Source organism: Paenibacillus phoenicis, assembly GCF_034718895.1.
Lineage (GTDB): Bacteria > Bacillota > Bacilli > Paenibacillales > Paenibacillaceae > Fontibacillus > Fontibacillus phoenicis.
Map to the genome: position 1 here is coordinate 4,376,371 of NZ_JAYERP010000001.1, position 115,343 is coordinate 4,491,713.

At 55.2% G+C, this 115,343-nt stretch carries 107 protein-coding genes, 1 tRNA gene, 2 pseudogenes and 3 riboswitches (2 of these 113 only partly in view); of the genes and pseudogenes, 79 read left to right on the plus strand and 31 right to left on the minus strand.

Going from position 1 to position 115,343, the window contains the following annotated elements:
* The 3 genes in view from U9M73_RS20445 to U9M73_RS20455 are tightly spaced (at most 19 nt apart) and all read right to left on the minus strand, a layout consistent with a single transcriptional unit that may run on beyond the window.
* Positions 1-597 carry the 5' portion of a hypothetical protein gene (locus U9M73_RS20445; protein ID WP_323078891.1) on the minus strand. Its footprint begins 21 nt before the window's first position, so the window shows 597 of its 618 coding nt (coding positions 1-597); its start codon is at positions 595-597; the stop codon falls past the left edge of the window.
* Entirely contained in the window at positions 572-778 is a 207-nt protein-coding gene (locus U9M73_RS20450) for a type II toxin-antitoxin system antitoxin (protein WP_009223980.1), read from the minus strand. Before U9M73_RS20450 ends, U9M73_RS20445 begins: the two co-directional genes overlap by 26 nt.
* A gap of 19 nt (positions 779-797) precedes the next feature.
* The gene (locus U9M73_RS20455; protein WP_009223981.1) at positions 798-1,655 is read right to left on the minus strand and encodes an SPFH domain-containing protein; all 858 of its coding nucleotides are present in this window, start codon (positions 1,653-1,655) and stop codon (positions 798-800) included.
* Between the two features lie 241 nt (positions 1,656-1,896).
* Between U9M73_RS20455 and U9M73_RS20460 the strand changes: the two genes are divergently transcribed.
* Entirely contained in the window at positions 1,897-2,034 is a 138-nt protein-coding gene (locus tag U9M73_RS20460) for a hypothetical protein (RefSeq protein WP_323078892.1), read from the plus strand.
* A 470-nt stretch (positions 2,035-2,504) separates the two neighbouring features.
* Here U9M73_RS20460 and U9M73_RS20465 read toward each other — a convergent pair whose 3' ends face one another.
* On the minus strand, positions 2,505-3,953 hold the full coding sequence (locus U9M73_RS20465; RefSeq protein ID WP_323078894.1) for an aminotransferase-like domain-containing protein: 1,449 nt from the start codon (positions 3,951-3,953) through the stop codon (positions 2,505-2,507).
* 164 nt (positions 3,954-4,117) lie between these two features.
* Between U9M73_RS20465 and U9M73_RS20470 the strand changes: the two genes are divergently transcribed.
* The 3 genes from U9M73_RS20470 (at position 4,118) to U9M73_RS20480 (ending at position 6,136) form a co-directional block, all read left to right on the plus strand.
* Complete coding sequence (locus tag U9M73_RS20470) at positions 4,118-4,741, plus strand: LysE/ArgO family amino acid transporter (protein WP_323078895.1); 624 nt, start codon at positions 4,118-4,120, stop codon at positions 4,739-4,741.
* Between the two features lie 113 nt (positions 4,742-4,854).
* Positions 4,855-5,598, plus strand: a complete 744-nt coding sequence (gene nfsA / locus U9M73_RS20475; RefSeq protein ID WP_323078896.1) for an oxygen-insensitive NADPH nitroreductase — start codon at positions 4,855-4,857, stop codon at positions 5,596-5,598.
* 286 nt (positions 5,599-5,884) lie between these two features.
* Positions 5,885-6,136: a hypothetical protein gene (locus U9M73_RS20480; RefSeq protein ID WP_323079186.1), complete on the plus strand. Its 252-nt coding sequence runs from the start codon at positions 5,885-5,887 to the stop codon at positions 6,134-6,136.
* Positions 6,137-6,296: 160 nt separating this feature from the next.
* Here U9M73_RS20480 and U9M73_RS20485 read toward each other — a convergent pair whose 3' ends face one another.
* A complete protein-coding gene (locus tag U9M73_RS20485) occupies positions 6,297-7,124 on the minus strand; it encodes a TatD family hydrolase (protein ID WP_323078897.1) in 828 nt (275 codons plus the stop codon).
* 211 nt (positions 7,125-7,335) lie between these two features.
* On the opposite strand from U9M73_RS20485, the gene U9M73_RS20490 reads away from it, so the two are divergent.
* The 3 genes from U9M73_RS20490 to U9M73_RS20500 all read left to right on the plus strand — a co-directional run bounded on the left by U9M73_RS20490 (position 7,336) and on the right by U9M73_RS20500 (position 9,616).
* On the plus strand, positions 7,336-8,301 hold the full coding sequence (locus U9M73_RS20490) for a tyrosine-type recombinase/integrase (protein WP_323078898.1): 966 nt from the start codon (positions 7,336-7,338) through the stop codon (positions 8,299-8,301).
* Positions 8,302-8,634: 333 nt separating this feature from the next.
* The gene (locus U9M73_RS20495; RefSeq protein WP_009223987.1) at positions 8,635-9,255 is read left to right on the plus strand and encodes an HD-GYP domain-containing protein; all 621 of its coding nucleotides are present in this window, start codon (positions 8,635-8,637) and stop codon (positions 9,253-9,255) included.
* Between the two features lie 25 nt (positions 9,256-9,280).
* On the plus strand, positions 9,281-9,616 hold the full coding sequence (locus U9M73_RS20500; RefSeq protein ID WP_036644447.1) for a hypothetical protein: 336 nt from the start codon (positions 9,281-9,283) through the stop codon (positions 9,614-9,616).
* Between the two features lie 19 nt (positions 9,617-9,635).
* Here the strand turns inward: U9M73_RS20500 and U9M73_RS20505 are convergent, their stop codons facing one another.
* The 4 genes from U9M73_RS20505 to U9M73_RS20520 are packed head-to-tail and all read right to left on the minus strand — an operon-like array spanning position 9,636 to position 12,636.
* Positions 9,636-10,451: an ABC transporter ATP-binding protein gene (locus tag U9M73_RS20505; RefSeq protein ID WP_009223989.1), complete on the minus strand. Its 816-nt coding sequence runs from the start codon at positions 10,449-10,451 to the stop codon at positions 9,636-9,638.
* Between the two features lie 29 nt (positions 10,452-10,480).
* Positions 10,481-11,251 (minus strand): ABC transporter permease, encoded by a 771-nt coding sequence (locus U9M73_RS20510; protein ID WP_323078899.1) that lies wholly within the window; start codon positions 11,249-11,251, stop codon positions 10,481-10,483.
* Positions 11,248-11,541 (minus strand): MTH1187 family thiamine-binding protein, encoded by a 294-nt coding sequence (locus U9M73_RS20515; protein ID WP_009223991.1) that lies wholly within the window; start codon positions 11,539-11,541, stop codon positions 11,248-11,250. Before U9M73_RS20515 ends, U9M73_RS20510 begins: the two co-directional genes overlap by 4 nt.
* A gap of 57 nt (positions 11,542-11,598) precedes the next feature.
* Positions 11,599-12,636: an ABC transporter substrate-binding protein gene (locus U9M73_RS20520; protein WP_323079178.1), complete on the minus strand. Its 1,038-nt coding sequence runs from the start codon at positions 12,634-12,636 to the stop codon at positions 11,599-11,601.
* 185 nt (positions 12,637-12,821) lie between these two features.
* Positions 12,822-12,934: riboswitch (TPP riboswitch) on the minus strand.
* Between the two features lie 306 nt (positions 12,935-13,240).
* Here U9M73_RS20520 and U9M73_RS20525 point away from each other — a divergent pair.
* Both U9M73_RS20525 and U9M73_RS20530 read left to right on the plus strand, forming a co-directional pair.
* Positions 13,241-13,441, plus strand: coding sequence for a cold-shock protein (locus U9M73_RS20525; protein WP_009223993.1), 201 nt, complete (start codon positions 13,241-13,243; stop codon positions 13,439-13,441).
* 172 nt (positions 13,442-13,613) lie between these two features.
* Entirely contained in the window at positions 13,614-13,835 is a 222-nt protein-coding gene (locus U9M73_RS20530; RefSeq protein WP_009223994.1) for a cold-shock protein, read from the plus strand.
* 190 nt (positions 13,836-14,025) lie between these two features.
* Here U9M73_RS20530 and U9M73_RS20535 read toward each other — a convergent pair whose 3' ends face one another.
* Complete coding sequence (locus U9M73_RS20535; protein ID WP_009223995.1) at positions 14,026-14,517, minus strand: CcdC family protein; 492 nt, start codon at positions 14,515-14,517, stop codon at positions 14,026-14,028.
* A gap of 151 nt (positions 14,518-14,668) precedes the next feature.
* Between U9M73_RS20535 and U9M73_RS20540 the strand changes: the two genes are divergently transcribed.
* The 5 genes from U9M73_RS20540 (at position 14,669) to U9M73_RS20560 (ending at position 20,341) form a co-directional block, all read left to right on the plus strand.
* Positions 14,669-16,204: a beta-propeller fold lactonase family protein gene (locus U9M73_RS20540; RefSeq protein ID WP_323078906.1), complete on the plus strand. Its 1,536-nt coding sequence runs from the start codon at positions 14,669-14,671 to the stop codon at positions 16,202-16,204.
* A gap of 424 nt (positions 16,205-16,628) precedes the next feature.
* On the plus strand, positions 16,629-17,705 hold the full coding sequence (locus U9M73_RS20545; protein ID WP_323078907.1) for a sulfate ABC transporter substrate-binding protein: 1,077 nt from the start codon (positions 16,629-16,631) through the stop codon (positions 17,703-17,705).
* A gap of 35 nt (positions 17,706-17,740) precedes the next feature.
* Positions 17,741-18,571, plus strand: a complete 831-nt coding sequence (cysT, locus tag U9M73_RS20550) for a sulfate ABC transporter permease subunit CysT (protein ID WP_009223999.1) — start codon at positions 17,741-17,743, stop codon at positions 18,569-18,571.
* 125 nt (positions 18,572-18,696) lie between these two features.
* Positions 18,697-19,557, plus strand: a complete 861-nt coding sequence (gene cysW / locus U9M73_RS20555) for a sulfate ABC transporter permease subunit CysW (protein WP_009224000.1) — start codon at positions 18,697-18,699, stop codon at positions 19,555-19,557.
* Between the two features lie 559 nt (positions 19,558-20,116).
* Positions 20,117-20,341, plus strand: coding sequence for a YezD family protein (locus U9M73_RS20560; protein WP_009224001.1), 225 nt, complete (start codon positions 20,117-20,119; stop codon positions 20,339-20,341).
* 206 nt (positions 20,342-20,547) lie between these two features.
* Here U9M73_RS20560 and U9M73_RS20565 read toward each other — a convergent pair whose 3' ends face one another.
* Positions 20,548-21,483, minus strand: coding sequence for a hypothetical protein (locus tag U9M73_RS20565; protein ID WP_323078909.1), 936 nt, complete (start codon positions 21,481-21,483; stop codon positions 20,548-20,550).
* 134 nt (positions 21,484-21,617) lie between these two features.
* Between U9M73_RS20565 and U9M73_RS20570 the strand changes: the two genes are divergently transcribed.
* The 11 genes from U9M73_RS20570 to U9M73_RS20620 all read left to right on the plus strand — a co-directional run bounded on the left by U9M73_RS20570 (position 21,618) and on the right by U9M73_RS20620 (position 33,027).
* On the plus strand, positions 21,618-22,046 hold the full coding sequence (locus tag U9M73_RS20570) for a GNAT family N-acetyltransferase (RefSeq protein WP_009224003.1): 429 nt from the start codon (positions 21,618-21,620) through the stop codon (positions 22,044-22,046).
* A gap of 98 nt (positions 22,047-22,144) precedes the next feature.
* The gene (locus U9M73_RS20575) at positions 22,145-22,951 is read left to right on the plus strand and encodes a sulfite exporter TauE/SafE family protein (RefSeq protein WP_407673987.1); all 807 of its coding nucleotides are present in this window, start codon (positions 22,145-22,147) and stop codon (positions 22,949-22,951) included.
* Between the two features lies 1 nt (position 22,952).
* Positions 22,953-23,330: a DUF1634 domain-containing protein gene (locus U9M73_RS20580; protein WP_016313680.1), complete on the plus strand. Its 378-nt coding sequence runs from the start codon at positions 22,953-22,955 to the stop codon at positions 23,328-23,330.
* Positions 23,331-23,474: 144 nt separating this feature from the next.
* The gene (locus U9M73_RS20585; protein ID WP_323078911.1) at positions 23,475-24,143 is read left to right on the plus strand and encodes an NAD(P)-dependent oxidoreductase; all 669 of its coding nucleotides are present in this window, start codon (positions 23,475-23,477) and stop codon (positions 24,141-24,143) included.
* 22 nt (positions 24,144-24,165) lie between these two features.
* Positions 24,166-25,803, plus strand: coding sequence for an NAD(P)H-hydrate dehydratase (locus U9M73_RS20590; RefSeq protein WP_260071373.1), 1,638 nt, complete (start codon positions 24,166-24,168; stop codon positions 25,801-25,803).
* A gap of 161 nt (positions 25,804-25,964) precedes the next feature.
* The gene (ssuE, locus tag U9M73_RS20595; protein ID WP_009224008.1) at positions 25,965-26,504 is read left to right on the plus strand and encodes an NADPH-dependent FMN reductase; all 540 of its coding nucleotides are present in this window, start codon (positions 25,965-25,967) and stop codon (positions 26,502-26,504) included.
* A 256-nt stretch (positions 26,505-26,760) separates the two neighbouring features.
* On the plus strand, positions 26,761-27,357 hold the full coding sequence (locus tag U9M73_RS20600; protein WP_036644450.1) for a P-loop nucleotide/nucleoside kinase family protein: 597 nt from the start codon (positions 26,761-26,763) through the stop codon (positions 27,355-27,357).
* A gap of 192 nt (positions 27,358-27,549) precedes the next feature.
* Positions 27,550-29,322 carry an ABC transporter ATP-binding protein gene (locus tag U9M73_RS20605; RefSeq protein WP_323078913.1) on the plus strand — a complete coding sequence of 591 codons (1,773 nt, stop codon included), beginning with the start codon at positions 27,550-27,552 and terminating at the stop codon, positions 29,320-29,322.
* Complete coding sequence (locus U9M73_RS20610) at positions 29,300-31,246, plus strand: ABC transporter ATP-binding protein (protein ID WP_323078914.1); 1,947 nt, start codon at positions 29,300-29,302, stop codon at positions 31,244-31,246. The genes U9M73_RS20605 and U9M73_RS20610 overlap by 23 nt, the downstream gene beginning before the upstream one ends.
* Positions 31,246-31,998 (plus strand): AAA family ATPase, encoded by a 753-nt coding sequence (locus U9M73_RS20615; RefSeq protein ID WP_009224012.1) that lies wholly within the window; start codon positions 31,246-31,248, stop codon positions 31,996-31,998. Before U9M73_RS20610 ends, U9M73_RS20615 begins: the two co-directional genes overlap by 1 nt.
* A 162-nt stretch (positions 31,999-32,160) precedes the next feature.
* A complete protein-coding gene (locus U9M73_RS20620) occupies positions 32,161-33,027 on the plus strand; it encodes an SDR family oxidoreductase (protein ID WP_323078915.1) in 867 nt (288 codons plus the stop codon).
* Between the two features lie 549 nt (positions 33,028-33,576).
* On the opposite strand, the gene U9M73_RS20625 is transcribed toward U9M73_RS20620, so the two are convergent.
* Entirely contained in the window at positions 33,577-33,882 is a 306-nt protein-coding gene (locus tag U9M73_RS20625; RefSeq protein WP_323078916.1) for a putative quinol monooxygenase, read from the minus strand.
* 132 nt (positions 33,883-34,014) lie between these two features.
* Between U9M73_RS20625 and U9M73_RS20630 the strand changes: the two genes are divergently transcribed.
* The 7 genes from U9M73_RS20630 to U9M73_RS20660 all read left to right on the plus strand — a co-directional run bounded on the left by U9M73_RS20630 (position 34,015) and on the right by U9M73_RS20660 (position 44,650).
* Positions 34,015-34,911, plus strand: coding sequence for a TIGR01777 family oxidoreductase (locus tag U9M73_RS20630; protein ID WP_016313665.1), 897 nt, complete (start codon positions 34,015-34,017; stop codon positions 34,909-34,911).
* 215 nt (positions 34,912-35,126) lie between these two features.
* Positions 35,127-36,446, plus strand: coding sequence for an extracellular solute-binding protein (locus U9M73_RS20635; RefSeq protein ID WP_085170702.1), 1,320 nt, complete (start codon positions 35,127-35,129; stop codon positions 36,444-36,446).
* A 62-nt stretch (positions 36,447-36,508) separates the two neighbouring features.
* Complete coding sequence (locus tag U9M73_RS20640) at positions 36,509-37,387, plus strand: carbohydrate ABC transporter permease (RefSeq protein ID WP_016313663.1); 879 nt, start codon at positions 36,509-36,511, stop codon at positions 37,385-37,387.
* A gap of 15 nt (positions 37,388-37,402) precedes the next feature.
* Positions 37,403-38,296, plus strand: coding sequence for a carbohydrate ABC transporter permease (locus tag U9M73_RS20645; protein WP_323078919.1), 894 nt, complete (start codon positions 37,403-37,405; stop codon positions 38,294-38,296).
* Positions 38,297-38,336: 40 nt separating this feature from the next.
* Entirely contained in the window at positions 38,337-40,283 is a 1,947-nt protein-coding gene (locus U9M73_RS20650) for a cache domain-containing sensor histidine kinase (protein ID WP_323078921.1), read from the plus strand.
* Positions 40,280-41,863 (plus strand): helix-turn-helix domain-containing protein, encoded by a 1,584-nt coding sequence (locus U9M73_RS20655; RefSeq protein WP_323078923.1) that lies wholly within the window; start codon positions 40,280-40,282, stop codon positions 41,861-41,863. Before U9M73_RS20650 ends, U9M73_RS20655 begins: the two co-directional genes overlap by 4 nt.
* 57 nt (positions 41,864-41,920) lie before the next feature.
* The gene (locus U9M73_RS20660) at positions 41,921-44,650 is read left to right on the plus strand and encodes a beta-mannosidase (RefSeq protein ID WP_323078925.1); all 2,730 of its coding nucleotides are present in this window, start codon (positions 41,921-41,923) and stop codon (positions 44,648-44,650) included.
* A gap of 109 nt (positions 44,651-44,759) precedes the next feature.
* On the opposite strand, the gene U9M73_RS20665 is transcribed toward U9M73_RS20660, so the two are convergent.
* The 5 genes from U9M73_RS20665 to U9M73_RS20685 form a co-directional block, all read right to left on the minus strand.
* Positions 44,760-46,769 carry a Na+/H+ antiporter gene (locus tag U9M73_RS20665; RefSeq protein WP_323078926.1) on the minus strand — a complete coding sequence of 670 codons (2,010 nt, stop codon included), beginning with the start codon at positions 46,767-46,769 and terminating at the stop codon, positions 44,760-44,762.
* Between the two features lie 173 nt (positions 46,770-46,942).
* A complete protein-coding gene (locus tag U9M73_RS20670) occupies positions 46,943-47,974 on the minus strand; it encodes a ribonucleotide-diphosphate reductase subunit beta (RefSeq protein WP_009224023.1) in 1,032 nt (343 codons plus the stop codon).
* A gap of 686 nt (positions 47,975-48,660) precedes the next feature.
* Entirely contained in the window at positions 48,661-50,994 is a 2,334-nt protein-coding gene (locus tag U9M73_RS20675) for a ribonucleoside-diphosphate reductase subunit alpha (protein ID WP_009224024.1), read from the minus strand.
* Between the two features lie 148 nt (positions 50,995-51,142).
* Positions 51,143-51,661, minus strand: coding sequence for an anaerobic ribonucleoside-triphosphate reductase activating protein (gene nrdG / locus U9M73_RS20680; protein ID WP_127576075.1), 519 nt, complete (start codon positions 51,659-51,661; stop codon positions 51,143-51,145).
* Positions 51,658-53,574, minus strand: coding sequence for an anaerobic ribonucleoside triphosphate reductase (locus U9M73_RS20685; protein WP_407673988.1), 1,917 nt, complete (start codon positions 53,572-53,574; stop codon positions 51,658-51,660). Before U9M73_RS20685 ends, nrdG begins: the two co-directional genes overlap by 4 nt.
* Positions 53,575-53,803: 229 nt before the next feature.
* Positions 53,804-54,057, minus strand: a riboswitch (cobalamin riboswitch).
* A gap of 323 nt (positions 54,058-54,380) precedes the next feature.
* On the opposite strand from U9M73_RS20685, the gene U9M73_RS20690 reads away from it, so the two are divergent.
* Together U9M73_RS20690 and U9M73_RS20695 are read left to right on the plus strand one after the other, a co-directional pair.
* Positions 54,381-54,680 carry an MTH1187 family thiamine-binding protein gene (locus tag U9M73_RS20690; RefSeq protein WP_009224027.1) on the plus strand — a complete coding sequence of 100 codons (300 nt, stop codon included), beginning with the start codon at positions 54,381-54,383 and terminating at the stop codon, positions 54,678-54,680.
* Positions 54,681-54,751: 71 nt separating this feature from the next.
* Positions 54,752-54,824: transfer RNA gene (locus U9M73_RS20695), tRNA-Thr, on the plus strand.
* A gap of 202 nt (positions 54,825-55,026) precedes the next feature.
* On the opposite strand, the gene U9M73_RS20700 is transcribed toward U9M73_RS20695, so the two are convergent.
* Positions 55,027-55,629 carry a cupin domain-containing protein gene (locus tag U9M73_RS20700; RefSeq protein ID WP_323078931.1) on the minus strand — a complete coding sequence of 201 codons (603 nt, stop codon included), beginning with the start codon at positions 55,627-55,629 and terminating at the stop codon, positions 55,027-55,029.
* 157 nt (positions 55,630-55,786) lie between these two features.
* Between U9M73_RS20700 and U9M73_RS20705 the strand changes: the two genes are divergently transcribed.
* Positions 55,787-56,206 (plus strand): hypothetical protein, encoded by a 420-nt coding sequence (locus tag U9M73_RS20705; protein ID WP_009224029.1) that lies wholly within the window; start codon positions 55,787-55,789, stop codon positions 56,204-56,206.
* 172 nt (positions 56,207-56,378) lie between these two features.
* Here U9M73_RS20705 and U9M73_RS20710 read toward each other — a convergent pair whose 3' ends face one another.
* Both U9M73_RS20710 and U9M73_RS22245 read right to left on the minus strand, forming a co-directional pair.
* Positions 56,379-56,669, minus strand: coding sequence for a hypothetical protein (locus tag U9M73_RS20710; RefSeq protein ID WP_232282236.1), 291 nt, complete (start codon positions 56,667-56,669; stop codon positions 56,379-56,381).
* Positions 56,670-56,678: 9 nt separating this feature from the next.
* Positions 56,679-56,921, minus strand: a pseudogene (locus U9M73_RS22245) (spore germination protein); the annotation flags it as partial.
* 541 nt (positions 56,922-57,462) lie between these two features.
* Here U9M73_RS22245 and U9M73_RS20715 point away from each other — a divergent pair.
* From U9M73_RS20715 to U9M73_RS20755, 9 genes are all read left to right on the plus strand, one after another.
* Positions 57,463-57,849 (plus strand): NusG domain II-containing protein, encoded by a 387-nt coding sequence (locus U9M73_RS20715; RefSeq protein ID WP_323078933.1) that lies wholly within the window; start codon positions 57,463-57,465, stop codon positions 57,847-57,849.
* Complete coding sequence (locus tag U9M73_RS20720; RefSeq protein ID WP_009224032.1) at positions 57,836-58,390, plus strand: Gx transporter family protein; 555 nt, start codon at positions 57,836-57,838, stop codon at positions 58,388-58,390. Before U9M73_RS20715 ends, U9M73_RS20720 begins: the two co-directional genes overlap by 14 nt.
* Before the next feature lie 45 nt (positions 58,391-58,435).
* Positions 58,436-59,257 carry an ATP-binding cassette domain-containing protein gene (locus U9M73_RS20725; RefSeq protein ID WP_009224033.1) on the plus strand — a complete coding sequence of 274 codons (822 nt, stop codon included), beginning with the start codon at positions 58,436-58,438 and terminating at the stop codon, positions 59,255-59,257.
* Complete coding sequence (locus U9M73_RS20730; protein WP_323078935.1) at positions 59,257-60,222, plus strand: ATP-binding cassette domain-containing protein; 966 nt, start codon at positions 59,257-59,259, stop codon at positions 60,220-60,222. Before U9M73_RS20725 ends, U9M73_RS20730 begins: the two co-directional genes overlap by 1 nt.
* Positions 60,212-61,012 (plus strand): energy-coupling factor transporter transmembrane component T family protein, encoded by an 801-nt coding sequence (locus U9M73_RS20735; RefSeq protein WP_009224035.1) that lies wholly within the window; start codon positions 60,212-60,214, stop codon positions 61,010-61,012. Before U9M73_RS20730 ends, U9M73_RS20735 begins: the two co-directional genes overlap by 11 nt.
* 101 nt (positions 61,013-61,113) lie before the next feature.
* Positions 61,114-63,204 carry a peptidase U32 family protein gene (locus U9M73_RS20740; RefSeq protein WP_009224036.1) on the plus strand — a complete coding sequence of 697 codons (2,091 nt, stop codon included), beginning with the start codon at positions 61,114-61,116 and terminating at the stop codon, positions 63,202-63,204.
* A 23-nt stretch (positions 63,205-63,227) separates the two neighbouring features.
* On the plus strand, positions 63,228-64,511 hold the full coding sequence (locus U9M73_RS20745) for an aspartate aminotransferase family protein (RefSeq protein WP_323078937.1): 1,284 nt from the start codon (positions 63,228-63,230) through the stop codon (positions 64,509-64,511).
* A gap of 374 nt (positions 64,512-64,885) precedes the next feature.
* The gene (locus U9M73_RS20750; RefSeq protein ID WP_009224038.1) at positions 64,886-65,758 is read left to right on the plus strand and encodes a UbiA-like polyprenyltransferase; all 873 of its coding nucleotides are present in this window, start codon (positions 64,886-64,888) and stop codon (positions 65,756-65,758) included.
* A 57-nt stretch (positions 65,759-65,815) separates the two neighbouring features.
* Positions 65,816-66,199: a hypothetical protein gene (locus U9M73_RS20755; protein WP_323078939.1), complete on the plus strand. Its 384-nt coding sequence runs from the start codon at positions 65,816-65,818 to the stop codon at positions 66,197-66,199.
* 14 nt (positions 66,200-66,213) lie between these two features.
* Here the strand turns inward: U9M73_RS20755 and U9M73_RS20760 are convergent, their stop codons facing one another.
* The 4 genes from U9M73_RS20760 to U9M73_RS20775 all read right to left on the minus strand — a co-directional run bounded on the left by U9M73_RS20760 (position 66,214) and on the right by U9M73_RS20775 (position 70,800).
* Complete coding sequence (locus tag U9M73_RS20760; RefSeq protein ID WP_323078941.1) at positions 66,214-67,194, minus strand: polyprenyl synthetase family protein; 981 nt, start codon at positions 67,192-67,194, stop codon at positions 66,214-66,216.
* Positions 67,195-67,291: 97 nt separating this feature from the next.
* Positions 67,292-67,744 carry a hypothetical protein gene (locus tag U9M73_RS20765; protein WP_009224041.1) on the minus strand — a complete coding sequence of 151 codons (453 nt, stop codon included), beginning with the start codon at positions 67,742-67,744 and terminating at the stop codon, positions 67,292-67,294.
* A gap of 228 nt (positions 67,745-67,972) precedes the next feature.
* A complete protein-coding gene (locus U9M73_RS20770) occupies positions 67,973-69,850 on the minus strand; it encodes an NAD(P)/FAD-dependent oxidoreductase (RefSeq protein WP_323078943.1) in 1,878 nt (625 codons plus the stop codon).
* 41 nt (positions 69,851-69,891) lie between these two features.
* A complete protein-coding gene (locus U9M73_RS20775) occupies positions 69,892-70,800 on the minus strand; it encodes an FMN-binding protein (RefSeq protein ID WP_323078945.1) in 909 nt (302 codons plus the stop codon).
* Between the two features lie 445 nt (positions 70,801-71,245).
* Between U9M73_RS20775 and U9M73_RS20780 the strand changes: the two genes are divergently transcribed.
* From U9M73_RS20780 to U9M73_RS20790, 3 genes are read left to right on the plus strand one after another with little or no spacing between them, the layout of a single operon-like run.
* Complete coding sequence (locus U9M73_RS20780) at positions 71,246-72,751, plus strand: HD-GYP domain-containing protein (RefSeq protein WP_323078947.1); 1,506 nt, start codon at positions 71,246-71,248, stop codon at positions 72,749-72,751.
* Between the two features lie 39 nt (positions 72,752-72,790).
* Positions 72,791-74,230 carry an ATP-binding protein gene (locus U9M73_RS20785; RefSeq protein WP_050769706.1) on the plus strand — a complete coding sequence of 480 codons (1,440 nt, stop codon included), beginning with the start codon at positions 72,791-72,793 and terminating at the stop codon, positions 74,228-74,230.
* Positions 74,231-74,270: 40 nt separating this feature from the next.
* Positions 74,271-74,654 carry a RidA family protein gene (locus tag U9M73_RS20790; protein ID WP_009224046.1) on the plus strand — a complete coding sequence of 128 codons (384 nt, stop codon included), beginning with the start codon at positions 74,271-74,273 and terminating at the stop codon, positions 74,652-74,654.
* Between the two features lie 269 nt (positions 74,655-74,923).
* Here the strand turns inward: U9M73_RS20790 and U9M73_RS20795 are convergent, their stop codons facing one another.
* Positions 74,924-75,703, minus strand: coding sequence for a hypothetical protein (locus U9M73_RS20795; protein ID WP_323078949.1), 780 nt, complete (start codon positions 75,701-75,703; stop codon positions 74,924-74,926).
* Between the two features lie 182 nt (positions 75,704-75,885).
* On the opposite strand from U9M73_RS20795, the gene U9M73_RS20800 reads away from it, so the two are divergent.
* The 6 genes from U9M73_RS20800 (at position 75,886) to U9M73_RS20825 (ending at position 84,046) form a co-directional block, all read left to right on the plus strand.
* Positions 75,886-79,047, plus strand: a complete 3,162-nt coding sequence (locus U9M73_RS20800) for a DEAD/DEAH box helicase (RefSeq protein ID WP_323078951.1) — start codon at positions 75,886-75,888, stop codon at positions 79,045-79,047.
* A 62-nt stretch (positions 79,048-79,109) separates the two neighbouring features.
* Positions 79,110-80,162 carry a hypothetical protein gene (locus U9M73_RS20805; RefSeq protein WP_323078952.1) on the plus strand — a complete coding sequence of 351 codons (1,053 nt, stop codon included), beginning with the start codon at positions 79,110-79,112 and terminating at the stop codon, positions 80,160-80,162.
* A gap of 126 nt (positions 80,163-80,288) precedes the next feature.
* Positions 80,289-81,092, plus strand: coding sequence for a zinc ribbon domain-containing protein (locus U9M73_RS20810; RefSeq protein WP_009224049.1), 804 nt, complete (start codon positions 80,289-80,291; stop codon positions 81,090-81,092).
* A 263-nt stretch (positions 81,093-81,355) separates the two neighbouring features.
* Entirely contained in the window at positions 81,356-81,661 is a 306-nt protein-coding gene (locus U9M73_RS20815; RefSeq protein WP_036644472.1) for a hypothetical protein, read from the plus strand.
* Between the two features lie 123 nt (positions 81,662-81,784).
* Positions 81,785-81,884, plus strand: a riboswitch (purine riboswitch).
* Positions 81,885-82,053: 169 nt separating this feature from the next.
* Positions 82,054-82,644 carry a xanthine phosphoribosyltransferase gene (locus U9M73_RS20820; RefSeq protein WP_009224051.1) on the plus strand — a complete coding sequence of 197 codons (591 nt, stop codon included), beginning with the start codon at positions 82,054-82,056 and terminating at the stop codon, positions 82,642-82,644.
* Between the two features lie 34 nt (positions 82,645-82,678).
* On the plus strand, positions 82,679-84,046 hold the full coding sequence (locus U9M73_RS20825; RefSeq protein ID WP_009224052.1) for a nucleobase:cation symporter-2 family protein: 1,368 nt from the start codon (positions 82,679-82,681) through the stop codon (positions 84,044-84,046).
* A 25-nt stretch (positions 84,047-84,071) separates the two neighbouring features.
* On the opposite strand, the gene U9M73_RS20830 is transcribed toward U9M73_RS20825, so the two are convergent.
* Together U9M73_RS20830 and U9M73_RS20835 are read right to left on the minus strand one after the other, a co-directional pair.
* Positions 84,072-84,410 (minus strand): DUF4870 domain-containing protein, encoded by a 339-nt coding sequence (locus U9M73_RS20830; RefSeq protein WP_009224053.1) that lies wholly within the window; start codon positions 84,408-84,410, stop codon positions 84,072-84,074.
* A gap of 59 nt (positions 84,411-84,469) precedes the next feature.
* Entirely contained in the window at positions 84,470-85,636 is a 1,167-nt protein-coding gene (locus U9M73_RS20835) for an MGDG synthase family glycosyltransferase (RefSeq protein WP_323078954.1), read from the minus strand.
* Positions 85,637-85,908: 272 nt separating this feature from the next.
* Here U9M73_RS20835 and U9M73_RS20840 point away from each other — a divergent pair, with 272 nt between their 5' ends.
* The 18 genes from U9M73_RS20840 (at position 85,909) to U9M73_RS20925 (ending at position 100,771) form a co-directional block, all read left to right on the plus strand.
* A complete protein-coding gene (locus tag U9M73_RS20840) occupies positions 85,909-86,097 on the plus strand; it encodes a hypothetical protein (protein ID WP_009224055.1) in 189 nt (62 codons plus the stop codon).
* Positions 86,098-86,236: 139 nt separating this feature from the next.
* The gene (gene map / locus U9M73_RS20845) at positions 86,237-86,992 is read left to right on the plus strand and encodes a type I methionyl aminopeptidase (protein ID WP_009224056.1); all 756 of its coding nucleotides are present in this window, start codon (positions 86,237-86,239) and stop codon (positions 86,990-86,992) included.
* 572 nt (positions 86,993-87,564) lie between these two features.
* A complete protein-coding gene (gene coxB, locus U9M73_RS20850; protein WP_009224057.1) occupies positions 87,565-88,623 on the plus strand; it encodes a cytochrome c oxidase subunit II in 1,059 nt (352 codons plus the stop codon).
* A 98-nt stretch (positions 88,624-88,721) separates the two neighbouring features.
* Positions 88,722-90,572 (plus strand): cytochrome c oxidase subunit I, encoded by a 1,851-nt coding sequence (gene ctaD, locus U9M73_RS20855; protein ID WP_050769715.1) that lies wholly within the window; start codon positions 88,722-88,724, stop codon positions 90,570-90,572.
* The gene (locus U9M73_RS20860; RefSeq protein WP_009224059.1) at positions 90,569-91,195 is read left to right on the plus strand and encodes a cytochrome (ubi)quinol oxidase subunit III; all 627 of its coding nucleotides are present in this window, start codon (positions 90,569-90,571) and stop codon (positions 91,193-91,195) included. Before ctaD ends, U9M73_RS20860 begins: the two co-directional genes overlap by 4 nt.
* A gap of 3 nt (positions 91,196-91,198) precedes the next feature.
* Positions 91,199-91,519 (plus strand): cytochrome C oxidase subunit IV family protein, encoded by a 321-nt coding sequence (locus U9M73_RS20865; RefSeq protein WP_009224060.1) that lies wholly within the window; start codon positions 91,199-91,201, stop codon positions 91,517-91,519.
* A 185-nt stretch (positions 91,520-91,704) separates the two neighbouring features.
* The gene (ctaG, locus tag U9M73_RS20870) at positions 91,705-92,652 is read left to right on the plus strand and encodes a cytochrome c oxidase assembly factor CtaG (protein ID WP_009224061.1); all 948 of its coding nucleotides are present in this window, start codon (positions 91,705-91,707) and stop codon (positions 92,650-92,652) included.
* 74 nt (positions 92,653-92,726) lie between these two features.
* Positions 92,727-93,191, plus strand: a complete 465-nt coding sequence (locus U9M73_RS20875) for a DUF420 domain-containing protein (RefSeq protein ID WP_260071548.1) — start codon at positions 92,727-92,729, stop codon at positions 93,189-93,191.
* A gap of 340 nt (positions 93,192-93,531) precedes the next feature.
* Entirely contained in the window at positions 93,532-94,254 is a 723-nt protein-coding gene (locus U9M73_RS20880) for a hypothetical protein (RefSeq protein WP_260071547.1), read from the plus strand.
* A 45-nt stretch (positions 94,255-94,299) separates the two neighbouring features.
* Positions 94,300-94,713: a GntR family transcriptional regulator gene (locus tag U9M73_RS20885; RefSeq protein ID WP_009224064.1), complete on the plus strand. Its 414-nt coding sequence runs from the start codon at positions 94,300-94,302 to the stop codon at positions 94,711-94,713.
* Positions 94,713-95,645, plus strand: a complete 933-nt coding sequence (locus U9M73_RS20890; RefSeq protein ID WP_323078960.1) for an ABC transporter ATP-binding protein — start codon at positions 94,713-94,715, stop codon at positions 95,643-95,645. The genes U9M73_RS20885 and U9M73_RS20890 overlap by 1 nt, the downstream gene beginning before the upstream one ends.
* A gap of 39 nt (positions 95,646-95,684) precedes the next feature.
* On the plus strand, positions 95,685-96,590 hold the full coding sequence (locus U9M73_RS20895; protein WP_009224066.1) for an ABC transporter ATP-binding protein: 906 nt from the start codon (positions 95,685-95,687) through the stop codon (positions 96,588-96,590).
* A complete protein-coding gene (locus U9M73_RS20900) occupies positions 96,583-97,866 on the plus strand; it encodes an ABC transporter permease (protein ID WP_323078961.1) in 1,284 nt (427 codons plus the stop codon). The genes U9M73_RS20895 and U9M73_RS20900 overlap by 8 nt, the downstream gene beginning before the upstream one ends.
* A gap of 205 nt (positions 97,867-98,071) precedes the next feature.
* Positions 98,072-98,359, plus strand: a complete 288-nt coding sequence (locus tag U9M73_RS20905; RefSeq protein WP_260071544.1) for a hypothetical protein — start codon at positions 98,072-98,074, stop codon at positions 98,357-98,359.
* 95 nt (positions 98,360-98,454) lie between these two features.
* A complete protein-coding gene (locus U9M73_RS20910) occupies positions 98,455-98,727 on the plus strand; it encodes a metal-sensitive transcriptional regulator (protein ID WP_036644478.1) in 273 nt (90 codons plus the stop codon).
* A 12-nt stretch (positions 98,728-98,739) separates the two neighbouring features.
* Positions 98,740-99,060 (plus strand): rhodanese-like domain-containing protein, encoded by a 321-nt coding sequence (locus U9M73_RS20915; protein ID WP_323078963.1) that lies wholly within the window; start codon positions 98,740-98,742, stop codon positions 99,058-99,060.
* A 5-nt stretch (positions 99,061-99,065) separates the two neighbouring features.
* Positions 99,066-99,473, plus strand: a complete 408-nt coding sequence (locus tag U9M73_RS20920; RefSeq protein ID WP_232282242.1) for a rhodanese-like domain-containing protein — start codon at positions 99,066-99,068, stop codon at positions 99,471-99,473.
* 278 nt (positions 99,474-99,751) lie between these two features.
* Positions 99,752-100,771 (plus strand): phosphodiester glycosidase family protein, encoded by a 1,020-nt coding sequence (locus U9M73_RS20925; protein WP_397376637.1) that lies wholly within the window; start codon positions 99,752-99,754, stop codon positions 100,769-100,771.
* Between the two features lie 93 nt (positions 100,772-100,864).
* Here U9M73_RS20925 and U9M73_RS20930 read toward each other — a convergent pair whose 3' ends face one another.
* Complete coding sequence (locus tag U9M73_RS20930; RefSeq protein ID WP_009224072.1) at positions 100,865-101,770, minus strand: AraC family transcriptional regulator; 906 nt, start codon at positions 101,768-101,770, stop codon at positions 100,865-100,867.
* A 148-nt stretch (positions 101,771-101,918) separates the two neighbouring features.
* On the opposite strand from U9M73_RS20930, the gene U9M73_RS20935 reads away from it, so the two are divergent.
* Complete coding sequence (locus U9M73_RS20935; RefSeq protein WP_260071543.1) at positions 101,919-103,355, plus strand: MATE family efflux transporter; 1,437 nt, start codon at positions 101,919-101,921, stop codon at positions 103,353-103,355.
* A gap of 80 nt (positions 103,356-103,435) precedes the next feature.
* Here U9M73_RS20935 and U9M73_RS20940 read toward each other — a convergent pair whose 3' ends face one another.
* The gene (locus U9M73_RS20940) at positions 103,436-105,307 is read right to left on the minus strand and encodes an LTA synthase family protein (RefSeq protein WP_323078966.1); all 1,872 of its coding nucleotides are present in this window, start codon (positions 105,305-105,307) and stop codon (positions 103,436-103,438) included.
* Positions 105,308-105,897: 590 nt separating this feature from the next.
* On the opposite strand from U9M73_RS20940, the pseudogene U9M73_RS20945 reads away from it, so the two are divergent.
* A pseudogene (locus U9M73_RS20945) lies at positions 105,898-107,989 on the plus strand (endonuclease MutS2).
* Positions 107,990-108,360: 371 nt separating this feature from the next.
* On the opposite strand, the gene U9M73_RS20950 reads toward U9M73_RS20945, so the two are convergent.
* Positions 108,361-108,852 carry a GAF domain-containing protein gene (locus tag U9M73_RS20950; protein ID WP_009224076.1) on the minus strand — a complete coding sequence of 164 codons (492 nt, stop codon included), beginning with the start codon at positions 108,850-108,852 and terminating at the stop codon, positions 108,361-108,363.
* 222 nt (positions 108,853-109,074) lie between these two features.
* Here U9M73_RS20950 and U9M73_RS20955 point away from each other — a divergent pair, with 222 nt between their 5' ends.
* Complete coding sequence (locus U9M73_RS20955; protein WP_036644485.1) at positions 109,075-109,275, plus strand: aspartyl-phosphate phosphatase Spo0E family protein; 201 nt, start codon at positions 109,075-109,077, stop codon at positions 109,273-109,275.
* Here the strand turns inward: U9M73_RS20955 and U9M73_RS20960 are convergent.
* Positions 109,257-110,210, minus strand: a complete 954-nt coding sequence (locus tag U9M73_RS20960; RefSeq protein WP_009224078.1) for an alpha/beta hydrolase — start codon at positions 110,208-110,210, stop codon at positions 109,257-109,259. The two genes, U9M73_RS20955 and U9M73_RS20960, sit on opposite strands and share 19 nt — an antisense overlap.
* Before the next feature lie 158 nt (positions 110,211-110,368).
* Here U9M73_RS20960 and U9M73_RS20965 point away from each other — a divergent pair, with 158 nt between their 5' ends.
* The 5 genes from U9M73_RS20965 to U9M73_RS20985 form a co-directional block, all read left to right on the plus strand.
* The gene (locus U9M73_RS20965) at positions 110,369-110,974 is read left to right on the plus strand and encodes a GNAT family N-acetyltransferase (RefSeq protein ID WP_009224079.1); all 606 of its coding nucleotides are present in this window, start codon (positions 110,369-110,371) and stop codon (positions 110,972-110,974) included.
* Positions 110,975-110,976: 2 nt separating this feature from the next.
* The gene (locus U9M73_RS20970) at positions 110,977-111,738 is read left to right on the plus strand and encodes an energy-coupling factor transporter transmembrane component T family protein (RefSeq protein WP_260071540.1); all 762 of its coding nucleotides are present in this window, start codon (positions 110,977-110,979) and stop codon (positions 111,736-111,738) included.
* Positions 111,739-111,889: 151 nt separating this feature from the next.
* Positions 111,890-112,495, plus strand: coding sequence for an ECF transporter S component (locus U9M73_RS20975; RefSeq protein ID WP_009224081.1), 606 nt, complete (start codon positions 111,890-111,892; stop codon positions 112,493-112,495).
* 1 nt (position 112,496) lies between these two features.
* Positions 112,497-114,149, plus strand: coding sequence for an ABC transporter ATP-binding protein (locus U9M73_RS20980; RefSeq protein WP_323078971.1), 1,653 nt, complete (start codon positions 112,497-112,499; stop codon positions 114,147-114,149).
* Positions 114,150-114,335: 186 nt separating this feature from the next.
* Positions 114,336-115,343 carry the 5' portion of an MDR family MFS transporter gene (locus tag U9M73_RS20985; RefSeq protein WP_323078973.1) on the plus strand. Its footprint extends 516 nt past the window's final position, so 1,008 of the gene's 1,524 nt are visible here — the first part of the coding sequence; its start codon is at positions 114,336-114,338; its stop codon lies beyond the right edge, outside the window.

Consider the following 115,343-nt stretch of genomic DNA (forward strand, 5'->3'; position numbering starts at 1 on the left):
GGGATCCCCGATAATGCCTTGATCCTCCAGGGCGAGAAGCAGCTTCTTCATGAGTTCGACGGTTGCCGTAATGGCTGGCACGTCGGGCTTCTTTAATTTCTCCGTACAGGTCAAAGTGGCACGTCCGTTCTTGATCCGCAGCCGTACATGGATCTTGGAATGAAGGTTCAGCAACTCTTCGATCCCTTCGTACTTCAATACCGATCGCAGCAGACTGGGATGGGAAGCTTTTGCTTGAAACTTCTTATTCATTGCGGAGTTTGGGAGTGAGGCTTCCCGGAGCCCCCAGGTAAACCAGGCCAAGACATGTCGTTTGGCCGAAAATAACACGAACTCCAGCTTACGGCGCGGCCGGTAGCTGTATTTCACGGTGATCGCGTACTCGTTACCGGAGGTGTCGTTATTCGGGTCGGTGATCGTCACCTTACAGGATCCGAAGCGTGGGGAAAGCGGCAGACGGACATGCTGCCCCTTATACTTCCAGTTCCTGAACGTTCCTGCGGCGTAAGTCCCTCCAGAGGTTCTGGCATACTCTTTCAGCAGGGCTGTCGACTTCGGTTCCCACCACGGTTTACTTTTTACTGTCGTCTGCGTCATGCTTCTCTTCCTCCTTGCCCGGCGCCCGGGTGGAAGGCAGTCTTCCCTCGCGGCGCAATGCTTCTCGCAGCAGGTATTCGATATGCCCATTCACGCTTCGGAATTCATCCGCTGCCCAGCGTTCCAAAGCCTGATAAAGAGTCGGGTCAAGGCGAAGTGGGAAGCTCTTCTTGCTGGCCATCGTGAATGGATGCCCCTAATTAATACAACGTGCTAGTATTGATGACCGGCTGGGCGGAACGGTCGGATACGACAGCGACGAGCAGGTTGTTAATCATCGCGGCTTTACGTTCGTCATCCAGCTCGACAACTTGACCGGCCTGCAGCCGTTCGATCGCCATTTGAACCATGGTGACGGCGCCGTCGACGATTTTCTCGCGAGCCGCAATGATCGCTTCGGCTTGTTGGCGTTGCAGCATCGCGCTTGCGATTTCGGTCGAGTAGGCCAGATGCGTCAAACGCGACTCAATGACCTTAACGCCGGCGATGGCCAGACGGTTCTGCAATTCGCTGGTGAGCTCCAACGCAATCTCTTCCGTATTGGCGCGCAGGGAGAAGCCGGTGTCGGAATCGTCCAATTGGTCGTACGGATATTTGCTGGCGACGTGGCGCAGTGCAGCTTCGCTCTGAATTTCCACGAAGGTTTCGTATTCATCCACTTCAAATAGCGCTTTGGCGGAGTCGACCACCGAAAACACGACAACAGTGGCGATTTCGATCGGGTTCCCTTTGACATCATTGACTTTCAGTTTGGCGCTGTTGAAGTTGCGAACGCGCAGCGAAACTTTTTTGCGAGTTGAGAACGGGATGGCAAGATAGAAGCCGCTCTTGCGGATCACGCCGAGGTAACGGCCGAAGAAGGTGACGACAGCCGATTGGTTTGGCTGTACGATCGTCAGCCCGGTCAAGAGCACGAAGGCGATGACGAAGGAGAGCACACCGCCGGCCACGGGAACGACATCGTTTAACGTGACGAGAAATGTCCCCAACGCAATAAATCCGAAAATGAACAACAGGGCAACAAAACCGTTTAGGCACGAAATTTCTTTTTCTTTCATATAAAGTGACACTCCTTCACATATTAAATTGATATTTATATGATATCACTTTTGCAAAATAATGTAAATATTAGGCGGCGATATTCTCTGCCGGGGGCTTTTACATGATTATCCCCTTCGCTCAGATAGAATAGTTATCGATGGAGCAGAACTGTGTGAACCAATTGAAGCTTGGATGGGAGTGAAGATGAGGATGGAGATGAGGATGGAGATGAGGATGGAGATGAGGATGGAGATGAGGATGGAGATGAGGATGGTGTCTTATGGGATGGAATGGGGAGGGAATGAGGTTGGAAGCGAGACGGCCTCGCGGCTGATCGAACGGGATAGGCGTGTGCAAGTGGAATCGCAGATGATTAAACGGGATAGGCGTGGGTAAGTGGAACTTCAGCTGATCAAACGGGATAGGCGTTGGGTAAGTGGAACTTCAGCTGATCGAACGGGATAGGCGTGTGCAAGTGGAACCGCGGCTGATCAAACGGGATTATGCGTGGACAACTGGAATCGCTGCTGATCCAGGGCAAGATAGGCGGGGACGGCCGTATCTTAGCTGTCAGGGTGCGACAGACAGGAACGCCCGTACCGTAGCAGTCGGGGTGCAACAGACAGGGACAGCCTGGCCTTAGCTGATCAGAGCACGACCGGCAGGTTTAGCCCGTCCCGTCGTACTCGCAATAGGGGCTGACGGTACCGCCGCCAGGTGCGGGCTATCCAGGCAGTCCAGGCTGCCCGCACCATTAGCTTCGTCCCCAGCGTAGCTCTGGATATAGTGTAGACGTCCCCGAACGTCTGTGATCCACCTCCTGCCTAGAAGGGGGCGCCTGTACCGTAGTGCGATGTTTCATGGGCTTAATCCAAGGAGCGTACGATTTCGCTTAGACGGGCGATGCCTTCCGTCAGTTCTTCGGCGGTGGCGTAGGCGTAGGAGAGGCGCAGGTGGCTGCCGGAGGCGCGGTTGTACAGGTGGCCGGGGTTGATCAGAAGGCCGGCTTTTAGGGCGGCGTCAAATATTTTGCGCGGGGAGGGGGAGTTGTGCAGGTTCAGCCAGATGTAAAACCCTCCCTGCGGCACCTTCCAGTCCGCGATATCGCGAAAATACCGCTCCAACGCGTCCACCGCCGCCTCTCGCCGCAGGCGGAGCGCCGCCCGCAGCCGTTCAAGATGGCGGTCGTAGCTGCCGCTTTCCAGCCATTCCGCTGCCATCTGTTGCGAGAGGGCGCTAGAGCCGTAATCGCTTTGCATCTTGATGTCTGCAAGCCGCTCGATGACGGGCTGCGGTCCGGCAATCCAGCCAATCCGCAGGCCGGGGCTGAGGGATTTGGACAAGCTGCCCAGATACAGTACGCTGCCGCTGGCGTCATGAGCCTTCAGCGGCAGGGGCGGCGGGGCGTCCAGCCACAACTCGCGGTAGACATCATCTTCAACGAGGGGGAAACGGGCTGCCTCGCAGACGTCCAGCAGCTGACGTCGCCGCGCTTCGCTCATAACCGTTCCGCTTGGATTATGGAAGGTCGGAATGGTATACAGCAATGCGCCCGCATATTGCTTGGCGTACACAGAAACCAGGTCGGCGCGCAGGCCTTGTTCATCCATCGGGACACCGCGCAGCTTCATTCCGGCGCTCTGAAAAACGGGAACCGAATACAGATACGACGGTCGTTCGGTCAGTACCGTCGAGCCCTGGGGGAGCAGGCCGACGGCAATGAGCTGGAGCGCCTGCAAGGCGCCGGAGATTATCAGCAGCGAAGCCGGCGATACGGTGATGCCTTGGAGGCTCAGCCGGGCGGCGATGGCCTCCCGGAGCCGCAGGTCCCCGTTGGGCTCGCCATAGCCCAGGTTTGTGACATTGGTGGCCATCCGACCCAACAGCTCGGCCATTTCGGATTGCGGCAGCAGGTCCGGGCCCATCTCGCCGGTGCCGAGTCGCAAAATGCCGGGCTGGAACTCAGCCCGGTTAATCTCCTGCACGGCAGGCAAATTAGGGTACTGCACGCCGGAGCTGACGTATTCGTTCCAATCGGGCGGCGGGGAGGCGGTCAGCACGCCCCAGGTCCGGTTAACGACGCGGGTGCCGCCGCCCCGGTCGCCCTGAAGCAGCCCGGCTGCGATCAGCTCGTCCAGCGCGGCGACGACTGTGCTGCGGTTGACGCCAAACCGCGCGGCCAGCTCCCGCTGGGACGGGATGCGTGTCCCCACCGGCCATTCGCCGCTGGCGATTCGATCACAAAGATGCTCCATGATTTGGCGATGGAGCGGAATGGGCGAATTTCGGCTGGGACGCCAGGTCGAATGATTCATGCGGAATACCCCCTATCTGCAGAACTGTAGATTTTTTGCGCGAACGACGTTATTTTCCCCTATTATATCGTTTGGTTGGTTTCTGATCCATCCAAATGGATGGAGCTAAATCGGGAGGGGGCGGGTACAATAGGGTTCGAGACAGAGATCAGAGGGGGAGAGAGATGTTTAGTGCTGCGATTCATGGGTTCTTTCTGGCGGTTGGACTTATTTTGCCATTAGGCGTGCAGAATGTGTTTGTGTTTAACCAGGGGGCTGCCGGACGAAAGCTCCGCCGGGCCTTGCCGGCTGTTCTGACCGCCGCTTTGGGCGATACGATATTGATTTTGCTAGCTGTGTTGGGGGTCTCGGTGCTGGTCTTGTCATGGACTTGGCTGAAAACCGTACTCTTTGCGGCAGGCGCCGTCTTTATGCTATACATTGGCTGGACCATCTGGAGGGACGTGTCCAAACCGTCTTCCGCCGGGCCATCCGGGCTGCCAGCTAAACAGCAGGTGGTGTTTGCATTGTCGGTGACGTTTTTGAATCCCCATGCGATTCTGGATACGGTTGGCGTGATCGGGACAAGCTCTCTGGATTATACCGGCGGGGCGAAAGGGGCGTTTACGCTGGCTGCGATTCTGGTGTCGTGGGTCTGGTTTTTCGGATTGGCATGGGCAGGCAAAACACTCGGAAGCTTGGACCGGGGAGGTCAACTGCTCCAGGGGATCAATCGATTGTCTGCGCTTATCGTCTGGGGGATGGCGTTATATATGATCGGTGCCGTGGTCGCTGATCACTTGAAGTAGGGCGGCGGGGAGCCTTGAAGCTCAGTATGACACTGGGATGCAAGCGGCTTGCTTCCTGTTGGGGAAAGTTCCATAATTAGGAATAACATAAAGCAAGGGATAGGAGTGAGGAGATGAACGAGACGATATCCAAAATGCTGGAGCACCGTTCCATTCGTAAATACAGCGATCGTCCGGTGACCCGAGAGCTGGTGGAACAAATCATATCCGCAGGCCAAATGGCCTCCAGTTCCAGCAATGTACAAGCCTATACCGTGATTGCCGTGACGGACGCGGATCGGAAAGCGAAGCTGGCCGAGCTTTGCGGGAATCAGGCTTATGTGGCGGAGTGTCCTGTTTTCCTAGTCTGGTGCGCAGATTTGTCAAGACTCAAACGGGCAGCGGAGCGGCATCTTCCTTCGGAAACGACTTATGAAGGCACGACGGAGAACTTTATTGTAGCTACGGTCGATACGGCGCTGGCAGCGCAAAATGCCGCCATAGCCGCAGAATCACTGGGCCTTGGCATCGTGTATATCGGCGGTATCCGCAACCATAGCGAGGAGGTGGCGGATCTCCTGGGCCTTCCGCACCTTTCGTATCCTGTATTCGGGATGTGTCTCGGCTATCCGGATCAAAATCCAGGGGTGCGTCCACGGCTTCCGCTGCCGGCAGTTCTGCACTGGAACCAATATGATACCGCCGGGCAAGAGGAACAGGTGGCGGCCTATGACGAGGTCATGTCCAAGTATCTGCGTGAACGGACCGGAGGGGCGAAGGATACCCCTTGGTCGGAGCTCATGGCCGAGAAGCTGGCACAGCCGGCGCGGCTGCATATGCGCGAATTTTTAGAGAAGCGCGGCTTTACCTTGAAATAATGGCAAAAAAAGCTGTCCTAATCGGGTCGTACCCGGGGACAGCTTTTTCGTATTATTAGGTCAACCAGAAATTTCTGGTTGGCCTTTTTTCTTAGGCGCTGTCAGATGGCGGTAGCCGGGAGAACGTGCGGCTTTTAGGGGCAATGATCCCGTCACAAAAACTGTTCTCCCACTACCCCCAATGACCATGTTTGAGCTGGTTGAGGCATCGGACCTCGAATCACAAGCGAAGCTGTGAGATTGGAACCATCGTGGGAGTGCCGGCTATTATTCAGGAGGAGATGACATGAGACCGGTTATTGGATTGGATGTGTCGAAAGGGACAAGTGTGCTCCAAGCGTTTACAGATCGAAATAAGCCGTATGGAAACAGTATCACGGTAGAAACGATTCGGGAAACGGCAGGATCGTCACACAGCAAGGCTTGGATTCAGACAAAGGCAGAGAAGATTCAAGAGAAGATTCAGGCGTTACCGTCTCTAAGCAAGTCAAGCAAAGCACAACAGACGGCTTTGCTGAGTATGGTGGAAATGGTGTAAGGAAAGAGGGCAAGCCCTACAAAGCATAATACCAAATTTACCCAGAAGCATCCGCGCCAACGGAGGCTTCTTTGTGCTGCACAAAAATAGTATAACAGTATCTTTGCATTAATCCAATCACTTGGGGTTGACAAACATTAGCTGGTTTTTCGTCGTTAAGTTATAATCCGTAAAAACTTCGCGTGTTCCGGTACAACGTCGCTGCGGCCTCTTCCGGAGAGATGCCCAGAAGATTCGCCCAGGCCAAGGCGACGTGACGGGTCATGCGCGGGTGGGTGATCTGACCGGCAAACGGTCCTTCAAACGGCCAAGGCCCGTCCGTTTCGGCCATCACCTGCTCGGGAGGATAGCGCCGGGCGAGGTCTTGGATTTTCGATTCGTAGACGATATCCGGCGTAAAAGAGATCGCATAACCGCGATCCGCCATGCGGCGCACTGTGGATTCGGCTCCCTTGAACCAGTGGAAATGTGCTTTGGTGACGCCGTGGCGTTCCAGCAGGTCGCAGGCAAGCTCGGCGTCCTCGTATACCGCATGCATCACAATCGGTTTGTCTAACGCCTTGGCAAGCATCACAAACTTCTCCAGCAGGTCCACGTAGGGCTCAAGCTCAAAGCCCTTTCCTTGCTGGAGAGCTTCTTGCCGCGCATAATATGGAAGCCCGACTTCACCAACGGCAATCATATCCTCGGCATGCTGCTTGATCCAATTCAGCAGGAGATCGATCTCCCGATCCTCAGGGATAGGCTGCTCGGGGTGGAATCCGAATGCCGGGCGCACCAGGTTCGGATAGCGCTCCGCCAAAGCGTTGTTCAGCTTGCAGGAGGCTAAATGCATCGAAACGGCAATGACGGCTTCCACTCCGCAGCCCGGCAGTTCCTGCAGCAGGCGTTCACGGGTATCTTCGTCGTAAAGGTCTATATGAATATGGGCATCAATGAACGGGAGTTGGATTCCCTTCGGTAAACCGCGAAGAAGATTGTGGGACATCTCACCAGACCCTTTCCAGAAACAGGTTAACCGCTTGTACTCATTATACCTGTTTTTAGGTAGGTTTCAGCGGATGCCACGGGATTTCTTCGTTTTTTGGTTAGAGAATGCCCATCATGTAAAAGGTTAAATCTTACTGCGAAACCGGGCATGTCGTACAATAACAATTATGCGACAAAAATTAAAGTCAACAGGAGGTCCACTACATAATATGGGTACTAATTATTTGTCCGCTGTAGCCCAGCAATTTCCGTTCCATTTATCTGTCACACAGGATTATCAGGACGAACAGATCATTCAAATGTTCCTGACGGCATGCGCCAAAGCGCCAAATACCCGCAGAAACTATTTTAGGGCCCTGGAGCATTTCAGGCAATTCCTTTCGGGAATGCGTTTTCGGGATGTGACTTGGAGGGAAATCGAAGCTTATAAAATCTACCTCACGAAGGGCTTCTACCGCGATGGCCAAAAACCGCTTGCTCCGGCCAGTGTGGCTGCATTTATCGCGCCTCTGAAGTCGTTTTATAAATGGGGAAGCGACAGCAGCATCGGCTTTTTCGATCATAATCCGGCGCAAAATGTCCGTATCCCGGCCATTGCCGTAACGAGCCGCAGACATTATCTTACCCGCAACGAGGTCGGCAAGCTGCTGGAGGCGTTGCGGCGCCAGAGCCTGAGAAATTACTTGATCGGCCTGTCTCTGGTGCTGTTGGGCCTTCGCGTGTCCGAGTTATGCGGCATCAAGTGGAAGGACTTTCATGCCGATATGCTGGAGACATCCATATGGCTCACCGTATCCCACGCAAAACGCGGAAAAACACGCGAGGTCAAAATTCCGCGAGAGCTCTGGAACATGTACCAGGAGCATGCACGCAGATTGGCGAAGGGGCATGAACCGGATCCGGAGTTGAAGCTGTTTGCAATTACGCCGCGGCAAATCGAACGAATCATTAAACAAGCAGGCATTGCGAGCGGAATTCAGAAGCAGCCGACCCCCCACTGGTTAAGACATACCAACGCGACGCTGGCATTGTTGCAGGGCGCCTCGCTGCAGCAGGTTCAGGAAAGCTTGGGGCACTCCCATATCAACACGACCCAGCGCTATCTGCACACCGTCGAGCAAATAAAGAAGGCGGCTCCTGACTTCGTACAGGACTGTTTGATGGAATTTATGTGATTTTTCTATTTTTTTAGTGCTATTTATCTATTTTTTGTGTCGAAAATAATGCAAAAATCGCTCTTTTGTCCTATAATGTAACAAGGGTTAATTACAAACCTTGCCAAATTTCGACCAGTTTTTACCTAGGGTTGTCGCATAATTGTTATTGTACGACATGGTCTGTTTTTCATCCGTTTGCTCTGAATCATCATCGGGTAAAAAGCGTTAAAATTTAACGGGGATTAAGCAAATTATTAGCCAAAATAACTTTTTTCTTTCGGGAAATAAGGAACGTCGACTCCGAGACGGGAGAGACGAATGACGACACAGGTTTTTTAGGGGGCAGAACGGTTGACTGTTTTTAATGAGTTCGTCGACGATTGGTACATGGACTATAGCCCGGAAGCCGTGAAGTGGTTTAACCTGCTTGTGCGCAAACATCCGGAAACCTATCACCATAGTATACGGGTTGCTATGCTGGCAGAGAAAATCGCCGAGCCGCTGAAGATCACCGGAGCTGAGAAGGACATGCTGGTCCGCGGGTGCTTTATGCATGATATCGGCAAAACGATGATCCCCCGCGCGATCATTGAGCAGCAGGAGCCGCTGACGGAGATACAGTGGAGGATCATTAAGCTGCATCCGGTCATCGGGGCAGAGCTGGTAGAAGCGGATCCTGCGTTTGGACCGGGCATTGCGGATATCGTCCGCTGGCATCATGAGCGTTGGGACGGGGCGGGGTACCCGGATGGGCTGAAGGGGAAGCAAATCCCCTATAAGGCGAGAATTTGCGCGGTGGTTGACGCCTTCGATTCGATGACATCGGACCGGCATTACCGGGAACGGAAGCTGACTATGGCTGAAGCCAAGCTGGAATTGCACCAACATCGTGAGACCCAATTCGATCCGGAAGTAGTGGATGCGTTAATGGAGCTTTCCGATGAAATGCTGAATATTTACTCCATTATGTAATCAGCGGATATCAGGGGGAATGGACATGGAAAAAAGGTCCTGGAGCCGTCCCGTTACTCCGGAGGAACTGGAGGAAGCCAACCGGATAGGGAGGACTTTGCTCTACCTGCGCGTGACCTTAATTCCCGATTGTACACAGAAGCTGGAGCGATTCCGGCTGATTGACATGAAGTTAAGCGCCTATGAGCAGGTGCTGGACCGGACGCCGAATCTCTCAGATCCGGCGGAACCTTTAGAATCCATCGAATCGGTGACCTGGCTGATCGCCTTTGCAGGGGAAGCCAAGCATCTGCAACGCTGGGTCGAACTGATGCTGGATGTGGATCAGGTGGAGGTTACTGAGGTTGCGATGGATTTCTAGCAGCAGGAGGAAGTCTGATTCAGACTCCTCCTGCTGCTGTTTTGCGTTGTTCCGCCGCCATCATGGCCGCAATCTCCCGTTTTAATCGCATAAAATCGGGATCCTCCGTCATTTCCTCGCGCCGCGGCCGGGGAAACGGCACCTGAATGGTATGCAGCACACGGGCTGGCCGGTTTGAAAATAAAACAATCGTGTCCGAGAGCATCAGTGCCTCCTCGATGCTGTGCGTAATCATCAGGACGGAGCGCTTATTCTCTTCCCAAATGTCCAGCAGCCAGCGCTGCATTTCGCTGCGCGTTAAGGCGTCCAGCGCACTAAACGGCTCGTCCAGGCACATCACTTCCTGGGGGGCGAGCAGGCCCCGCAGGAACGAAGCTCGCTGCTGCATGCCGCCGGATAACATATGGGGATAAGCCCGTTCAAACCCGCTTAACCCGGCTTTTTGGAGCCAGTGCTGGATGTCCGCACGGGAGCTCCGGCTTCCGGCCTCGGCGATTTCCTGCGCCAGCACGACGTTCTCCTCGATCGTCCGCCAAGGGAATAACGCCGGCTGCTGCGGCACGTAACTGATATGTCCGCGCTGGCCGGTGACTGGGCGTCCCTGAAGGAGCACTTCGCCTTGATCCGGCGCAGTCAGGCCGCCGATGACGTGAAACAGCGTGCTTTTGCCGCAGCCGGATGGGCCGATGATCGACACGAATTCGCCGGCCGGCACCCGCAGCGAAATGTCTTGAAGGACCGGGACCTCCCGGCGTCGGTCGCGGAACGTTTTATGGATCTGCCGGACCTCCAGCGCGGGGATGGCGTTATCTCTATGCGTTGATGCTTCGCTCATGAACCAAGCCTTCCTTTCCGTAAGCTGCCCTATCTCCGGTCGTTCGCCGGTTTATAGCGGACAAGCCATTTTTCCAACAAAGCGACGCAGGCGAACATCGCGAGGCTGATCGCCACGATGATGGCGATGGCGACAAAGATCTTATCCGTGCGGAACGACGCCTTCTGCAGCATCATATAGTAGCCGATGCCCTTGTCCGCGCCGATCCACTCGGCAATGACCGCCCCCATGACGCTGTACGTTGCGGCGATTTTCACCCCGGACATGATCGAAGGGATCGCGTAGGGCACCTCCAGCTTGCGGAAAATATCCGCCTTGGACGCACCGATCATTCGCATATAATCGAGCATCGCCCGATCCGTGCGGCTCAGTCCGTCCATGGCCGCCACGGCGACAGGGAAGAAGCAGACGAGCGTAATGACGATAATCTTCGGCAGGATGCCAAATCCAAACCAGATCATCAGCAGCGGCGCCAGCGCAATGGTTGGCACGTTTTGACTTAGGATGATCAGCGGATATAGCGACGCCTTCAGAAACGGGACATAATGCAGGACAAACGCCGTCAGCAAGCCTACGAGCGTCCCGATGGCAAAGCCGATAAACATCAGCCGCAGCGTCGCCGCCGTGTGTTCCCCTAAGCTGGCCGCACCGGCAGCCGCTTCACGACCGATATCCACCGGGCTGGGGAGAATCCACTTCTCGATGTGGAACCAGGCGGTAGCGCCCTGCCAGATCAGCAAAAACAAGATGACCGCCACGAGGGGCGGCCAGATGTTGTGCCAAAGGCTGCGGAGATTCATGGCCGATATTTTTCAATCAGCTTATCCATGCTGACGCCTTTGGGATTGTACGAAATTTTAATTTGCGAAATGATGCCCGTACTGCCGAACTCAATGACGGCTTCGTTCATTTTCTTCACGATGGCCAGCAGCTCGTCGAGATCCCCCTCCATGGTCGTCTCCAGGGGGTTCACCTGATATTTGACCCCGGATGCTTGAATCACTTCAATGGCCCGGTCTACATAGGGAATGACGTCTTCGCCGTTGGGTGTCTTCGGAATGATCTGAATGCTTAATAACGCGTTTGGCATGGGTGGGTTCATCCTTTCGAATAGGGATTTGGCATCATTGGGTTAAAGTATAGTAAATTATTCGCTTGGCAAAAACTCGTTGGTAAAAGCGGCATCTACGTCAAGCGGTTTTTCCAGCAGCTTGCGATCAAACATCCAATCGGAGTAGTTCTGCCACACTTCTTTCTTCTGCTCGCCCCAGCGCGGAGCATCGTCCTTGTATTTCGGGCTCAGCCATTTTTGACTGGCCACCACCAGGTCCTTGTCGAGCTCCGGTACGGCTTTCAACAGGATCTGCGCCGCTTCTTCCGGATGGTCGATCGCATAATTGTAACCTTTAGACACGGCCCGCATAAAAGCCTTTACCAGCTCGGGGTTGTCCTTGACCGTCTTCTCGTTTGTCACGAGTACCGGGGTGTAGTAGTCCAGCTTCTCGGAGAAATCCTTGACATACAGCATGTCGATCGGCTCGCCCCGCAGCTCGGCCTCAATGCCTGTCCAGGCGTAGAAAATCCAGGCAAAATCAATATCCCGCTTCACTGCCGTAAAATAATCGGCATCCCCGATATTAACGAATTTCACCTTGTTGACATCAGCGCCTTGCAGGTCCATGATCGATTGGATCACCGCTTGTTCCACCGGAGAGCCCCAGCCGCCGTAGGCTTTGCCTTCGAAGTCTTTAGGCGATTTAATATTCTTGTCTACGGGGGCAGCGAAGCCGGACGTATTGTGCTGAATGATCGCGGCAATCGAGACGAGCGGGACGCCTTGGATCCGGCTTTGAGTTACGTTCTCCTGCACGCTGACGCCAAACGGCACCTCTCCGGAGGCAACCATCGCCTCAGCACCGCCGGAACCGGGCAGGAGGATGTCCACATTCAGCCCTTCCTCGGCGAAATAGCCTTGATCCTTGGCGACGTAAAGCCCGGTGTGGTTCGTATTCGGGCTCCAGTCGAGCACGACTTTAACATCTTGCAGCTCTGTGTTAGAACCTTGATTTGGTGCGGCGGCTTCGGTATTTTGCCCGCTTGGGTTTCCGGCTTTCGCCTTCCCGGCGCTGTTCCCATTCGCTCCGCCGCAGGCGGACAATATCAGCAGCAAGCAACCGAGAAACATGGCCAGTGCGGTACGTACTTGAACTTTCACGACTTCTACTCTCCTTCGTTGGTGTAGATTTCCGCAGCTTGTTCTTGGTATAACCCTGGATGTGCGTCCTTAAGCGTAACTTCCAACTTCCGGATACAAAAAAACGTCCCGGATCCGGGACGCAATAGGCAATGGAAATGACATGTAAAATAAGTTCATCACCATGGTATGGCTCCCTACGCTGGCATTATCCAGATCAGGTTGAAGGGTCAGTATCTTGGAGGGATACACTCTCAGCCGGCCAATTCCAGCACCCCTGAACAATATGACTGCAGATTACATCTGTCATTATAGTTTTCGCCAACTGGATTTGTCCAGTCTTTCCGGACCAGCTTGCAAAAACCAGGGGATTTGCTTTTTATCTGGCAAAAGGATATAATGAGTTCAAATCATGGTTTTGAAAGAGGATATCATTCACGCATTGAAAAGGGTGTCACTTTATAAAACTGGAACTTTTTTCAATGTGTGAATTTTTTTTATACAAGTGGTGCATGTTCAATAAGGGTCAGCCTTTATTGAGCGACTTCTGTTAAAAAAATGAATCATGTTAATCTTGAAACAGGAGGTATTCCCCATGGAAACCGGAACAGTGAAATGGTTTAACGCTGAGAAAGGTTTTGGCTTCATCGAAGTGGAAGGCGGAAATGACGTATTCGTTCATTTCAGCGCAATCACCGGCGAAGGCTTCAAAACCCTCGACGAAGGCCAACGCGTACAATTCAACGTGGTTCAAGGCAACCGCGGCCCGCAAGCCGAGAACGTTGTAAAACTGTAAGTTAGTTAGGAACTGCTCTTAATGCGTGCTCGCATTAAGGGCAGTTTTTCTTCGCGAAGATCATTCATGAGGTTAATTTTTCAGAAGTCCGCTTCTGATGGTACATATAAAGCTGCAACAATTACATCGATTCACCTGGTTGGAACGTTCACCTTGAAGAGGAGGGGAATTTATGAACTACCGTAAAAAGACGTTAGAGGAAATTCCTGAGGAAAATACGCCGGTATGGACCTGCACTAGCGATGACTGCAACGGGTGGATGCGGGACAATTTCACCTTTGAATATAGCCCCGTATGTCCGCTCTGCTCGTCCGAGATGGTCATGGGGATGCGCATGCTCCCTCAACTGAGCAATCCAAGCTCCGATCAAAGATCGTCGTCCAAGAAGGCATAGGCGAAAGCTGCTGCCGGAATCGGAGAGCGCGGTGAGCAACAACAGCCGTATTCGCTTCATGCGAGTACGGCTGTTGTTGTATTCATCCGGGTGATAGATTGGAAAGTGATGTAAAAATAAAATCTCCATAAAAGGATTGCATCTATATAGAAAATTTAATATGTTTGAGGTGCTGCAACGGTTTCGTGAATCATGAGGAGGCGGTATTCCCGGTCATTGCCCGGTATTGCTTGAGCATATACAGCCGCCAGCGAATAATCATGCCGTAAGCGAGCAGGAAGAACAGCGCCGCGGTTTGCATGACGGAGACGTATTGTTCTACGGCCTCATGCAGCAAGAGACGGACGACAAGCAGTCCAATCAGGATAAAGATAAAGCTGCGGGAACGTTCCGCGTAAATTTCGCCGCCGATGTTCTCGAACTTGGTTGTCCGAATCAACGGATAGGAGAACAGGAGCCAACCGAAAGCGAAGGCGATTACGCCCCACAGGAGAGGAATGTGCGTTTCCGGCACAACAAACATGAAGAGGCCGGTTGTCATTCCTAGAGGAGGAATGATGATTTTCTTCACCGTGACAGGCCGACGACTGGCTTTCAGACGGATAAACAGAACAGCGACGGCCATGGCCATTGCACCAACGGTAAAGGCGGCTTGCATATAAGAGGGATTCATTAGGTTCATAGAGGTTCCCTTTCTGTAAGTATATAGTATGTATATATTGAGTATTTAGCGAAATGGAATAAAGTGACTAGCGAATAGCGATTCGCGAGAACATTATAACATACTCGTCTGCACTTGTTTCAAACTTGGTAAGGGAAGGGGAAGAAGGAAGATGAATAGCGAATTAACGGTCGCCGTCCATTGCTTGTTGTATTTAGATTCCAAGGAGGATCGCATGGCCAATAGCGAACAGATCGCCTGCAGCGTCGCGACCCATCCGGCCCGTGTACGTAAGGTGCTCAGCCTGCTTCGCCGCCACGACCTGGTGACGACGAAGGAAGGGGCCCGCGGCGGGTACTTGCTAAAGTGCGAGCTTTCGCAGGTTACTCTCGGCGATTTGTACCGCATCTTCGCTCAAGGATCGCTGCATCCCAACTGGTGTTCCGGCAGCGAACACTCTTCCTGTAATATCTCCTCGAACATCCCTGCCGTGATGAACCAGATCTACAGCGGGGCAGAGAAACAGGTGGAGATGTTTTTTGATCGGCTTCCGTTGTCTGAAGTGAAGCAGATGCTGGATGAATTTGAGAAAGAGAAGGAAGAGAAATCGGTGAGCAAGGAAGCTGGACCGAATTGGCACTTTTTTGTGGGTTCTTATGCTGATCGCGGGGAGCCAGGAATTTATCTCTGCGAGCTGCAGAGGGATACCGGCGAGATGCGGGTTATCCACGAGACTGCGGGCCTCACCAACCCTTCCTTTGTGACCTTCGATGCGAAGGGTATGCGATTGTATGCGGTAAGTGAACAGACCGAAGGGCAGGTTGCTGGATTTGCGGTTGATCCTAAGGATGGGAAGCTGACGATGTTGCACAGCGAACGGGCAACGCATGGGGCCGACCCGTGCCATCTGGCTTTGAAATGTGGGCGGGATCCGTTTTTGCTGGTCGCCAACTATTCCAGCGGGCATGTGAATGCCTTTGCACTGGAAGCGGATGGGTCGTTAGGAGAAATGACGGCCCTGATTTGCCATGAGGGAAGTAGTGTAAACCAGGAGCGCCAGGAATCGGCTCATGCTCACAGCATTGTGCCTAGCCATGATGGACGGTTCGCCTTCGTCTCTGACCTGGGAACCGACCAGATAGTGATCTATCGGTTGGAGTGCGGACGGCTAGTAAAGCACGGGGTAACCCATTTGCCGCCGGGGACAGGTCCACGGCATTTCGTGCTCCATCCGTCGGAACGGTTTGCTTACGGCATGAACGAGTTGAACAATACGATGACGGCATATACTTTCGATCCGGTGGAGGGGCGGCTTGAGGCGATCCAGCACGTCAGCTCCCTGCCGGATGATTTCCGCGGGGAAAACTATCCGGCCGATATTCACTTCTCGCCGGACGGACGTTACGTATACGGCTCCAACCGCGGACATGACAGCATTGTCCGTTTCCGCATCGATCGGCACACCGGTCGCCTCGAGGACCCGGAATGGACGAGTGTGGGGGGCAGCTGGCCGCGGAACTTCGCCGTCCTGGACGACTATGTGCTGGTGGCGAATCAGTACAGCGGCAATATCGTCGCCTTGCGGCGTGATCCCGAGAGCGGCAGTCTGACGCCTGCGGAGCATAGCTTGAGTATCAGCAAACCCTCCTGCATTGAACCGCTGCCGGCAGACTTTGCCGTGGGTAAGCAGCCGGCAGGTTCCATGTGAATCAGAAGCTTCATCTCATATCCAAGCGGACGAAGGATCCGATCCAGACACCCGAAGGCCTGCATTTTGCCGGTCTTCGGGTGTTTTGCATTGTCTGGAAGGGAGGTCCGCAACCCATGCCGCAGCCTGTACCGGCTATAAGGGAGGCTTATAAAAAAATTGATTTTTTTGCATAAAAAGGTTTGACATTTCTGGGCTGCCGCATATAAAATAACACCATAGCATACTAAACAGGTAGGAATAATTAAAAATGTTCTCACCGTACGGACGGAGGAACGCTCTACTTGCCTTGGCAGACACGGGTAGTGGCTCGGTTTGACCGTAGGGGGTGGGGCGTTTCTCCGTTTTCCGTTGTCAAGTGGTTGATACGGTGGATGCCTGCCCTGCCCTAGTAAAGCGAGAAAAGAGTATGGGGAGTGATACGATGAACAGAAGGTTGAAGCAAGGGGTTCTGATGAGTCTGGCATTGATATTGGTTGGGGTCCTGGCGGCTTGCTCGTCCAACACGAGCGGCGGCAACGATGCGGCCAGCGCGGCAGCCGGGAATTCCGGCGGCGGGGAGAAGCCCAAAGCGGTGGAATTGCTGAACGTATCCTACGACCCGACCCGGGAATTATACGAAAATTATAACAAAGCTTTTGCGGCATATTGGGAGAAAGAAAAAGGACAGAAGGTCACCATTAAACAGTCGCATGGCGGATCGGGCAAGCAAAGCCGGGCTGTCATTGACGGGTTGAAAGCCGATGTGGTTACCCTGGCGCTGGGATACGACATTGACGCCATTGCGGAAACCGGGCTGATCAATGAAGGCTGGCAGCAAAAGTTCGAGCATAACAGCTCGCCCTATACCTCCACGATCGTATTTCTGGTTCGTAAAGGCAATCCCAAAGACATCAAGGATTGGAACGATCTGATCAAGGATGGCGTTGAGGTGATCACGCCAAACCCGCAAACCTCTGGCGGGGCGCGGTGGAATTACCTGGCGGCATGGGGATATGCCCTGCATCAAAACAATAACGATGAAACTAAAGCACGGGAGTTCGTGCAAGAGCTGTTCAAGCATGTTCCGGTTCTCGACAGCGGGGCGCGCGGCGCTACTACGACGTTCGTAGAACGTGGACTCGGCGACGTGCTGCTGGCTTGGGAGAACGAGGCCTGGTTGTCCGTGCAGGAGCTGGGGCCGGATAAATTCGATATCGTCTATCCGTCGGAGAGCATACTGGCTGAACCGCCGGTTGCCGTGGTCGACAAAAACGTAGATGCCAACGGCACCCGCGAAGTCGCCGAGGCTTATTTGAAATACCTGTATTCGGAAGAAGGACAGAAGATCGCTGCGGAGAATTACTATCGCCCAACGCTCGACAGCGTCAAGGCGGAGTATGCCGACAAATTCCCGGAGATTAAGCTGTTTACGATTGAGGAATTTGGCGGCTGGGCAGAAGCCCAAACGAAGCATTTCAATGACGGCGGCATCTTTAACCAAATTTACGTACCGCAATAATACGAACCGACCGTAACGAATCGGAGGCGAAGAATATGCACAGTAGCACCGCAAAGCGCGGCGTTCTGCCCGGCTTCGGGCTGACGATGGGATTTAGCGTGCTGTACCTCAGCTTGATCGTGCTGATCCCGCTTTCCGCCTTGCTGCTGAATTCTACAGGACTAACCTGGGAGAAATTTTGGGATATCGCAACCGACCCGCGCGTGCTTGCTTCATACAGAGTGAGCTTTGTGACCGCGGCGGTGGCCGGATTGATCGATGCGGTGCTTGGGCTGCTGCTGGCCTGGGTGCTGGTCCGGTACGATTTTCCCGGCAAAAACATTTTTGATGCCATGATCGACCTTCCTTTTGCCCTTCCGACGGCGGTGGCCGGGGTTTCCCTCACCGCGATCTATTCGGCCAACGGCTGGATCGGTTCCTTGTTCGAACCGCTGGGGATTCGCATCGCGTTTACGCCGGCGGGCATCACGCTTGCGCTGATGTTTATCGGCATCCCGTTTGTTGTGCGCACCGTACAGCCAGTGCTGCAGGACCTGGATGCCGAAGTGGAGGAGGCGGCGGCCACGCTTGGCGCTAGCCGCTTCCGCACCTTCCGCCAAGTGGTGCTGCCGGAGCTGCTGCCCCCGATGTTAACGGGGTTTGCGCTCGCGTTTGCCCGCGGCATCGGCGAATACGGCTCCGTTGTCTTCATCTCCGGCAACATGCCGATGAAGACGGAGATCGCCCCGTTGCTCATCATGTCGAGGCTGGAGCAATTCGACTACGCCGGGGCGACGGCGGTTGCGCTGATGCTGCTGCTGATCTCGTTTGTGCTGCTGCTGCTCATCAACACGCTGCAGCGCCGGATTCGCAAGACCGCGCGGTAGGAGATTGAGAGCGCGGACTCACGATAACGAGTGTTGCCGATGGGGAGAGCTGACGATCACGAGATGCTATCTGCCCGGTGAGCATAGGCAAGCTCGGGAACGCCAATCGATAGGGAGGGAAGAGGATGGCCGGTTCTGTGCCATTAGCAGCAAGCAAGCCAACGGCTCCGCGGAAGCAGGCGGGGCAGGGTTCTGGCGTAATCAAGTGGGTGCTGATCACGGCGGCCGCACTGGTCCTGCTGTGGCTCATCGTGTTGCCGCTTGCCGTCGTCCTGACGGAGGCGCTCAAGAAAGGCTGGGACGTCTACGTAGCAGCCATCCGTGACCCGGATGCATTATCCGCACTGCGGCTGACGCTGCTCGTCGCTTTGATTACCGTCCCGCTGAATACCATCTTTGGAGTGGCTGCCGCCTGGGCCGTCACCAAATTTAAATTTCGCGGCAAGCAGGTGCTGGTCACGTTAATCGACTTGCCGTTTGCCGTATCGCCGGTGATCGGCGGTCTGATCTACGTGCTGGTCTATGGCTCGCACGGGTGGTTCGGACCGTGGCTGGAGGAGCATCATATCTCGATTATTTTTGCTCTGCCAGGCATCATCTTGGCGACGTTGTTCGTGACCTTCCCGTTTGTAGCCCGTGAGCTCATTCCGCTGATGGAGGACCAGGGGCAGCAGGAGGAGGAAGCTGCAATCACGCTGGGAGCGCGGGGCTTCCGGATCTTCTGGAAGGTCACGCTCCCGAACATCAAATGGGGTTTATTGTACGGAATTGTTCTTTGTAATGCGCGAGCGATGGGAGAATTCGGCGCTGTCTCCGTCGTCTCGGGCCACATCCGGGGAGAAACCAACACATTGCCGCTGCACGTGGAGATTTTGTATAACGAATACCAATTTTCCGCGTCCTTTGCGGTAGCCTCTCTCTTGCTTCTGCTGGCGCTTGTGACCCTGCTGCTCAAAGGCTGGTTCACTCGCCAAAGCCGCCATTAGAGAGGGCTGAGACCAGGGACAAGGGGTGCGCCAGTTGCGCAGGCTGGCCTTGGGAAGAGATGGAGCGGGGAAGCACGGGGAGAGCCTTCTGGGTGAAGCCGGGGATAGCTTCCGGGGTGTCGGTTCCGCGAAGGGTGAAGGCTGGCTTCTGTGCAAGCGCGAGCCGGATCCTGTGGGGCTCAGCATCTAACGGAACGTAAAGCCCTTATTGGCCTATTTCCCGGACATTTCCCGCTGTAACGGAACCAAGAGACCTTATTGGGCAGAAAAAGTAGAGAAAGAACAGAGATCGTCCGAAATAAGGTCTCCTCGTTTCGTTAGAATTGGAAACACCCGCGAAAAGCACAATTAGCGGCGCTAGGTTCCGTTAGAAGTGTGTGACGAACGTGGAAACATGCAGTCGTTTGAGCATGAGCTTGGCGTAGGGATGTTGCAAGTGGTCGGAAGGCTCGGCTGAATTCAAGATTGGGCGCTGACTGGGCTGTTTAGCGAAAGTGCCTGGGATCCAGCGAGAACTATTGATTTACCTATATACCTAAATCAGGGGAGGGGTAGGGGGATGGCGAAACCATTGCAAGTTGATGAAATTTGGCTGGAACGGATTGCGGAGCTGCTGGGCGGCATGGAATTCGGTTCATTGAACATCGTTGTCCATGAAGGCCAAATCGTGCAAATGGAACGTACGGAGCGCAGACGTTACGAGTTGAACCCGGGCAATGCCTCCAGGGCTACCGGAGCTTCCCGTCATACGGCCAAACCTTTGCGTGAATCTAGACAGCGTTAAGCGGCTGCCAGGCTCCACAAGAACCAGAACCAGAACGAGCACAAAGACTGAATCCAAAATGGAGAACGAGGAGCAACACGAAAACAACAAGCCGAATAACATCGAAAACATCATCCAAGGCAAAAAACAACCCCGATTCCGGGCAGTCAGGCAGAAGGCCTGTCCGCCTCAAGGAATCGGGGTTGTTTGCGTTTCAGATTTTTTTCTTATTGCGTCGTTTCGCCTTCGTCGCCCTTATGGCTTAGCGCTTGCACGGCTTCGGAGGAGACGGCGTCTGAAGCCTTGGGTGTCATCGGCAGCGGATCATGGCCAACGTACGGACGCGCCCTCCGCGGTTTGCGGCTGTTGAGGCGGAAACCGCCGAGAAACAGCAGCAGCTGTGCCCCGAGTAGATATGGGGCAAGCCAAGAACCGGCCCAATGTCCTACGGCCAGCACGGCGATCAAGGCCGCTAGCAGCCGGGCCGGTACCGCGTTAACGTGCCGGTTCCGCCCGCCCATCACGGCCAAGGAAAGCATGAGCAGCGCAAACCAGGTCGAGGCCAGTTGCATCCAGTCGAGCGCCAATTCCCGCGCGCTTTCGCTTCCCGCACCGCTGGAGAGGCTTGTGTCCAGCAGGTGCCACAACCAGAGCAGTGAGATAAAGAAGGCGGCGGCGAGCACTCCCGGCAAAACGGGCCGAAAAATGCGCCATAGCCAGCTTCCCCAGCCAGGGCCTTCCATTTGGCGGAGCAGCTTGTCCCGTTCGGCGATCAGCGTCTCGCTTTCCCGCTCGATGGTTCTCAGCAGCAGAGGCAGGCGAGAGGCGTCATCATCCTCGGTAAACGCGGAGATTTGCGCGAGCACATTTTCGCTGACATAAGGCGCGGCCCGGCAAGCCAGCAGCTTGTCCCGCAGGGCGCTGGGGTCCGGGAGCGTTGACGAAGATGATTCCGTTGCAGACATCAACGACCCCGCAGCTGCCGCATAGCGTTCCAAGGTCGAGTTAATGTAATCCAGCCGGATTCGCTCGTCCCGAATGAGTTTGTTGCGCGATACGACATAAAGTGCAAGGAACGCAGACAATGCCAGAAAGGCAGCCAGCGCGGCATGATCAGGGCTCTGTAGCCAAGAAACCCATTCCGACAGTGACACGGCGATCACCCTTTCCATATTCCTCCTTTCACTATTGCACAGGTGCCGTTCGGATTCAAGCTTGAGTCAGGAGTTTTGTAAATATGATATACTTGAAAATTGGTGAAAACTTACACAAAAAAACGGCAGGCGGAGGGAACGGCATGAATGAACAACAATCGGGGGCCGATGTGAAGATCAGATACGAAGCGCCCGAAGTTACGGATTACCTGAGGCTTCGTGAACTAGCGGGAATGAGTCCGCGCAGCGCAGAAGGAGCAGAGATTGGCCTAAGCAACTCCATCTTCGCCGTCTCGTTGTACGATGATGCGGGATTAGCGGGGATGGGAAGAGTCGTGGGAGATGGAGGCTGCTTTTTGCAGGTGGTGGACATCGCTGTGCGCCCGGATCTTCAGGGAAAGGGCTTAGGCACATTGATCATGAGCGAAATTATGGGGTTCCTGGAGCAACATGCGCCGCCTTTAACTTATGTCAGCCTGATCGCGGATGTGCCGGCAGACAAGTTGTACCGGCGATTCGGCTTCGAATATACCGCTCCTGGCGGACTGGGGATGTATTGGAGACAACGATAGCGTGAGCAAGGGGAAGGCTTGCAGCAAGTGAAGCCCTCCGGTGAGTAAAGGGCAAAGGAGATGCCATCGGATTGACTACGACAGTAATTGAAATTTTTATGATCGCGATTCTGGCGGGGATCGTGGGCTCGATTCTCGGATTGGGCGGCGGAATTATCGTGACCCCTGCGCTGACGCTGCTGTTTGGCGTGGACATCAACCATGCCATCGGGGCGAGCATCATTTCCGTCATCGCCACTTCAAGCGGATCGGCGGTGGCGTACATTCGCGACCGGATCACCAATTTGCGGGTCGGCATGTTTCTGGAGATCGCCACGACGGTCGGGGCGATTACCGGAGCATTTATCGGGGCGTTGATTGCCCCGCGGTTTTTGTATATTATTTTTGCCTTACTGCTGCTCTACTCGGCCTATGCCATGATCAAAAAAAGCAAACAAGAGGTTCCGGAAAACGTTCCGCTGCATCCGGTGGCCGAAAAGCTGGGGCTGCAAGGGGAGTATTACGACAAGGCGCTGGGCAAGACCGTCGCCTATAACGTAGACCGCGTGTACGAAGGCTTTGGAGTCATGTACGGTGCGGGCGTCATTTCCGGGCTATTGGGCATTGGCAGCGGGAGTTTTAAGGTGATGGCGATGGACGTGTTTATGAGAATGCCGCTGAAAGTGTCGAGTGCCACCAGCAATTTTATGATGGGCGTTACGGCGGCGGCCAGTGCGGGGATCTATTTGCTCCGCGGGGACATAATTCCGGTGATTTCGGCTCCCGTTGCCCTGGGCGTTTTGATCGGAGCCACCGTCGGTTCACGCCTGATGCAGCGCATGAAGAGTAAAACGATCCGCAAGCTGTTTATCCCGGTCATGGTGTACGTGGCGTTTCAAATGATCTATCAAGGATGGAGGGGCTGACATGGGCGACCATAACGAGACAACGCAAAATCGCACCTTTGAGATTGAGACGGCCATCAGCAAAATGCTCCGGGTTGGCGTGATCCTCGCTGCCGCTGTGATCGTAATTGGGCTCATCCAGTTTTTGGTCACGGGCGACAGCGGATACCCGGGGGATACGTACCCTACCAGCTTTGGCGCGATCATGTCCGGCTTACTGGCCTTGAAGTCGGTTGCGGTCATCCAGACCGGTTTGCTGCTGCTCATTTTGACACCGGTATTTCGGGTGTTCGTCTCGCTCTTTTTGTTCTGGGCGGAGAAGGACTACCGGTACGTAGTTATTACTGCCATTGTGTTTATCATCTTGATCCTGAGCTTCGCTTTGGGGAAGGCGGGCTAAGGGAATCAGCGGGAATCTGGGGCTTTCTGACCGCGCGGCGGGGGAAGCCCTTTTGTTTTTGGACTTGCGGGGGCAGGATGATTATAATGTAAGCAGCAAAACTTGGGAATCGCATCCAACAGCGAAGAAAGGGCGTACCGATAGATGAAGATCGTATTATTTGGCGCAACGGGCATGATTGGAAAAAGAATCGCGGTGGAGGCGCTGCAACGCGGACATGAAGTGACGGCAGTGGTCAGAGATCCGGCGCGGGCGGCCGAAACGGGGGTGACTGATCTCGTTCCGACGGATTCCAAAAGGGCCGGGCATTTGATCCTGAAGGAAGGGGATATTTTGGTCCCCGATTCCATCGCCCGGCTGGTTCAAGGACAAGACCTTGTGATCAGCGCGTATGGGCCGCGCTTGGGGGAGGAGGACGAGCTCCTGGAAGCCACGCGTTCGCTGATTGAAGGCGTAAAGCGCGGCGGTGTCCGCCGTCTGATCGCTGTGGGCGGAGCAGGCGGCTTGGAAGTTGCTCCAGGTGTGCGGCTCATGGACACGCCCGAGTTTCCGGAGGAGGTGCGGCCGTTGGCCCGGGCCCATGAAGAAGCGCTGAACCTCTACCGGGCGTCGGACCTGGAGTGGACGGTGTTAAGTCCGCCGGCGCTCATCGAGCCCGGGAAGCGCACAGGGATGTTCCGCTTAGGGTTAGACCGTCTGGTCGCCGACGAACGGGATCACAGCCGGATTACGGCGGAGGATTACGCAGCAGCCCTCCTGGACGAAGCGGAGGACCCGTATTATATCGGCACCCGTTTTACCGTAGGGTACTAGGTTAGATGGGGGAGGAGAACCAGTGAAATTCGTGACATCCGAGCAAATGCGTGCCGTCGACCGCTATGCGATTGAGCAGATCGGCATTCCGGCGGTCGCGTTAATGGAGAACGCCGGGCGGGCGATTGCCGAGGAGGTGCTGCTTTTTTGCCGGCAACGGCGGGAAGGGCGGCTGCCGGAGCGCCCCGAGGAGACGATCCGCGAGCGTCCAGCTGGTGCGGACAGCTTGGACCGGGATCTGGGCAGCCCGCCAGCGTGGCCGGAAGAGCATTGGCTGATTCTCATCGGCAAGGGAAATAACGGTGGCGACGGCCTGGTGTGCGCCCGCCATTTGGTGGATGCGGGCGTTCGGGTGAGCCTGTTGTACGCCGAGGAGCCGGAGCGACTCGGCGGCGAAGCTGCGCTGCAGCATGCGATCGCTGCAGCGCTGGGGCTGCCGGGCGAGGTGTACACGCCCGGCGCGGTGGCGGCGGCCCGATCCCGTGGGGTGACGGGGATCGTGGACGCCTTACTGGGCACCGGGGCGAAAGGAGCGCCCCGGGGGGCCTACGCCTCCCTGATTCGGGAGGCGAATGAGAGCCGGCTGCCGATCGTGGCAGCCGACATCCCCAGCGGGCTGGATGCCGATACCGGCGCGGTACACGACCCGTGCATAGAGGCCCGGATCACCGTCTGTCTCGCCTTCTTGAAGGCGGGGCTGACGCAGTATCCGGGCGCGAAGGCGGCGGGGGACGTGATCGTCCGCTATATCGGCATTCCCCGCGCGCTTCCGCCGGGGATGGCGGAAGCCGGGGTGCTGCTCACCGAGGAGTCGCTGCGCGGCGAGCTCGGGGTGGACCCGGGGCGGCGGCGCGAGGCCGACGGCCACAAGGGCACGTACGGGCACGTGCTGCTGGCGGCGGGCAGCCTCACGATGAGCGGCGCCGGCTTGCTGGCCGCCAAAGCCGCGCTCCGCGCCGGCAGCGGCCTCGTCACGTGGGCGCTGCCGGAGGCGCTGCTGCCGCAGGTGCTCGGGGCCGTGCCCGAGCTGATGCTGGCGCCGGCCGGCGGCGAAGCCGGCGCCTGGAACGCCGCAGCGGCGTCCGAGCTGCTGCGGCTGCTGGAGGCGCGCGACGTGCTCGCCATCGGCCCGGGGCTGGGCCGCTTCCCGGGCGAGGACGGCTTCCTGCGCGCCGTCTGGGAGGGCGCCCCGCGTCCTCTCGTCGTGGACGCGGACGCCCTGAACATCCTCGCCGCCGCGGGCGCGCCGGCGGCGTGGCCTCGCCGGGACGCGGCGGCGATCCTGACGCCGCATCCCGGCGAAATGGCCCGGCTGGCCGGCCTCTCCACGGCCGAGGTGCAGCGGGACCGCATCGGGCTGGCGCGGCGCTATGCGGTTCAGCACGGCGTAACGCTCGTGCTGAAAGGCGCGCGCACCGTGGTAGCGGCCCCGGACGGCCGCGTGTTCGTCAACGTCACCGGGCACCCCGGCATGGCGACCGGGGGCTCGGGGGACGTGTTGACCGGCCTGATCGCCGGGCTGCTCGCCCAGGGCCTGGACGCCGTGCAAGCGGCGGCGTTCGGCGTGTACCTCCACGGCCAGGCCGGCGAGCGCGCGGCCGCGGCCCGGAAGGGTAACCCGGCGTCGCTCATCGCCGGGGATATCATCGAGGCGCTGTAACCCGCTGCGCCTTTATGCCGCCCGCCGCCGGATTGCCCTTCGGCGGCGCGGTTTGCATTGACTTTTCAAGCAAATATTGATAGCATCGTTTTAAAATTTAGGCAAATGGCCGGGGTTCGCGAGAAAACGAACCTCCGTCGCAGATAAGGGGAGAATCCGATATGAAAGTGACGATTATTAACGGCAGTCCAACACCAGGCTCCCGGCTAGGGGCCGTCATTGCGTTGACGGAGGAATTGCTGCGCGGTGAGGGCTTCGAAGTCAGCCATGTGAACGTGGTGGAGCTGCCGCCGGAGGATTTGATCCATACGAAATTTGAAAGTGAAGCGATCGTCAAAGCGAATGCGCTGGTCGCCGCGGCGGACGCGGTGGTTGTCGCCAGCCCCGTCTATCAGGCGTCGTATACCGGCGTGCTGAAGACGTTCCTTGATCTCGTGCCGCAAAAAGGCCTGGCCGGCAAAGTCGTGCTGCCGCTCTTTATTGGAGGCAGTCTGGCGCATCTGCTGACGATCGATTATGCGCTGAAGCCGGTTTTGTCCGCGTTGGGCGCACGTTATATTTTGGGCGGTGTGTATACGGTGGACGCCCAGGTAGCACGCACCGAATCCGGCGGCTTCGATATTGCCGGGGAGCTGCGCACCCGGCTGGAGGAGAACGTGAAGGAGCTCGCCCGGGAAACGCGCCTGCGCCAACAGTCTTAAGCCAAACCAAAAGAATCACGGCAACACATGTTTGGATTGCGGAGAATCCAATATCGCCGGCACCGGGAAGCTTCCTGGGGCCGGTTTTTTTGAGATTTTTGATGGGAATTGCCGTCCCGCTATTCATGGATCGAAGGGATCTCGAAGAAAACGGCTTTCTTCTGGCCGCAGCCAACGACGCAAACGGACAAAACATGTTACAATAGGACAAAAGGTATATCTGCTCGCAATTGTCGAAGGGGGATTTTTGGACATCATGTTGAAATTGGTCTTTTTCGTAGGAGTCGCTGGAACGGGGAAAACGACGGTGGCTCGCAAGCTGGCAAGACGGATGCCGGCGGCTTTTTTGGATCGGGATACGGTGGGCGGCCGCTGTGTCGAGAAGATTCTGGCGATGAACGGTCTGGACGTGAACGACCGGGATTCCGATTTTTACAAGCAGCACCTGCGTGACCTGGAATACGATACGACGCGGGACATCTGCATCGAAAATTTGGCGGCCGGCCAAAACGTATTTATGATTTCCCCGTTCACGGCGGAACTGAAGAACAAAGACTGGATCGAAACGCTGCTTCAAGAGGCGGGTCTCACCAAGAAGGAAGTGGACGTGAAGGTGGTTGTCGTGACGCTCAAGGACATGGAAACCCAAAAGGAACGGATTATCGAGCGCTGTACGGACCGCGATACGTGGAAGCTGGAGCATTGGGACGATTTTAAGCACCGCGTGCAATTCGTGCCGGAGATTAATTGGGACATCCCGTCTTCATCGATTCTTGTGTTCGACAACAGCGGCGAACTGACGGAGGAGAAAGTGGACGGCATTTACCAATTTATTGTTGGGGAACAAAATTAAGCTAAAGGCATACATCATGCCCTTCCTGAGATCCGGTTGATTCCGGACAGGAAGGGCTTTTTTGCTATAGCGTGTTGTACGCTTGTTTTCCGCTGGAAAAATACACAAGCCCTCCCAACTGATTTATAATAAAACAACATAGTTCACCAAATTGGCGATTCTTACGGAATCACCCGCACTGGAGGTATCAGGATGTCCGTCATGACCGCTATTTTCAAAAAATACCGCATCGCCGCCATCTCCGCGATAGTGATGCTGCTGATTGAGCTGGCAGTGGAGCTGGTTCAACCGCTGATCATCTCGCGGATCATCGACCACGGGATTCGGCAGCACGCAGTGTCCGTCGCCTGGATTTGGGGCGGGGTGCTGATGGGAAGCGCGTTGGCGGCATTTCTCGCCGGGATCGCCAGTTCCTTTTTCGCCTCGCATGTGAGCCAAGGCTTCGGGTACGATCTGCGCGACAAGCTGTACGAGAAGGTGCAGTCTTTTTCGTACGAGGTGTTTAACCGATTTGCTGCTTCGTCGTTGATCACCCGGCTGACCGGGGATATTACGGTGTTGCAGGACGTGATCTTCATGTGCCTGCGCTTTGCGTCACGGGTGCCGCTGATTGTTGTCGGGAGTGTGGTGATGGCGCTGGTCGTGCATGTGAAGCTGGGGCTGCTGCTGACGTTGACCGTTCCCGTCTTGCTGGCGTTCGTCCTGTGGATGATCCGTAAAGCGTCCGCTTTATTTCGTACGGTGCAGCGGCGAACGGATAATGTGAACGGCCTGATCCAGGAAAATTTGACCGGCATGCGGCTGATCCGCGTGTTCGTCCGGATGTCGCACGAGATTGGGCGCTTTGAGCAGCGCAACCGCGAGCTGCGGGAGGGCACGGTCGCCGCTTTGAAGCTGACGGAGACGACAATGCCGTTCCTGCTGTTTATCATGAACGCCGGGATCATCGCGGTGCTGTGGTTTGGCCGAATCGAGATTGCGGACGGGGGCGCCAGCGTTGGTGAAGTCGTCGCCGTGATCAACTATTCGCTGCGTACGATTGGCGCGTTGTCCGCGTTGTCCTGGATCATGAGCTCCTTGTCGCGGGGAGCGGCATCCGCCGGTCGGGTGCGCGAGGTGCTGGAGGAGAGCGATCCGGTAGGCGAACGGGAAAGCCGCGCAGGAGGGGCAAGCGGTGCAGATGCGGAAGGAGAGGCGGCGCCGATCCAAGGCCGCATTGAATTTCTCGAGGTCTCGTTCCGCTACCCGGGTCGCGATGTGATGGCGCTGGAGCGGATTTCGTTTACGGCGGAGCCGGGACAGCGAATCGCCATCCTGGGGGCCACCGGCTCAGGGAAATCATCGCTTGTCCAGTTGATTCCAGGCATGTATGAGCCCACGGAAGGTACGATCCTCATCGATGGAACGGACATTCGCGAGTTGGATCGGAAACGGCTGCGCCGTTCCATCGGTTATGTGCCGCAGGAAGTGATGTTATTCTCTGGTACGATCCGGGAAAATATCGCCTGGGGGCGCGAGGACGCTACGCTGGAGCAAATCCAGACTGCAGCCCGGCAGGCGCAGATCCATGACACGATCGAGCGGCAGCCGCAGGGTTATGAGACGCGGCTTGGGCAACGCGGCGTGAATCTGTCCGGCGGACAGAAGCAGCGCCTGTCGATCGCCCGGGCCTTGGTCCGCCGCCCAGCCATCCTCATCCTAGACGACAGCACGAGCGCGCTGGACGTCCGAACGGAGGCGGCCTTGTTGAAGGAGATCTCGCGCTTGTCCTGCACGACGCTGCTGGTGACGCAGAAGATCAGCTCCACAATGACGGCGGATCTGATCCTGCTCCTGGATGACGGGCGGTTGATCGCCAGCGGCAAACACGAGGAATTGCTGCAGCATTCGGAATTATACCGGCGGATTTGCGAATCCCAGCTAGGAAAGGAGGCGGAAGCTCATGCCGTTCAAGACCTTCACTGAACCGTTCCGGCATCCGTACCCGAAGCTGGATCCACTATCACAGGTTGCACAGCAGGGCGGAGGCTCCCGGCAGGATCCAACTCCTGCGGCGACTGCGCCTCGCCGGCCCGGCCATGGCGGTGGACCCGGCAGCGTACGGCCCAAACTGCGAGCGAAGAATTGGTCCGGCACGCTAAGCCGAATTTGGAGTTATCTATCTGCTCACAAAGCCCGGCTGGCCGCGGTCCTGCTGATGGTTGTATTCAGCTCAGGATTAGCGTTGTTGGGTCCTTATCTGGTTGGGGTGGCAATCGATGAGTACTTAGAGGCCGGCAGCGGCCGGCCGTGGGTGCTGTTTCTCATCGGACTAACGCTGGTCTTTGCAGGGTCGTCGCTCACCTCCTGGTTACAAAATATCTGGATGATCACCATTGCCCAGGAGACGGTGTACCGCATGCGTTCCGAGCTGTTCGCCCAGCTGCACCGGCTGCCGATTCCGTACTTCGGCAAGCGCCAACAGGGCGAGATTATGAGCCGGTTGACCAATGATATGGACAACGTCAGCTCAACGCTAAACAGCTCGGCGATCCAAATTTTCTCCAGCGTGCTGACGCTGGTCGGAACGCTGACGGTCATGCTGTACCTCAGCCCGCTGTTGACGCTGCTGACGTTCCTCGTCGTGCCGCTGATGATGGCCGGGATGCGTTGGATCACGAAGCGGACGGGGCCGCTGTACAAGCGGCGCCAGCAGGATCTCGGCAACCTGAACGGCTACATCGAGGAGACGTTGTCGGGGCAGCGGATCATCAAGGCGTTCTCACAAGAGCAGCGGGTGCTGCAAGGCTTCCGCGAGCGTAACGGTGCGATCCGCAGCTCCAGCTTCTGGGCGCAGACGATTTCCGGCTTCATTCCAAAGCTGATGAACGGGCTGAACAACCTTAGCTTTGCGATCGTGGCAGGGATCGGCGGGGTACTGGCCGTGCGCGGGAGCGCCGGAGTGACGGTTGGGGTGATCGTTGTGTTCGTTGAGTATGCGCGGCAATTTACCCGACCGCTGAACGACCTCGCGAACCAGTGGAACACGCTGCTGTCGGCGATCGCCGGTGCGGAGCGGGTGTTTGAGGTGCTGGATGAGGAGATCGAAGCCAGTGATGAACAAGGGGCCGTGGAGCTGTCGTCCGTTCGGGGCGAGGTGGTCTTTTCCAATGTGTACTTCTCCTATGAAGAAAATAAAAACGAGGGCGGCGATACGCTGGAGGGAATCAGCTTTACCGCGAATCCGGGCGAGACGATCGCTTTGGTCGGGCCGACGGGGGCCGGCAAAACGACGCTGATCCAGCTGCTCTCGCGCTTCTACGAACCGTCCCGGGGGACGATCACGGTCGACGGACGCGATATCCGCACGATCCGGCGCGACAGCCTGCGATCGCAGATGGCGTTTGTGCTGCAGGATTCGTTCCTGTTCCAGGGCACGATCCGCGAGAATATCCGCTTTGGCCGTCTCGATGCGACCGATGCGGAGGTGGAGGAGGCCGCCGAGCTGGCGAATGCGCATTCCTTCATCGTGCGGATGCCGGGCGGCTACGACAAGGTGCTTGGCGCAGACGGCGGCGGCATCAGCCAAGGGCAACGGCAGCTGCTGGCCATCGCGCGGGCGATTTTGGCGGATCCTTCGATCCTTGTGCTGGACGAGGCGACCAGCAGCATCGATACCGTAACGGAGATCAAAATCCAAGAGGGCCTGCAACGCCTGATGCAAGGAAGAACCAGCTTCGTGATTGCTCACCGTTTGAATACCATTCGTCAGGCTGACAAGATTCTGGTCCTGAAGGAAGGCCGTTTGATCGAGCAGGGCTCGCATGAAGAGTTGCTGCGGCGTCGCGGATTCTATTACAGCTTGTACCACGGCGGCTTGGACGCAGAACAAGAGGAGGGCGACGCCTAATGGAGTGGAACGCCTATCTGCGGCGGATCATGTTGCAGCGGGACGAGGTGCCGACGTTTGACGACTATCCTTTCCATTTACCGGCGGTCTCGTCGCTGGGGCAGTTGGAGTTCCACCCGAAAGTCACGTACATCATCGGCGAAAACGGCATGGGCAAGTCCACGCTGCTGGAGGGCATCGCTGTTGCTCTGGGATTTAACCCGGAAGGCGGCACGATGAACTTCAGTTTCGCGACGGCTGAGACCCACTCTGATCTGCATCGGTATCTTCGAACCGTAAGGGGGCCGATGCGGCCGCGGGACGGCTTCTTTTTCCGGGCGGAGAGCTATTATAACTTGGCTTCGGAAATCGATCGGTTGGACCGGGAACACAGTTTTGGCCCACCTATACGCAACTCCTATGGCGGGAAATCGCTGCATGCGATGTCGCATGGCGAATCATTTTTCGCTGCGTTTATGAACCGCTTCAGCGGGTACGGTCTGTACATCTTGGACGAACCGGAGGCGGCGTTGTCTCCGTTCCGGCAGATGGCGATGTTGTCGCGGATCCATGAGTTGGTCGGACGTCGCTCCCAATTTATCATTTCCACGCATTCGCCCATCCTGATGGCCTATCCGGACAGTCTCATGTATCAGCTCACGCCGGACGGGATCAAGAAAACCACGCTGGAGGAGACCGACCATTATATCATCATGAAGGAGTTCGTCAATCGTCGGGAGGGTATGCTAAGGGAGCTGCTGCGAGAGGAGTAAGTAAAGGGTTATCGAGCAGCCGGCCGTTTCGTCTACCCATCCCGCGTTCCCGGCACCATTCATCATTTAAGATTTTTTTGACTTATCGATGGTGTGTAACTATAATAGTTACAGGTGAGAATGTAGACTTCATGGCAATCCATTTGATAGGAGGAGTCTTGGATGAAGATTTTGGTGACAGGGGCGACGGGGCAACTCGGCGCCAAGGTGGTTGAAGCGCTGCTGGCTTCGGTGCCAGCAGAACAGCTGGCAGTGAGCGTACGCGATCCCCAGAAAGCTAGTGCGTTAAGCGAGCGCGGCGTGGACGTGCGACAGGGGGATTTTGATGATCCGGCTTCGCTGGACACGGCTTTTGCCGGTGTGGAACGGCTGCTTATCGTATCCACGCAGGGTGACAACGATACGCGGACTCGCCAGCACTTGGCGGCTGTCGCGGCGGCAGAACGTGCAGGCGTTAAGTTCATCGCCTATACGAGTGTGGTGAATGCTGCAGCGAACCCGTTGGCGTTAGCTCCCGTCCATAAAGCGACCGAGGAAGCGATTGCGAAAACGGGCATTCCGTACGCCTTCTTACGGAACAACTGGTACATCGAAAATGAAACAGGGACGATCCAAGGCATTTTGGCAGGAGCCCCGCTTGTAACTTCCGCTGGAGACGGCAAAGTTGGCTGGGCGACGCGTGAGGATTACGCGCAAGCCGCAGCAACGGTGTTGGCTGGCAGCGGCCATGAGAACAAGATTTATGAGCTGTCGGGACCCGTGCTGACGCATGATGAACTGGCGAAAAAGATCGGTGAAGTTCTGGGCCGTGAAGTTCCCGTCCAGCATGTTGACGATGCGGCCTATGCGGAAACGATGCGCGGTGCGGGAGTGCCGGAACCGGTGGTTCCGTTCCTCGTCTCCATCCAAAGCGCGATTCGCGAAGGTGCGCTGGACGTTCCGAGCGGCGACCTGGAAGCTTTGCTGGGCCGGCCGGTAACTCCGGTCGTGGACGCCATTCGCGGCATCGTAAAAGAACTGCAAGCCTAATGACGAAAATCCCTGTTCCGGGAGTGGAACAGGGATTTTTTGCGTTCAGCGGCTTTCCCATTGGAGCTGACGCCGGCGGGTCAACTGCAAAAGTGCAGTTGATTTTCCGCGAAACCGGCTATTTTTAGCGGCTGAAATGTAAAAGTGCATTTCATTCAGGGTCAAATCCGTGGAAAGAGGAGTTTTTACCGGATTTAAGCTGCACTTTTACATTTGAACGCCCTAAATCGAGCCAAAATAACGAAAATGAACTGCACTTTTACATTCCACCTGCGACTAGCATGGGATTTGGCAATGCGATTATGCGAGTAAGCCACTCTGCGACTAGCAGGGTATGCGACATTGAGACACTTCGGCTATGTGAATATACGACTCAGCAACTATGCTACACTTCGGCTATGTGAATATACGACTCAGCAACTATGCGACTCTGCTACTAGCGGCCATGCCATTAAGCGAGTATGTGGCTTTGCATCTATGCGATTTTGCAACTCTGTGACTTTGCGAATATTCGACTTTGCGTCTATACAAAACTCTGCAACTCTACAGCTACTTAATGCCTTTCCCGCCCATCGGGCGGAGCGGAATCGACTCCACGCCGGCGATCAACGGCATGGCCCGCTGAATCATTGCCCGCGTGGCTTCATCTTGCAGTGAGGCGTCGTGGGCTTCCTTGCTGCTCCAGACCTCGGTGACCCACACGGTCTCGGGCTCCGTCTCCGAAACGTTTACCACATACAGCTCACAGTCCGGAACTGCCCCCGCACCCGCAGCGGCTTCCAACAAGATGTCGACCAACTGGTCGCGCGTCCCGGGTTGCGCCTTGAATTTGGCGTACATGCCGAACTTGTCCACCGGCCATCCTCCTCATCTTTAGTTAGAAGAATTATCTCCTACCCCTACTCGGTTTGCAACTCCCAGGCGGAATCCCCTCCTTACCCTCCATGATATAATTAAATAAAATATCAGGGCGAAGGAGTGGAACGCATGCCAAAAGTGGTATTGGCCGGGGGAACAGGGTTTGTCGGGCAGGCGTTTGCGCGGCGGTTTCAGGAACGGGGAGCGGACGTTAAGATCATTTCCAGACAAGCTCCGCATATCTCCTGGGAGGACCCAAACGCTATTGTGGAGGCGTTGGAAGGGGCGGACCTACTGCTTAATTTGGCTGGCCGGTCGGTGAATTGCCGCTATACGCCGGAGAACCGGCGCCAGATCTTGAATTCCCGGACGGAAACGACACGTCAGCTGGGGGAGTGCGTCCTGGCCTGCCATCGTCCGCCGGCATTATGGATGAACTCCAGTACGGCTACAATTTACCGGCATGCGGAAGATCGCCCGATGACGGAGCAGGGCGGGGAAATTGGCACCGGCTTTTCGGTCGACGTCGCGAAGGCGTGGGAGGAGGCTTTTTTTGCCTTTAATCTCCCGGCTACAAGGCAAATCGCCTTGCGGATCGCCATCGTGCTGGACGACGGCGGGGTGATGGCTCCCTTGCGGAACTTAGTGCGCTTTGGGCTGGGCGGAGCTCAAGGATCCGGCCGTCAGCAGTTTAGCTGGATCCATATGGAGGACCTGTTCCGAATCGTCCAGTTCCTGCAGGAGCACCCCGAGCTGGACGGCGTGTTTAACGCATCCGCTCCGAACCCGGTTACGAACCGGGAGCTGATGGCCAGCCTGCGCCGGACGATGGGCGTTCCGATCGGCTTGCCCGCTCCGCGCTGGCTATTGGAGCTGGGCGCACGCCTCATTCGCACGGAAACCGAGCTGGTGCTGAAGAGCCGCTGGGTGTTGCCGGAACGGCTGCAACGGGCGGGCTTCACCTTTCATTACGATACGTTGGATAAAGCCGTGGAGGAAATTGTAGGCCGGATGCGGTCAAGGTAGTCTGCAGGCCGCTGAAGCCGGTTTGCGATGCGGACAAGCAATGGTTTTCTCAACATCATGGGGATCAGAGAACTTTTTTTATGGGGTTAACATTTAAGCGCATAAGTGTGGAGTGCCGAAATTTTTCACCCCTGGTGCCGCGATTCTTCTCCTTATGTTTTGAGAGCGCTAACATTACAATGGGTTTAATCAAAGCAAGGGGGGAATCAAACAAGATGAAAAAATGGATCTCATTATTGTGCAGCGCCGCCATGCTGATGGTATTGTTGGCAGGTTGCGGCGGAGGAAATGAAGCTTCCGGCAGCGGAGATAACGGTGGAGAGAAGGTCAGCATCTCCATCTGGCATAACTGGACAGGCCAAGACGCGAAAGCAGTGGCCATGCGAAAAATCATTGAAGACTTCCGGGCCCAGCATCCCGAGATTGAAGTCATCGACGAAGGGCTCCCGACAGACGGGTTGAAGACGCGTCTGCGGACGGTGGCCGCAGCAGACGAAATGCCGGATCTGTTCGTTATGTGGCCGGACGCCATGACGAAGGAGTTCGTGAAGGGCGATTTGCTGCAGCCCATCAATGATGAGCTGGATGCCAATCCGGATTGGAAGAACAACTTCATTCCGAATGCGCTGGACGGTTACACCGTGGACGGAAAAATCTACTCCGTGCCGATGAACCTCGCACCAAGCTCGTTTATTTTCTACAATGATGCCCTGTTTAAGAAATATAACGTTAAAGTGCCGGAAACGTGGGAAGAGCTGGAGACCGCTATCCAAACGTTTAACGACAACGGCGTCATTCCAATCGCGTTGGGCAACAAAGCAAACTGGGTTGCACAGTCGACGTTCTTTAGCACCGTGGCAGACCGGATTACCGGTACCGACTGGTTTTTGAAGGCAGTTGATCAAGACGGCGCGAAGTTTACGGATCCTGAGTTTGTCGAAGCACTGACTACATTCCAGAAGCTGGGTGAAATCAAGGCGTTCCAGGACGGCTTCAACAGTATCGATGAAACGCAAATGATGCAGCTATACTTCCAAGGGAATGCTGCTATGGTCGTCAACGGCGGTTGGGCATTAGCAAACCTGGTGAACAATGCACCGGCGGAAGTACTGGATAACACGCATATCACCATCGTTCCGACGATTCCGGGCGGCAAAGGCGCGCCAGACACCACTTCGGGTGTCGTGGGTACCGGCCTGGGGGTTAGCAAGAAGCTGACGGGAGCTCGGAAAGAAGCGGCGATGAAGCTGTTCTATGCACTGGCTGGTCCTGATGGACAGAAGGCTACCTTGGAGAGCAGCACCTTGGTCAGCTACAATATCGAGCTCGACAAGAGCAAAGCGCATCCGCTGTTTGTTGAACTGTACGATCTGATTCAACGCGTGAAGATTGTACCGGTTTACGACTCCAAGCTGGGCTCGGCCACGGTTGAAGTGGTGAACAACGGGCTGCAGGAGCTGCTGATGGGCGGTAAGGCAGAGGATATTGCCCGCAAAATCCAGGATGCACAGGCTGCAGCGGTAGCCGCCAATTAAAGCGAACCCCTTCCCCTCAGGGGGAGGGGGATTATTTTTTCCCTTAAAGGATGTGAGTAAGCATGAACGCATTGCGCAGCAAGAGCTTTATCATCACCGGGCTGCTGCCCGCGCTGGTGATCTACTCGCTGTTCGTCTTCGTGCCGGTGATTTGGTCGGCTTACTACGGCTTTTTCAACTGGTCGGGCATCGGCGAAGCGAAATACACCGGACTCAGCAATTATGCGGAAATCCTGCGGGATCCCATATTCTGGCGGGCGCTGAAAAATAACGTCGTGTTCGTGCTGGCCTCGGTGTTCGGGCAAATTCCACTCGCTCTTGTGTTGGCCGTGCTGCTGCATAAGAGCAACCTGCTGCAGCGCTTCCTGCGCTCGGCGGTATTCCTCCCGATGGTGTTGTCCACGGTGGTCATCGGGATGATCTGGCAGTACATTTATCATCCGCAGATCGGAATTCTGAACTTCCTGCTGGATGCGTTAGGATTGTCCAGTTGGAAACTGGATTGGCTTTCGGATGGCAATATTGCGATCTATTCACTGCTGCCCCCGCTGATCTGGAGCTACGTTGGATTGTATCTCATCATCTTCATGTCGGCGCTCCAGAACATTCCGGGTGAGATTCACGATGCGGCCAAAATCGACGGTGTCTCCGGCGCTCGCAAGCTGCTGACCATCTCATTGCCGATGATTAAGAACACGGTGCAGGTGGCGGTAATTTTATGTATTTCGGGCAGCTTGAAGTCCTTCGACCTGGTGTACATCATGACGAAGGGCGGACCGGCGCATGCGACGGAGCTGCTGGCGACGTATATGTATAACTCTACGTTCTCGACCTACCGGTACGGATTCGGGAGCGCAATTTCCACCAGCATTATGATCATTAGTCTGTTGTTGATCGGAACCAGCCAGTGGCTGACCAATCGCAAAAAAGACGCCGCTTAAGGAAAGGAGGAGCCCATGAACTTGAACATCAATACAACCACAACGTTGTCCGCAAAAAAAGCCGGGGTTGGCGGCGGCGGACGGGTGTTACGGAAGACAGGCCGCACGTTGTTTTGGGGGCTGCTGACGATTTATGGCGTGATCACGTTGTACCCGTTCTTTTGGCTGGTGATCAGTGCGTTTAAGACGAATGAGGATTTCTACGTCCGGCCCTTTGGATTGCCGCAGGTGTGGCACTTTGACAATTTCACGCGGGCTTGGGAAAGCTCGCGGCTGGGCACGGCATTTGGCAATTCGGTGCTCGTGGCAATCGGCTCGCTGGTGCTGACGTTGTTTATCGCCGCGCTGACTTCATTTATTCTCGCTCGCTTCCAGTTCCGCTGGAAAGGCGGGGTGCTGACCTTTTTCGTGATTGGGATGCTGATTCCGATTCATAGTACGTTAGTTCCGTTGTTTATTCTCATGAAGCAGATGTCGCTGCTCAACACGTATTGGGCGCTGATTTTGCCATATACCGCCTTTGCGTTACCTACAGCAATATTCGTGTTGACGGCCTATTTAACAAGCGTGCCGCGCGATCTGGAGGAGGCGGCGTTTATCGATGGGACTGGATTGTGGGGGTTATTCTTCCGCATCATGCTGCCGATGTCGGTTCCGGCTTTGGCGACGGTGACGATTCTTAGCTTCCTGCATTCCTGGAACGATTTCTCCTTCGCGCTGGTGTTCATCAACAAGACGGCGCTCAAAACGTTGCCGCTGGCTATCGCCAACTTCGCTGACGGTTATCAGACGGATTATGGCTTGTCGTTCGCGGGGATGACGCTGTCGGTTATCCCAACGATCGTCCTCTATTTGCTGTTTCAGGAACAAATGATGAAGGGGATGACGGCCGGCGCGGTGAAAGGATAAGGGAGGAACATCCTACACCGAAGCAAAGGGGGAGCGCAAGATGTTGCATAAATGGTTGACTACGTCGCTTCAGCGCAAGCTGTCGGTGGTTGTTGCAGGGTCCATGATCGTGCCGATGTTGGCCTTGGGGCTGTTCGCCTTTGTGATCTCTTCCAACATTACGGAGGAGAAAACGAAGCTGACCGGCAGTGACATGCTGAAGCAAATGGACGCCAATTTGCGCTTTATGCTGGAGGATATCGAAACGTTATCGATCTTCCTGATTGGGGAACGGGATCTGCAAACTTATCTGGCTGGTCCGGACGACGACGAAGCGAAGCGAACGGAGCTGGTCGGGCGAATGACCAATTTGGCGGCCTCCAAGCCTTATATCGCGAATATCGCGATCTATCCCGAACGGTTCGACGCGCGGCTATCAACGGCCACCTGGTATGAAAATGAGCTCCCCGAGGAGGCGGCGAAGGCCATTGCCGGCGGGCGAAAAACGTGGTCCGGCGTGTACGAAATTCGCGACTATGCCGGGATGGAGCAGGTGATCACCTTGTTTCGGCCGATCCGCAGCATCTACGATTTTCGCCGGCTGGGTTGGCTGGCGATCAGCCTGGATGAACAGGAGCTGGCCCGCAATCTGGAATCGCCGGAGTTTGGTCAAGGGATGGGCAAGGTGGAACTGGTCGGGGGAGACGGGACGATTCTGTCCTCCGCCGACAAGTCCAGGCTGGGCCGGCCGCTGGATGACTATGCGCCCGGCCTGTTCGCATTGCTTCCGGGTCGCTCCCCGGAAGGAGACGGCGTGAGTGAGCCGCTCCCTGCAAGTATGAACATCAGCGGTAGCGTAATCTACGGCGAAGGGGACGGCAAGTCGACGGTGCTGTACCGTCATGAGCCCTTAACCGGATGGATGCTGGTAGGCAGCGTCCCTTACGACCAATACCGGGCGGAGAATCGCTACATCCTCACGTTAACCGCCGAGGTCGTTGGTGTGTCGGTGCTCGTGTGCACGCTGCTCATTTGGTTTACCGTTCGCCGGATTACCCGGCCGCTGCGCGTGTTAACCCGTCATTTGTCGCGGATCGATCCAGAGCGGCCTTTGCCGCGTTTTCCGGCGACCTCGGACGATGAGATCGGGCGGTTGGGTCATAGCTACAACATGCTTGGCGCGCATATCGAACGATTGAAGCGCGAAGTGATCCGCGGCGAGGCTCGCAAGAAAGAGGCCGATTTGCGTGCATTACAGGCGCAGATCAATCCTCATTTTTTATACAATACGTTGTCTTCGATCCATTGGATTGCCCTGATGTCAGGGGAGCGGCGCATCGCCGATATGGTCGAAGGGTTAAGCGACTTCTTGCGGATCAGCCTCAATCAGGGCAAAGATTACTGCCCGGTCGAACAGGAGGTAGCCCATATCCGAAATTATGTGCGCGTCCAGTCGATCCGCTTCCCCGATAAATTTACCGTCGAGTATTTCGTAGATGAGACGCTGAAGGACAAGTGGATGCTGAAGCTGCTGTTGCAGCCTTTGGTGGAAAATGCCTTGATCCATGGGATTCAAAAACGCGAAGGGATCGGTACAATCACCATCTTCATACAGCCGGAGGGAAAACGCATGAACGTAACGGTCATGGACGACGGGCTTGGCATGAACGCCGAGCGTTTGCAGGAGGTACGTCAATCGCTGCTGCTGCCCGCAGCTGACGGGGAGGAGAACGGGCGGTCAGGGATGCCCGGAACGGCCTTGGCGGAGACGACGGCAACGGCGGTTACGGACGAAGCAGCCCCAACAGCGGCAACCATGGCAATAACGGCAACTGCGTCAACAGCGGCAACAACAGCTACGGGGTTGTCTGCCGGATACGGGCTGCGCAACGTTAACGAGCGGCTGCTCTTGCATTACGGACGAGAAGCCGGGCTCTCAATTGACAGCCGGGAAGGCGAGGGCACGCAGGTTTCATTTTCCATTCCGATCATGGAGGAATCGCCATGAATGTATTGATTGTAGATGATGAGGTTATTATCCGGACCGGGCTGGCCAGTGTCATTTCCTGGAGCGAGCTTGGACTAAATCTGCTTCAGCCGGCTGCTTCTGCAGAGGAGGCGCTTGAGCGGCTGGAGGTGGAACGGCCGGATATCTTAATCACCGACATACGGATGAATGGCAAAACCGGCTTGGAGCTGGCGGAGGAAGCTGTGAGACGTTTGCCTGGGCTGGAAGTGATCATTTTATCTGGATATGGGGATTTTGCCTATGCCCAACAGGCGATTCGCCAGGGCGTTAGCGATTACCTGTTAAAAACGAGCAAACCGGAGGAAATCATCCGGACGGTGCTCCAAGCCAAGCAACGGTTGGTGGAGCGTCGGGCCGAGGATTCCCGCGCACATCGGCAGGCCAGGGAAGAACGGCAGCGGCAGCTGTATAAATGGGTGATCGAAGGTGAGGCGGGAGCGGCTCCTGCGGATCCCAAGCATGCGGGTTCGAGTCAGGATCTGAAGAACTCCGGCCATCCGGGGTACCGGCAAGTGCTGATTCTATCCGCCGGCGGCTGGGGCCAGGAGGAGGAGGCCGATTCGCTGCTGCGGTTTGCCGTTCAAAATATGCTGGAGGATCTGCTGCCCGGAGCGGCGGTGTTGATCCATCAGGGGCGGATCGTTTGCGTGACCGGACCCGAACCGAGCGCGGTACATTCCAGCGGCCAGCGGTTCAAGGGAATGCTGGAACGTATCGAAAATTTGCTGAACTGCCAGCTGCGCTTGGCCGCCGGCGTACCCGTGGAGGATCCGGATCAGGTGCATCAAAGTTATGTGACTGCACAGGCCGCTTTTGCTTACCATGATCTGCTCCCCGGCGCGAAGCTGCTGGATTACCAGGCGTTCGCGGATCGTAAAGGCGGGAAGACGGTGATCACACAAGAAGAGGAGAACGAGCTCGGCTCGATCTTATTAGAGCAGGATCGGATGGCGTTGCGAGCTTGGACACACCGGCTGGCCGACGAGTTGGTCGCAGATCCGGAATGCACGCCGGAATCGTATCAAGCCTGTTTGCAGTCGGCGGCCGTTGCGGCGCACCGCTGGCTGGAGCGTACGCTCCGGGCGTTAGGGAAGGAAGGGGCCGCACGCTTCGCGCCTTGGCTGCAGCAGCACATCGGAGGTGCGAAGCTGAAGGATGAGCTGTTCCGTCATCTGCATGCCGTCATGAGCTTATATCACGGTCAACTTGGTGAGGGGCAGGCTTCCCATGTGCAGCGGGCCAAAGCTTATATGGAGTCCTGCCCGGCAGAGGAGCTAAGCTTGCAGCAGGTTGCGGCCTATGTGCACCTGCATCCCAGCCATCTCAGCGAGCTGTTCAAAAAAGAAACCGGCAGCACCTTCGGCGATTACGTTACCGCCTTACGAATGCGCCGGGCGATGGAGCTGCTGGCTGTATCACCGGCAAAGGTAAGCGAAATCGCCGGACTCACCGGATACGAGGACGTGAAATATTTCAGCCGGCTCTTTAAGAAGCATACCGGCAAGACGCCAAGCGAATTTCGCGAGGAGGCGCCGGGAGGAACGATCCGGCAAGCTTAACGGCACGGAAGGGTTATCTGTCGATACTACATCTCATCAGGAAAAGAGGGACGATTTATGATCATATCGGGACCATGGAAGCTGCAACATTTTGAGATTGGTGAGAAGCCGCCCTTGGAGCTGGCCGCCCCCGGCCTGGACGATCGCTTCTGGATCGAGACCAACGTCCCGAGCGACGTTCACTCGACGCTGCTCGCGCGTGGTTTGATCGATTCCCCGTATTACGGACACAACGATGCGAAATGCCGCTGGATCGAACGGAAGGAATGGTGGTACCGCACGACGTTTGAGTTGGAGGCCATGCCGGGGGAAGCGGAGAGAATCGAGCTCGTATTTGAAGGGTTGGACACGTATGCGTCCGTCTTTGTCAACGGGCATGAAATCGGCTCAACCTCCAACATGTTCCGCTGCTATACATTTGATATTACGCGGATCGTCCGTGAGGGGCGGAACACGATAGCGGTCCGTTTTGATCCGCTGTATTTGCATCATCGGGACAAAGAGCAGCTCGAATGGTCCTCGTATACGAAGGAGCGGCAATGGATCCGCAAGGCGGCGATGAATTTTGGCTGGGATTGGGGGCCGCGGATCGTCACGACCGGGATCTGGGGACCGGTTCGGTTGGAACGCCATAAGCTGGCGAAGCTGACAAGCGTATATGCCGCAACATTATCCGCGAGGGCGGAGGAAGCGGTGATCCAGGTAAGCGCAGAAGTGGAAGCGTACCGCTCCGGGACGGCGGCGGTGGCCGTCGCCCGCCTGCTGGACGCGGAGGGCGAGGAGGTCGCGTCCGCTACACTTTCGGTGCTGGATGCGGGAGAGACCCTTGTAGGCAGACAAGCCGCGCTAAGGCGGGCCTTCCCGAACGCGATCCATACGAAAGGGGCCGCATCGGCCGAACTGCGTGTTGCCTGCCCACGGCGATGGTGGACGCATGACTTGGGCGAACCTTATTTGTACACGTTGCAAGTGACGCTTTTGGCCGGTGATGAAGAGATTGACCGTTACGAGCAGCCCTTTGGCATACGGACGCTGGAATTATCGCTGCAACAACCTGACGGCAGCCCTTCGTTTGCTTTTATCCTTAATGGCATTAAGGTTTATGCCAAGGGAGCCAACTGGATTCCGGCGGATCATCTGATCGGATCGATTCCGGAGTCGACGTACCGTGGATTAATCGAACTGGCCGTGGAAGGGCAAATGAACATGCTGCGCGTATGGGCGGGCGGCATTTATGAGAAAGAGATTTTTTACGAGGAGTGCGACCGGCGCGGGGTGCTGGTGTGGCAGGATTTCGCTTTTGCTAATGCGTTGTTTCCGGACTTCAACCGTGACTTTATGGACAATGTGCGGCAGGAAATTATCGATAACGTCAAGCGGCTGCGGAACCGGGCTTCGTTGGCGCTATGGTGCGGCAATAACGAAATCGACTGGCTGTATGACATGAAGTCGGCTGCTGGGGATATTACCGGGGATTTTTTTGGAGAGACGATTTATCATGAGCTGATTCCTGGCTTGCTGGCCGAGCTGGATCCGTATCGACCGTATTGGCCTTCGTCGCCGTATGGGGCGCAGGATGGGTATGATGCCAACGATCCAAATCATGGGGACCGCCATAACTGGCAGGTGTGGCATGGGTCGGTGTATCCGCGCATGCAGGGCGAGAAGCCGTTGCTGGATTACAGCATCGAGGGCGTCACGTTCAAAAATTTTAAAAAAGACTTTGCCTTGTTTAGCAGCGAGTTTGGCATGCACGCTTCCGCAAACCGGTATACGCTGGAGAAGAACATCCCGGAGGGGCAGTTTACTTGGGGGAGCGCCGAGATGGCGTACCGGAACAAGGATACGAATCACCGCAAAGGGATTTTGCTCATGGAGGGCTATACCGGGATTCCGCAGGATATCGAGGAGTATATGAATTTCTCCATGTTAACGCAGGCCGAAGGGCTAAAATACGGGATCGAGCATTATCGCCGACATCGTCATCGGAACAGCGGTGCGCTGGTGTGGCAGCTCAACGACAGCTGGCCGGGGACGAGCTGGTCAATGATCGATTACGAGCTGTTGCCGAAGGCTTCGTATTACTATGGGAAGAAGTTTTTTCATCCGGTGCTCCTGTCCCTGGAGCATGAACCGGGCGAGCCGCTGCGCGTGTGGGTCGTGAACGACACGCTCGAGCAGCTGGAGGGGACCGTGACGTTAACGGTACATCCTTTGGTTTGGCAGGACGGAGTGGCCGAAGCGGCGGAAGCATCAGAAGATGCGGGAGACAGGGGCGCTCGTCAGTTTACGTTTACGGCGATGGTGCCGCCGCAAACGGCGCTGCTGCTCGGAAGCTTGGATGAGGCGGAGGCGCTGGTGGGTTTGGCGCCGGAGGAGGTGCTGGTGGAGCTGAGCGCCGCCGGGTTCAGCGCACCGGTGAACCGCTACTACCTGCGCGATCCGAAGGATATCCGACTACCTGCGACCGAGCTGGACGTGCAGGTGGACGAAGCAGAGCAGACCGTCACGGTCACCGTCTCCGGCCAAGCTATCGCCCGTCTGGTCAAGCTGGAGATGCCGCTAGGCCAGGTCCGCTACAGCGACAACTACTTCGACCTGCTGCCGGGCGAGAGCCGGACGGTGCGCCTCCGGCATCCGGGCGGCTTGCCGCTGCCCTGGGCGGCGCTGCGAGTCGGCGCCCTGAACGCCGCCGCCGGGCCGGGCAAGCGCTATGGCGGGCGGCTGCGGGGCACGTTACTGCGCCCGCGTAACGGAACGAGAAGACCTTCCGTTAGATTTTTTTAGCGGCGTTTTTTCGCAGAATAAGCGCACTACGTTCCGTTACACTTGCCCGCCGCCCGCGGCGCAAAAAAGGGGAACGCCTCCACATCTTGTGGAGGCGTTTTTGGCATTGCTATTCCTCGTGCTCGAAGAGGGTGATGCCTTCGATTTGGTTGATCGTTCTGCGCAGCTCCCGGGCTTGCTCCCGGCTGATTTCGCCGTTTTCGAACATGCGGTTGACTTCCGCACGTTCGGCATCCATAACCAGCAGCCGCAGCTCTTCCTTCTGCGCTTCCGTCTTCTCGTTGAATGGATTCGCGGAGCCTTTCAACCGAGCGATGGCGCGCTTGTAATCCAGGATGACGTATTGAATGACGTTGTCGGAAGCGTCTCCTTTTTTCAACCCCTGTAAATACTCGAGTGCTGCTTGCAAGGCCTTCAGGTGGATGTCCCGCCCTACGGCCTTCATGTTGTCATCTTTGTATTTCCGTCTCGCCCGCCGGAAATCCCGTACTGTCGTACCAACCAGGAAGAAGAAGCGGGAGCTTCCGCTTTGCGACAGCTTCTCTTCACGGTGATCCAAAGCCTTCTCGAAGGTTTCATACATGACTTTGTCTATGCTGCCTTCTTGGACGGCTTGCTGGATGTAGTTGCGTTCTACCTTCAGTGCGGCCCGGTGCAGTTCGGTGATTTTCCCGATCATTTCTGGCCGATCCAGCCGCTGGGCTCCCCATTGATCCAAAGCGGGCTTAAGGAGCCGGCTATACTCATCCATAAGCTGATAGGCCGCGACCTTATTGTCCTCGTCCATGACCTCTTTGATTTTGTTTAGCGCAACGCGCAGCACGCGGGTCCGAGCTTCGTTATAATCGAGGAACGGACTGTCCTCTTCGCCTGGCGCGGCCCCTTTGCTAAGCATCGGCAATAAGATCGTGGCCGCAATCAACGTAAACAAGATGACGCCCGCTGCCAAGAACAGAATCAATGACCGTTCCGGGAACGGCCCGCCGCTGGCAACCACATAAGGGATAGACAGGACACCGGCCATCGTCACCGCGCCGCGGACCCCGGTCAAGGTGAGCAGCAGGCTGGACTTCACCGTAGGTTTATCCCCTTTGCCTTTTTTGTAATCATGAATGGCAAATAAATGCGACCAGATAAAACGAATCCCCAGGATTCCAACCCCAACAATGAGCACGTACCCAATCGCCAGCACATTGTTAATATTCGGGTTAGCGACAGTATCCTGAATCGACGACGGGATGTTCAGACCAAGCAGCAGGAAGACAACCCCGTTCAGGACGAACAGCAGCGTGGACCAAATATTTTCCGTTAACAATTGTTCCTTGGCCAGCATCGTTTCCGTCCGCTCCCGCACCAGCGAATGCACGATACCGCCGACAACAACGGCAATAACGCCGGAAGCATGCAGGAATTCCTCCGTCACGATAAAGATCAGGAACGGCGTGAGAATTTGCAGCAGCGAGTGCAGCGTGGCATCCTTAATCCCTTGTTTGAGCAGCGAGAACCGGATCCAAGCCATCATCAAGCTGAGCACTAAACCAAGCAAGGCCCCGATCACGAACATATAGGAGAAGTCATATAACGCTTCTTTCAGAGAAAAATACCCCGTCACGACCGCCGCAACCGCGTAGTTGAAAGCGACCAAGCCGGAGGCGTCGTTGATCAACGATTCACCCCGGACCAGATTCAGCACTTTCTCCGGGATATGAATCCGCTTGGCGATACCGTTGACGGCCACCGGGTCGGTAGGGGACAGGATTGCCGCCAATGCAAATGCCGCGGCCAGCGGAATGTCAGGAATCACGGCATGGATGAGGTAGCCGCCTCCCAGCGTAGTTAACACGACGAGGACGATGGCGTTCCCGAGAATCGCCCCGCGCATATTCCATAGTTGGTCGCGAGGGAAATACCTGCCGTCGTTGTACAACAGGGGGGCTACGAATAGCAACAAAAACCATTCCGTTTCAAGCTCTAGCGAAAACTCTTTGTAGGCCAGCGCGATGAGGATCCCGAGAGCGATTTGAGTAAGTGCGGTTGGGATCATCGGGATGTAGTGGCTGATGATGTTGGAAACCACCAGACAGATGAGCAGCAAAATGACAGTAATCAGTAAATCCATGAAAGCAACGTCCTTCCGATGTGTCCGGGCACTGGGCCGATTTGGTATTGATTATAGCATATCCGAATTTCTTAAACCGAATTTAAACGGACAACTTCTTTTAACGAAAAAAAAGCTCCTCCGCAGCCGATGCGGAAGAGCAAGAAGCAGTTTCACTTAGGTAACCCCAGGTATTACAGGTCATCGAACCCGTTGTCGTCGCCGACCTTGCCGTAGTTGCGGGATTTGGCCTCGAAAAAGTCCGTTTTCGTTGCGTTCAACGCTTCGTCGGAGAACGGCTTGATCCACGGCATGCAGTTGATATCCACGCCCGCGTACGCTTTCTCCAGCCCCATTAACGTCAACCGTTTGTTGGCGATGTATTTAATGTAATCGGACAATTCGTTTAAGTCGATGCCGGGGACATTTTTTAACGTATAGTGCGCCCAGTTCGTCTCCAGTTCTACCGCCCGGTCGATCGTGCGGTATGCGTAATCGATATTTTCCTTCGTGTTTAATTCCGGATAATCGATCAGCAGTTGCTTGAACACTTCGGCGAAGAAGTAGCAGTGCTGGTTCTCATCCCGTTGGATGTACGAGATCATTTGGCTGGTGCCCATCATTTTCTGATCGCGTGCGAGGTTGTAGAAGAACGCAAACGTACTATAAAAGAAGATGCCCTCAAGAATAAGATCCGCCACCAGCGCTTCAAAAAACGATTGCGGCGTCGGTTCATCACGGAAGTTCTGATAGATGTTGGCGATAAATTTGTTGCGGTCCAGCAGCACCGGATCATGCTTCCAGTACTCGAAAATTTCTTTCTGCTCCTGCTCCGACACGATCGAGGACAGCACGTAGGAGTAGGATTGGTTATGGACCACTTCCTGTTGCCCGATGATCGCCGAGATCGCCTCCAGCGATGAGTCGGTGAAGTAGCGCTTTACATCGCCCACAAACATCGTCTGCATCGAGTCGAGCACGGCCAAGAGCGAGATGTTGATCTTGAAGGTGCGCTGCTCTTCCGGATCGAGCAGGGCGAATTGCTGCGCATCTTTGGCCATCGGGATTTCGTCGGCGATCCAGTGGTTGAGCAGCAGCACCTTGTACAGCTTGTACATATGAGGCATGCGAATGTCGTTCCAGTTCAGGATGCCCGAGCATTCGCCGCCGATGATGCGCGTTGATTTGTTGGGGGCTTCGGTATTAAAAATCGTTTGAAGTTGCATGGGATTTCGCTCCTTAATTTGTGTTGAGTAAGTTGTACATGGAATGGGATTTGCGGGATCAGGCCGCCGGCTGAAATGTTCTTCCGATCGCTGTTGCTCGCGGATTTCTCTGGTTGGACTAGATTCAGAAGTTGTAGAAATCCGCTCACAAAGGCGAACGTCTGGCCCTGATCCCGCATGTATATATGTTCAAAAATGTGAGCGCATCCCCGCAGGGGATAGCGCCTCCGAGCACGCAGTTACGTATAAAGCGCCCCTGCTGCTCTCTCGTCTTGCACCAAAAGTAAGTGTATCCCGAAGGGACAACGCCTCATTGCACGTGGTTTCGCCAGTAACGCCCCAAAGTCGCAGTCCCCGCCTCCGCAGGAGCGCCACAGTAGAGCGGGCCCGAAGGGCGGCAAGCGGCTCATCCCGCCTGCGTCCCCCCGGGTGCGCCGAAAGCAGCAGTCCTGAGCAGCACGGTTTACCAGGTCACCCGGGAGCGCCAAAAGTAAGACGTACCCGAAGGGGGAAAAGCGTTCCACGAGCCAACCTCAGCGATTCCCCGCAGGGGAGAGCGTGCAGGAGCGCCTCTTGCACTCCCGCGTTCTTCCCATTTGCGGGAGACCAGAGGGCAGCAGGCCCTCGGACGCCCTCCCTTACGGTAAGGGAGAGGTGGGGTGGGTTGAGGTCTTGGTTGAGATCACTCAGGAGGCACAACTTTCGCACTCCTCAATCGTCAACGCCCGGCTCCGCACATAATACGTCGACTTCAACCCGGCCTTCCAAGCATGCAGATGCAGGTCAAGGAAGTCAGTAGCCCGGATGTCCGGCCGCACGTACAGGTTGAAGCTTTGGCCTTGGTCGACGTGGCGCTGGCGCGCGCCAGCCATTTCGATCGACCAATGCTGGTCGATCAGGAACGCGGTCTTGTAGTACCAGATCGTTTTTTCGGACAGGTCCGGTGCCGGGTTGGCGATTTTGTACGTCGTCTTCTCCTCATACGAAAGCAGCTCGTACAACGGATCGATGCTGGCGGTCGAGCCGGCGATGATCGAGGTTGATCCGTTGGGGGCGATCGCGAACATCCAGGCGTTGCGAACGCCGTTCTCGCGCACTTCCTTCTGCAGCTCACGCCATTGCTCGGTCGTCACGTATTTGCCTTCGCGCGTGCCGTCAACGTAACCGCGGGACTCGAAGTACTGCCCCGTTTCCCAGTCAGAGCCGGCAAACTTCGGATATTTGCCTTTTTCCTTGGCGAGCTCCATGCTGGATTTGATCAGCAGGTAGTTGATCTTTTCATAAAGCGCGTCGTTGTATTCAACCGCCTCCTGGGATTCCCAACGGATGCCTTCGAGCGCCAGCAGATGGTGCAGGCCAAATGTGCCAAGTCCGATCGCCCGATATTGGCTGTTCGTATACTGCGCTTGCAGCACTTCGATATTGTTGATATCGATCACGTTATCGAGCATCCGCGTCTGAATCGGCACCAGCCGCTCCAGCACGCCGGCCGGCACCGCGCGGGCCAGATGGATCGAGTTCAGGTTGCAGACGACGAAATCGCCAGGGATTTTGGACACGACGATCCGGGTTTGTCCGTCCTTCGTCACCAGTTCCTCTTGCTCGACGACGGTCGGCGATTGATTTTGCATAATCTCCGTACACAGGTTGGACGAGTAAATCATCCCATGCGCCCGGTTCGGGTTCGCCCGGTTTACCGTATCGCGATAGAACATGTAGGGCGTGCCGGTCTCCAGCTGCGATTTCATGATTCGCTTCATGATATCGATCGCCGGCATCGTGATGCGCGACAGGGTAGGGTGGGCAACGGCTTCGGCGTATTTTTCACGAAAGCTGCCTTTCCCAAGCTCCTCATCATAGAAATCCTCCAGCCCCAATGGGCGGCCGTTCTCATCCTTCCAGCCCATCGTTTTCTTCACTTCGTGCGGGCAGAACAGATGCCATTCCCCGCGGGCCTCCACCGCCTCCATGAACAGGTCAGGCAGGCACACGCCGTGGAAGACGTCATGCGCGCGCATCCGCTCGTCGCCGTTGTTCAGCTTCAGATCGAGGAAGGCAAGAATATCTTTGTGAAAAACGTCCAAATAAACCGCGATCGCACCTTTACGCGTTCCGAGCTGGTCGACGCTGACGGCGGTGTTGTTCAGCTGGCGAATCCAGGGAATAACGCCGGAGCTGGTGTTCTTGTGGCCGCGGATGTCCGAGCCGCGCGCGCGGACCTTACCGAGGTAAACGCCGATGCCGCCGCCCATTTTGCTCAAGCGGGCTACATCCGTATTGGAGTCGAAGATACCCTCAAGGGAATCGTCGACAGTATCGATGAAGCAGCTGGAGAGCTGGCCGGCTACTTTTTTACCGGCATTGGACATCGTTGGCGTCGCCGCAGTCATATAAAGGTTGCTCATCGCCCAATACGCTTCCTTCACCAGCTCCAGACGCTTCTCTTCCGGCTCCTTATGCATCAGGTACATGGCGATGACCATGTAGCGCTCCTGCGGCAGCTCCATCGTCCGTCCGTCGAAGTCGGTGGCCAGGTAACGCTCCGTCAGCGTGAGCAGGCCGATGTAGTCGAACAGCAGGTCGCAGGACGGGTCAATCGTGCGGCCCAGCTCTTCAATCTGCTCCTTCGTATAGCACTCCAGCAGCTCCTCGCGGTAAATGCCCAGCTGGCAGAGCTCGGTGATCAGGTGATAGAACGAGCCGTAAGGCTCTTCCGGGTAGGCTTTGTAGCGACGATTGACGGCCGCTTTTTTGTACAGGGAAGTGAGCAGGGAGCGGGCCGCTGCATATTTCCAATCGGGCTCATCTTTGCTGACGAGCTCCAGTGCGGACATCGTAAACGCGTTGCTAATTTCTTCACCGGTCACCACATCCCGGCGCAGCTTTGCATTGACGCCGCGCAGCAGGCGCTCTTTATCGACGTTATGTAATCCTTGCAAAATTCGGTCAGCATAGACGCCAAGGCGTGCGCTGTCAAACGCAAGCTGTCGGTTATTTGGTTTTGTCACTAGAGTAGGCATGAGATAAATCCTCACTTTCCATATATTAAGGTAGGATGAAGGCTGCAGATGGGTGGTGGTACCCCAAATCTTGAATGTTCAAATTGCAGATAATCAGTGAAAAAAGGGGCGCAATCAAGTTGCGCTCAGGATCAATAAGATCAATCAGCTAAAAAGAGAACAGGGGCTCCCATAACACGGCTTGTCCCTGCCGCAGGCTTTGTTGAATATCGATCAGCCGTTGATTGGAGCTGCCGCGATAGAGCAGGGAAGGATCGCGAAGCTCCTCAACGAACCTTCCGTCGACCAGCACCTCGCAACGCCGCAACAGTTCATATTCGGGGGAGCCGGGGCGTTCGATTAATTCTTCCAACGTATAACCGGTGTAAATCCAGATGGATATTGGCCCGGTTTCCGCCACAAGCCGGTCGATAAAACCGCAGACCTCAGCAGCGGAGAAAAAAGGATCACCGCCAAGGATCGTGAGTCCGCTGAGCAACGGATTATGTTTAATGTCATAAATAATTTCTGCTTCCCGCTCCAAAGTGAGCGGTTCCCCGTAATCGAAGCTCCAGGTTTTTGGGCTGAAGCAGCCTTTGCAATAATGGCGGCATCCGCTGATGAAGATCGCTGCTCTCAAGCCGGGCCCTTCATTAATGGATTCCGGGTAGTACCCGCAAATGTTCATGCGTCGTGTTTCACCCGGTCGCGAACCTCCGCTTGTTTAGCGGGGTTGAACCGTGTCTGGTAGTCGCCGGTCAGATAACCGGTCACCCGGCGCAAACGGCGAATATGCACTTCGCTCTCATGGCTGCCGCAGGAGGGGCAGCTTGCCCCAATGATCCCTTCAAAGCCGCAGGCCGAGCAGCGGTCGATCGGATGGTTGATGCTAAAATAGCTGACCTGCTGCTGCAGGGCGTATTGCACGATTTTGACGAATGCTTCCGGATTGTTGCGGGCATTGCCGTTAAGCTCGATATAAGAGATGGCTCCGGCGTTGCACAGCCCGTGGAATTTGGCTTCCAGCTCAATTTTTCGTGCCGCACTGATGTTGTAGTAGACCGGGATATGGAACGAATTCGTGTAATACTCGCGGTCCAAAATCCCGGGCAGCGGGCCGTAGACCGCACGGTCGCGTTTGGTGAACTTGCCGGACAGCCCCTCCGCCGGGGTCGCAAACAACGTGATATTGAGATTGTGAATTTCGCTTTGGCCGTCACAATAGTCGCGCATGTAAGCGATCAGGTCGTAAGCTTTCTGATACACGGCTTCATCTTCGCCGTGATGCTTCCCGTACATCGCCTTCATGCATTCGGCCAGCCCGATGAACCCGATGGACAAGCTGCCGTGCTTCAGCAATTCGCCGACCTGATCATCCGGCGCCAGCTGCTCACCGCCTTCCCAGACGCCTTCCCGCATCATGAAATCGGAAGCCTTCGCTTTTTGGGAGGCCTGAATCGAGAAGCGATGCAGCAATCCCTCCAGGGCGATATTCATATAGTGAGTCAGCTCGCGGTAGAAGCCGCGTTCGTCGGGCTCTTTGCGGTGTCCCAACGCGATGCCGTACTTCAAGCCTAGCTTGACCAGGTTCAGCGTATTAAAGGAAAGGTTGCCTTTGCCAGACAGACGATTGCGGCCGAACCGGTCAGCCAGCACCCGGGTGCGGCAGCCCATGGTAGCGAATTCCGTATCCGGATCCGTGGGGTCGTAATACATCAGGTTGAGTGGGGCGTCCAGGTTGGCGAAATTCGGATAAAGCCGTTTGGCCGAGCATTCCGCCGCTTTCAGAAATAGGGAGTAGTTAGGTTCCCCCGGATTCTGGTTGACGCCTTGTTTACATTTAAAAATCTGAATCGGGAAAATCGGCGTTTCCCCATGGCCCAGCCCGCGCATCGTGGCCGTGAGCAGGGAGTCGATGACCAGTTGTCCTTCCGGTGAGGTACATGTGCCGTAATTGATGCTGGTGAACGGGATTTGCCCGCCGGCCCGGCTCGACATCGTATTCAGATTATGAATCAGGCTTTCGGCCGCCTGGAACGTCTCGCTTTTGGTTTCCTTGAGCGCATAGTTAAAAGCCTTGGGATACTGATCCCGCAGGTCACTGCGGCTCATCGTGATGTCGCCCAAATCAGCGTTCGCATCGCCTTCTTCAAAATAATCCAGCCCTTTGCGGAAGTACTTGGCGAACGATTTGGCTACGTACGGGGCGAGATCGAAGTCCAGCTTGTTCGCGGACACACCGCCGAATTGGGAGTTTTGCTGGGATTGGAAAATGATCGCCACCAGCGCCATCGCCGTCATGATGGAAGTTGGCGGACGTACGCTGCCGTTGCCGGTGTTGAAGCCTTTGCGCAGCAGTTTGTCAAACGGGATAAAAATACAGTTCGTTGTGCCGAGGGCGTACTGATCCAAGTCGTGAACATAAACGATGTTATCCTGAATGGCCTGTACCAAGCGAGTTGGCAGTACGAAATGGCTTGCATACCATTTGGAATACTCGCTGCCGAATTTGCTCATCTTGCCGGAGAAGCTCTCTCCATTTAAATTGGCGTTCTCGCGCAGCACCTCAAGATTGCGGCTCTGGACGATTTCCTCGCCCATCCGAATCACTTCATCCAGCAAGGTGTCCCGGCCGGTATACGTCTGGCTTACCCATGCCATAACACACTTCTCCTCCCTGTAAACCGAGCTTTGGTTCAAAATAAAAGAGCATGTCCAACCAACGAGGTAGACATGCCCGAATGCACTGCAAAAAAGTGGACAGACCAAATCAAGGCCCCAACATTTCGGCGGCAAGCGGACACCATCCCTGATCCTCGCAGGTTTTCCGTCGGTGTCTTTCAAACGGGCAGGTCTCCTGGCTTTCGGAACGTTGCTGACGCCTTCCCGCAGCTCATCAAGCATTAAGCTGTAGTGGCATATCGTCAGTCGAACGGCTGGGTCTTCAAGACGATGTAGGCGAACGCCTCGTCTTTAGTACCAAGCTACCGATTACAGTGGCGGGACCGCAGCGGACTTGCACCGCACTTCCCTTTTAAGCTCCGGCGGCTTGTCCGCCGGATCACCCGTTCACACTATATTTTGTTGCGTTGATCTAAGGATAGCCCAAGATATTGTGTTTGTAAATGGGATTTTCCCATTGAAAGCAGACTGAAAATCACGTGAAAATCTCCGGTCCGCGCAACGATGCGGAGAGTGGGGGACAGAAGAAAATTGTGAACATTTATAAATGGGACTGGAGGACTAGATCGGGTTTTACAGAGTGTGTGAGTTTTGGGGACGGTAAGGATATTAGCAGACGGGTTCGGTTGATCTTAGAGAGGAGAGTTGGTTAGAATATACCTGTAGGACGAAAACCAGCTCAGGGATTTGATTCAAACCATTACCAGGAAAGAAGGGAGCCGATTATGGCTATCGCCGAAGTTACCGTTATTCCGATCGGGACGGGGAGCACCAGCCTCAGCGCTTATGTGGCCGAGTTGCATCGGGTGTTGGAGAAGCAGAAGGGCATTACCTTTACCCTCACCTCCATGAGCACGATTATTGAAGGATCGTTAGATGATGTGTTTACTGCGATTCGCGCGATTCACGAAGCGCCGTTCCAATCCGGTGCCGGCCGCGTATCAACCTCGATCAAGATCGATGATCGCCGCGACAAAGCCAGCTCCTCCGAACAGAAGCTGCGCTCTGTGCGCGAGAAACTATAATTTCTTGAAATTGGTGCTTGCATTATTTTTAAAACTCGGTATAATAAATTTTGTTCGCTAAAAACGAACCTGCTGGTGTAGCTCAGCTGGTAGAGCAACGCATTCGTAATGCGTGGGTCGGGGGTTCGAGTCCCTTCACCAGCATCTGATATGCAAGCATAACGCGCCCTCCGAGGTTTTCGGGGGGCGTTTTTGAATTGTTGAAGGACCTTGTTCATCTTCCGAGTGACCTCTTGCTCTTCGCTTGTTAGTTCTTCTCCGTTTCTTTGTTTTCTCCATGCGCTTAGCACTAAATTGTGACCGCAAATAGGGAGGTTTGCTGAAACCTCCCTGTTCCTTGGTGCGCTTACTCTTGCTCCATCGCATCCCTTTTTGTCCGATGCACCGTGCCAAACGGATGGTGCGGCGGGGCATAAATGACATACACTTTAAGCGGCTCGTTGCCGGTGTTGATGATGTTGTGCCACGTGCCGGCGGGGATGAAGACCGCGTCGTCTTCATGGATGTTTCGTACGAAGGTGAGGTGGTCCGCACGATCGCCCATTTGCGCAACGCCTCGACCCTCTTCCACGCGTACAAATTGGTCCGTGTTCGGATGGATCTCCAAGCCGATATCCTCACCGACCGGAATGCTCATCAAAGTGACCTGGAAATGCTTGCCCGTCCAGAGAGCGGTCCGGAAGTTCCGGTTATGCTCGGCGGCATCGCTAATATTAATCACAAACGGCTTTTGCCCGTAATCTTGAAGCGGCTGCCGGTTCCAAGCGTCGTCTTGCGAAGGAGACGGTGCGTATTCAGGATAGATCGGGCTGGGCTCGATATAGTCGGGATAGCGTGCGGGTTGAAATGCCTGCGGATATCCGTAAACGAAGTAAGGTTGAGGATAGATGTAAGGATCATACGGAGCGGCGTACGACAAGCCGGGGTACGGTCCGGGAACATAACTCATGTTTGACATAACCTCCAGTTTTTTTATCCATCATATGCCTATTCCTTGCTCCTGTGCTTGTATGAAAATGAGTCAATTCTACTGATGCATTCATCTAAGAATCTTCTTTCTCTCTTACATAGAATAGAGCATACCTTAGTAAAGGGGAGAAGATGGTATGGCAAAAACGCTTTTGGATTACAACTCGACTGTTGTGACTCCGGTGACCAATGGTGTTAACATTCCGATTCCGGTTGTAGGGGGCGTGCAGATTGCAGCAGTTTCCGTATTCCTTGATCCGGCCGATCCGGCGTCCTTGACCAACCGTGTTGAGTTGAAGGCAACGATAGGCGTTGAAGCGCTGACCGATACGCCGAATATCCTGGTGCGCATCTGGAGAGCGGGCACCGAAATCTTCTATGGGTTAGTAGAGCTGGAGGATGCTTTCAACGACTGGGGTCTCATTAGCGTGCACATGGTTGAACACGCCCCGCTCGGAGTCCAAAACTATCAGCTGATCGTAGAAAATCAGGATAACAACAGCACGGCCAGAGTCGTAGGGCCGGTTGTCTTCACGGCTACCGCTATCGGCGGATAATCTCTTGATCATCAAAAATCCCCTCACGGTGCGACCGGAGGGGATTTTTTTAAGATATCAGAAAGTATAAACTTCGGGCGATTGGCATCCTGATATCGTAAGAAAAACTTCCGCTAAACGCGGTCTGTCTACTTTGAATGTACGTCGATAGACGTTTTTCTTATCGTGAACTTTATCTGAGGGTATTGATGCGATCCGTTTTGAGATTACCTTCGTTTTGGATCGTTGTTTTTACCACCAAGTCCATTCTAAGACGGGGAAAATACTCCGACCGCCAATGAGCGAGCTTCTCCCTCGGGATTTTGGTCCGGAGTTCCCCCGTGTTTGCAAGATCGACACCTTCGGATTGATCTGGCTGCGCATGTACGTCGCCCCGATGCCTGATGTTCGTCGGGAAGATAAAGAAAATGATCCCGATGTGAATCAGGATATTTACGATCATGACCTGTAGACTTTTATCCACTCGAATCATCCTTTGGTTTCGGATCAGATACATGAAGGGGGGCGAGTAATTCCGGTCATTTTCCATCATGAAGATATCGCTGATCAGGGCTGGCAAAATGATGGAAAACGGTAACCGGTCCATAAAGAGAAGGAGACGGCCTTGTCTGAGCGCATGCGCAGCTTCAACCGGCAGCTCGGTCGTGTAGAATTTGGGTAAGGCATACCAAGGCTGGAAGCCAAGCGATTTGGAGAGCCGTTGTAAATTATAGATTTCCTGGTGTTTGTTCGCTAAGACTGCAGATTCGCAAAGACAGCCTTATTCTAAGCAAAACAGGCACTGGCTATACGCGCCAATGCCTGCTTCGTATTGTTATCCAAGCCTTCATGTACACGTGAAGACCGGCCTTGTGTCCCTGCTCCGACTACAACAAACTGCCTATTTCTAAAACAACAAAAGCCCTACCTCTCATTTGTCCTTGCGGCTCCGATGACCGCGCCAGTGTGAATCAGAAAAACGTCCAAATTCTTACTTTGATTGGGTCATTCAAATAAGGAATTTCATACCGAACGGTATAAGGAGAGTTATAATCTTGTGAGGAACTGCAACGTGGTTATAACAACTAATTATTTATTATACTTTGAATGAATAAAAAATGCAATGCATATATCTAAAAGCCTTTCTAAAGTGATGATTTTGTGAAACCCGGGGAAAACAGAAGAAGCTGAGATATTTGTCACACTAGAGTAGGGAAGGCACCATGTATAATGAGGTCATCTAAGATTTATATAATCAAAAAATAAGGGAGTTAGCCATGAAACGCGGAGATATCCTGTTGATCGGAACCATCGTCGTGATCGCTTTGGTCTTCTTGGTTCCGAGATGGTTTGGCGATTCAAGTGAAAACAATCACAAAAACGAGAATCGAGTAGCGAGAATCACAGTGGACGGGAAGCTGTTTAAGACGGTGCAGTTGACCGGAGAAGAACAGAAGGTAGACATTATAACGGAGTATGGCCACAACATTTTGAAGGTGCATGACTACGGGATTGAGATGATCGACGCCGACTGTCCGGACAAAGTGTGCCTGACCTTCGGATTTATTGACCGTAACGGTGGGACGATCGTATGCCTGCCACATAAGTTGATGGTTGAAGTGGTAGCTTCAGAAGGGGGAGACGAGGTTGATGCAATCCTTTAATGAATCATCCAGCCTGCTGCTAAAAAGAACGGTGATCGTAGCTATTTTCGCGGCGGTGGCGGTCGTTCTCAGCTTGGTGGAGTCCCTCATTCCCGTGAACATGAGCGTACCTGGGGCGAAGCTCGGACTGGCTAATATTATGGTGCTGACCTGCCTTTATTTTCTGCGAGCCCGGGACGCCTTCATGATGGTGCTGTTAAAGACGCTGCTCACGGCGTTTATTTTCGGGACCTTTTCCAGCTTCCTGTTCAGTATTATGGGGGCGTTGTTCAGCTTTGCGGCGATGTGGTTCCTGCTGCTGGTTGGGCGCAAACGGCTAAGCGTCATCGGGATTAGCATCGTTGGGGGGATTGCCCACAATATCGGGCAATTGACGGCCGCTGCTTTGTATTTTAATACGACGAAAATTTTCTATTATTTGCCGATGCTGCTCATCATGGGGGTTCTGACCGGGATCGCCGTTGGAATTGCCGTGAGATATTTGATTCCGTCGCTGTCGAAGCTGTCTTTATTTGAAGGCTTTTTAGCGGAAACGGCTTAAGCCGGGAGGGGCTTCGCACGACGTACATCTGAGGGGGAGAGAGAAATGGGAGAAACCGGATTCGCTTATGAGCTGAGGGAGGTTTCCTTCGCATACCACCCGGCGCATCCTGTGCTTCAAGATGTTACGCTTAGCATCCCTTCGGGCAGCTGGGTGTCGTTGGTGGGGCCGAACGGCTGTGGCAAATCCACGCTGGCAAAGCTGCTGGGCGGTTTATTGGGCGCTAACAGCGGAGCGATATATGTGGAAGGAACGAAGTTGGATCGGAATACGGTGACTTCGTTGCGTCCACGCATCGGAATGGTGTTTCAAAATCCGGACAATCAATTTATCGGCGCCACGGTTGAAGAGGATATCGCCTTTGGCTTGGAGGGGCATAATCTGCCGCGGGAGGTCATGGTGAAGCGCGTGCGGGAATATGCGGATAAACTGCACATCGGCCATCTGCTGTCCAAGCATCCCGCGGAGTTGTCGGGAGGACAAAAACAGCGGGTGGCCGTCGCTTCCATCTTGGCGATGGAGCCGGGCATCGTGATCTTTGACGAGGCTTCCTCGATGCTGGACGAGAAAGCCCGCGGCGAGCTGCTTGCCATCCTGCGGGACATGAAGCAGAGCGGCCGTTACACGATGGTCTCGATTACGCATGATGCCGATGAGATTATGGCCTCCGACCGGGCGATCGTACTGGGAGGCGGAACGGTAGCCGCCGACCTGGAGCCGGGCGAGCTGTTTCGGGATGAAGCCCTGCTGGCGGAATGCCGGTTAATCGCCCCCTATCGGATTCGGCTTCAACAGGAGCTGAGGCGGCGGGGCGTGACGCTTCCTGCGGGCTTTGAATTGAACGGCGAAGAGGAGGCGCAACTTTGATGGCGATACAGTTCGAGCAAGTCAGCTTCGCTTATGACGAGAGCAGCCTATGGCGGCACAATGCGTTGCTGGAGGTCGACCTCTACCTGGCGGACGGCGTGTTTGCCGGGATTGCCGGGGCTTCCGGCTCGGGCAAATCAACGTTGATGCAGCATTTCAACGGCATTTTGAAGCCGACGGGCGGGAAGGTGCACGTTCTGGATGTGACGATGGAAGCCGGCGGTAAGGCGCCTCCGCTGCGCGAGCTGCGGAGGCGGGTTGGACTCGTCTTCCAGTTTCCGGAGCAGCAGCTATTCGAGGATACGGTGGAGAAGGATCTTTGCTTCGGTCCGCTGAATTTCGGCTGCTCCTTAGACGAAGCCAAGGCAAGAGCCAGACGTGCGCTGGCCCTAGTTGGGCTTGATGACTCGTTCCTCAGTCGCAACCCGCTCCGCTTGAGCGGGGGGCAGATGCGCAAAGTGGCGATCGCCTCGGTGCTGGCGATGGAGCCGGACGTGATCGCGCTGGATGAGCCGACAGCGACGCTGGATCCGCAAAGCCGTGCCGAATTGGCGGAAATGCTGTCGCGGCTGCACCGTGAAGAGGGGAAGACGGTGATCGTGGTAACGCACCGGATGGAGGAAATCCTCCCGTACGCAGAGCAGTGGATCGTGATGAAAGATGGCCGGAAATCGTTCCAAGGCAGTACGGCCGAGCTGGTAAGCGAGGCACCCCGTCTGGAGGCCGAGGGGCTGGCTATCCCGGCATGTATCCGTTACTGGAATAAAGCGGCGGAAATGTACGGCCTGACAGGCGAGCCGCCGTGCTTGACGGCGGAGGCGTTGGCCGAGCGGTTGGCCTGGTTGTTGGATGAGGCTGGGGAGCGTTCCGCCCCGACCTTGCTGTCCGTGGACCGGCCCGTTCCGGTTCGGCCGCCGATTCTATCCGGCACTTCCGGGGAAGGAGGCAGCGGGCATGCGGAATAAGCTGCTGTTTGGGCGCAGTATTGATACCGGCTCTTGGGTGCACGCTGTAGATCCTCGGGCCAAGCTGGCCGGGATGGTGCTGTATCTTGTTGCGATCGTGGCGGTAGGCTCTTGGCCCGCCTTGGCCGTGGCTGCGGTGTTTTCGATCGGCTATATGCTGTCGACCAAGATCCCGCTGAAATATTACCTGAAGGCGGCCAAACCGCTGTGGGCACTGATGGTGTTTATCTTCGTTGTTCAGTGCTTGACGGTGGAGTCGGGGGAGGCGATCTGGCGCATCGGCTCCTGGACCCTATACAGCGGCGGAGTCAGCAGCGGATTCATCGCCGCCTCCCGTATGGGGTTGTTGGTGTCATTCACCGCCATCCTGACGTTTACGACGACGCCGGGGGTGTTGAATCAAGGTTTGAGCGGTGTGCTTAAACCGCTGAAACGGATTGGCGTCTCGCCCGAGCAATTGACGCTGATGATGAGCATTGCGCTGCGCTTTATCCCCACGATTTTGGACGAAACGCACAAGATCCTCAAGGCACAGGCGTCGCGCGGTGCGGACCTGAAGGAGCTGCCGTGGAAGGAGAAGGGGCGCATGCTGGTCTCCCTTCTCGTACCGGTTACGGTCAGCGCCTTCCGCCGGGCTGAAGAGCTTGTGTTGTCCATGGAGTCCCGGGGCTACACGCTTGGCGCACCGCGTTCGGAATACCACCTGCTGGTCTGGAAAGGCCGGGACACTTGGTTTGTGTTGTCCTATGTGGTCCTGGCTGCAGCGGTTGTGGTTTATCGGTTGGTTTGAACCGCCAATGCAAAATTCTCCGCGAGTAAATTCATGTAGATAGAGTTTGATGGGATAGGTTGATAGGTTGGACATTTAAATCATGTGAGGGGGAAACGGCTGTGGCACGTTTTTTTAATGGGAAAGAAGTTGAGCTGCTTGCGCCTACGGGGACGTTCGAAATTTTCAAACAAGTCATTGTAGAGAATTGTGATGCGGTTTATTTCGGAGGACCTAACCTGAATATGCGCCTGATGCGAAAAGGATTTAATTTTAGCCTGGAGGAAATTACGGAGGCAGTCCAGATTGCACACGGGCTTGGCAAAAAAGTGTACGTCACCGTCAACAATTTGCTGAACGAAGGCGAGTTGGACGAGGCGCGGGCATATTTGCGTTTCCTGGAATCGGCGGGACCGGATGCCATCATTGTGCAGGATTTCGCTGTGTTGTCGCTGATCCGGGAGATGAACCTGAAGCTAAACGTGCATTCCTCCGTCATGATGAACGTGCATAACGTGGAGATGGTTCGCGCTTTACAGGAGCTCGGGGTCACTCGTGTCGTCACTTCGCGGGAAATGGATCTCATGACGACCCGCTATCTTCAACAAGCGACCGGCATGGAGTTGGAGTACTTTGTGCATGGGGATATGTGCTCGGTGCACGGGGCGAACTGTTATTTCAGCTCTGCGGTATTCGGGATGAGCAGTAACCGGGGGAAATGCCTGAAGCCATGCCGCTGGGATTATCGTGTGAAAAAAGACGGCAACATCTATCCGGCGGAATACCCGCTGGCGGTCAAAGACATGTTCATGTACGAACATATCCCAGAGCTGATTCACGGCGGCATCACTTCCTTCAAAATCGAAGGCCGCATGCGGGATGCCGCGTTCGTGGTAATGCTCGTGAAGGCGTATGGCGATGCGATCGACCGTTATATTAACGATCCGGTGGGCTTTGAACGCAGCCGGGATACGAAACTGCTTTACGATAACCGCAAGCGTGATTTTTCAACGGGATATGCGTTTGGCCGTCCGGGATTGTCCAACATCAACCGGCGTTACGAAGGAACGGGGAAATTTTATAGCACGGGCAAAGTGTTTAGTACGCCAACGGAGGAGCGGGAGCTCAGCGACAAACGCGTTGCCGTGATTCGCGAGACGCTGGCGGCGGTGGGGAAAGAGAAGGGTACGGTGCAGGAGAATCACGCGGCTCCTGGCGTCTCCGTGCATGTGAATAACATGGCTCAAGCCAAAGCCGCGCTGGAAGCGGGAGCTGACCATATTTATCTCTCCGGCGACGTATTTGAACCGGATCGTCCGTTTACGAAGGAGGACGTGAAAGAGCTGGCGGCATTAAAAGGGAACGCCAAGCTAGTTCTGTGCCTGCCGCGGATGATGACGGAGCTGCATTTTGAGATGTATGACGGCTTGCTGTCGAGCGAACGGTTGCCGATCGACGGCTTGATGGTGACGAATCTGGGGGCGATCCGAAAATTTGCCGACAAGGGTTACCCGCTGGTGGGGGATTTCAATCTGAACGTATACAATCAGCTGGCAGCTGAGTTTTATCGGGAGCGTGGCGTTAGCCGGCTTACGGCATCCATGGAGCTGCCGCTGAAGGACCTGGCAGCGCTACTGGCACATGCCCCAGGGCCGCTGGAGGCTATCGTTCACGGTACACCGGCAATCATGTACATGGAGCATGACTTGTACGAAAACGCTGAAGTGTTCCAAGCCATCGGCGAGGAAGACAATCACTACGTGGATAACAGCATTTTGGTGTTAAAAACCGATAAAGGCGAAAACCCGGTTTACCGGGACGTTCATGGTCGCAACCATCTGATGTTGGCCAAAGAAATCTGTTTGCTGCCCGCGGTGAAGGAATTGCTGGCGGCGGGTCTATCTGTCTTCCGCATCGAAGGGGCGACCTACCGTCCAGAGCAGCTGGCCGAGATCGTGCGCACCTATAAGGCGGCGCTGGCTAACCCTGCGGCAGCCGGAGAGTTGTTTGCCGCGATGAAGCCCGTTTATGCCGGCTATACGCTGGGGGCGTTGCAGTTTGACGGCGGGAGTGCCAGCGGGGCTGCGGGCGCAGGGGCGACAGGAGCAGAGATGGCAGGAGCAGAGGCGTCGGCCCTGAACAACGAAGGCAACGGCGTCAAAGAGGAGGCCGCCGAAGCGCAGGCGGAAGTGGCGGCAGGAGTGCAAGCCTAATCGGGGAAAGGAAGCGAATGAACATGTCAAAATATATCGGACCGGACGAAGTGTTAAAGAAACGGCAGCAATATTTTTATCCTTGCACCAGCCATTTCTATCGAAATCCGCCGCAGTTGGTGAAGGGGGAGATGCAGTATTTGTACGGTCATGACGGGAAGCGGTATACGGATTTTTTTGCCGGCGTATCCGTCGTGGCCAGCGGTCACTGCAATCCGGAAATTGCCGAACGGACGGCCGAGCAGCTGCGGATGCTGCAGCACACGTCCACGATCTATTTGACGCAGCCGAATGTGGATTTGGCGGAGCGGCTGGCGGACGTGCTGCCGGGGAACCTGCGCCGCACCTTCTTCGTGAACAGCGGCTCGGAGGCGAATGAAGGCGCCTTGCTGCTTGCCCGCATGCATACGGGGCGGCGGGGCTTCCTGGCGCTGGAGCAAGGTTTGCACGGCCGGACGTATTTGACGATGAGCGTGACCGGGCTGGCGATGTGGCGGACGGATCCACAGCTGGCGCATGACACGGATGTCACGTTTATCCCCCGGCCGTATGAGTACGGGCTTAGCGCCGACGAGGCGGCACGCCGCTCCATCGCCGCGCTGGAGGCAGCGCTGGCGGAGAAAGGCGGCGATATCGCGGCGATGATCGCCGAGCCGATCCAGGGGAACGCCGGCATCGTTGCGCCGACGGAGTGGTATTTCGCTGAAGTGAAGCGGCTGCTGGAGCAGCACGGCGTGCTGCTCATCGCCGATGAAATTCAGACCGGCTTCGGCCGGACGGGCCGCATGTTCGCCGTGGACCGTTACGGCGTCACGCCGGACATCCTGACGATGGCCAAGGCGCTTGGCAGCGGCATCCCGGTGGCGGGCTTCGCCACCACGGACGAGATCGCTGCCAGCCTGAACCGGCCATCCGCCTCCACGTTCGGCGGCAACCCCGTCTCGTCCGTGACCGCGCTCGCGGTCCTGGACTACATCGAGGCGCATCGCCTGCCGGAGCGGGCCGAGCGCCTCGGTGAGCTGCTGCGCGGCGGCTTAACGCGCCTCGCCGCGCGGTTTCCGCAGCACGTCTCCGACGTGCGCGGCGCGGGGCTGATGCTCGGCGCGGAGCTATGCGCCGAGGAGCCCGCGCGCGGCGCGAAGCTCACCGACGACGTGCTGGAAGCGATGCTGGACCGCGGCTATATCATCGGCAAGAACGGCGTGAACCGCAACGTTCTGGCCTTCCAGCCGCCGCTGGTCATCGACGAGGCCGACGTGCGCGGCATGCTGGACGCGCTGGAGGCTTCGCTGGCGGAGCTGGTGTAACCCGTGCAGCTGGGCTAAGGTCCGCTAGGCGTGAACATGCGCGCCCGGCGGACCAGCGCAGCAGGCGTACCACCCGCCCGCCAGACGTAGACCCGTCTCATTAACGGTAAAAAGTACCTTTATTTTCGGCCCATCGGCCTGTTTCCATCAAAATAACGGTAAAAAGTATCCTTATTTTCCGGAATTTCTGTCAAAACGGACGCCAACCTCAAAATTAGCGGTACGAAATACCGCTATTTTGCCAAAAACCCCGGGTTGCCGAAAAATAAAGGTCGTTTTTACCGTTATTTGAAACCAGAAAGAGTGACGGGGCGCCCCAATATAAATAATCCACGTTATGACCCGTGTTTTTAGGATGAGGAGAGTGACTATCCATGGAAATAGCCCGCAAAATCGGCACCAAAATCCGGTTGTACAGCGAATTGGTGATGTTTTCGCACACGTTGTTTTCGCTGCCTTTTGCCATCATCTCAATGGTTTGGGCGGCGGAGGGGTTTCCTTCGTGGCGCGTGATGCTGTGGGGATTGATCGCCTTGATCGGCGCCCGGAACGGGGCCAACGCCTTTAACCGCGTCGTCGACCGCGTCTTTGACGCGCAAAATCCGCGCACCGCGCATCGCCACCTGCCGCAAAAGCTGTTGGACGCCAAGGAGGTGCTGGTGTTCGTTGCGGTCAACTATGCGATCTTCATTTTCGCTGCAGGGATGCTGAATACGTTGTGCCTGATCTTGTCACCGGTGGCGATTTTCCTGATCTCTTCCTATTCTTATACCAAACGGTTTACGTACCTGAGCCATCTGTACCTTGGCTTTACGATCGCTTCGGCTCCCATCGGCGCCTGGTTTGCGGTTACCGGTCAATTCGCCTTTACGCCGTTTGTCCTCGGCACTGTGGTGATGCTGTGGATCGCTGGGTTTGACATTATCTACGGCTCGCAGGATATCGAATTTGACCGCAATCACGGACTTTGGTCGATTCCTAGCGCGTTTGGTCTCAAGAACGGTCTGCGTATCGCAGCTGGCCTGCACGCGATTATGGTGCTGCTGCTGATTGCCTTAATCCCGATCCGCCACCTGAGCTGGCTTTATATCACGGGAATCATCATCGCCATCCTGCTGCTAATGACGGAACACAAAATTATCAAACCGTCCAACCGGAAGCGGATGAACGTGGCTTCGTACAATTTGAACCAGGTCATCAGCATGGTGATCCTGTTCTTTACACTCGGCGATTACTTTCTGTTGTAAACGGCTGCTGAGCCGTACAGAATAACACCCCCACCCAGACTTACATGGGTGGGGGTGTTGGCGTATATCAAAAAAATCCCTATGCGGGACCGAGTCGGCAAGGGATTGTATCACCAGAAACGTATGTTCGATTCGTGGCACATCTCATATAAGATGGCCTGTATTCGATTTTCATATTATTACTATAAAACATCGGTGAATATAAGTCTATATTTCTGGGATGCCAATTTAAAAGTCAGGTTGTTCGGAGAAGCGCTGTTCATCATGTTGTATTGGATGTACTTCCCGTTTATAGCCATCTATTTCGAAGAGGCGTTGCGCAACCACGCTGCCGGCTTACTATTAGCGCTGCCGCCGCTCTTCAGTATGCTGGGGAACCTGGTGGGAGGGGCTGTCTACAGGCCGGCGAGTTCAGCGATGGTCAAGATAACCTTCCTTTAGGTTCGTGCTTTATTTTATTTCTCCCGCCCGCCAAAATACTCCAGCAACGCCTGCAGATCCCGGTGCGCCGGGTAATGGCTCAGCCGGTTGATGATGTCCTGCGCTTCATCGAGATACTGACGGCTGAGCGCCTCGGTTTTCTCCAGCGCGCCGCTGGCTTGAATCGCCGCGACGACGGCGTCTACCTCTTCGGCAGGGCTGTCTGCCGAAATGGCCCGGATCGCCGGGGCTAGGGTTTCGTCCTGCAACGCGAACAGGACGGGCAAGGTCACCTGGCCGCTGCGCAGATCGCTGCCGGCCGGCTTGCCGAGCTTCTCCGCCGATTGGGTGTAGTCGAGCACGTCGTCGCGGATCTGGAACGACATGCCGAGCTTTTCGCCAAAGCTATACAGCAGCTCGGCCGTTTCCGTATCCGCGCCAGCGGCTTTGGCGCCGATTTGCAGGCATGTGGCCATCAGTTGTGCGGTTTTGTTCTTCGATTTCTCCAAGTATTCGTCGATCGTCACATCATAGTCGAACAGGTGAGAAAGCTGCTGATACTCTCCGAGACACAGCTTGGTTGTGGCCAGGGAGGAGAGGTCGTAGACGAATTTCTCCCGTTCCGCCGAATAGACGGAGATCAGCTCGATGACCCTCGCCGACATATAATTGCCCACATGCAGCGCGCCGCTCACGCCCAGCTTGATATGCATGGCTTTTTGGCCGCGCCGCATTGGGGAATCATCGATAATATCGTCATGAATCAGAGAAGCAGCGTGAATGAATTCTGCGGCGGCGGCGAGCCGCCAGACCTTCTTCTCATCGGGATCAGGGCCGAAGCGGCTGCCGACGATAACCATCAAGGGGCGAATCCGTTTGCCGCCGGAACGAATCAACTCGACGATTGCTTTGGCCAATTGGGAGGAACGAGGGACGTCGCGATCATATTTGACCATGTTCTCAAGTTCCCGATCGACGGTTCTTAAGGGGATGTTCAGTGTTTCCTCAAGCTTCATGTCGCTTCCCTCCTAAACTTGGGCTGGCAGTCGTAGACGCAGGTGCCGAGTGCGTCGGGGGGCGTCAGATCCTCGAACACTCTCAATCCACCGCCGTCTACATCGCCTTGCTGGCGGTGCTGCGGTTGTTGTCTAGCTGCAGGAACCGTTCCCAGGCTTTGAGCAAGCGCTCGTCTTCAGGACGGCCTTCGACGCGTTTGATTTGCAGTTGTTTAATGATGGGAGCGAGATGCCCGAGCAGATCGAATTCTTCCCACTTCAGGCAAAGCTCGACGTAAAAGCTGTATAGATAGTCGCCATCCAACACTTTGCGGGTTAACGTTTCGCCGGGGGCGAGGGAGCCGCATTCGCTATGACGTTGAAGGGCGAGCTTGATTGCGATGTAAATGGATAACAGACGGCATTGGCGAACCTGCGGCATGTCGTATTGCTCCAGCAAGGTTGCCAGTGTTGCCGCTTCTGGATAGGGTAAATCCACAATAATGCCGGCTTCGGGCGATAATTCGCCCTGCAATAAGCGATAAGCGTCTTGGATAAGCTTCGGATTCATAAGGACACACACTCCTTAAAGAGGTAGTTCAAAAAAGTCATCATTGATCACGAACCAACAATAGGCAGCGTATCCGGTACCGAATCCTGACTTTTTTGAACATTCGCCTAAATGCAGGCAGGCTTGCAGGGGATCCTCACACCGATTTCGGCAAAAGGATAAAAATGAGAGTAATGTACGCCGCCAGGCGCACATTACTCCAGTTCAAGGTTTCATAAAGAGCTGCGATTATTCCGTGTATAGGTACCATCTTCGTACGAACGGGATTCGTTTCCATTGTTTCTTGAGCCAAGGAAGTACGTAGTAATCCAGACCAAACGTGCTGCCCGATCCGCCGATCAACGCGACGCCTGCGGTCATGTACCACAGCATTTCCGCCGAAGCCATGCTGGAGGACCAGATCATGACGCCCAGCGCGACGGTGGCTGCCGAAGCGACAGCGGTGAACAGGCCAACGATAATCATGATGCCGAGCGCAATTTCGGCAAACACCATAAAGAACTGGAACACAGTCGCCAAAGCGGTATACCCGCCATCTGATGTGTAGAAGAAGACATCCATAAACCAGCTTACGATGCTCTTGATAAATCCAGGTACCGGCAAGGCGGTAACTGCTGTCGAGGCGCTTTCTACCGCCGAAGCTGCCGCTTGAGCATCCACCGTTTTGGTCACTTCACCAGCGGCTTCACTGGCCGCGGAAATGACGTCCGCTTTCGGAGAGGCCGGAATCAGGAAGATGTTCGATGGATCCTTCCAAATTTTCGGAAGCTTATCGAGGCCTTCCTCGAGCCATTTGTAGCCGACGAAGATCCGCAGCGGCAGGAGCCAGAAGTTCGGCGAACGCTTCGCGAAATGGCCGCCTACGAAGCTTCTGCGATTGTTCACGTGGAAGAATTCATGCATCATATAAGTCCAGACTTTGGCAAAACCAGCCACGGTAAACAGGTAATACATATTGATTAAGTGTTTGCAGAACATGGCCATGAAGCCGCTGAGCATAAACATTTTATTCGGGAGCCCAACATTCGCAACGCCGTAGCGGCTGCCGATGCAGACCATCGTTCCGTGGAAGCCCGGTTTATAGGACTTCTTCGGTTTGCCGTGAACGTCCGCATAAATGTTGTGGGCGATAACCGGGCCGGCTTGCTCGGCGTTCTCAACCATCTGTGGTACCGGACGGGTTTCGCCTTCCGGAATGAAGAAGATGTTGTCGCCAACGATATAGACGTTCTCGTGATCGACGCTTTGCAGCTTATCGTTGGTGACGATCCGCTTGCGGCCTTCCTGCTTCACATCGAGCTTGCCAACGAGCTCGGAGCCTTCAACCCCGGCGGTCCAGACGATCGTATCCGCTTCGAGCTCTTTACCTTCGCCAAGCTGTACGCTGGTTGGGGTGACGCCAGTAATTTTAGCGCTCGTAATGATCTCTACGTTCATTTTGTGCAGACGTTTCGTCGCTTTTTCGATCAATTTATCCGGCAGGATCGGCAGGATTTTCGGAGCCATATCGGCGACGACCAGGCGAACCTCGCTCGGATCGATATAGAACTCTTTGCACAGCTCGTCGCGGAATTCGGCTAATTCGCCAACCAGTTCCACGCCGGTAAAGCCGGCGCCGACGACAACAAAGGACAGCATTTTGCGGCGTTTCACCGGATTGCTTACCTTCGCCGCTTCGCTGAACTTACGGCGCACTTGTTCTTTCAGACGTACGGCATCTTCATAGGACCACAGGGTCAAGGCATGCTCCTCAGCGCCTGGGATCCCGAAGAATGTTGGTTTACAGCCGGTACCGATGACGAGGTAATCGTATTTATAAGTGGCTCGCTCGGAACGAAGCTCTTTAGCGTTAAAATCGATGGCATCAATGGAATCGAGGACGACATCCACTTTTTGCCCGGCAAAAATCTTCTTTAGTTCAATCTTGACGGAATCCTCCGGCGCCCGGTTCGCTGCAACCTCATGCAGCTCCGTCAGCAGCGTGTGGTAGGGATTTCGGTCAATCAGCTGGATCTCCACATCTTTGTCTTTTTTGAACAGTTTGGCCAGATGCTTGGAAGTGACTACACCGCCATAACCGCCGCCCAGAACTACGATTTTCTTCAAGAGATTCACCTTCTCATTTTAGGGTGGATGGTAATATGGGTTTATTTCGCTTGCTCAAGTGCTTGGCTAACGAGCTCGAAATGCGGTTGCAGCGTAATCGTTGCCCCGGCGATCGCGTCCGTTTTGCCCTCTTCGTTAAATGTCACGGCGGCTGGATCTTGTTTTTCAATCAGGTAAGCTTCAGCTTTGGCCACTTCTTCATGCCATTCGGCTTGAGCACCGCCGGCCTTCATTCCATATTTGCCGTCGATCGAATATTGCTTCTTGTCTTCGCCTTTTTCGTTGACGCCGCTGAAGTTCACTTTGACGATCTTGCCGGCGGCGACCACAACGTCAACGGTATCTTTCCAACCGGAATGCTCGTCGAAGGCTGCTCCTTCGGCATGGTAAGTGCCGTCTTTGTACGGGCCAACCTCAACTGGACCAGCATTCAGCGCTTGCTCCGCCAAGTTAAAAAATTCACTTACATGCACGGACACACCCGCGATGGCATCAGTTTTGCCGTCATCCCCCAAGGTGATCGCTTTGGGATCTTGCTTTTCGATCAGGTATTGCTCAACCTTCTCGGCTTGTTCATGCCATTCCGAGGAAGCGCCGCCGGCTTTCATGCCGTACTTGCCTTCTTTGGAATAGGTCACTTTATCGACGGGGGCTTTTTCGCTCAGCGCATTCCACTTGGCTTCCGTGATTTTACCTCCGGCTACCGTCAGCGTCACGTAGGATTGCCATCCGGAATCTGCATCCACTTCACCTTGGGCGAAGTATACACCGTCTTGGTATTTGCCTTGCTCTGCAGCCGCGTTATCAGCTCCTGCATTGGTTTCATTAGCGGCAGAAGTGTTGTTTGCAGGTTGCGCAGAGTTTGCGCCGTTAGCATCATTGTCCGATCCACAGCCGGCCAAGAGACCTAACAACAGCGCACTGCTCAGGATAATTGAAGCTTTTTTCATGATTGAGACCTCCAGTGAATGAAAATATATATATATATTAAAATGTGAAGACATTTTAATAACGGATATCAGGTGGGGGACCCTTGAAAAAGGCTGATTTGACGAGGGGTTCGGGAGTCCCGAAACCTTTGTTCGATGGCATTTTAGCATATAAAAATAGGGCTTAATGTGAAATTTATCACATGTAGTGTGATCTAAAACAACTGCTCCAAGCGGCGGAAGCAGTACTACGTAAGGGAATGTCGTGTTCAAAGAATTGCCCAATTTTTAAAATATATATTTTTAAAAGATGGGTCGGCGAGAAGAGCGACGAATCTCCTGTACCGAAAAGAGGGCATACAAACCAAAAGTTCCAAACGTTTTATGAAAATAGTCATGACTCTAACCGATATAAAAAGAAGCGGGCATGCCCGGAAAAACGCGAGACGGAAAGAAGGCATCCTCCTTGACGGTATACAGGACGTTTATTTCGCGCCTATTACTCAATTACGCAGCAGGACTCCTGCTTGCGGTCATCGCGGTCGCGAGCCTTATCGCCGCTGCACCGCTGGATATATCCCCTTCGGACTATGCCTGGCTGATCAGAATTCTGGTCTTGTCGCTATGCTGCATGCTGGGGCTGGAATGGATGGTGTTCACCCGGCAAATCAAGCCCATCCGCAGCGTGTTCATGGAGGAAGTGGGGAGCTACCAAACACTTCAAAATGTCTATATCCGCACACATCGCCTGCCATCGCTTGCTGTCAAGCGGATTCTCGGACCTCATTTGTTTGGTTTGGTCGTCCCGGGCGCGGCCCTATCGTTGGGATTAATCCGGACCGGCCACCTATCGATTTCGCCTTACTACGTGTTGCTGGCTGCCTTAAGCGGAATACTGGTCAGCAGCATGCATGCGTTAGTCGAATATTATTTAACCTCCTATGCGATTCGTCCTGTCCTGCAGGAGCTGATTTCCTGGAGCCGCAGGATGTTTGGCAAAGATTTATCGCTTCACGGCAGGGTTATCGTCCCGGTATCTCGAAAATTAATATGGAGCTTTTTCTTGATGAGTATGGCTCCCTTGCTGCTGTATAGCTTATCCATGCAGTTCCGGCTTGAGGACCTTGACCATGGAGCTTATGCTTATTGGCAGTGGGCCGGATATATCTTGGCCGTGAGCATCCTATTCGCAGTGATTGGCTCCCGGCTGTTGGCCCGCGAGATCATGCTGCCGATTCAGCATTTGTACGAGCGGATGGCCGAGGTGAAAACCGGCAGCATTCGTACAGCGGCCAGCGATATGTTTTCTGATGAATTTTCTCGTCTGATCACAGGATTTAATCATATGCTGAGCGGGCTGCAAACCCAGGCAGCTCGAAATAGCCAACTGGTAGACAGTTATTTCGCAACTCTGGCAGCGGCGCTGGACGCCCGCGACCCGTATACGGCTGGACACTCGCTTAGAGTGGCTGAATACGCCGTCAAAATCGGTGAGTTGGCCCAGTTGCCCGAAGAACGCATCGATGAGCTGCGCAAGTCGGCGTTGCTCCATGATATCGGGAAAATCGGCATTCGCGATGCGGTTCTGCTGAAGGAGGGCCGTTTAACCGACGAGGAATGGCAGCAGGTGAAGCAGCACCCCGTGCTTGGGGAAGCGATTTTAAAGCAGGTCGAGCCTGCGGATGCGATGGCTCCTTATTTGCCGGGGGTCCGGTCGCATCATGAGCGTTATGATGGAAGAGGTTATCCGGACGGGTTGGCCGGGGAGGAGATCCCGCTTTTCGGGCGGATTATCGCCGTGGCCGACGCCTTTGACGCCATGACCTCAGACCGGCCTTACCGGAAGGGCCTAGCAAGAGACCGAGCGATTGACATTCTGGAGCGAGGCCGTGGAACCCAATGGGATCCTTACTTGGCCGGACTGTTGGTGCAGCATTTTCGCAGCGAGACCCAAAAAAAAGAGTCCAGCTGATCTCGGAGAGAAGCGGGTTCTACGAGCAGGAGTGGGGAGATGGGGATCGGAATTAGCTTTTTGCTAAATCTAAGCTTGTTGATCACGGTCGCTTATTTAGCCAATATCCTATATAAATACGGTTTGCGAAAAATGCCGCAGCGCAGCCTGTACGTCCTGTCTGTTCTAATGATGATTTTTTCGGGCTGGATTTGTATCAAGTTTGGCTTCCGGCTTAATGACGACGTCAGATTCGACCTTCGGGCAGTGCCGCTAATTATAGCGGCATTTGTTTATTCCCAGCCATTAACCTTGATCGTCATCGGCGTCGGGATTGGCCTGGCCCGCCTGACGTTTGGTTTGAGCGATGCAGCGATGGCCGGTTTGTTGAACCTGACGATCTTGGGATTTGTGTGTGCCGGACTTAATCTCTGGATGCGGCGGACTAGCTACCGTTTTGCCATCAAAGGGATCGTAACTATCCTCGTTGTCAATGTGATCAACTCTCTGAACCTTGCCGTAATCGGGGTGGTGCCTCCCAAGCATTATTTGCTGGATATCATGCCGATTGCGCTACCGTTAAGCATTCTGCTCAGTTTGGGATTTGCCCTGATCCTTCGCGATTTTCAGCTTGGGGCAAGACAGAACCTGGAGCTGAAATACGCGAACGAGCTGCTCCGCAAACAGGCCGATGAGCTGCAGAAGGCCAAGATTGGGCTGGAAGACCGGGCGGAGCAGTTAGCTGAAGCATCCAGCCATAAATCGGAGTTCTTGGCAACGATGTCGCATGAATTGCGAACGCCGCTCAACAGTATTATCAACCTGGCGGAGATGATCGCCGAATCCGACGAAGCCAGCGAGGAAATTTCGGAATATGGCCGGATCATTCACAAGTCGGGGGAAGAGTTGCTGCAGATCATTAATGACATTTTGGATTTGTCCAAGGTGGAGGCAGGGCGGCTGGAGATCACGAACGAGGAAGTGGTGTTGGCAGAGATCCCCGTTTGGATGCAACTGCAGTTTGAGCAGATTGCCGCTCAGAAGAAAATTGCATTTACGACCCGACTGGAGGAAAGTCTGCCCGATTCCATCATCTCCGATCCGCAGCGGATTGCACAAATCCTGCGGAATTTATTGTCCAATGCGTTTAAGTTTACGCATGAGGGACATGTAGAGCTAGACATCCGCCGCGCTCCGGCGAAGGGGACGGCCGAAGGGGAATGGCTGGTCTTCACCGTCTCGGATACCGGCATCGGCGTTGCCGAGGACAAGCAGCGGGCGGTATTCGAGGCGTTTCAGCAGGCCGACGGCTCAATTAGTCGGCGATATGGGGGGACCGGTCTGGGCCTGTCGATCAGCAGCAACCTGGCCCGCCTGCTGGGGGGGTACCTCCGCATGGAAAGCAAAGAAGGACAGGGCAGCACCTTTTCCTTCTATTTGCCCTTAAAACCCGCCCGATCCCACTGCGGCGAAGTTCATTCGCAGTCCGAGTTGCCGTGACGAAGGGGTTATCGGTAAAATGAGGAGAAGAAAGGATGGGATGACGAAAATGAAACAAGTAATTTCTACGACCGCTGCGCCAGGTGCCATTGGCCCGTATTCGCAGGGGATTCAACTGGGAGATTTGATCTTTACCTCCGGCCAGTTGGGATTGGTGCCGGAAACCGGTCAGCTTGCCGAGGGTGTGGAAGCTCAGGCTGCACAAGCGCTGCGGAACGTTCAGGCGGTATTGGCTGCAGCCGGGAGCGGATTGGACAAGGTCATCAAGACGACCGTATTTCTGAAGGACATGAATGATTTTGCCAAGGTCAACGAAGTTTACGGTTCGTTCTTCGCTGAGCCGTATCCAGCGCGCAGTGCCGTCGAAGTGGCGCGTCTGCCAAAGGATGGTCTGGTTGAGATCGAGGTTATTGCGGTTAAGTAAAATATCCCTTGCGACGGCTTTTTCGTATTATTAGGTCAACCAGAATTTCTGGTTGGCCTTTTTGTGGGGGGAGGTACCTATGTCGGCCGCTTTCCTTTCGTGATTATCCCGTTGCTTCAGGGAGTGGGGGGGATCGATCTCCGCTGCGAGGGAGTGGAGAAAACCAATCTCCGCTTCGAAAATGGATTAGATGCGCCCCCTCCCCGATTCTGAACAAAAGGGATAATCGTGCAAAAGGACGCGTGAAAGGGCCCAAGGGGGGTGGATCTTTAGTCCCGCTCATGCGAGCGCAGAAAGGCAATCCAGAGTGCGTACACGATCAAGGCTAGCGCTCCGGCGCTGGAGGCAATGGCCACAATTTGGTGCAGCTGAGGACCGGCTGCAATGGCGCCATACCCCCACGCGAACGTGAGCGGGACGATCGCGTCACGCCATCGGAATCCAACAAAGCAGGCGCTGAGGATCCCTACCACGAGCAGCAGGAGGGTGAGTCCAAGATGTGATGGAACGGAAACGGAAGCTGCGGAAATCGAGGTTGCAGAAATAGAGGGATGGGTTAGCAAGGCGTCCACGCTGGCAAGAGCTGTAACGCAGATCCATCCGAAATATAAGCTGAACGGCAGGCGTACGAACCAGATCTCTGCGGCTGACGGGCGAAGGATATTCCGGGTACTGCTGTACATCGAGGCCGCCACGAACACGAGCAGGAACAACGCCAGGATAGACAGCAGGGGTTGCCGCTCCCCTAGTGTGATCCACACGATGGAGAGGGTGCAGGAAAGCAGGAAGCGCACTGGCATAGGCGTCACAGAAAACGGCTCGCGGTTAGGCCGCAGCAGCGGGTAAAGGACCCAGCCGGTCAACAGGGCATAAATGAGCAGCCATATCGTAAAAGTATAGCCCGCCGGCGTGAGGAGCGCGTATAATCCGTGGGGAAACCCTTGGGGCCGGCGCAAGCCAAACGGAAGTGCTGCTGCCGCCAGGTTTGCCGCCATTAACGCCGCAAACGAGGCGAGATTCAACCAATGACCAGACCGGCCGCGCAACATGGGAATACACCTCCTTGAATCTTTTTTTGTACTAGAAATATTCCCCATTTCTCCTCAAATGATAAGGGAGAGTATAGAGAGGCAGCGGGACGGGAAGGAAGGCGGTTTTATAAGCAGCCGTTTTCGTATAAGATGTTAGTAATGAATTTGGCTAGAATTAGGATAACCGACGGGAGATCACCATGAATCAACGTCTTTATGGAATATGGCTGGGCGATGTATTGTTTTGCTTCTCCGGCGAAGTATCGGAGTCGAAGGTGGATGCTTGGACCGCCGTGCTCCGGCGCAAGGAGCTGGAGCCGGGAGTCCGGCCGTTTCAGCATGCCGTGCTTCGGTTGGCAGAGGTCAGGTATCCGGTCTCTTCCGTGCGGAGGTCATACAAGAACGGGGAGCGGCGCAGTCTGATCGGCCGATCCCTGGAAGGATTGGCTTTGCCTGTGCCGGAGGCTTGGCGTTTGCTGCTGCATTGGGACGAATCCGTCTGGGAGGAGCAGGGAATCAAGCCGGGCGCAGAAATGAGCTATTGGAGCAAGGCGGCCAAGTTCGCCTTAGAGCTGCTGCTGCGCGGCCGAATTGCGCCATCCATCCGTCCGGTGGCGGCCACCGGACGCCGCCGCGGGTCGCAGGGTCAAATGCGCGCGGCTTGGGGACCACTCCTGACCGAGCCGGCCGACGAGGCACGGTTCCGGCGTCTAGCCGGGGCGATGCCGCCGATCTGTATCGCCGCCGTGCAAACTGGGGCAGGGGCATCCTCTGAAGACGAGGGGACGCTGGAGGATCGGCAGATGGCGGTGCTGCATTCTTTTTTGACGGCAATGATTGATCACGAAGCGCGCGGGGCGGTTCAGGATTTGGGACGGAAGCTGAATGCCAGCCGGGCGGACTATCACCGGGGTTCGTCGCCGCTGGCGGAGTTGTGGTGGAACGGCTTGCTAACCGGCGCACAGCCGCCGGATATTCAAGGCAGTGCGACGGAGCTGGATCAGCTGAGTGCAGACATCGCTGCTGCTGGCGGCGGACGTCCCCGAGCTGAGGAAACCGAGACCGGCGGTCTGGAAACGGGAAGCTTGCGCCTCTGCCTGCGTGTGGAACCGTATCAGGATGGTCATGGCGAGACCGCGGAGGGTGAAGCAGCGACTGCACTTTGGCGGCTAAGCTTCTGGGCTGAGGGAGCTGAGAATCCCAGCGTGCTGCTGCCAGCCGGGCTCATCTGGAGCTATCCCGGGCCCGACATGGAAATTCACGGTCTTCTGTACCGGAACGTACAGGAGAACTTCCTGCTGCGGCTGAGCAAAGCAGCTGGGGTATCCCGGGAAGTGGCCGCAGCGATGGAGCACCCGCGCCCGCAGGATCTGCTCATGGACCCCAAGGACCTGATTGCGTTCTTAAGCAAGTCGGTGCCGGCGCTGCGCAAGCTTGGCGTGAACGTGCAAATGCCAAGCCGCTGGACCCGGGAGGGACGGCGTTCCGCCAGCATCCGTATCAGAACCCGAGGGTTCGCGAGCGGGATGCCGGAGGGCGGTGGTGACGGGATGCCAAGGCTGGGAGTGGATCAGCTGGTCGCTTTTGAAGCGGAGGCGCTGCTTGGGGGGCGTGAGCTTACCCGGGAAGAGTTGATGGAGCTGGCGTCGGCGAAGCTGCCGCTCGTTTTTTTTCGCGGCGAATGGATTGAAGTGGATGCGAAGGAGATCCGGCAGGTGCTGAAGTTCATGAAGCGCCATGAAAACGGCACCTTGACCTTCCGCGAATTGATGCACCTCGCTTCCGGCGATCAGGAAGTCCAACTGGAGGGCGTGAACATCGCCGGCATCGAAACCACCGGGATGTTGTCTATCCTGATGACAGGCGGAGCTGTTCGGCAACTCCATCCGCGTCCGGTGCCATCCGGATTAAACGGAACGCTGCGCCCCTATCAGGAACGTGGATACCAGTGGCTGGTCACGATGCGCGAGCTGGGTTTCGGTGCATTGCTGGCCGACGATATGGGTTTGGGGAAAACGGTGCAGGTGATCTCCGTGTTGTTGGATGGCGTTCAGCAGGCAGGGGCCAAAAGCTTGATCATCTGTCCGACTTCTTTGCTAGGCAACTGGCAACGGGAGTTTTCCCGGTTTGCTCCGGGGCTAAAGCTATACGTGCACCACGGGAGCGACCGTTACCGCGAGGAGCGGTTCTTGCAGGAGTACCGGGCATGCGATGTGGTTCTGACGACGTATCAGCTGGCCGGCCGCGATGCGAAGGAGCTGCGTTCGGCGGAATGGACGACGGTGGTGCTGGACGAAGCCCAGTACATCAAAAATTACGGAACCAAGCAAGCGCAAAGCGTGATGAAGCTCAGCGCGCCTCACCGAATCGCCATGACGGGCACCCCGGTGGAGAATAGGCTCAGCGAATTGTGGTCGATTTTTCAATTCCTGAACCCGGGATACTTAGGCACGCATGCCTCGTTTCGGACGCGTTACACCGGGTCTGGGGGAGAACAGCAAGCAGCCGAGCTGCAGAAGCTGCGGAAGTTGGTTGCGCCGTTTCTGCTGCGCCGGCTCAAGAGCGATCCGGACATCCGCAAGGACTTGCCGGAGAAAATCGAGCTGAAATCGTATTGCTCGTTAACCGTTGAACAGGCTCGCTTGTATCAATCGGTGACGGCGGAGCTGCTGGATCAGATCGGAAGCCAGAGCGGCATCGCCCGCAAAGGATTGGTGTTATCTTCGCTGACCCGGTTAAAGCAAATTTGTGATCATCCCGAGCTGGTTGTAGGAAGCCGGCCTGCGAAGACGGCCGCTTTTGGCCGCTCCGGCAAAATGGAACGGCTCGGCGAGCTGCTTGACATGATTATGGACAACGGAGAAGGGGCGCTGATCTTCACGCAATACGTACGGATGGGTGAACTGCTGCAGGAGCGATTAACGGAGCGGTATGGTGTACGGCCGTTTTTTCTGCACGGCGGGGTGCCGAAGGCCGAGCGGGATCAGATGGTCCGGGCTTTTCAGGAGGGCGAAGGCTCGCCGATTTTCGTGTTATCGCTGAAGGCTGGCGGCGTCGGCCTTAACCTGACCCGGGCGAATCATGTGGTCCACTATGACCGGTGGTGGAATCCGGCGGTGGAAAACCAGGCGACGGACCGGGTATTCCGGATCGGGCAGCAAAAGAACGTCGAGGTACATAAGCTGATCTGCCAAGGAACGCTGGAGGAACGAATCGACGAATTAATCGAGCGAAAAAAAACGCTGTCTGAGCAGGTGGTTGGCTCCGGTGAGCAATGGCTGACGGAAATGAGCGACGAGGAGCTGCGCAACCTGATCGTGCTGCAGGAAAGCGGACTGTTCCCGGAGGGAGCGTTTGGTTGAGCGAAAAAGATAGGATGCCGAAACAATAAGCTTGCTGAGACTTGCTGAGAGGAGGAACACGCATGACCAGGCCCAAGACGAACGCGCAGGAACTTGCCCAGCCGGTTGTCCGCTATGAAGCCGGCGGGCTGCAAGTGGAACTGGAACGGGATCATGTGGTGTTGATCCCGCTGGCCCCAGCCGCAGAGCAGGAAAAGCAAGCGCTGCTGCGCCAGCTCGCGGAGCGGCCGCGCCTTGTGGTGGCGCTGGCCGAAAGCGGGGCCGGCGGCATTGCGAAGCTGCTGCCGGCAGATCGTGCGCCAGGCGCGCCTGGCGGCGTGCGCTGCGCGTGCGGCGACCCCGGCTGCGCCCGGCTGGCGCCGGCGCTGGCCGCTGCGCGTGCGGCCTGGGCGGCCGACGCCGAGCTGCGGCTGCGCCAGCTCGGCTGGACGCGCGAGGCGCTGCTCGCCGCCGTCTGGGCGGCCTGGGCCGCCGAGGCGCCGCTGGCGGACGCCGAAGCGGCGCTGCGCCGTGCCGCCGGGCCGCGCGAAGGCGCCCGGCGCGAGGCCGCCGGCCCGGGCGGTCCGCCGCTGGCCGAGCGGCTGGCAGAGGCAGCCGAGCAAGGCCGGCTGCACCAGCCCGGGCCGGAGTTCCACGACGTCGACGTGGAACTCGGCCCTGCGGGCCCGCCGGCGGCAGGCAAACAGCCGCCGGCGGGCCGGACCCGCGCCGTGGGCAGCGCTGCTGCCCGGCGTGCGGGGGGCGGCGACGGGGCTGTCGCTCGTCGCCGAGCGGGTCATGCAGCGGGCGGAGGAACTCGCCGCCCCGCTGCGGCGCAAGCCGGACTGACTGCTGTGCACGGTCAGTCCGGCCAAGCGCCGCCTCGCACGGCGGCGCCCAGAGGCGCCCAGAGGCGCCTTATCGCGCTACGGCCTGTGGGCCCGCCTCTTGGGCGTCCCCCTCACACATGCCCCAAAATGTTCATTTCCCACCTCTCCACACCCCATTCATGGGCTGGTTCGGCAAACTTCTTCACCCCGCACTTTCACCGAATGGAAAGGATATTGTACCATCAAAATCAGCAGATCTCGTGCAGCCAAGGCCAGTGTTCCTTAGGAGCACAAAGGGGCATTTGAGGTCCCGTAATTGGAGCTTGATGGCCGCTGTGAACCTTAAGAAGCCGCTTCCTGAGTCGCAGGACGGTTTCATGGGGGTGCAAAATCTGGTATGATTATGAATATTTCGCGGGGAGGAATCATGTCATGAAAATTTTACAACGCTTGAAAGACGGTGCGGGCAAGGTTACCGATCGCGCGCAAAATGTCGTGGAGATTAGTAAACTAAATACTCAAATTTCAAATATCGAACGTGAGCTTGGTTTATATTTTCATAAAATGGGCGAAGTGTTCTATGAGGCTTATCGGAAGAAGGATATGGCCGCAGCGGAAAAAGAGATGCTCGAGCTGGCCAAAACCTGCGATTTGCTGACGGAAGAACGCGACGAAATTCGGATGAAAATCGCCGAGCTCAAAAATGAACGCTTATGCGGCGCCTGCGGCCGGAACGTGGCGGAAGACGCCTTGTTCTGCCAATACTGCGGCCATAAGCTGGCCGTGGCGAAGAAGGCCGTTCCGACCGAGCTGCTGAAGCCGGTGCAGAAGCCGGTGAAGTCCCCGGCAGCCAGCGAGGCGGCCGCTAGCGCCGAGCCGCCTGTGATGAAGCGGGTCGAGGTAGACGAGATGGATACGTTGGAGCTTGCCGCGTCCCTCGTTCGGGAGAAAGCAGAGCAACGGGAGTCGGCGCCCGTATCTGGAGCGGTGGAGCCGATCGATCCTGAGGAAGAGGAGCGTCTCCAACGCGAGCTGGAGCGGGAACGCAGACGTCAGGAGGAGCTGGATCGCCGCATTCGCAGTTGGAAGCAGGACGCCGCCGCTCCGCAGCCGGAGAGTTCGGCGGAACCTGAACTCATCATCGGCGGGGTGGCCACGGTGAAATGCCAAATCTGCTCGTCGACGCTGGTAAAAGGGACAAAATGGTGCCCGCATTGCGGCTCAGAACAAATCTAGTATTTTAACGCTGGATCGCCGGCTTAAAGAAAGTTCATCAGGTTGTCATAAAATCCACTGCCGCAGCAGCACGCTGATTCGTAGTAATAGCTAAGAGCATGCGGTCTACGCCGGCACGGCGGCCCAGGGGCTGGGTGAGATGAAGCAGCTCCGCAGCTGTCGTGCCGTTTTTCTTATCGCGGGCGTTCGGCTTTAAGTGGATGCTCCCGCCTGCGGCAGGGGATGCTATACCGCATAGAACATGATACAGGAGCGTGCAGCACATGGAATGCATTGTACATTTTGACGTCGTACATAAGGATGAAGTGAAGCACTTGCGCGGACTACTCTTCCTCGATCAAGGGAAGACTCCGAGTGAAGCTGACTATCTGCAAATGTTTGACGAGATGGGATATAAGCTGCGTTTGGAGGATCGGAAGAATCTTGTGTTCAAGCCAACGGAAGCCGGTGCGGATTACAGCGAGATCCGGGTACGCCGCCTCGACACGGGGGAGAAGACGTACAAGGAAGACGGCGAATTAAAAACGCTGCTCACCCATCTTTTGCCGCAAGAGCCGAAGCCGCTTTAAACCAGTCTCTGGCGCGGTTTGACGGCACTGCTTCTCGCAGGGCTTTGCAAAGTTTTCACAGAACCCTAAAAGATTCCTCTTTCTCTACCCGGGCGGAATGCGTTATACTTCTAGCATTGGTTAAATGCGAATCCATGAATTTTCCGTATAAGTGCAGGAATTGGCCTGCACGTCTCTACCTGATCACCGGAATGATCGGACTACGGAAAGTACCGCCGTGCATGTGCCCGGGAACCAAGGGGATCAGCTATAAGCTTTCGCTGCCCTGATCGCTGGTTTTGCTATTCGGGTTTATTAGGTGCTTTCTAAATTTAAAGTCCATTTCCGTTGAGAAATGGGCTTTTTTGCGTTTAGTTCATGTGATGAATTATTAGAGGAAAGGGGACACAGGAATGAAGCTGCTGAGAGACAAGGTGATGGCAGAAGGGATTGTACTGGGGAACCAGGTGTTGAAAGTAGATTCGTTTCTTAACCATCAAATGGATCCGGTGCTGATGAAGGAGATTGGGGCTGAGTTCGCCCGGCGCTTTGCCGAAGAAGGCATCACGAAGGTGCTGACGATTGAATCCTCGGGGATTGCCCCGGCGATCATGACCGCGCTGGAGCTGAATGTGCCGATGATCTTTGCCCGCAAGCATCAATCCTTGACGCTGAAGGACAACATTTTTGTGGAAAAAGTCTACTCGTTCACCAAGCGGGAAACCAACGAGATCACCGTATCGAAAAAGTTTCTGCGTGCAGAGGATCGGGTGCTGATCGTGGACGACTTTTTGGCGAACGGCGAGGCGGCCTTTGGACTAGCCCGCATCGTGGAGAAAGCCGGAGCTTCGGTCGCCGGCATCGGGATCGTCATTGAGAAGTCGTTCCAACCGGGAGCCCGGCTGCTTACGGAAGCAGGGTACCGCGTTGAATCGCTTGTTCGGGTTGCCTCGCTGGAAGACGGTGCGGTGACTTTCGTTGAGGATACACCGAATTATTCATGAGATGAACTAATCATCGGGGAGGAACCAGAATTCTATGGAACGCGAACGTATTTTTCAGAAACACCGTCATCCGCTAAAAACCTTTTCGCTAGGCTTGCAGCACGTATTGGCTATGTATGCCGGGGCTGTGATCGTACCGCTGATCGTTGGAGGCGCGCTGAACTTCACTAACCAACAGCTGACTTACCTGATCGCTATCGACTTGTTGGCTTGCGGTGTAGCTACGCTGCTTCAAGTCTGGGGGAACCGCCTGTTTGGCATCGGGCTTCCGGTGATGCTGGGCTGCGCTTTTCAGGCCGTGTCGCCGATGATTGCCATCGGGCTGACAGACGGCGCAGGGGTCTCCGCCATTTACGGTGCGATTATTGCCTCCGGGCTGTTTGTTTTCCTCTTTGCCGGTTTGTTCGGCAAGCTGATTGCGTTGTTTCCGCCGGTCGTCACTGGCTCCGTGGTCACTATTATCGGTGTCACGCTGATTCCGGTGGCGATTTCGGATCTTGGCGGCGGCAGTCCGGGTGAGAATCCCGACTTTGGGAGCCCGCTTAATCTTGCGCTTGGATTTGGGGTATTGCTGTTCGTTATTTTGATGAACCGCTTTGCCAAGGGCTTTCCGCGTTCCATCTCCGTCTTGCTGGGTCTGATTGCAGGGACGCTGGTGGCTGCGCTCGCCGGGAAAGTAGATTTGACGCCGCTGAAGGAAGCCAGCTGGTTTCATGCGGTACAACCGTTTTATTTTGGTGCACCTACGTTCCACGCTTCAGCGATTCTGACGATGATTCTGGTGGCGATCGTGAGCGTTGCCGAGTCGACCGGCGTATTTATGGCGCTTGGAAAAATCGTGGATAAAGAGATTACGGATAAGGATTTGACGCGGGGGTATCGGGCGGAAGGGCTGGCGATCATGCTCGGCGGGATATTTAACTCGTTTCCGTATACGACATATTCCCAAAATGTCGGGCTTGTCCAAATGAGCCGGGTGAAAACCCGCGACGTGATCGTAGTGGCCGGTACGCTGCTGATCTTGATCGGCTTCGTGCCGAAGATCGCCGCATTAACGCAGCTGGTACCTACGTCGGTGCTCGGCGGAGCGATGATCGCGTTGTTTGGTCTTGTTTTGTCCTCCGGGATTCGGATGTTGGGCGACCAAGTGGATTTGAACCGGCATGAAAACCTGCTGATCATCGCTTGTTCCGTCGGCATGGGTCTGGGTGTGACCGTGCTGCCTGAACTGTTCGACCGGCTGCCGGCCGCGCTGCGGATTCTGGTGGACAATGGCATCGTCGCCGGCAGCTTTACGGCGATTGTGATGAATTTGCTGTTTAACGGTTGGAAGGGTCAGCGCAAGGCAGCTGTGCTGAATGGGGCCGCTGAACCAAGCGAATCCGTCAAAGCTACAGCGTAAAAAGTGCCTCGGTCTAGCCGGAGAATTACATCCGTTGCAGTTGCTTTTCCGCGAGTTCGCCGATCCAAGGCAGCTTCAGCCATTTGCCCTGGAGCGCAGCCAGCATCATGATAATCCAAAGCGTAACGCCCAGCAGGGTCAGCAGCAGATTGACAACCACGCCGATGATCGGCAGAAAGCCGGACAAGGCATGAGCCAGCATGAATCCGCCAAACAGCATGACCGATTGCAGGGCGTGGAACAGCACGAATCGACTGCGCCGCTCTAGGACAAGGAATGCAACTCCGCCCACAAAAGCAAGCAGGTAGCACAGGAAGCCGGCGACATTTTCGTAGAGGCCGGTGGATGATTTGAAAGGGGACATGAGGACGACACCTTCTTTCAGGAGAGGATTGTCTTATCCTAAATGTATGACGAGCCCCCTCATGAAAGAACCAGCTCGGCCCGCTTGGGCGCGAACCACTGCTCTAAAATATCGTCTGCAATCACCTCCGCGGCTTCAGGCCGGCGGAGGTTATCTATTTTTTGGCGAAGCTCGGTCAGCCGGTGTGGGTCCCGAAAGAGCGCGTCGATTTCCTCGGTCAGCTCCGCAGGGGTACGGGCGATACAGGCAACGCCTTTTTGTGCGAGGTAACGCGCATTATTGAGCTCTTGCCCGGGAACGGGGCGGTAGACGAACACCGGCAGCCGGCAAGCCAGCGCCTCGGACAAGGTAATCCCTCCCGGCTTGGTTACAATGCAGTCGCATTTTCGCATCAATGCAGCTACCTGCTCGACATACTCCAAGAGGTGCACGTCTGGATGGGGAGGGAGTTGCTCGTGCAGTGCACGGTATAGCTCGCGGTTCCTTCCGCAAACGGCGATCACCCGGTAACGCTCCAGCGCCATAAACCGCTCGATCACCTCGCGTACTCCCTGCATGGAACCGTAGGCTCCTGCCATCAGTAGGACGGTGGTTTTGCCGGTGCGGTTGTCTGGGAAAAGGTCTTGAAGGGGGCCGATAAGGCGTTCTTCACCTGCGGGATGTTGATGGTTAAACTCTGGTTTTACCGGGATGCCGCTTACCCGTATGCGATCTTCGGCGATCCCCCGGCTGATCATTTCCGCTTTCAAGTCGTCGGTTGCGACGTAGTAGCGGTCGACTCCGGAGTGAATCCATCGTCCGTGCAGGTCAAAGTCGGTGATGATATTCGCCAGCGGCAGCGATTGGCCGGTCCGCTTCAGCAGTCTAGGCATCGCGAGCTGGGGGAAGGTGTGGATGATCAGATTCGGCTGGGCTTGTCGCAGCGTTTGTTGTAGCTTGCTGATGCCAAACGAATTGATGACCTCGAGCAGCGGCGCTTCTTGCGGCATTTGTTTGGTGGCGTTGTAGACCCAGCCGTAGAGGCCGGGGATGGTTTTGAAGCTTTGCATATACACGAACTTCGTCAGCCCGTTGATCAGCGGATGAGCTTCAGCCATCAGATCAAGCAACGTGATGTCGGTGACGCCTCTGCTTCGCAAGCTGGCTTCCACCGCTTTGGAGGCTTGGTAATGCCCATCCCCGTAGCTGGCATATAAAATAAGGATTTTTGGAGACCGGGAAGTCATGGCTGTATCACTCCTCTTCATGTCCAGGCAATGCCCCTCAACTGCTTGTAGTTTGCCCCTGCACTCCGTTTATAAATAGTATTAGGTGAAGCGGATAAAAAATGTACAATTGGAAGAAAGCTGAAACCTTCTTCTGAATATGTTACAATAAGACAATAGGAGGTCTTTCCATTACAACTAAATAGCCGGCACAGCTTCATGAATCTGAACCCGCACTTTTCGGCATCGCAAAATCGGAGCATTTACCTTAAGCGTTCTGGGAGGGAATCAGTATGGCAACGAAAGGTCATGATGAAGTGAAAGAAAGTTTACGGGAAATGACCCGAATCTTCAGACCGAAAGATCCGAAGAAGTTCGTGAAAGAATATGTACGCAAGTATCGGATTATGGGCGGCTATGAAGAGGAATTGACCCACCTGGTTGAGCATGAGCTCGGGAAATTGGACTCGTCTGTTTCCTGAACCATTGAGATGGAAGGATATTCGCCGTTCCGGCGCCTTGGGCGTTCGGGACGGTTTTTTTCTTCTGTTCCCACATATATTAAACTGACGGGAACATCACGAAATCAATCGTCGTAGGGCAGCGGAAGGAGAACAGGACGTGAAGGTACGCATAAAAACGAAAGAGGAAATCAAGCGGATCCGTGAGGCGGGACGGATATTGGCCGAGTGCCACCGCGAAATCGCCAAAATGATCGGGCCGGGTATAACCACCCTGGAGATCGACGCCTTCGTGGAGTCGTTTTTGGCGAAGCGGGGAGCTAAGGCGGAGCAAAAGGGATACCACGGGTTTCCGTTTGCGACTTGTGCGTCGATGAATGACGTGGTTTGCCACGGGTTCCCGAGCGATCGTAAGCTGGCGCTCGGAGATATCGTCACGATCGACATTGTGGTAGGCAAAAACGGCTGGATGGCCGATTCCGGCTGGTCTTACCGGATCGGACAGGTGAGCGCTGAGGCGGAGAAGCTGCTGACGACCACCGAGCAGGCGTTGCTGGCCGGGATCGCGCAGGCGGTCCCCGGCAATAAGATCGGGGACATCGGGTATGCGGTGCAGCGCGTGGCGCAGGCCGCGAACATCGGCATCGTGAAGCCGCTGATCGGCCACGGCATCGGCCAGTCGATGCACGAAGCGCCGGACGTGCCGAACTTCGGCCGGCCGCGCACGGGAGTGACGCTGCGGCCGGGGATGGTCATCACGATCGAGCCGATCTTCACCGGCGGGGAAACCGGCGCGGTGCTGTGGGAGGATGACGGCTGGACGATCCGTACCGCGGACGGCAGCCTCGGCGCGCATTATGAACACACGCTGGCGATCACGGAGGACGGACCGCTGGTGCTGACAAACGGGGAATAACGCGGACGAAGAGAGAGCGGAAAGCTCTCTTTTTTGTTTGCTTTGTTCTAACGGAACCTAGAGCCGCTATTTGTCCAGTTTAGTGGTGTCCCTGAATGCTAACGGAACCAGGAGACCTTATTTGAGAGGTGGACAGCGAAATGGCCGCCAAAAAAGTGCAATAAGGTCATTACGTTCCGTTACAGCGGGAAATAGCCGGGAAATGAGCAAATAAGGTCGCTACGTTCCGTTAGAGTTACGAAATAAAGTTTGAAGAAATGTCAAAAATGAAGCGGAGCAGGGAAACGTCACAATTCGCCGAGATTTGTTCAAAATTGGCAGCCTTTTCACTCGGTGTCGAACTGGGGAAAACGTTCACAAAACCTTTTGTGGCGCGGGTTCTCGGATTTTTGAACAATTTGTGAACTGACCCCGAATCATTGACAAACGAGGGGTTCAATCATATATTTAATAGGTGATTGTTGTAATTGACAGGAATGTAGTTTCCGTGATAGACAGGTGGATTTTTGAGCTGCGCAGGCTGGAAATCTCTGTGATGCTGCGGAAGAAAACGTAAGAAGTGGGGTAGATCAATGATGAAACCTTGGAAGGCTGTTAAGCGGCTAGTACCTTTGTTTGCCATGCTAGCGTTGCTCTTGTCCGCATGCGGCCGTGAAGACCTGTCCGTGCTCAGACCACAGGGTCCAGTAGCTGAAGGGCAGCTCGGATTAATTAAACTGTCGATTACGATCATGATAGTTGTCATGCTGATCGTATTCGGGATCGCGGCTTACGTGTGGATCAAGTATCGCCGTAAACCGGGGCAAAACGACATTCCAAAGCAAGTTGAAGGCAACCATAAGCTGGAGATCATCTGGACTGCGATTCCGTTGGTTCTGGTACTGATTCTGGCGGTTGCAACGGTACAGAAAGTATTTGCTTTTGGCGAGGATTACTCGAAGGATGCCAATGCGGTGAAGATCAAAGTCACTTCGCATTTGTTCTGGTGGGAGTTCACCTATCCGGATTACGGCATTACGACCGCTCAGGATATGATTATCCCTACGGGCAAGAAGATTGCGCTTGAGCTGAAGACAGCGGACGTGCTGCACTCCTTCTGGGTGCCTTCACTCGCCGGCAAAACGGATACGAATACGGACGGAACGATTAATAAAGCTTGGCTGGAAGCCACGAACGAAGGGGTTTACCTCGGGAAGTGCGCCGAGCTGTGCGGGAAATCCCATGCTTTCATGGAGTTTAAAGTCAAGGCGGTTAGCCCAGAGTCCTTTGACCGTTGGGTTGAAGCGATGAAGGCGCCAGTACAAACGATTCAGGATCCAGCCGTTGCGGAAGTATTTAAGACGCAATGCTTGAGCTGCCACGCTATCGGTGACCAAGGCGGACCAGTTGGACCAAACCTGACGGGGATCGGCAGCAGAGAGACGGTTGCGAGCATTTTACATAATGCAGAAGCGTCCGGCAAACCGATCGACGGCAAACCGGTTAAGGATAATTTGGTGGAATGGCTGATGGATCCGCAAAAGGTAAAACCGGGCAACAAAATGCCAAGTCCGAAGGAAGATCTCGGATTAACGGATGCTGAAATCGAAGCCATCGCCGACTACTTGGCTAACAGCAAATTATCTTATTAATCTTGCGTGCCTCTATGGACGGCATGGATGGATAGGAATTAAAAGAGGGGGTACAAACCTTGGCTCATGCTCACACTGTCAAGCGGCACAAGGGGTTAATGGACTGGTTGACGACGGTCGATCACAAGAAAATCGCCATTTTGTATTTAGTGGCGGGCGGTTTGTTCTTTGGGATCGGCGGTATCGAAGCATTGCTGATCCGCGTGCAGCTGGCAAAACCGATGAATGATTTTGTTACGGCACAGCAATTTAACGAATTGATTACGATGCACGGCACAACGATGATTTTCCTTGGCGTTATGCCGGTTATCTTCGCCCTGATGAACGCGGTGATTCCGCTGCAAATCGGGGCTCGGGATGTGGCGTTCCCTTTCTTGAACGCTCTCGGATTTTGGACATTCCTGTTCGGTGGACTGCTGCTGAACCTGAGCTGGGTGATGGGCGGTGCACCGGATGCGGGTTGGACCTCGTACACGCCGCTGTCGAGTACGACGTACAGCTTGACGCATGGGGTTGACTTCTACACGATCGGCTTGCAGATTGCTGGTCTAGGGACACTGATCGGCGGTATTAACTTCCTAGCGACGATCATTACGATGCGCGCGCCGGGGATGTCTTTTATGCGGATGCCGATGTTTACTTGGACGACGTTCGTGACGTCCGCGATGATCCTGTTCGCTTTCCCGGCGATCACGGTAGGTCTGGTGCTGTTGACGTTCGACCGGATTCTCGGCGCGAACTTCTTTAATGTAGAAAGCGGCGGTAACCCGGTGTTGTGGCAGCATATTTTCTGGATTTTCGGACACCCCGAAGTTTACATTTTGATTTTGCCAGCGTTTGGGGTTATCTCCGAAGTTGTTAGTACGTTCTCGCGTAAGCGGTTGTTCGGTTATAGCTCGATGGTGTTCGCTACGATCCTGATCGCCTTCCTGGGCTTCATGGTTTGGGCGCACCATATGTTTACGACAGGGATGGGGCCGGTGGCCAATGCGCTGTTCTCCATCGCTACGATGCTGATCGCTGTTCCGACGGGGATCAAAATCTTCAACTGGTTGTTTACGATGTGGGGCGGTCAAATCCGCTTTACGACGGCCAACCTGTTCGCTTCCGGTTTTATCCCGACGTTCGTTATGGGCGGGGTTACCGGGGTGATGCTGGCTTCGGCGCCGGCAGACTATCAATATCATGATACTTACTTCGTAGTAGCGCATTTCCACTACGTTATCGTAGGCGGTCTGGTTCTGGGCTTGTTCGCCGGACTGCACTACTGGTGGCCGAAGATGTTTGGCCGCGTCCTGAATGAGAAGCTTGGCAAATGGGAGTTCTGGACTTTTATTATTGGCTTCCATATGACGTTCTTCGTACAGCATTTCCTTGGCTTGCTTGGGATGCAACGCCGCGTATTTACGTATTTGCCGAACCAAGGCTTTGACCTGTTGAACTTGATCAGTACGATCGGCGCGTTCTTGATGGGCGTCGGGGTCATCTTGTTCCTGGTGAATATTGCGATTACGGCGAGACAACCAAAAGGCGTTCCGGGCGATGTCTGGGAAGACGGACGGACGCTGGAATGGTCGATTGCTTCTCCACCGGAAGAATACAACTTCAAGCAAATTCCGCTGGTTCGCGGGATTGATGCTTTCTGGAAAGAGAAGATGGCTGGCAACAAAGAAATGACGCCGGCTGAGCCGGTTGGTCCGATTCATATGCCTTCGCCGACGATTCTTCCATTTATCATGTCGGTAGGTTTGTTTATTGCCGGTCTGGGCTTTATGTTCGCTAACGACGATTTTGGTAACGGTGCGATGAACTTCCTGTTCAACAATTACATCGTAGTAGGGCTCGGCTTGGCGATCACGTTCTTGTCGATGCTGCTCCGTTCCTTGTTTGACGATCACGGCTGGCACATCGAACCGGATGAACTGAATGGGAAGGAGGTCAAAGCATGAGTACGCCAAACACATCGCATGTAGCAGGTACGCTGCCGCACGAACCGGAGAAGGCGACGCTGGAAGGCCGTAATAAAATTTTGGGCTTCTGGTTGTTTCTCGGAGGCGAGGCCGTCCTGTTTGGTACCTTGTTTGCAACCTTCCTGACATTGCGGAATCAAATCGCGGATGGCCCGTCCGCAAGTGAGCTGTTTAACTTGGGGATCACGGCCGCTGCAACCTTTATCCTCTTGGTCAGCAGTTTGACGAGTGTGTTCGCCATTCAGGCGATGCACCGGGGAGACAAAGGCAAGCTGGCAGGCTGGTTGGCTGTAACTGTTCTGCTTGGCCTGGCCTTCCTTGTGCTGGAGATTTATGAGTTTGCTGAGTATGTCCTGCATGAAGACTACGGCATGACAACAAGTGCGTTCAGTTCGGCGTTCTATACGCTGGTTGGCTTCCACGGCGCGCACGTGTTGTTCGGGATTTTGTGGATTTCCCTGCTCATCGGGCAACTCTTTAAAAAAGGTCTGACCGTCGTCACGGCACCGAAGATTTACGTGTCGGCCATTTACTGGCACTTCATCGACGTTGTCTGGGTGTTCATTTTCACGGTTGTCTACCTGCTCGGAAAGGTGGTCTAACGGATGGTCAATCAGGAATCAAACGGTTCGCCGGCGGTAAAGCACCGTCAGCGGCATGAAGGTCCGGAGAAACATATTATCGCGTTTATTTTCTCCATCGTTCTGACCCTGATCGCTTTTGCAGCGGTTGCGGCCGGCGGAGTGAATACCGCGTTCACCGTCATTTTGCTGCTGGTGATGGCGGTACTGCAGGTGCTGGTTCAACTGGGTTACTGGATGCACATGAAGGATAAGGGGCATTTGATCCCGATCCTCTTCATGGCCGGCGGATTTTTCGTCGCATTTACCGCGATTATTGCCGCTTTATATTGGATGTGGTGGTAAAGGGAGAAGAGGAGGCTTTCGCCGTTGGCGGGCCCCCTCTTTTGCGAGTTCATCTGCACAGTTAGGATATGTATGGCACAAAAACGGTACCTTCCCGCTTGGGATGCTGTCACCGTTTTTGTCGTATTTGCCCCCTTGTTCACAATTTGGACAGAACTAAGCGCGCTGCGGAAGGAGGGTTTGCCGTGCTGGGGTTAGAATATTTTAATTTCACAGCGGTCTGGAGCCCGGTATTTTTGGCTTTCATGCTGCTGGTCACGGCCGGATATTTCGTGTTAATTGGGCCGGGAGCTGAGAAATGGGCAGAGGGTGAAGTCCACGTTCCAGCGAGACGGAAAGTGTTGTTCGTCACCGGGATGCTGCTGCTCTATCTGGCTCAAGGCGGCCCGGTGGAACTGCTCGGCCATATGATGTTCAGCTTCCATATGCTCAGCATGGCGATGTCCTATCTGTTGGCGCCGCCGCTGTTAATGCTGGGGCTTCCCCCTTGGGTTTGGCGCCGTGTGACGGCGTTTCTGGCTTCAAGCCCGCTCAGGGCACTGAAGTTTCTGGCTCGCCCGGTGGTGGCAGCTGTGGTGTTTAACGGGTTGTTTTCGTTTTATCATCTGCCGGTCGTGCATGATTATGTGATGCTTCATTTCGGGGTGCATCGCCTGTACTATGTCGTATTGTTTATCGCGGCAGTTCTCATGTGGTGGACGCTGGTGAATCCGCTGCCCGAGCGGGCAGGGGTTCAGGGGCTCAAGAAGATGGGCTTTATCTTCCTCAACATGGTGCTGCTCACGCCAGCCTGCGGCTTGATCATCTTTGCGGACGAGCCGCTGTACGCGACTTACAGCGATCCGGCTGTCTGGGCGCGGGCGATGGGTTATTGCGTTGCCGGCGACCCGGCGCAGCTGCTTCGTCAGTTCGGCGGCCCGCAATTTTTTGGCTACCTGCAGCCCAACATCGATCAGCAGGTCGGTGGAATCCTGATGAAATTCATTCAGGAATTCATCTTTGCGTCGATGCTGGCGTACGTGTTTTACCATTGGTACAAGCAGGAAAACCGCGAGAACGACGAGGAAGAAGCGGAGGGAGCTGCGTTGTCTAACTCTTCGCTGAATCCACCCCCGCCTCAGACCGGATCTTAAATCTGTGGGATGGGAGTCCGGCCTGCGAATTGGGGTCAGAAGGTTACCTCACAAAACGTTTAGGAGGATGCAAATTGGATCTGTTCACGTTATTTCCGACGCTCAGCACATCGTTTATCGTCATTAGTGCCGTGCTGGTAGCGATCGGTTGGGGGCTCATCATTAAAGGGAAACGGGAAGCTCACAAGAGGACGATGATTGCTGCGGCCGTCGCTGCGCTTCTGTTCTTCCTGATCTATATGTCGCGGACCGTATTTATCGGCAATACCTCATGGGGCGGACCAGATAGCCTCAAAGGCTATTATCAGACGTTCCTCGCCTTCCATATCGTCCTGGCGACCGTTGCGGCCGTATTTGGCATCACCACGCTGGTGCTTGGCTTCAAGGAGAAATACGCCAAACACCGCAAATGGGGACGAGTCACCTCGGTCATCTGGTTCTGCACGGCGATTACCGGCGTAGTCGTTTATGTGCTGCTGTATATGTTGTATCCGGGCGGCCATACGAAGCCGGTGTGGGAAGTCATTTTGGGAATGTAAATGATCGTTAGTTTGGACTGGATCCTATCAAAGGCCAATGGCCGATTCGTGAAGAATCGCGCTGTTGGCTTTTTTTTAAGATATCAGAAAGTATAAACTTCGGGGCATTGGCATCCTGATATCGCAAGAAAAACTTCCGCTAACCGCGGTCTGTCTTCCTAGAATATACGTCGATAGACGTTTTTCTTATGCGGGTGGAAGGAGCATTGACACGAAAATGAGCACAGATTATACTGTGTATAAAGATATAAACAGTAAGCCCAGTGATTATCACACCCTGTCGACGAACATCAATCACGAACGAAGGACGACGATGGGATTGAAAAGAGGTGGATAGACGATGGATAGTTGGAAGGGTGCTTGGGCGATCTTCAAAAAAGATTTGCGAAACGATCGGCTCTATCTCATTTGGAACGTCATCTTTATGCTGTACATTTCGCTGATGCTCGGCATCTTCATCGGAACCCGGGAGGAAGCCGAGTACGTGATGAATCCGATGGGCGATTTCATGATGCTGATGATCGTTCCGTTCACAGGGTTCTTTTTTACCCGGCGGTCATTTAACTATATTCGGGAAAATTCGTATACCCAAATGCTGCGATATTATCGCGTGTTGCCGATTTCCTTGCGGACGGTGCTGAGAAGCAGGCTGATCCAGTTAGGGGCGGCGATGCTGCTGAACGGCATATTGTTTTACGGCGGCCTTTATCTGGTCACGTATCTGATGAATAGTATGATGTGGGATTTTGGAGCCTTTCTCGTGTTTTGCTTCACTTGGACCGGGTACAGCTTACTGATCAACGGGTTGTTCATCTTTTGCGAGCTTCTGACGAGCGGCAAAGTTTATTTAGGGTTAACGTTCCTGCTCATGCTGGTGTTGGGGGGAGCCGCTTTGGTTATGAATTTGCTTGACTTCAACCTGCTGGCGTTCATCTTGGAAAGCTCCCGGCGTTACGTGATCTTGTCACCAGTGATGTGGTGCTCCTTAGCTATCGGCGGTCTCGGATTCACTTACCTGTTATCGTTGACGCGGCGAAAACTGCTGCAGCGGGATTTGGCCTAAAGATGGCACGGAAATACGGGAGTAAGGCGGAGGTGAGCAAGAAAGGTGTGGATTCCCATTCAAATCAACGAAAATAGCGCTGCGCCGCTTTATCATCAAATAGAGTCGCAGCTTCGCTCCCTGATCGTCAGCGGCCAAATCGAAGAAGGTACGTTGCTGCCTTCGATTCGGGAATTTGCCGGCGCCTTAAACTGCAGCGTCATTACGGTACGCCGGGTTTATCAAGATTTAGAGGCCGAGGGATTGCTTCGGACGCGGCAGGGAACAGGTACGTTTGTCGCCAAGGTCAGCGCGGACGAACGTGATGAATACCGCACCGCAGTTGTGAAGGAAGCGCTGGAGAAGGCGGTGGATACCGGGAAATCGATGCAATACGAGGCGGAAGAGTTAAAGCAGCTTTTTTTGCAGGTCATGCAACAGAAATATAACTCAAATCAAGACAAGGAGGGGGCGGATTAATGGCACAACCGATGGCGATTGAGCTGATTGGAGCGCTGAAGCAGGGCCGCCGTAAAACGATCGGGCCGTTGCATTTACAAGTACCGAAGGGGTATATCGTGGCTCTGGTTGGACCTAACGGCTCTGGAAAAAGCACGATGATGCAATTCATTCAGCAAACGCTGCGGCCGGATGCGGGGGAGATTCGTTGGTTTGGACAGTCGTTCTCCGGCGAATTGCCGCTTGAGCTGCGCCAACAAATCGGATATGTCCCGGAAGCACCAGAACCGGAAGAAAATTATATGACCGCCGAGCGCGCAGCTGAATTCCGGTCGCAATGGTATCCGACTTGGGATGAGAAACTCTTTGAGGATCTCATGAATCGGTTTGAGGTCCCAAGAAATGAACGGTTAAACCGGATGTCCAAAGGAGAGCGACGTAAATTCGAGATTGCGGCAGCGCTGGCTGCCCGGCCGAAACTGCTGCTGCTCGACGAGCCCTCCTCGGGGCTGGATCCCTTCGCTTGGAAGGGCATGATCGACGAGCTCCGGGACTTTATGGCAGGCGAGGACATGACGATTTTGATCGCGACCCATATCGTGGAGGAAGTCAAGCGGCTGGCTGACTACATTGCTTTAATCCACCAGGGGCAGGTACTCGGGATGGCCGAGAAGGATCAGCTGTTCAGCAGCTGGAAGGAGATCTGGATCCGCAGCAGCGACTGCTCGCCAAGCGATTTGCCCGAGGGAACGATTCTTCGCGTCGATGGACCGCAGGTGACGAAGCTGGTCGTCCAGGAGCAGCATGAAGGAGAACTGCAGCGGAGTCTCGCGGCGAAAGGCCTGCAGGTGATCCAGACCCGCAGCTTGGAGTTAGATGAAATTTTGCAGCTATGGATTCAAGGGCATTCACCGGCGAAGCTGGTATCCACATCCACAGCGGCATTGGTTTAATGGCATGAATCATTTTCGTAGTGAAGAAGGAGAGGGAATATGGCGAAACCATTGGTACTGGACAACGTAATGAAGCAGTTTGGCGAGAAAACGGCTGTCAACAACATTTCGCTCCAGGTAGAGGAAGGCGAGATTTACGGTTTGCTTGGCGCCAACGGTGCCGGGAAGACGACAACGATGCGGATGGTGCTGGGTTTGATCTATCCGGATGGCGGGCAGATCTTGTACAACGGTAAGCCTTACAGCCGGGAGCTGCAATCGCAAATGGGTTATCTGCCGGAGGAACGCGGCTTGTACCCGAAGGTGAAGGTCAGCGACCAAATCATCTACCTGGCCCGCTTGCGCGGCATGTCTGCGGCGGAGGCCGACAAGAGCTTGAAGTATTGGCTTGAACGGTTTGAAGTGCCGGAATACTACGATAAGAAAATCGAGGAACTGTCCAAAGGCAACCAGCAAAAAATGGGCTTTATCGCCGCGGTCGTCCATAAACCGAAAATCGTCATCATGGACGAAGCGTTTAGCGGCTTGGACCCGGTTAACGTCGAGCTGCTGAAGGCGACGGTGAAGGAGCTGCGCGATCAAGGCACCAGCATTCTGTTCTCCACCCACCGGATGGAGCATGTAGAGGAGCTGTGCCGTAACATCACGATTTTGCACCGTTCGAATACGGTGCTGCAGGGCAATTTGCAGGAGATCAAAAAACGTTATCCACGCGAAGAAGTGCTCTTGCATACAGCGGGAGAAGTAACGGGACTCGAGCGGATCGCGGGCGTGGAGAAGGTTGAGCGGAAAGAACGCGGCTATCTGGTGCGGATCTCGCAGGTATCGGCGGCGCAAGAGATTTTGCGTAGAGCGATGGAAGTCAGCGAAGTGGAGCATTTCGAGATTAAGGAGCCTACGCTGAATCAGATCTTCATTAAAGAGGTAGGTGAATCCAATGAATAAAATGGGGACGGTCGTTGGCTTTACGTTCATGAATAAAGTTCGAACGAAATCATTTATCATTACGACGCTCGTGTTGGCGCTGCTGGTGACGATCGGGCTGCATGTGCCTTATTTTATCGATAAATTTACCGGCGGGGAGGATCAACCGACGAAGATCGGCATTGTGTACGAAGGGCAGCCGGAGCTGGCGAAGTCACTTGAAGCCTACACGGAGAAGCAGCCGGCGGCAGGTTACACGCTGGTTCCTTATGAACAAGCGGACAACGCGAAACTGCTAGCGGCGATTGAAGCCGGGGAAATTGATGGTTATTTGCAATTTGCCGAAGGAGATGGCGGGGTCTTCCCAGCGGTGACCTATACCTCGAAAAAAGACAGCTTGGGAATGGGACTGCAAAATGCGCTGCAGGCAGCACTGCAGAACGTTAAGGCGGAGTATATCACGAAAGGCATGCTGACTGAGGAGCAGATCGCCGCGTTAAGCGCGCCGGTCCAAATCGATGCGGTGAAGGCTTCACCGGAATCCGGCGCTGAGGAATCGGGTCATCAGGCGGAAGCGATGGGGGCGATTAATTACGTTATCGTGTATGTGCTCATCATCTTGTTCTTCATGACCATTATGATGACGGGCAATATGATCTCGGCCGAAGTCACCGCAGAGAAAAGCTCGCGCATTATGGAAATTCTCATCACCAGCGTATCACCGCTGGCGCAAATGTTCGGGAAGATTATCGGGATGTTTTTTATCGGGCTGCTGCAAATCGCCGTTTTTGCCGGGGTGATTGCGATCAATATCTCGCTGCCGTATAACCAGCCGGTGTTGGCGGATTTCAATTTGCATCTGTCCGACATCCGCGTAGAAGTGTTAGTGCTTGGCCTGATTTTCTACATCTTGGGTTACTTCCTGTATGCGACGCTGTTTGCCGCGATCGGCTCGCTGGTCAGCCGGACCGAGGAGCTGGGGCAAGCGGTGATGCCAATTACGATGCTGTCGCTGGCGGCGTTCTATATCGGGATCTTCAGCTTGAGCACGCCAGACTCGCTGCTGATGAAGGTCAGCTCCTTCATCCCGTTCGTTTCGCCGGTCTCGATGATCGTGCGGATCGGCATCGGGGAGCCGCCGGTCTGGGAAATCGCGGCTTCGCTGATCGTCCTGGCTATTGCCATCTTCGTGTTCGGCTGGTTGTCGGCGAAGATTTACCGCACCGGCGTCCTGCTGTACGGTAAACGTCCGACCTTCAAAGAGCTGCGCAAAGCGATGAAGGCTTATAAGATCTAGATTAACTGCGCTAAGCAATCAAAGTGTATTAAGCCTTGGTAGACGTACTCTCGTCTATCAAGGCTTTTCTTGTTTGCGCGGAGTTATGGTGCGTAATGCTCCAGAAGCTCGCGGGACCATCGAGTATCCCGGCTGTTAGGCGAATACATGAACCGGCATGACGCCAGCATCGCGATTTTGAATCGGGATTTTGTGCAGCTTCACTATGAACCCTAATAAAACACTGGTACTTTTGATGGCAGCCCTGGCAGCGGTATTGATGCTGAGCGCATGCGGCAATAAATCGTTAAGTGGAGCACCACAAGAGCAAAATACGACGACGAATACGTCAGGGGTCAGTGACCAGACATCGGCAAATTCCGAATCGGGAAATAACGCGGCCGCTTCGGATCAGGAGACGGGGACAAACGATAACGCAGCAGATACGACGGCGGCCCGCACCCTCGTTTACGAAGGCGCGGGCTGGGCTGTTTTTAGGGCATGTTCGGTTTGACGATAGGGGGATTATTAACTAAAATATATACCCGTGGGGGTATGATGTAATAATGCGATGTCAGGCACGAGGGATAATTGAAAGGAGTGCACGACATGTCCGAAGAACATCACTATGCAGAAGAAGTCAAACGCAGATTGAAACGAATCGAAGGTCAGGTGCGCGGGGTGCTTCGCATGATGGAGGAAGGGAAGCCATGCAAGGAAGTGGTGTGCCAGCTATCTGCAGTGCGGAGTGCTGCGGATAAGGCTTTGGCCCAAATCGTTGCGGATAACCTGCAGCAGTGCATTTTGGAGGAGCAGGCCCAAGGGGGAGACACCGCCCATTTGGTGAAGGAAGCGGTAGAGCTGCTGGTTAAGAGCCGGTAATTCGAAAAGGAGATGATCACGGTGGCGTTTCAGCCAGAAAAGGAAATAACTCCGGCCGAGCTCGTCATGCGAATGAAACGGGGCGAACAGGTTCATGTGCTGGATGTACGCGAGCCGCTTGAGTGGGCCGAAGGCCATATTTCAGGGGCTAAACATATTCCGTTGGGGCAGCTGCCAGAGCGATTTGTGGAGCTGGATCCGGAGGAAGAGCTGATCGTCGTCTGCCGCAGCGGCGGGCGGAGCAGTCTGGCGTGTGAGCTGCTCAGTGAAAGAGGCTACCGTGTGGTCAACATGACCGGCGGAATGCTGGTCTGGCAGGATGAAGTGGAGTGAGCGACATGCTGACCATGGCAGGAGGAATATTGCTTGCCGCCTGGATAATCGGATATGTACTGCGGTTGGTATGGCCTGTCTCGGGCCTAAAGTTCGTGGAGGAGAGGGCCTTATGCGGGTTCGACCTGCCGCCGCAGACGAAGATACTGGATGTCCGGGACGCGTCTTATTATGAAGAATGCCACCTGAACGGAGCGATCAACATTTCGTTAGGTCGATTACCTTTTGTATGGGCGAAGGAGCTTTCGTCTTCGGACCCTGTTCTGATTGTCGCAGACCGTCGGTCTGCGGTGATAAAAGCAGCACGAATCTTACGCAGACGAGGCTTCCGGCAGCTTTACGCCTTGCGCGGCGAAGCTTGCCGGGAAGGAGCTTCGCGGCAGCATTGTTTAGAGAAAGAACCCGCCTGTTGATGCAGGCGGGTTTTTGGTGTACAGTGAAGCGATCATGGGTCTACTTGCGAAAATGAAACTTTCAGACTAACATGAACGTTTAATGTACAGCAAGTATATTAGAGAGCAGGGGAGAGACAAGCATCATGCCAACGCCTACATTACCCAGCCGCGCGAGCCGGACAAGCCGGACAAGCCGCGCGTCGGCAAAGCGGGCAACGGGGGCTAAGAAGCGTACGTCCGCCAAGAAACGGCGGAAGCGTGGATTTTTCTATCTGTTATCCCGGCTGATCCTCACGATGATGCTGATCGGGACGGCGGCCTTATTCTGGTTGTTCTTTACCCCGTCTGGGAACAATATGCGCTATTTAATGGCCGATACGCTGATTACGACGCAGCATCGCCATTGGGCCAAATATATCATCGGACAAGCTGAGCTGGACAAACGGGTCGCCGCTTACCAGGCTCAATTCGAGGAAATGGGGACGGAGAAGGACACCCATACGATTGACTTACCCGACCCGGATGATAAAGAAGACACACAAGCGGAGAAGCCGCTGATTGAAATTGAAGAGATCTCCGGCAAAAGCTATCACGGGTACGTGTTAACTGTAAACGACCCGACCAAAATCCGTTTAGGAGTTCCAGCGAAACGAGGCAAAGGAGAAAAGGTCTCCAGCATGGTGGCGCGGACCGGTGCCCTTGCCGGTGTGAACGGCGGCGGCTTTGCCGACCCGAACTGGAAGGGCAACGGCTTCAAGCCGATTGGGGTGGTCATTTCCCGAGGGAAGTTGTATTACAACGGCATCAGTTCAGGGGCAGCGACGCAGATCGTTGGCCTGGACAAGCAAGGCAAAATGATCGCTGGTAAATATACGCTGGAGGAATTGGACAAGCTGGGCATTCAGGAAGCGGTGACGTTTCAACCGCGAATTATCGTAAACGGCAAAGGACAGATCCGCAGTCAAAAAGAAGGCTGGGGCATCGCACCGCGGACGGCCATGGGGCAGCGCGAAGACGGCGCGATCCTGTTCGTCGTCATCGACGGACGTCAGCCGGGATACAGCATCGGCGCCAGCCTGTACGATGTTCAGCAGATCATGCTGGAACGCGGCGCGGTGATCGCTGCCAATTTGGACGGCGGGTCGTCAACCGTATTGGTCAAGGAAGGCGGGGAGATCGTTAACAAGCCTTCGTCCGAATACGGAGAACGTTATTTGCCAACCGCGTTTCTCGTCTTTGAGGATCCGTCCAAAGTGAACATCCCGAACATTTGGGAAGGTTTGCGTCCGCAGGACATTGATCCCGGGAAGAAGTGATGAAGTTAGCGGTTCCTGGTGACGAAATAGAAGGAGAGGCCGGGCAGTGGGAATTATCCCTTTTGCCCGGCCTCTTTGTATGAAGTAAATCGATCAGTCCTTGCTCCAAGTGAAGCGTTGACGATATTTTCGCGGGGACATGCCTTCGGTCTTGCTGAAGCAAGCGGTGAAATAAGCGGCCTGGTTAAAGCCCACCTGCTCGGCGATCCGCTCGATGGTCAGATCGGTTTGCAGAAGCAGCAGCTTGGCCTGCTGGATACGCAGCCGTTGCAAGTAGACGGCGGGCGAACAGCCAAACACCTTCTGCATACAGCGGGCGATATAGACCGGATGGAAATTGATGCTCTCCCCAAGCTTTTGCGCAGAGAAAGGCTCGTCATAATGCTCACGCAAATAGGAGGCTGCCTTTTCGGCGCAGGCCGACTGCGGAGAGAGTCCCGTATTGGTCGACAAAGCCGACAGCTCAACGATCACGTTTTGAAATAGAGCTTGCTGGCGCAACCGGACGCTGTCCAAATGGATATCGCGGTTCAAATCCGTCAGTTCCTTCAGCAGCGCGATCATTTTCTGCGGCTGGGCCAGCTTCGCATATTGGGGAAGGGGGACTGTATATGACGTCGCCGTGAACGGCGGCAGGGAAATCGAGCCAGGGGTGCCCTGATCCGTCAGGCTGCATCCGCAATGCCGGTATTCCTCCTCCTCAACTACACGCCAATCGCCCAAGAGTTGAAAATGCAGCCAATGGTGCAGCGTATCTTCCCGGCAGCCTTCCAGCGCATAGTGATAACAGTCCGGGCGGAGAATGAGCGAGTGTCCGGCGGTCACCTCGTAATCGCGGCCTTCCTCGCTGATATATAAACATCCGTACTCGACGACCAGCAGGTCGAAGGCCCCGATATTTTGCCGGCTGGGATGCTTGCCGCCGACCGGGATCACCGCCGAGCCGCTGACGATGTAATGGGGAAGTGGAGGCGCGGTAAATTCAATGATGGGAGGCAAAGGATACCCACTCCTCTTAGGTTGGAATATTGAAAAATTGAGTTGATTCAATGATACATCAAAACGGCGTTACCATCTATAATGTGTTTCATGCTAACACGATGACAGGGAATCAACGGGATTCTCCAATCTCCAGGAGGTTGTAATAATGAAGAAAGTCAATGGCGGCGAGAAGAATAAGTTCTCTCTCTGGCTGCTCGCATGGCCCATCTTTATCGAGTTGTTCCTGCAAATTTTGCTGGGGACAGTCGATACGCTGATGGTTAGCCGCATTTCCGACAATGCGGTGGCGGTCGTGGGGTTCTCGAACCAGCTGTTTAATGCGCTGACGACGCTGTTTGCAACTGTCGCTAGCGGGGCGGGGATTGTCATCGCCCAGAAGATCGGTTCGGGCCGCGAAGAGGATGCGCGAACCGTCGCGATTATCGCTTTCAAGGTGACGGCTGGGATTGGTCTTGTTCTCAGCATTTTGCTGATTGCGGTTCCGGGACCGATCGCCACCATGCTGCAGCTTCCGGATGAGCTGCTGCCTCTGGCCAAAATCTACATCTCCATCGTTGGCGGAGGCATGATTCTAACCGCGATGATTTCCCTGCTGGGTACGGCGATCCGCAACACCGGAAATACGAAAGGCCCGATGTACACGGCGGTGGGCATGAACGTTTTGCATATCCTGATGAACTATTGCTTTATCTTTGGGGCCTTTGGATTTCCGCAATGGGGGCTGACCGGCGTGGCGATTTCAACGGTAATCAGCCGCTTGGTCGCTACGGTTGTCTTGCTCTTCATTTTCCTCGGCACGTTCCAGCGGCGGATCGGCTTCAAGGACATGTCTGTCTACGATGGCAAGCTGTTTAAGGAGGTTCTGGTCATTGGCTGGCCGCTGGGAGTCAATTCGGCGAGCTGGGTGTTCTCGCAGCTGGCGATTTTCTCCTTCCTGGCGATGCTTGGCGCAACCGAGTTGGCCGCCAGAACCTATATGAATACGCTGGAGTCGTTCTGCTTTATGCTCGGCTTCTCGCTGGCGATGGCGGCGCAAATCCAGATCGCTCACCTGTACGGAGCGGGCAAAACCAAAGAAGCTTACCGCGCGGTATACCGCGTGCTGGCCTTTGGGCTGCCGCTCGTTATCGTTAATGCGTTTATCCTTGTTCTGTTTGGTCCGAAGCTGTTGGGATTGTTTACACAGGATCCCGATATCTTGGCCCTCTGTGCGGCATTGCTCTGGCTCAATCTGTTGCTGCAGCCGGGCAAAATGATCAACATGGCCCTCGGGAACTCGTTGAATGCGGTAGGGGATACGCGATATACGATGATCATTTCCTTGATCTTTATGTCCGTCGTTGCGACCGGCTGCTCGTATCTGTTTGGCGTTTCGCTCGGCTGGGGCATTATCGCCATTTACGCTTGTATGATCAGCGACGAATATATTCGGGGCGTCTTTTCGTTCTTCCGCTGGAGAGGGCGTAAGTATCTGCGCAGAAAAGAGCAGGAGCTGCTTCAAGAACGGGGATGGGCCCAGGAAGACCAAGGCCAGGGGCAAGGAAATCAGGCGATGGACGGAGTTGCTCCTTCGGCGTTATAAAGGGTGAGAATAAAAGATGAGCCGCAGGGCGGCCCGGGAAGGGCGCCTGCGGCTCTTTCTGTTTTTTGTGGCAAGATATCCTACTCTTTCTCTCGGTCAGGCAGCTGCTTCACGTAGCTGTCGCTGAGACGGAGCAGTTCAAGCGCACGGTTATATTCGCTTTCCGTCGTTAACGCTTGGGTCACACCGTCCTTGGGGAGCGGATACTTCGTACCGTCATCATACCAAACCCCTGGGATAAACAGCGCCTGGTCGTTGATAAACGAGCCGGATGGCAGATAGTAACGCTGCGGTAACAGGTTGTAAGATGTTTGGTTCAGCAAATCCTCACCAAAATGAATATGATTATCGAGATTGATGCCAAACAGGTTGGCTACCGTCGGCAGGATATCCACTTGGCCGCCGACATTGTCCATGACATCTGGCATATCGGTACCCGGCACATGAAGAAGCAGCGGGATATTGATCATATCAATATAGCTGTAATCCCGGCCATAAATTTCTTTCATCAGCTCAAGTCCATGTTTGTCTAGCGAATACATTGGCAAGCCGAGATGGTCACCGTAAATGACAACCACGCTGTTGTCCCAGATGCCTCTTTGCTTCAGATCCTCGATAAATTGACCGAGTGCGTAGTCCGCATAGCTTTGCGCCCGCAAATAATCGCCAACCATATTGTCTTGGTAACGTTCAGGCAACTGAATCTTATCCTTGTCATGCGGTGTTGTAAACGGATGGTGAGCCGTCATCGAGATCACTTGAGTATAGAAAGGCTGTCCCGTTTGCTGCATGCGATCCAGCTCTTCAGCTGTCTTCTTGTAGAGCACTTCATCCGAAGGGCCAAAGAAGACGGTGTCTTCGGTACCAAACCATTTCTGGTCATAATAGCGGTTGAAGCCAATCGCTTTGTACAATTCGCCGCGGTTCCAGAAATCAACGACATTCGTGTGGAACGTTGCCGTATCATACCCTTGATCCCGCATCAGCTTCGGCAAGCTTGGCAGATCCTTGTCCGGATAGTTTTGCGTTGCGGCCTCATTGTACGGAATGTAGAACGAGGTGTTCACAACAAACTCGGCATCAGAGGTGTTCCCTTGTCCGACCATTTGATAGAAATGCTTGAAATAGGTGTTTTCCTTAACAAGTTTATTCATGTTTGGCGTGACTTCCTGACCATCGATCTTCAGGTCAATCAGGAAGTTCTGGAACGATTCCATCTGAATGATGATCAGGTTTTTGCCTTTGGCCGCACCAAAATATTTCGGTTCCGCTGGGATGGTAATGCCTTTCAGGTTATTGATTTTCTCTTGCGAGATCTGGTCCTTGTCAACCAGTTCTTCCTTCTTGGCGCTGGAGAAAATCGTGTACGTTTCATAGTTCAGGATGCCCATTTGCTCGGCCTGTTTGATCTCATTCATGCTGGCCCGGTTCGGCCATACATTAAAGATACACAGCAGCAGGGAAAAGGCGAAAATTCCGGTAATGACGCCGGTGCTGGCTTTTCTTAGATTAAATAAAGCTTTTAGCTTCTCGGCGCGTTTCTTCCGGAACAACCAGAAGCCGATCACCACGATGTCCACAAAGATCAGCAGATAATAAGGCGCCAGCAGGGAGAACACGCTGTTCTTCACCGCGGTGACTTGATTCACCTGCTGCAGGGCAGTGTAATTCACGATAACCCCATAATATTTATGGTACATAACAGCGGCGAAGAAAATGGCTGTAACGATCAAATTGACGGTTAAATAAAGGCCGATCTTACGTTTGGAGGAGAACCATTCAATCAAGCAGAACAAAATCCAGATAAACGGGATTTCCTTCAACAATGGCCCCCAAGCGGGTACTACATCAAAGATAGCCGTCCAGACGAGATAAATCTTGAAGATCATAATGACAGAGAAAAAGACAAACGGCTTGATGCTGGCGAGCCGGATGCGATTGAACTGTGACACTTCGTTTCCTTCCTTTCCGTAAAAACTCCTTAGTTGAAATTAATGCCGAGTTTACAATTTTAACACCCCATATATAATACATGAAATGGCCGCAAGAATAAAATTAATCAATTCACTCAATTAGCAAGATATTCCACTTAAAGCCGTATGCAACGCGTCGAAAGCCGTATTATTGACGGATAACGCCCCTTTTTGGTAAATTAAACGTATTCCTTCTTTTCGGAATAATGCTTCGTGATCGAAAGAGGAGAGATCTTGATGTCGGTGAAGGTTCTTAACTAGTAATTTCATAGGGACAGAGACACGAGTACAGGAACGTGCCGCTTGAGTTTTAAGCGCGCATGTATTTTTCCGTACGCTTGTTTCGGTCTATGAATAGTTAAGAACACACGCGAAAGCATCTTGCAGCTCCCCATTAGCTGCCGTTATCTTGATAACGATCAAGCCGTGCTGTTTTCAGCACGGCTTTTTTGATTACCCGGATCGGCAGAGAGCGGGAGGAGTATAGGCAAAGGATGGCATACGTGCGTCCTTTGCCTTTTTTTATTCCGGAAAGAAGGAAGATCAACCATTTTGAAGGAGGATTTCCCTTGGAGAGATTTTCGCTAAGTACATTGGAATATGAAAGCATCAAACGGGAATTGCTGGGATACGCGGTATCTTATGCCGGCCGGAAACGCATCGAAGAGCTCGCACCGATGGTGGAGAAGCGGGCCATCGAACGGGCGATTGCGGAAACGGCGGAGGCGGTCGCCCTGTACAGGAAGGGAGCCAGTGTCCCGCTGCCTTCGCTGGAAGGGATCGAGCAGGTCGTCTCATTGCTGGGCACAGGGTATCTGTTCACGGAGCAGGATTTGACGGCAGTGCAGACGTTCCTGCACAGCTGCGGGCAACTCAAGAAATATATGGCTGCCAAAGGCGAGCTGGCCTGGCGAATCGGCATTTATGCGACCGATTTGCAGGATTTGCCTGCACTGCAGCAGGAGATTCTCCGTTGTATTCGGCACGGAGTGATTATGGATGACGCCAGCCGGGAGCTGGAGAAGATACGTAAAAAAATCAGCATCGTCAAAGAGCGGATCCAGAAGCGGATTCAGGCTGTTATGGCTCGTCACGCCTCGATTTTGCAGGAGAACATCGTAAGCGTACGCGGCGGCAGATACGTGATCCCGGTGAAAAAAGACTACTACAAGCAAGTTAATGGGCGTATGCTGGACCAATCGACCAGCGGGCAGACCGCGTTCATCGAGCCCCAGGAGGTGGCAGCCTTGCAAAGCGAGCTGGAGCTGCTTCAAGGCGAAGAGGCCCGGGAGGAAGCGAAAATCCTCGGATACCTCGCCGGATTGGTCGAACGGGAAGCGGCTGACCTGATTCGGAATATCGAGATTACAGGGTTGTATGACTTTATTTTCGCTAAGGCAAAATACGCTGCGGCAATCGGCGGGACCGAGGTGCAGCTCAGCGAGACCGGAGAGACGGTGATTCGCGGCGCCAAGCATCCGAAGCTGCTGCAGACGATGGTGCCGCTGGATATGGCGATCGGTACGGATTACCGGACGCTGATCATCACCGGTCCCAATACCGGCGGGAAAACGGTCGTCCTGAAGACGTTTGGTCTGCTGACATTGATGGTGCAATCGGGTCTGCTGGTGCCGGTCTCGCCGGATAGCCGGTTTGCGGTGTACCAGGGCATCCGCGCTGTCATCGGGGACGGCCAGAACCTGGAGCAGTCACTCAGCACGTTCTCTGCTCAGATCGGCGCGCTGGTACAAATCCTGAAAGAGTCGGGCCCCGCTACCCTGGTGCTGATCGATGAGCTGGCGGCGGGCACCGATCCAGGCGAAGGGATCGCCTTGTCGATTGCGATCCTGGAGGAGTTCGCCCGGAAAGGGTCGACGGTAATGGTCACGACCCATTTCAACGAACTCAAGACCTTCGCTTCCCGGGCGGAGGGATTTGAGAACGCGCGGATGGAATTCGACGCCGAGACGCTGCGTCCGCTGTACCGCCTGACCATCGGGCAGTCCGGCCGCAGTTATGCGATCGAAATCGCCCGCAAGCTGGGGATGTCCGGCGGGATCATCGAACGCTCGCAGCATATCGTCAGCCGCCAGCAATCCACCGATGGCTCTGGCAGCGGCGGTCTGCGTTGGGATGAGATCGTACCCGCGAAGCCATCAGCGGCTGCGCGGGATGCACGGGATAAGGCAGCTTCTGTGCCCGGGAGTTCGCGAGCAGCGGGGGAGCCGGGGAAAGGTAAGGGAGCTAAGGGACAGCTGAAGCCCCAGCGAGCAGCAGGCTTGAACGGCGGAGGAACGGAGACCGTAACGGGGGCCGGGAAACCCGCTGACGCTGAGGCGGCAACCGGAGAAGCAGCCCTTCCGCCGTCCCGCAAGTTTGAGGTGGGCGACGCCGTTCTCGTCACTTCCATCGGGAAGATTGGCATCGTCGTGGAACCGCCGGATTTGCGAGGAATGGCGTTAGTTCAGGTGCAGAAGCAGAAAATCAAGGTGAACCATAAGCGATTAAAGCCTTATCTTAAGAGCGAGCGAGTCTCTGTATCCGGAGGATTACGATTTGGATATCGTGTTCGACTCGAAGGAAAACCGGAAAAAGCGCAAGCTGATGAGCAAACGGCACGTGGAAGGCTTGATGATTATCAAGAAACCGGGGGAGGATTAACTTTGCGCGGTAGTTAGCCAGGCGTCAGGCATAATGAAAGAGCGCGAGTTTAGAGATCCGTTTCGTTCGGTCCTTAGGCTCGCGCTTTAGTTTTGTTCGCTAGGGGGGAGATAGCTGCAAAAGTACAGTTTTTTCTGTCAAAAGTACGATTTGGAGCTAAAAAACTGCAAAAGTGCAGGCTTTTTCTGCCCATTTCCGGAAATCCGGCGTTTCGAGCGAAAAAAAACTGCACTTTTGCATCAATTTCGTGATTTTCTCCCATTTTGACTAAAATAACTGCACTTTTGCAGGAATCGTAGCGGCTACAGTGAGAGTGAGTTGGGGTAAGGATCCCAGTCTGAGTAACAGTCGCAGTTGAAGTGTAATCCCCGTTAAGCGGGAACCGGCAGCTGCTGGGCCAGCGTCGCCACAAATTGTTCGAGGAACGCTTGGTCTTCCGCGTCAAAGCGTCCTTTCCGCGGACTATCGATGTCCAGGACGCCGATCAGCCGGTCTTCCTTAACGATCGGTACGACGATCTCGCTGTTGGATGCCGCATCACAGGCAATGTGGCCTGGAAAAGCATGGACATCCTCCACCCGCAGCGTTTCGCGGCGTTCTGCGCTGGTGCCGCAGACCCCTTTGCCAAGCGGGATCCGGATGCAGGCCGGCAGGCCTTGAAACGGTCCGAGCACCAGCTCGTTGCCGTCGTATAAGTAAAAGCCGACCCAGTTGATATCCTCCAGGTAATGGTTCAACAGCGCAGCCGCATTGGCTAGATTGGCTACCTGGTTAGTCTCCCCGCTGATGAGCGCTTGAAGCTGCGACAAGACGGCTTGCTGCCGCTCTTCGCGGGTACCGCTATATTCATTGGCATGAAACATGCATGATTCCCTCCTTAAAAACTGCGGGCGAGATAAGGTTGCCGGCAGCGATACAACTATTATAAAGAAGTTTTTTGTCGAGGGATAGCATCCCTAAGAGCGAAGAACCGTTTATATCTTACAAAGTCCGACACTCAGTGCTATTTTTTATCAAATTTGCAAAATATGTTTTTTGGCATCATGCGGTAAAATAGGGACAAGATTAATGAAAAGGTGATTTTTATGGTACCTCAATCTCTCCGAGGCACAAGCCGTACCAATAATAAAATCAGCAACGACTTGAAGGCGACCATCGAGCACCTGCGCACGGAATTGATGAATGCCGCTACTCAAGATAACTTCAGCAGCGGCGCCATTCTGGAAATAAGCCAGCGCCTGGACCAGTATATCGTGATGGCCCAAAGTCAAATGCTCGGCAAGTAAGCGGCCTCTGGCATTTCCGCGCCAAGAACCTTCTCGATGAAGCCATGTACCACTTCGGCATACCGCTTCGGGTTGATGCCGTAGGCATTGGCATGGACCGCGCCTTCCACGAGCAGCAGTTCTTTAGGTTCAGGCTTCACTTGGTACATTTCCCGGCTCATATAAGTCGGAACGTAGTTGTCCTCCGTACCGTGGATGAATAACACCGGCAGCTTGCTGTTCTCAACGGCTTTAATTGGGCTGACCTGGTGCAGCCGGAAGCCGGCTTTGCGATGCAGCAGCTTATCGACCAGCGGCAAGAGCGGTTTGGCCGGAAGCTTGTTCAGCTTGGTGATCTGATGTCGAATGAGCTCCGTCAAGTCCGAGTAAGGGCAGTCCGCGATCACAAATTTCACGTTCGGATGGGCGATGGCAAGATACTCCAGCACCGTTCCACCCCCCAAAGATTGGCCATGCAGGCCGATCACACTATTCTCCCCGTAATTCTCCAAAATCCAGTTTACCCAGGCTTGGACATCGTATTTTTCCTGATATCCATAGGTCGTGTAGTTTCCTTCACTGCCGCCATGTCGACGTTGATCGACCAGCAGAATGTTAAACCCTGCCTTCCGGAACACGTCAATGTATTGCGTGGAGGCGAGCAAGGAAACCGTATAGCCGTGTACGATGATCATCCAGCGTTGGCTTCCAGGAAACAGTTCCAAAACATACCCGTTGAGCTTCAGCCCATCTCGGGATCGGACTTGAACCTGTCGTTTGGGCAGCCGTTCGAATTGGTCGCGGGTAAATACCCCGGTTCGTTCCAAATACTCGTAAATGCTCTCGTTCGTCTGCAGCCGCATCTGGGTGATTTGGCGCACCGCAAACCGCGGCAAGCCGCTTACGAATGCCAATACAATCAGCATGAAGAACAAAATAACGATCGTAAATACCATGTCGCTGGGTTCCTCCTTGCGAGCCTATCCGTGAAGCTCTCTTACGTTTTTATAGTATCACCGAAAAGTTGGAAGGAAAATCGCCATACGGAAAATTTACCCCGTCCCTTTGACGAGCCCATTCCGATATGATTAGCTAGTAAAGGATGTAGCGATTAATGACCACAGGTGGAAAGGGGGAGAAGGCGGGCGTGTACAAATGCGGCGGAGACATTCCTGTGCTGGAAAGCGAACGGCTAAGGCTGCGGCGGATGGAGCGAAGCGATGCCGAGGTGATGTTTCGGTATTGGAGCGATCCGGAAGTCATTAAGTATATGAATCTTCCGCCGTTTGCCTCGGTGGAGGATACTTGGGCAATGATTAACCTGCTGAATGGTTTATCTGAGAGCGAGGATACGCTACGTTTTGGCATTGAGCTGAAGGATGAACAGAAGCTGATTGGCAGCTGCGGCTTTAATGTTTGGGAGCTGGCCGGGGCTTATCGCGGGGAAATCGGCTATGACCTAGGCCGGGAATATTGGGGGCACGGGTATATGTCGGAGGCGCTGCGAATGCTGCTTGCGTACGGCTACGAGACGATGGGACTGAACCGGATAGAAGCGCTGGTAGATCCACGCAACAACGCTTCCCGCAAGTTGCTGAAAGCGTTTGGGTTCATGGAAGAAGGGCTGTTGCGGGAGTATCAGAAGACGGAGAACGGTTTTGTTGATTTGTTGATGTATTCTTTGTTGAAGAAAGAGTATTACTCGGGAGGAATAACCTAACGATGATGAAGTCTGAAAAAAAATACGGCGGCGGAATGCTGCACCACTTGGACCCACTCAGTAAGCTGGTCGCATTAGCTTGTATCGCTGCGCTTGCCATGCATTGGGACGAGCTGCAGCGGCAAGTGATCTTGCTGCTGGTATTGGTGGCGGGGGCCAAGCTGGGGGCCGGGATTGGCTGGGCCCGGTTATTACGGCGCATCGCCTGGATCTTAGGCTTTGGTCTGCCGTTATTTGTGGTTACCGCGCTGGCGGTGCAGCTTCGGGAGGGAAGTGCCGGGGGCGGGGGATTCCTGCCGATTTCGGCCACTGCGCTTGAGGACGCTGCCGCCGTGACTTTGCGGCTGGTGAATTTGTTTTTGTCCTCGCTGGCTTATATCGAGTCCACGAATCCCAAGGATTTTGTTGTGATGATGTCGACCCGTTTGAAGCTGCCTTACCGGTTTGTGTTTGGCGTTTCGCTGGCGATGACGTTCTTGCCGTTGCTTGCGGAGGAAGGAAGACAGGCGGCAGCCGCCCGTAAACTTCGGTTGGGTCGCAAACCGCGGGGGGTTGCAGAACGGCTTGCGCAGTGGCGGGGGCAGTTGGTCACCGTGTTCACCGGAGCGATTCGGCGTGTGGAACAAACCGCAGGAGCGATGGACGTGAAGGGCTTTGGTGCGTACCGGGAGCGCACATTTTTGCGGGATGTGCCGCTGAAGGCGGTTGGCGTATGGACGATGCTGGCAAGCTTGGTGTTGACTGCGGGCCTGTGGATGCTGTAACGGATTTTGACTTGTTGGATGTTCACTTTTTACAAGCATGCGGGCCCTAGAGATAAGGCAGTTCAGGTTAAATTTGAAAAAAAGGACTTGACGCGGACAAATTGTTAACCTAAATTATCACTTGTGGTTAACAATTCAAATGGATGAGAGGATGGTTCAAGTGAAAGAAGGAAGTTCCGACAAAGTGCTTCAGCGCTTTACGACGCTTGATATTGTACTTATGGCGATGCTGGCAGCGGCTAACGCGGTCATGACGGTGTTTCTGTCACCGGTGAATCAAGCGCTGAATGGGCTGGGGGGACCGATCCTCACCTCAACGATCACCGGTTTGTATATGATTTACGGATTGCTGGCGTATTATATTATCCGCAAACCGGGGACGGCCCTGATCACCTATGGTATCGGTGCGGTTGTCCAAGCGTTTATGGGAACGGCGTATGGCATTTTGTCCTGCTTTGTGGCTGCGGCTTGTTATTTGGTGATTGTGGAGGCGGCTTTTGCCCTCGTACGTTATAAAAACTGGAGCTTGCCGATGCTGCTGATTACCGGCGGGGCGATGGTGCCGTTGTGGTTCTTTTTTGCGGCCCAGATGTACGGTTATACGAAGTGGGGCATGGATGTTCTGCTGATCGCCCTCGTCGTTCGGGTATTAAGCGGCATGATCCTGTGCGGGCTGTTGGTCAAACTGCTGGGCGATGCGTTGGCTAGCAGCGGGCTGCTTCGCCGCTTCGCGGTCGGCCGCCGGGCGGAGGCGTAAAATGCCGGAACCGGCATTGGAGCTGCAGGACGTCAGCTATGCGTTTGAGCCCGGCGGAGTCCCGGCGCTGCGCGACGTGACGCTCACCGTGGAACGCGGGGAGTGGATGGCGGTCGTCGGCGCGAGCGGCAGCGGCAAATCGGCCCTGGCGCAGCTGATCAGCGGTTATCTCCCCCGCGCCGGGGGAGGGAGCCGCTCGGGCCGAGTACGCGTGCACGGCGTCGATCCCGCGGAAGCGGAGATCGGCGAGGTCGCCCGGCGCGTCGGGGTCGTGTTCCAGGACCCCGACGCGCAGCTCGTGCAGGGCCGGGTCGAAGACGAAGTCGCCTTCGGCCCGGAGAACCTGCGCGTGCCCGCCGCCGAGCTGGAACGGCGGGTCTCGGACGCGCTGGCGGCGGTGGCGTTGACGCCTCGCCGCCTGACGCCCGTGCACGCGCTGTCCGGCGGCGGCCGACAGCGCACGGCGATCGCGGCGGTGCTGGCGCTGGAGCCGCCGCTGCTCGTGCTCGACGAGGCGGCGGCCAGCCTCGACGCCGCCTCGCGCCGGCGGCTGCTGGCGCTGCTGCGCCGCCTGCACGGCGATGGCCGGACCATCGTGACGATGTCCGGCCGGATGGACGAGCTCGCGCTGGCTGCGCCGCGGCTCGTCGTGTTGGACGCCGGAACCGTCGCGTTGGACGGTCCGGCGGAGCGCATCCGCCGCGGCGCGAGCGCGCGGCTGGAAGCGCTGGGCCTGCTGCCGGCCGGCACATCGGCGGCGGCAGCAGGCCCAGGCCCAAGCGGCGGCGGCCCGGAGGGGCACGCCGCCCTTGCTAAGGCGACGGCAGCGGAGCTCGCCTCAGCGCCGGCCCCAGCCCCGGCGCGTGTCTCGGCTGAGCTCGCTCAAGCTCCAGCCGAGCACACGCCCGCCGCCGAGCGTCCCGCAGCGCCCGCCCCGGCTCCCGCGGCCGCTGCGCCGGTGTTCCGCACCCCCCTGCTCGAAGCGCGCGGGCTCAGCTACGCCTTCGCCCGCGGGGCCGAGCCGGTGCTGCGGGATGTTAGCCTCACGCTGTACCCTGGCGAATGGCGGCTGCTGTGCGGGGACAACGGCTCCGGCAAAACCACATTGTCCCGCCTGCTGATGGGCCTTCTGCGCCCGCCCAAAGGGACGGTGTTCTGGCAGGGCAAGGATACCGCTCGCCGGACGCTGTACGATCTGGCGTCCGAGATCGGCTACGTGTTCCAGCAGCCGGAGCAGCAATTCGTTGCTTCGACGGTGCTGGACGAGCTGCTGTACAGCCCGCGCGCTGAGCTTGGGCTGCGGCCGCGGGATCCTGTGCCGGAGGAATGGCGGCAGCGCGCGGAACGGATGCTGGAGGCGATCGGCTTAAGCGGTAAAACCGGCGATTCCCCGTATTGGTTAAGCGGCGGGGAGAAGCGGCTCCTGAGCGCAGCCTCTGTCATGATCTGCCCGAAGCGGCTGTATATTCTCGATGAGCCCACGGCGGGCATCGATTACAGCGGTGTCCGCTTGTTAACGGCTTTGTGCCGTGAGGCGCTGGACCAAGGTGCCGCGCTGATCATGATCACCCATGAGCCGGAGTTGTTTGAAGGCCAACGGGTCAAGCGTTGGCGGATCGCGGAAGGGCAGCTTCAGGACGAAGAGCGGGATTAAAGCTGGACAGGAAACGGTACGATAACGATGAAGCAGACGATCCAATAGACGATACGTAAACATGCGGACGACAAACCAGGAAAGGGCCTGTGTTTGTTGTCCGCTTTCTTTTTTCAGAGGGTTGAATTATAATGAGTGTTTATGGAATCCTTGCCCGGAAAGTAAAGAAAGGAAGTTTTATTCATCATGAAACCAATGCAATTGAAACGGAATTATATTTTAACGGGCTTGCTGCTGTCCACGTTTTTAGCGGCGATCGAAGGGACTGTCATCGGTCCGGCAGGCCCGCGGATCGTTGGCGATCTGGGCGGCGCCCGGCTGCTGAGCTGGGTGTTTACCGCCTATTTGCTGACCATGTCCGTCACTACGCCGATTTTTGGGAAAATCAGCGATTTGTACGGCCGCAAACCGGTGTTTGTGATCAGTTCCCTGCTGTTCTTGGCGGGTTCGGTCCTGTCCGGCACGGCGCACAGCATGGGACAGCTGATCGGGTTCCGCGCCTTGCAGGGGATCGGAGCCGGCGGCCTGCTGCCGGTGACGTTTACGATTATCGGCGACATTTATTCCATCGAGGAACGCTCCAAGATTCAGGGCTGGATCAGCTCGGTTTGGGGCATTTCTTCTTTGATCGGGCCGCTGCTGGGCGGATATGTCGTGGATTCATTGAATTGGCGTTGGGCATTCTATTTTAATGTACCGTTTGGCCTGCTGTCGCTCTATTTCATCATCGTCTATCTGCATGAACAGATTGAAAAACGGAAGGTGAAGGTGGACTATTTGGGAGCGGTCACCTTTACGATTGGCGTTTCCGCTTTGCTGATTGGGCTGGCGACGGGCGGACAACAGTTTGATTGGGTTTCGCCTTGGCTGATCGGGATTTTTGCTGTGGCGGCCTGCTTCCTGGTGCTGTTCTTCGTCGTTGAGCAACGGGCCGAGGAACCGCTGGTGCCGCTGAAGCTGTTCCGTATCCGGGATATCGCCTTCTCCAATATCACCAGTCTGTTGGCAAGCGCCCTGCTCATCGGGTTAACCTCGTATCTGCCGCTCTGGGTTCAAGGAGTGCAGGGGCAAAATGCGACGACCTCCGGTCTCGTACTCGCCCCCATGTCCATCGGTTGGATGCTTGGCTCGGTGTTGGGCGGCCGTTGGATCATTACCCGCGGCTCCCGTAACACTTCGCTGATCGGAATGGTG

Coding starts and splice junctions, on each gene's coding strand:
- U9M73_RS20575 (WP_407673987.1), top strand. CDS start 22,145: ATGATCGCGATTCTGGCGGGGATCGTGGGCTCGATTCTCGGATTGGGC.
- U9M73_RS20685 (WP_407673988.1), bottom strand. CDS start 53,574: ATGGGCGAGGAAATCGTCCAGAGCCGCAATCTTGAGGTGCTGCGCGAG.
- U9M73_RS20965 (WP_009224079.1), top strand. CDS start 110,369: ATGACCACAGGTGGAAAGGGGGAGAAGGCGGGCGTGTACAAATGCGGC.
- U9M73_RS20570 (WP_009224003.1), top strand. CDS start 21,618: ATGAATGAACAACAATCGGGGGCCGATGTGAAGATCAGATACGAAGCG.
- U9M73_RS20805 (WP_323078952.1), top strand. CDS start 79,110: ATGACCAGGCCCAAGACGAACGCGCAGGAACTTGCCCAGCCGGTTGTC.
- U9M73_RS20515 (WP_009223991.1), bottom strand. CDS start 11,541: ATGCCAAACGCGTTATTAAGCATTCAGATCATTCCGAAGACACCCAAC.
- U9M73_RS20960 (WP_009224078.1), bottom strand. CDS start 110,210: ATGGTATTTACGATCGTTATTTTGTTCTTCATGCTGATTGTATTGGCA.
- U9M73_RS20735 (WP_009224035.1), top strand. CDS start 60,212: ATGCGGAATAAGCTGCTGTTTGGGCGCAGTATTGATACCGGCTCTTGG.
- U9M73_RS20605 (WP_323078913.1), top strand. CDS start 27,550: ATGTCCGTCATGACCGCTATTTTCAAAAAATACCGCATCGCCGCCATC.
- U9M73_RS20810 (WP_009224049.1), top strand. CDS start 80,289: ATGAAAATTTTACAACGCTTGAAAGACGGTGCGGGCAAGGTTACCGAT.
- U9M73_RS20860 (WP_009224059.1), top strand. CDS start 90,569: ATGAGTACGCCAAACACATCGCATGTAGCAGGTACGCTGCCGCACGAA.
- U9M73_RS20955 (WP_036644485.1), top strand. CDS start 109,075: ATGGTACCTCAATCTCTCCGAGGCACAAGCCGTACCAATAATAAAATC.
- U9M73_RS20820 (WP_009224051.1), top strand. CDS start 82,054: ATGAAGCTGCTGAGAGACAAGGTGATGGCAGAAGGGATTGTACTGGGG.
- U9M73_RS20540 (WP_323078906.1), top strand. CDS start 14,669: ATGAATAGCGAATTAACGGTCGCCGTCCATTGCTTGTTGTATTTAGAT.
- U9M73_RS20775 (WP_323078945.1), bottom strand. CDS start 70,800: ATGAAAAAAGCTTCAATTATCCTGAGCAGTGCGCTGTTGTTAGGTCTC.
- U9M73_RS20585 (WP_323078911.1), top strand. CDS start 23,475: ATGAAGATCGTATTATTTGGCGCAACGGGCATGATTGGAAAAAGAATC.
- U9M73_RS20455 (WP_009223981.1), bottom strand. CDS start 1,655: ATGAAAGAAAAAGAAATTTCGTGCCTAAACGGTTTTGTTGCCCTGTTG.
- U9M73_RS20895 (WP_009224066.1), top strand. CDS start 95,685: ATGGCGAAACCATTGGTACTGGACAACGTAATGAAGCAGTTTGGCGAG.
- U9M73_RS20580 (WP_016313680.1), top strand. CDS start 22,953: ATGGGCGACCATAACGAGACAACGCAAAATCGCACCTTTGAGATTGAG.
- U9M73_RS20610 (WP_323078914.1), top strand. CDS start 29,300: ATGCCGTTCAAGACCTTCACTGAACCGTTCCGGCATCCGTACCCGAAG.
- U9M73_RS20635 (WP_085170702.1), top strand. CDS start 35,127: ATGAAAAAATGGATCTCATTATTGTGCAGCGCCGCCATGCTGATGGTA.
- cysW (WP_009224000.1), top strand. CDS start 18,697: ATGGCCGGTTCTGTGCCATTAGCAGCAAGCAAGCCAACGGCTCCGCGG.
- ssuE (WP_009224008.1), top strand. CDS start 25,965: ATGAAAGTGACGATTATTAACGGCAGTCCAACACCAGGCTCCCGGCTA.
- U9M73_RS20935 (WP_260071543.1), top strand. CDS start 101,919: ATGAAGAAAGTCAATGGCGGCGAGAAGAATAAGTTCTCTCTCTGGCTG.
- U9M73_RS20520 (WP_323079178.1), bottom strand. CDS start 12,636: ATGTTTCTCGGTTGCTTGCTGCTGATATTGTCCGCCTGCGGCGGAGCG.
- U9M73_RS20525 (WP_009223993.1), top strand. CDS start 13,241: ATGGAAACCGGAACAGTGAAATGGTTTAACGCTGAGAAAGGTTTTGGC.
- U9M73_RS20865 (WP_009224060.1), top strand. CDS start 91,199: ATGGTCAATCAGGAATCAAACGGTTCGCCGGCGGTAAAGCACCGTCAG.
- U9M73_RS20660 (WP_323078925.1), top strand. CDS start 41,921: ATGATCATATCGGGACCATGGAAGCTGCAACATTTTGAGATTGGTGAG.
- U9M73_RS20620 (WP_323078915.1), top strand. CDS start 32,161: ATGAAGATTTTGGTGACAGGGGCGACGGGGCAACTCGGCGCCAAGGTG.
- U9M73_RS20790 (WP_009224046.1), top strand. CDS start 74,271: ATGACGAAAATGAAACAAGTAATTTCTACGACCGCTGCGCCAGGTGCC.
- U9M73_RS20970 (WP_260071540.1), top strand. CDS start 110,977: ATGATGAAGTCTGAAAAAAAATACGGCGGCGGAATGCTGCACCACTTG.
- U9M73_RS20615 (WP_009224012.1), top strand. CDS start 31,246: ATGGAGTGGAACGCCTATCTGCGGCGGATCATGTTGCAGCGGGACGAG.
- U9M73_RS20500 (WP_036644447.1), top strand. CDS start 9,281: ATGGAAAAAAGGTCCTGGAGCCGTCCCGTTACTCCGGAGGAACTGGAG.
- U9M73_RS20795 (WP_323078949.1), bottom strand. CDS start 75,703: ATGTTGCGCGGCCGGTCTGGTCATTGGTTGAATCTCGCCTCGTTTGCG.
- U9M73_RS20665 (WP_323078926.1), bottom strand. CDS start 46,769: ATGGATTTACTGATTACTGTCATTTTGCTGCTCATCTGTCTGGTGGTT.
- U9M73_RS20760 (WP_323078941.1), bottom strand. CDS start 67,194: ATGAAGCTTGAGGAAACACTGAACATCCCCTTAAGAACCGTCGATCGG.
- U9M73_RS20465 (WP_323078894.1), bottom strand. CDS start 3,953: ATGAATCATTCGACCTGGCGTCCCAGCCGAAATTCGCCCATTCCGCTC.
- U9M73_RS20505 (WP_009223989.1), bottom strand. CDS start 10,451: ATGAGCGAAGCATCAACGCATAGAGATAACGCCATCCCCGCGCTGGAG.
- U9M73_RS20785 (WP_050769706.1), top strand. CDS start 72,791: ATGGGGATCGGAATTAGCTTTTTGCTAAATCTAAGCTTGTTGATCACG.
- coxB (WP_009224057.1), top strand. CDS start 87,565: ATGATGAAACCTTGGAAGGCTGTTAAGCGGCTAGTACCTTTGTTTGCC.
- U9M73_RS20600 (WP_036644450.1), top strand. CDS start 26,761: ATGTTGAAATTGGTCTTTTTCGTAGGAGTCGCTGGAACGGGGAAAACG.
- U9M73_RS20915 (WP_323078963.1), top strand. CDS start 98,740: ATGATCACGGTGGCGTTTCAGCCAGAAAAGGAAATAACTCCGGCCGAG.
- U9M73_RS20905 (WP_260071544.1), top strand. CDS start 98,072: ATGAACCCTAATAAAACACTGGTACTTTTGATGGCAGCCCTGGCAGCG.
- U9M73_RS20700 (WP_323078931.1), bottom strand. CDS start 55,629: ATGAGTTATGTTCCCGGACCGTACCCCGGCTTGTCGTACGCCGCTCCG.
- U9M73_RS20650 (WP_323078921.1), top strand. CDS start 38,337: ATGTTGCATAAATGGTTGACTACGTCGCTTCAGCGCAAGCTGTCGGTG.
- U9M73_RS20480 (WP_323079186.1), top strand. CDS start 5,885: ATGAGACCGGTTATTGGATTGGATGTGTCGAAAGGGACAAGTGTGCTC.
- U9M73_RS20725 (WP_009224033.1), top strand. CDS start 58,436: ATGGGAGAAACCGGATTCGCTTATGAGCTGAGGGAGGTTTCCTTCGCA.
- U9M73_RS20745 (WP_323078937.1), top strand. CDS start 63,228: ATGTCAAAATATATCGGACCGGACGAAGTGTTAAAGAAACGGCAGCAA.
- U9M73_RS20690 (WP_009224027.1), top strand. CDS start 54,381: ATGGCTATCGCCGAAGTTACCGTTATTCCGATCGGGACGGGGAGCACC.
- U9M73_RS20730 (WP_323078935.1), top strand. CDS start 59,257: ATGGCGATACAGTTCGAGCAAGTCAGCTTCGCTTATGACGAGAGCAGC.
- U9M73_RS20670 (WP_009224023.1), bottom strand. CDS start 47,974: ATGCAACTTCAAACGATTTTTAATACCGAAGCCCCCAACAAATCAACG.
- U9M73_RS20910 (WP_036644478.1), top strand. CDS start 98,455: ATGTCCGAAGAACATCACTATGCAGAAGAAGTCAAACGCAGATTGAAA.
- ctaD (WP_050769715.1), top strand. CDS start 88,722: ATGGACTGGTTGACGACGGTCGATCACAAGAAAATCGCCATTTTGTAT.
- U9M73_RS20545 (WP_323078907.1), top strand. CDS start 16,629: ATGAACAGAAGGTTGAAGCAAGGGGTTCTGATGAGTCTGGCATTGATA.
- cysT (WP_009223999.1), top strand. CDS start 17,741: ATGCACAGTAGCACCGCAAAGCGCGGCGTTCTGCCCGGCTTCGGGCTG.
- U9M73_RS20920 (WP_232282242.1), top strand. CDS start 99,066: ATGCTGACCATGGCAGGAGGAATATTGCTTGCCGCCTGGATAATCGGA.
- U9M73_RS20830 (WP_009224053.1), bottom strand. CDS start 84,410: ATGTCCCCTTTCAAATCATCCACCGGCCTCTACGAAAATGTCGCCGGC.
- U9M73_RS20530 (WP_009223994.1), top strand. CDS start 13,614: ATGAACTACCGTAAAAAGACGTTAGAGGAAATTCCTGAGGAAAATACG.
- U9M73_RS20645 (WP_323078919.1), top strand. CDS start 37,403: ATGAACTTGAACATCAATACAACCACAACGTTGTCCGCAAAAAAAGCC.
- U9M73_RS20705 (WP_009224029.1), top strand. CDS start 55,787: ATGGCAAAAACGCTTTTGGATTACAACTCGACTGTTGTGACTCCGGTG.
- U9M73_RS20825 (WP_009224052.1), top strand. CDS start 82,679: ATGGAACGCGAACGTATTTTTCAGAAACACCGTCATCCGCTAAAAACC.
- U9M73_RS20975 (WP_009224081.1), top strand. CDS start 111,890: ATGGTTCAAGTGAAAGAAGGAAGTTCCGACAAAGTGCTTCAGCGCTTT.
- nrdG (WP_127576075.1), bottom strand. CDS start 51,661: ATGAACATTTGCGGGTACTACCCGGAATCCATTAATGAAGGGCCCGGC.
- U9M73_RS20630 (WP_016313665.1), top strand. CDS start 34,015: ATGCCAAAAGTGGTATTGGCCGGGGGAACAGGGTTTGTCGGGCAGGCG.
- nfsA (WP_323078896.1), top strand. CDS start 4,855: ATGAACGAGACGATATCCAAAATGCTGGAGCACCGTTCCATTCGTAAA.
- U9M73_RS20815 (WP_036644472.1), top strand. CDS start 81,356: ATGGAATGCATTGTACATTTTGACGTCGTACATAAGGATGAAGTGAAG.
- U9M73_RS20950 (WP_009224076.1), bottom strand. CDS start 108,852: ATGTTTCATGCCAATGAATATAGCGGTACCCGCGAAGAGCGGCAGCAA.
- U9M73_RS20470 (WP_323078895.1), top strand. CDS start 4,118: ATGTTTAGTGCTGCGATTCATGGGTTCTTTCTGGCGGTTGGACTTATT.
- U9M73_RS20800 (WP_323078951.1), top strand. CDS start 75,886: ATGAATCAACGTCTTTATGGAATATGGCTGGGCGATGTATTGTTTTGC.
- U9M73_RS20510 (WP_323078899.1), bottom strand. CDS start 11,251: ATGAATCTCCGCAGCCTTTGGCACAACATCTGGCCGCCCCTCGTGGCG.
- U9M73_RS20980 (WP_323078971.1), top strand. CDS start 112,497: ATGCCGGAACCGGCATTGGAGCTGCAGGACGTCAGCTATGCGTTTGAG.
- U9M73_RS20835 (WP_323078954.1), bottom strand. CDS start 85,636: ATGACTTCCCGGTCTCCAAAAATCCTTATTTTATATGCCAGCTACGGG.
- U9M73_RS20490 (WP_323078898.1), top strand. CDS start 7,336: ATGGGTACTAATTATTTGTCCGCTGTAGCCCAGCAATTTCCGTTCCAT.
- U9M73_RS20890 (WP_323078960.1), top strand. CDS start 94,713: ATGGCACAACCGATGGCGATTGAGCTGATTGGAGCGCTGAAGCAGGGC.
- U9M73_RS20450 (WP_009223980.1), bottom strand. CDS start 778: ATGGCCAGCAAGAAGAGCTTCCCACTTCGCCTTGACCCGACTCTTTAT.
- U9M73_RS20765 (WP_009224041.1), bottom strand. CDS start 67,744: ATGAATCCGAAGCTTATCCAAGACGCTTATCGCTTATTGCAGGGCGAA.
- U9M73_RS20750 (WP_009224038.1), top strand. CDS start 64,886: ATGGAAATAGCCCGCAAAATCGGCACCAAAATCCGGTTGTACAGCGAA.
- U9M73_RS20655 (WP_323078923.1), top strand. CDS start 40,280: ATGAATGTATTGATTGTAGATGATGAGGTTATTATCCGGACCGGGCTG.
- U9M73_RS20535 (WP_009223995.1), bottom strand. CDS start 14,517: ATGAACCTAATGAATCCCTCTTATATGCAAGCCGCCTTTACCGTTGGT.
- U9M73_RS20485 (WP_323078897.1), bottom strand. CDS start 7,124: ATGTCCCACAATCTTCTTCGCGGTTTACCGAAGGGAATCCAACTCCCG.
- U9M73_RS20675 (WP_009224024.1), bottom strand. CDS start 50,994: ATGCCTACTCTAGTGACAAAACCAAATAACCGACAGCTTGCGTTTGAC.
- U9M73_RS20715 (WP_323078933.1), top strand. CDS start 57,463: ATGAAACGCGGAGATATCCTGTTGATCGGAACCATCGTCGTGATCGCT.
- U9M73_RS20640 (WP_016313663.1), top strand. CDS start 36,509: ATGAACGCATTGCGCAGCAAGAGCTTTATCATCACCGGGCTGCTGCCC.
- U9M73_RS20560 (WP_009224001.1), top strand. CDS start 20,117: ATGGCGAAACCATTGCAAGTTGATGAAATTTGGCTGGAACGGATTGCG.
- U9M73_RS20720 (WP_009224032.1), top strand. CDS start 57,836: ATGCAATCCTTTAATGAATCATCCAGCCTGCTGCTAAAAAGAACGGTG.
- U9M73_RS20880 (WP_260071547.1), top strand. CDS start 93,532: ATGGATAGTTGGAAGGGTGCTTGGGCGATCTTCAAAAAAGATTTGCGA.
- U9M73_RS20925 (WP_397376637.1), top strand. CDS start 99,752: ATGATGCTGATCGGGACGGCGGCCTTATTCTGGTTGTTCTTTACCCCG.
- U9M73_RS20900 (WP_323078961.1), top strand. CDS start 96,583: ATGAATAAAATGGGGACGGTCGTTGGCTTTACGTTCATGAATAAAGTT.
- U9M73_RS20460 (WP_323078892.1), top strand. CDS start 1,897: ATGGAGATGAGGATGGTGTCTTATGGGATGGAATGGGGAGGGAATGAG.
- U9M73_RS20840 (WP_009224055.1), top strand. CDS start 85,909: ATGGCAACGAAAGGTCATGATGAAGTGAAAGAAAGTTTACGGGAAATG.